Annotated in this window: 90 protein-coding genes, 5 tRNA genes and 5 pseudogenes (2 of these 100 running past the window's edge); 58 read left to right on the top strand and 42 right to left on the bottom strand. The window is 67.7% G+C overall.

Annotated features, from left to right (window positions below; translation table 11 throughout):
• A pseudogene (locus tag FZ025_RS17930) lies at window positions 1–350 on the bottom strand (tyrosine-type recombinase/integrase) (its annotated part extends 982 nt beyond the left edge of the window); the annotation flags it as partial.
• Window positions 351–530: 180 nt separating this feature from the next.
• On the bottom strand, window positions 531–881 hold the full coding sequence (locus tag FZ025_RS17920) for a HesB/IscA family protein (protein WP_046979034.1): 351 nt from the start codon (window positions 879–881) through the stop codon (window positions 531–533).
• A 141-nt stretch (window positions 882–1022) separates the two neighbouring features.
• Between FZ025_RS17920 and asnS the strand changes: the two genes are divergently transcribed.
• From asnS to FZ025_RS17860, 12 genes are all read left to right on the top strand, one after another.
• The gene (gene asnS / locus FZ025_RS17915; protein WP_046979027.1) at window positions 1023–2423 is read left to right on the top strand and encodes an asparagine--tRNA ligase; all 1401 of its coding nucleotides are present in this window, start codon (window positions 1023–1025) and stop codon (window positions 2421–2423) included.
• 19 nt (window positions 2424–2442) lie between these two features.
• Window positions 2443–2748, top strand: coding sequence for a hypothetical protein (locus FZ025_RS17910; RefSeq protein WP_003473760.1), 306 nt, complete (start codon window positions 2443–2445; stop codon window positions 2746–2748).
• Entirely contained in the window at window positions 2745–3059 is a 315-nt protein-coding gene (locus tag FZ025_RS17905) for a hypothetical protein (protein WP_046979026.1), read from the top strand. The genes FZ025_RS17910 and FZ025_RS17905 overlap by 4 nt, the downstream gene beginning before the upstream one ends.
• A gap of 7 nt (window positions 3060–3066) precedes the next feature.
• Window positions 3067–3693 (top strand): FMN-binding negative transcriptional regulator, encoded by a 627-nt coding sequence (locus tag FZ025_RS17900; RefSeq protein ID WP_046979025.1) that lies wholly within the window; start codon window positions 3067–3069, stop codon window positions 3691–3693.
• Window positions 3694–3841: 148 nt separating this feature from the next.
• Window positions 3842–4504 (top strand): carbonate dehydratase, encoded by a 663-nt coding sequence (gene can, locus FZ025_RS17895; protein WP_046979024.1) that lies wholly within the window; start codon window positions 3842–3844, stop codon window positions 4502–4504.
• Window positions 4505–4549: 45 nt separating this feature from the next.
• Window positions 4550–5074, top strand: a complete 525-nt coding sequence (locus FZ025_RS17890; RefSeq protein ID WP_046979023.1) for a 3-hydroxyanthranilate 3,4-dioxygenase — start codon at window positions 4550–4552, stop codon at window positions 5072–5074.
• A 31-nt stretch (window positions 5075–5105) separates the two neighbouring features.
• Window positions 5106–7229, top strand: coding sequence for an FUSC family protein (locus FZ025_RS17885; protein WP_046979022.1), 2124 nt, complete (start codon window positions 5106–5108; stop codon window positions 7227–7229).
• A 30-nt stretch (window positions 7230–7259) separates the two neighbouring features.
• Entirely contained in the window at window positions 7260–8531 is a 1272-nt protein-coding gene (gene kynU, locus FZ025_RS17880) for a kynureninase (RefSeq protein ID WP_046979021.1), read from the top strand.
• A 34-nt stretch (window positions 8532–8565) separates the two neighbouring features.
• Window positions 8566–9945 (top strand): FAD-dependent oxidoreductase, encoded by a 1380-nt coding sequence (locus FZ025_RS17875; protein ID WP_046979020.1) that lies wholly within the window; start codon window positions 8566–8568, stop codon window positions 9943–9945.
• A gap of 120 nt (window positions 9946–10065) precedes the next feature.
• The gene (gene sbcB / locus FZ025_RS17870) at window positions 10066–11520 is read left to right on the top strand and encodes an exodeoxyribonuclease I (RefSeq protein ID WP_046979019.1); all 1455 of its coding nucleotides are present in this window, start codon (window positions 10066–10068) and stop codon (window positions 11518–11520) included.
• Window positions 11517–12203 carry a DUF2461 domain-containing protein gene (locus FZ025_RS17865; RefSeq protein WP_046979018.1) on the top strand — a complete coding sequence of 229 codons (687 nt, stop codon included), beginning with the start codon at window positions 11517–11519 and terminating at the stop codon, window positions 12201–12203. Before sbcB ends, FZ025_RS17865 begins: the two co-directional genes overlap by 4 nt.
• Window positions 12204–12249: 46 nt before the next feature.
• On the top strand, window positions 12250–12786 hold the full coding sequence (locus FZ025_RS17860; protein WP_046979017.1) for a DUF2939 domain-containing protein: 537 nt from the start codon (window positions 12250–12252) through the stop codon (window positions 12784–12786).
• A 126-nt stretch (window positions 12787–12912) separates the two neighbouring features.
• Here the strand turns inward: FZ025_RS17860 and FZ025_RS17855 are convergent, their stop codons facing one another.
• Together FZ025_RS17855 and FZ025_RS22050 are read right to left on the bottom strand one after the other, a co-directional pair.
• A complete protein-coding gene (locus FZ025_RS17855) occupies window positions 12913–13467 on the bottom strand; it encodes an arsinothricin resistance N-acetyltransferase ArsN1 family A (RefSeq protein ID WP_046979016.1) in 555 nt (184 codons plus the stop codon).
• Between the two features lie 78 nt (window positions 13468–13545).
• Complete coding sequence (locus FZ025_RS22050; RefSeq protein ID WP_146093507.1) at window positions 13546–14289, bottom strand: MarR family winged helix-turn-helix transcriptional regulator; 744 nt, start codon at window positions 14287–14289, stop codon at window positions 13546–13548.
• On the opposite strand from FZ025_RS22050, the gene FZ025_RS17845 reads away from it, so the two are divergent.
• Window positions 14255–14656 (top strand): arsenate reductase/protein-tyrosine-phosphatase family protein, encoded by a 402-nt coding sequence (locus FZ025_RS17845; RefSeq protein WP_425478388.1) that lies wholly within the window; start codon window positions 14255–14257, stop codon window positions 14654–14656. The two genes, FZ025_RS22050 and FZ025_RS17845, sit on opposite strands and share 35 nt — an antisense overlap.
• A 10-nt stretch (window positions 14657–14666) precedes the next feature.
• Window positions 14667–15738, top strand: a pseudogene (arsB, locus tag FZ025_RS17840) (ACR3 family arsenite efflux transporter).
• Between the two features lie 135 nt (window positions 15739–15873).
• On the opposite strand, the gene FZ025_RS17835 reads toward arsB, so the two are convergent.
• The 4 genes from FZ025_RS17835 to FZ025_RS17820 all read right to left on the bottom strand — a co-directional run bounded on the left by FZ025_RS17835 (window position 15874) and on the right by FZ025_RS17820 (window position 23720).
• A complete protein-coding gene (locus tag FZ025_RS17835) occupies window positions 15874–16695 on the bottom strand; it encodes a spermine/spermidine synthase domain-containing protein (protein WP_053057216.1) in 822 nt (273 codons plus the stop codon).
• Window positions 16692–17657, bottom strand: a complete 966-nt coding sequence (locus FZ025_RS17830) for a 5'-nucleotidase (RefSeq protein WP_046979015.1) — start codon at window positions 17655–17657, stop codon at window positions 16692–16694. The genes FZ025_RS17835 and FZ025_RS17830 overlap by 4 nt, the downstream gene beginning before the upstream one ends.
• A gap of 136 nt (window positions 17658–17793) precedes the next feature.
• On the bottom strand, window positions 17794–18564 hold the full coding sequence (locus FZ025_RS17825) for an NAD kinase (RefSeq protein WP_104558116.1): 771 nt from the start codon (window positions 18562–18564) through the stop codon (window positions 17794–17796).
• Between the two features lie 239 nt (window positions 18565–18803).
• Window positions 18804–23720: an NAD-glutamate dehydrogenase gene (locus FZ025_RS17820; RefSeq protein WP_386269880.1), complete on the bottom strand. Its 4917-nt coding sequence runs from the start codon at window positions 23718–23720 to the stop codon at window positions 18804–18806.
• 446 nt (window positions 23721–24166) lie between these two features.
• On the opposite strand from FZ025_RS17820, the gene FZ025_RS17815 reads away from it, so the two are divergent.
• Genes FZ025_RS17815 through FZ025_RS17805 form a run of 3 tightly spaced genes read left to right on the top strand, consistent with a single transcriptional unit; the run spans window position 24167 to window position 29238 of the window.
• Window positions 24167–24820: a TetR/AcrR family transcriptional regulator gene (locus tag FZ025_RS17815; RefSeq protein ID WP_104558052.1), complete on the top strand. Its 654-nt coding sequence runs from the start codon at window positions 24167–24169 to the stop codon at window positions 24818–24820.
• On the top strand, window positions 24817–26052 hold the full coding sequence (locus tag FZ025_RS17810) for an efflux RND transporter periplasmic adaptor subunit (protein ID WP_046977516.1): 1236 nt from the start codon (window positions 24817–24819) through the stop codon (window positions 26050–26052). Before FZ025_RS17815 ends, FZ025_RS17810 begins: the two co-directional genes overlap by 4 nt.
• Before the next feature lie 12 nt (window positions 26053–26064).
• The gene (locus FZ025_RS17805) at window positions 26065–29238 is read left to right on the top strand and encodes a multidrug efflux RND transporter permease subunit (protein WP_046977517.1); all 3174 of its coding nucleotides are present in this window, start codon (window positions 26065–26067) and stop codon (window positions 29236–29238) included.
• Window positions 29239–29416: 178 nt separating this feature from the next.
• Here FZ025_RS17805 and FZ025_RS17800 read toward each other — a convergent pair whose 3' ends face one another.
• Entirely contained in the window at window positions 29417–30565 is a 1149-nt protein-coding gene (locus FZ025_RS17800) for an acyl-CoA dehydrogenase family protein (RefSeq protein WP_046977518.1), read from the bottom strand.
• A gap of 126 nt (window positions 30566–30691) precedes the next feature.
• Here FZ025_RS17800 and FZ025_RS17795 point away from each other — a divergent pair, with 126 nt between their 5' ends.
• The 3 genes from FZ025_RS17795 (at window position 30692) to metH (ending at window position 35688) form a co-directional block, all read left to right on the top strand.
• Window positions 30692–31681, top strand: coding sequence for an ArsR/SmtB family transcription factor (locus FZ025_RS17795; RefSeq protein WP_046977519.1), 990 nt, complete (start codon window positions 30692–30694; stop codon window positions 31679–31681).
• The gene (locus FZ025_RS17790) at window positions 31678–32820 is read left to right on the top strand and encodes a homocysteine S-methyltransferase family protein (RefSeq protein ID WP_046977520.1); all 1143 of its coding nucleotides are present in this window, start codon (window positions 31678–31680) and stop codon (window positions 32818–32820) included. The genes FZ025_RS17795 and FZ025_RS17790 overlap by 4 nt, the downstream gene beginning before the upstream one ends.
• 120 nt (window positions 32821–32940) lie before the next feature.
• A complete protein-coding gene (metH, locus tag FZ025_RS17785) occupies window positions 32941–35688 on the top strand; it encodes a methionine synthase (protein WP_046977521.1) in 2748 nt (915 codons plus the stop codon).
• A 297-nt stretch (window positions 35689–35985) separates the two neighbouring features.
• On the opposite strand, the gene FZ025_RS22510 is transcribed toward metH, so the two are convergent.
• The 7 genes from FZ025_RS22510 to FZ025_RS17750 all read right to left on the bottom strand — a co-directional run bounded on the left by FZ025_RS22510 (window position 35986) and on the right by FZ025_RS17750 (window position 42380).
• Window positions 35986–36207 (bottom strand): hypothetical protein, encoded by a 222-nt coding sequence (locus FZ025_RS22510; RefSeq protein WP_244292398.1) that lies wholly within the window; start codon window positions 36205–36207, stop codon window positions 35986–35988.
• A gap of 9 nt (window positions 36208–36216) precedes the next feature.
• On the bottom strand, window positions 36217–38361 hold the full coding sequence (locus tag FZ025_RS17775) for an acyltransferase family protein (RefSeq protein WP_046977522.1): 2145 nt from the start codon (window positions 38359–38361) through the stop codon (window positions 36217–36219).
• 2 nt (window positions 38362–38363) lie between these two features.
• A complete protein-coding gene (locus FZ025_RS17770; RefSeq protein ID WP_104558048.1) occupies window positions 38364–39158 on the bottom strand; it encodes a DUF2058 domain-containing protein in 795 nt (264 codons plus the stop codon).
• 26 nt (window positions 39159–39184) lie between these two features.
• Window positions 39185–39448 carry a SlyX family protein gene (locus tag FZ025_RS17765; protein ID WP_104558114.1) on the bottom strand — a complete coding sequence of 88 codons (264 nt, stop codon included), beginning with the start codon at window positions 39446–39448 and terminating at the stop codon, window positions 39185–39187.
• Window positions 39411–40754: a UDP-glucose dehydrogenase family protein gene (locus FZ025_RS17760; protein WP_104558046.1), complete on the bottom strand. Its 1344-nt coding sequence runs from the start codon at window positions 40752–40754 to the stop codon at window positions 39411–39413. The genes FZ025_RS17765 and FZ025_RS17760 overlap by 38 nt, the downstream gene beginning before the upstream one ends.
• A 15-nt stretch (window positions 40755–40769) precedes the next feature.
• Complete coding sequence (locus FZ025_RS17755) at window positions 40770–41726, bottom strand: FKBP-type peptidyl-prolyl cis-trans isomerase N-terminal domain-containing protein (protein WP_104558044.1); 957 nt, start codon at window positions 41724–41726, stop codon at window positions 40770–40772.
• An 87-nt stretch (window positions 41727–41813) separates the two neighbouring features.
• A complete protein-coding gene (locus FZ025_RS17750) occupies window positions 41814–42380 on the bottom strand; it encodes a glutathione peroxidase (protein ID WP_104558042.1) in 567 nt (188 codons plus the stop codon).
• Between the two features lie 129 nt (window positions 42381–42509).
• On the opposite strand from FZ025_RS17750, the gene FZ025_RS17745 reads away from it, so the two are divergent.
• The 7 genes from FZ025_RS17745 to FZ025_RS17715 are packed head-to-tail and all read left to right on the top strand — an operon-like array spanning window position 42510 to window position 46953.
• On the top strand, window positions 42510–42746 hold the full coding sequence (locus FZ025_RS17745) for a hypothetical protein (RefSeq protein WP_046980356.1): 237 nt from the start codon (window positions 42510–42512) through the stop codon (window positions 42744–42746).
• A 2-nt stretch (window positions 42747–42748) separates the two neighbouring features.
• Window positions 42749–43111, top strand: coding sequence for a GntR family transcriptional regulator (locus FZ025_RS17740; protein ID WP_046980357.1), 363 nt, complete (start codon window positions 42749–42751; stop codon window positions 43109–43111).
• Complete coding sequence (locus FZ025_RS17735) at window positions 43108–43989, top strand: ABC transporter ATP-binding protein (RefSeq protein WP_046980358.1); 882 nt, start codon at window positions 43108–43110, stop codon at window positions 43987–43989. The genes FZ025_RS17740 and FZ025_RS17735 overlap by 4 nt, the downstream gene beginning before the upstream one ends.
• Complete coding sequence (locus tag FZ025_RS17730) at window positions 43986–44969, top strand: ABC transporter permease (RefSeq protein WP_104558040.1); 984 nt, start codon at window positions 43986–43988, stop codon at window positions 44967–44969. The genes FZ025_RS17735 and FZ025_RS17730 overlap by 4 nt, the downstream gene beginning before the upstream one ends.
• Before the next feature lie 59 nt (window positions 44970–45028).
• A complete protein-coding gene (locus tag FZ025_RS17725; RefSeq protein WP_053057309.1) occupies window positions 45029–45856 on the top strand; it encodes a DUF4097 family beta strand repeat-containing protein in 828 nt (275 codons plus the stop codon).
• 39 nt (window positions 45857–45895) lie between these two features.
• Window positions 45896–46459, top strand: coding sequence for a DUF2884 family protein (locus tag FZ025_RS17720; protein ID WP_046980360.1), 564 nt, complete (start codon window positions 45896–45898; stop codon window positions 46457–46459).
• 53 nt (window positions 46460–46512) lie between these two features.
• Entirely contained in the window at window positions 46513–46953 is a 441-nt protein-coding gene (locus FZ025_RS17715) for a hypothetical protein (RefSeq protein WP_046980361.1), read from the top strand.
• Between the two features lie 443 nt (window positions 46954–47396).
• Here FZ025_RS17715 and FZ025_RS17710 read toward each other — a convergent pair whose 3' ends face one another.
• Together FZ025_RS17710 and FZ025_RS17705 are read right to left on the bottom strand one after the other, a co-directional pair.
• A complete protein-coding gene (locus FZ025_RS17710; RefSeq protein WP_104558038.1) occupies window positions 47397–48806 on the bottom strand; it encodes a class II fumarate hydratase in 1410 nt (469 codons plus the stop codon).
• A 187-nt stretch (window positions 48807–48993) separates the two neighbouring features.
• On the bottom strand, window positions 48994–49926 hold the full coding sequence (locus tag FZ025_RS17705; protein ID WP_104558036.1) for a CAP domain-containing protein: 933 nt from the start codon (window positions 49924–49926) through the stop codon (window positions 48994–48996).
• Window positions 49927–50093: 167 nt separating this feature from the next.
• Here FZ025_RS17705 and purB point away from each other — a divergent pair, with 167 nt between their 5' ends.
• The 6 genes from purB to FZ025_RS17675 all read left to right on the top strand — a co-directional run bounded on the left by purB (window position 50094) and on the right by FZ025_RS17675 (window position 59622).
• Window positions 50094–51461, top strand: coding sequence for an adenylosuccinate lyase (gene purB / locus FZ025_RS17700; protein WP_104558034.1), 1368 nt, complete (start codon window positions 50094–50096; stop codon window positions 51459–51461).
• A gap of 289 nt (window positions 51462–51750) precedes the next feature.
• Window positions 51751–53001: a ribosomal protein uL16 3-hydroxylase gene (locus FZ025_RS17695; RefSeq protein WP_104558112.1), complete on the top strand. Its 1251-nt coding sequence runs from the start codon at window positions 51751–51753 to the stop codon at window positions 52999–53001.
• A gap of 186 nt (window positions 53002–53187) precedes the next feature.
• Complete coding sequence (locus FZ025_RS17690; protein ID WP_046981592.1) at window positions 53188–56013, top strand: 2-oxoglutarate dehydrogenase E1 component; 2826 nt, start codon at window positions 53188–53190, stop codon at window positions 56011–56013.
• A gap of 44 nt (window positions 56014–56057) precedes the next feature.
• On the top strand, window positions 56058–57275 hold the full coding sequence (sucB, locus tag FZ025_RS17685) for a dihydrolipoyllysine-residue succinyltransferase (RefSeq protein WP_104558032.1): 1218 nt from the start codon (window positions 56058–56060) through the stop codon (window positions 57273–57275).
• Between the two features lie 149 nt (window positions 57276–57424).
• Entirely contained in the window at window positions 57425–58876 is a 1452-nt protein-coding gene (lpdA, locus tag FZ025_RS17680; RefSeq protein ID WP_104558030.1) for a dihydrolipoyl dehydrogenase, read from the top strand.
• 152 nt (window positions 58877–59028) lie between these two features.
• Window positions 59029–59622, top strand: a complete 594-nt coding sequence (locus FZ025_RS17675) for an LOG family protein (RefSeq protein WP_046980864.1) — start codon at window positions 59029–59031, stop codon at window positions 59620–59622.
• Window positions 59623–59978: 356 nt separating this feature from the next.
• On the opposite strand, the gene FZ025_RS17670 is transcribed toward FZ025_RS17675, so the two are convergent.
• Window positions 59979–62855 (bottom strand): bifunctional diguanylate cyclase/phosphodiesterase, encoded by a 2877-nt coding sequence (locus FZ025_RS17670; protein ID WP_104558110.1) that lies wholly within the window; start codon window positions 62853–62855, stop codon window positions 59979–59981.
• Between the two features lie 208 nt (window positions 62856–63063).
• Between FZ025_RS17670 and FZ025_RS17665 the strand changes: the two genes are divergently transcribed.
• The 5 genes from FZ025_RS17665 (at window position 63064) to FZ025_RS17645 (ending at window position 67697) form a co-directional block, all read left to right on the top strand.
• Window positions 63064–63618 carry an RNA polymerase sigma factor gene (locus tag FZ025_RS17665; protein ID WP_104558028.1) on the top strand — a complete coding sequence of 185 codons (555 nt, stop codon included), beginning with the start codon at window positions 63064–63066 and terminating at the stop codon, window positions 63616–63618.
• Window positions 63615–64724: a hypothetical protein gene (locus FZ025_RS17660; RefSeq protein WP_104558026.1), complete on the top strand. Its 1110-nt coding sequence runs from the start codon at window positions 63615–63617 to the stop codon at window positions 64722–64724. Before FZ025_RS17665 ends, FZ025_RS17660 begins: the two co-directional genes overlap by 4 nt.
• A 274-nt stretch (window positions 64725–64998) precedes the next feature.
• Entirely contained in the window at window positions 64999–65592 is a 594-nt protein-coding gene (locus tag FZ025_RS17655; protein WP_046981407.1) for an IMPACT family protein, read from the top strand.
• Entirely contained in the window at window positions 65589–67355 is a 1767-nt protein-coding gene (locus FZ025_RS17650) for an ABC transporter transmembrane domain-containing protein (protein ID WP_046981408.1), read from the top strand. The genes FZ025_RS17655 and FZ025_RS17650 overlap by 4 nt, the downstream gene beginning before the upstream one ends.
• A 129-nt stretch (window positions 67356–67484) precedes the next feature.
• Window positions 67485–67697 (top strand): hypothetical protein, encoded by a 213-nt coding sequence (locus FZ025_RS17645; protein WP_046981409.1) that lies wholly within the window; start codon window positions 67485–67487, stop codon window positions 67695–67697.
• A gap of 298 nt (window positions 67698–67995) precedes the next feature.
• Here the strand turns inward: FZ025_RS17645 and FZ025_RS17640 are convergent, their stop codons facing one another.
• Both FZ025_RS17640 and FZ025_RS17635 read right to left on the bottom strand, forming a co-directional pair.
• On the bottom strand, window positions 67996–69189 hold the full coding sequence (locus FZ025_RS17640) for a sensor histidine kinase (protein ID WP_046981411.1): 1194 nt from the start codon (window positions 69187–69189) through the stop codon (window positions 67996–67998).
• Window positions 69186–69875 (bottom strand): response regulator, encoded by a 690-nt coding sequence (locus FZ025_RS17635; RefSeq protein WP_046981412.1) that lies wholly within the window; start codon window positions 69873–69875, stop codon window positions 69186–69188. The genes FZ025_RS17640 and FZ025_RS17635 overlap by 4 nt, the downstream gene beginning before the upstream one ends.
• A 114-nt stretch (window positions 69876–69989) precedes the next feature.
• On the opposite strand from FZ025_RS17635, the gene FZ025_RS17630 reads away from it, so the two are divergent.
• From FZ025_RS17630 to FZ025_RS17610, 5 genes are read left to right on the top strand one after another with little or no spacing between them, the layout of a single operon-like run.
• Window positions 69990–71447, top strand: coding sequence for an efflux transporter outer membrane subunit (locus FZ025_RS17630; RefSeq protein WP_046981413.1), 1458 nt, complete (start codon window positions 69990–69992; stop codon window positions 71445–71447).
• A gap of 26 nt (window positions 71448–71473) precedes the next feature.
• Window positions 71474–72277, top strand: a complete 804-nt coding sequence (locus FZ025_RS17625; protein ID WP_046981414.1) for a MipA/OmpV family protein — start codon at window positions 71474–71476, stop codon at window positions 72275–72277.
• 18 nt (window positions 72278–72295) lie between these two features.
• Window positions 72296–73414 carry an efflux RND transporter periplasmic adaptor subunit gene (locus FZ025_RS17620; RefSeq protein ID WP_104558022.1) on the top strand — a complete coding sequence of 373 codons (1119 nt, stop codon included), beginning with the start codon at window positions 72296–72298 and terminating at the stop codon, window positions 73412–73414.
• Window positions 73411–76497, top strand: a complete 3087-nt coding sequence (locus tag FZ025_RS17615) for an efflux RND transporter permease subunit (protein ID WP_104558020.1) — start codon at window positions 73411–73413, stop codon at window positions 76495–76497. Before FZ025_RS17620 ends, FZ025_RS17615 begins: the two co-directional genes overlap by 4 nt.
• Complete coding sequence (locus FZ025_RS17610) at window positions 76494–78374, top strand: esterase/lipase family protein (RefSeq protein ID WP_244292397.1); 1881 nt, start codon at window positions 76494–76496, stop codon at window positions 78372–78374. The genes FZ025_RS17615 and FZ025_RS17610 overlap by 4 nt, the downstream gene beginning before the upstream one ends.
• 111 nt (window positions 78375–78485) lie before the next feature.
• Here the strand turns inward: FZ025_RS17610 and FZ025_RS17605 are convergent.
• The 6 genes and pseudogenes from FZ025_RS17605 to FZ025_RS17580 form a co-directional block, all read right to left on the bottom strand.
• Window positions 78486–78561 (bottom strand) — tRNA-Glu (locus FZ025_RS17605).
• 58 nt (window positions 78562–78619) lie between these two features.
• Window positions 78620–78695, bottom strand: a tRNA-Ala gene (locus FZ025_RS17600).
• A gap of 104 nt (window positions 78696–78799) precedes the next feature.
• Window positions 78800–78875, bottom strand: a tRNA-Glu gene (locus tag FZ025_RS17595).
• Between the two features lie 46 nt (window positions 78876–78921).
• Window positions 78922–78997 (bottom strand) — tRNA-Ala (locus FZ025_RS17590).
• A 564-nt stretch (window positions 78998–79561) separates the two neighbouring features.
• The gene (locus FZ025_RS17585) at window positions 79562–79921 is read right to left on the bottom strand and encodes a response regulator (protein ID WP_046977986.1); all 360 of its coding nucleotides are present in this window, start codon (window positions 79919–79921) and stop codon (window positions 79562–79564) included.
• A 4-nt stretch (window positions 79922–79925) separates the two neighbouring features.
• A pseudogene (locus FZ025_RS17580) lies at window positions 79926–81040 on the bottom strand (two-component system sensor histidine kinase NtrB).
• A 196-nt stretch (window positions 81041–81236) separates the two neighbouring features.
• Here FZ025_RS17580 and FZ025_RS22045 point away from each other — a divergent pair.
• Window positions 81237–81443: a hypothetical protein gene (locus FZ025_RS22045; RefSeq protein ID WP_046977987.1), complete on the top strand. Its 207-nt coding sequence runs from the start codon at window positions 81237–81239 to the stop codon at window positions 81441–81443.
• A 72-nt stretch (window positions 81444–81515) separates the two neighbouring features.
• On the opposite strand, the gene FZ025_RS17570 is transcribed toward FZ025_RS22045, so the two are convergent.
• The 5 genes from FZ025_RS17570 to FZ025_RS17550 form a co-directional block, all read right to left on the bottom strand.
• Window positions 81516–82580: a SphA family protein gene (locus FZ025_RS17570; RefSeq protein ID WP_158185592.1), complete on the bottom strand. Its 1065-nt coding sequence runs from the start codon at window positions 82578–82580 to the stop codon at window positions 81516–81518.
• Window positions 82581–82789: 209 nt separating this feature from the next.
• Window positions 82790–84022, bottom strand: coding sequence for an NAD(P)/FAD-dependent oxidoreductase (locus FZ025_RS17565; RefSeq protein ID WP_046977988.1), 1233 nt, complete (start codon window positions 84020–84022; stop codon window positions 82790–82792).
• Between the two features lie 24 nt (window positions 84023–84046).
• Window positions 84047–84364: a 2Fe-2S iron-sulfur cluster-binding protein gene (locus FZ025_RS17560; protein WP_046977989.1), complete on the bottom strand. Its 318-nt coding sequence runs from the start codon at window positions 84362–84364 to the stop codon at window positions 84047–84049.
• Window positions 84365–84548: 184 nt separating this feature from the next.
• The gene (locus FZ025_RS17555) at window positions 84549–85763 is read right to left on the bottom strand and encodes a cytochrome P450 (protein ID WP_146093506.1); all 1215 of its coding nucleotides are present in this window, start codon (window positions 85761–85763) and stop codon (window positions 84549–84551) included.
• A gap of 79 nt (window positions 85764–85842) precedes the next feature.
• Complete coding sequence (locus FZ025_RS17550; protein WP_146093505.1) at window positions 85843–86484, bottom strand: VOC family protein; 642 nt, start codon at window positions 86482–86484, stop codon at window positions 85843–85845.
• 734 nt (window positions 86485–87218) lie between these two features.
• Between FZ025_RS17550 and FZ025_RS17545 the strand changes: the two genes are divergently transcribed.
• The 11 genes from FZ025_RS17545 to FZ025_RS17495 all read left to right on the top strand — a co-directional run bounded on the left by FZ025_RS17545 (window position 87219) and on the right by FZ025_RS17495 (window position 100328).
• Window positions 87219–88382 (top strand): iron-containing alcohol dehydrogenase, encoded by a 1164-nt coding sequence (locus FZ025_RS17545; protein WP_046977991.1) that lies wholly within the window; start codon window positions 87219–87221, stop codon window positions 88380–88382.
• 9 nt (window positions 88383–88391) lie between these two features.
• A complete protein-coding gene (locus FZ025_RS17540) occupies window positions 88392–89888 on the top strand; it encodes a CoA-acylating methylmalonate-semialdehyde dehydrogenase (RefSeq protein WP_146093504.1) in 1497 nt (498 codons plus the stop codon).
• 10 nt (window positions 89889–89898) lie between these two features.
• The gene (locus FZ025_RS17535) at window positions 89899–90954 is read left to right on the top strand and encodes an enoyl-CoA hydratase/isomerase family protein (protein WP_046977992.1); all 1056 of its coding nucleotides are present in this window, start codon (window positions 89899–89901) and stop codon (window positions 90952–90954) included.
• Window positions 90955–91378: 424 nt separating this feature from the next.
• Complete coding sequence (locus tag FZ025_RS17530; protein ID WP_046977993.1) at window positions 91379–92545, top strand: alpha/beta hydrolase family protein; 1167 nt, start codon at window positions 91379–91381, stop codon at window positions 92543–92545.
• 152 nt (window positions 92546–92697) lie between these two features.
• Window positions 92698–93819, top strand: coding sequence for an FAD-dependent monooxygenase (locus FZ025_RS17525; protein ID WP_046977994.1), 1122 nt, complete (start codon window positions 92698–92700; stop codon window positions 93817–93819).
• A gap of 16 nt (window positions 93820–93835) precedes the next feature.
• On the top strand, window positions 93836–94900 hold the full coding sequence (locus FZ025_RS17520) for a LysR family transcriptional regulator (protein ID WP_053057151.1): 1065 nt from the start codon (window positions 93836–93838) through the stop codon (window positions 94898–94900).
• Window positions 94897–95826 (top strand): 3,5-dioxohexanoate:acetyl-CoA acetone transferase, encoded by a 930-nt coding sequence (gene kce, locus FZ025_RS17515; RefSeq protein WP_046977995.1) that lies wholly within the window; start codon window positions 94897–94899, stop codon window positions 95824–95826. The genes FZ025_RS17520 and kce overlap by 4 nt, the downstream gene beginning before the upstream one ends.
• Window positions 95823–96866, top strand: a complete 1044-nt coding sequence (locus FZ025_RS17510; protein ID WP_046977996.1) for an SMP-30/gluconolactonase/LRE family protein — start codon at window positions 95823–95825, stop codon at window positions 96864–96866. The genes kce and FZ025_RS17510 overlap by 4 nt, the downstream gene beginning before the upstream one ends.
• A 143-nt stretch (window positions 96867–97009) precedes the next feature.
• Window positions 97010–97579 (top strand): NADPH-dependent FMN reductase, encoded by a 570-nt coding sequence (locus tag FZ025_RS17505; protein ID WP_046977997.1) that lies wholly within the window; start codon window positions 97010–97012, stop codon window positions 97577–97579.
• Window positions 97580–97681: 102 nt separating this feature from the next.
• Window positions 97682–98680, top strand: coding sequence for a substrate-binding domain-containing protein (locus FZ025_RS17500; RefSeq protein WP_104558010.1), 999 nt, complete (start codon window positions 97682–97684; stop codon window positions 98678–98680).
• Between the two features lie 652 nt (window positions 98681–99332).
• The gene (locus tag FZ025_RS17495) at window positions 99333–100328 is read left to right on the top strand and encodes a quinone oxidoreductase family protein (RefSeq protein ID WP_046977998.1); all 996 of its coding nucleotides are present in this window, start codon (window positions 99333–99335) and stop codon (window positions 100326–100328) included.
• Here FZ025_RS17495 and FZ025_RS22950 read toward each other — a convergent pair.
• A pseudogene (locus tag FZ025_RS22950) lies at window positions 100318–100506 on the bottom strand (IS30 family transposase); the annotation flags it as partial. The gene FZ025_RS17495 and the pseudogene FZ025_RS22950 sit on opposite strands and share 11 nt — an antisense overlap.
• 385 nt (window positions 100507–100891) lie before the next feature.
• Window positions 100892–100976: transfer RNA gene (locus FZ025_RS17490), tRNA-Leu, on the bottom strand.
• A 334-nt stretch (window positions 100977–101310) separates the two neighbouring features.
• On the opposite strand from FZ025_RS17490, the gene FZ025_RS17485 reads away from it, so the two are divergent.
• Together FZ025_RS17485 and FZ025_RS17480 are read left to right on the top strand one after the other, a co-directional pair.
• Window positions 101311–101691: a response regulator gene (locus FZ025_RS17485; protein WP_046977999.1), complete on the top strand. Its 381-nt coding sequence runs from the start codon at window positions 101311–101313 to the stop codon at window positions 101689–101691.
• Between the two features lie 244 nt (window positions 101692–101935).
• On the top strand, window positions 101936–105652 hold the full coding sequence (locus FZ025_RS17480; protein WP_244292396.1) for a PAS domain-containing protein: 3717 nt from the start codon (window positions 101936–101938) through the stop codon (window positions 105650–105652).
• 60 nt (window positions 105653–105712) lie between these two features.
• Here FZ025_RS17480 and FZ025_RS17475 read toward each other — a convergent pair whose 3' ends face one another.
• From FZ025_RS17475 to FZ025_RS17465, 3 genes are all read right to left on the bottom strand, one after another.
• Entirely contained in the window at window positions 105713–108088 is a 2376-nt protein-coding gene (locus tag FZ025_RS17475) for a Tex family protein (RefSeq protein WP_046978001.1), read from the bottom strand.
• A gap of 127 nt (window positions 108089–108215) precedes the next feature.
• Window positions 108216–109844 (bottom strand): hybrid sensor histidine kinase/response regulator, encoded by a 1629-nt coding sequence (locus tag FZ025_RS17470; protein ID WP_046978002.1) that lies wholly within the window; start codon window positions 109842–109844, stop codon window positions 108216–108218.
• 75 nt (window positions 109845–109919) lie between these two features.
• Window positions 109920–110135, bottom strand: coding sequence for a hypothetical protein (locus FZ025_RS17465; RefSeq protein ID WP_046978003.1), 216 nt, complete (start codon window positions 110133–110135; stop codon window positions 109920–109922).
• Window positions 110136–110316: 181 nt separating this feature from the next.
• Between FZ025_RS17465 and FZ025_RS17460 the strand changes: the two genes are divergently transcribed.
• Complete coding sequence (locus tag FZ025_RS17460; RefSeq protein ID WP_046978004.1) at window positions 110317–111528, top strand: NAD(P)/FAD-dependent oxidoreductase; 1212 nt, start codon at window positions 110317–110319, stop codon at window positions 111526–111528.
• A 3-nt stretch (window positions 111529–111531) separates the two neighbouring features.
• Here the strand turns inward: FZ025_RS17460 and FZ025_RS17455 are convergent, their stop codons facing one another.
• The 5 genes and pseudogenes from FZ025_RS17455 to msbA all read right to left on the bottom strand — a co-directional run.
• On the bottom strand, window positions 111532–111987 hold the full coding sequence (locus FZ025_RS17455) for a hypothetical protein (RefSeq protein WP_046978005.1): 456 nt from the start codon (window positions 111985–111987) through the stop codon (window positions 111532–111534).
• Window positions 111984–112136: pseudogene (locus FZ025_RS17450) on the bottom strand (PspC domain-containing protein); the annotation flags it as partial. The pseudogene FZ025_RS17450 and the gene FZ025_RS17455, both read right to left, overlap by 4 nt.
• Before the next feature lie 261 nt (window positions 112137–112397).
• On the bottom strand, window positions 112398–113168 hold the full coding sequence (gene kdsB, locus FZ025_RS17440) for a 3-deoxy-manno-octulosonate cytidylyltransferase (protein ID WP_167523907.1): 771 nt from the start codon (window positions 113166–113168) through the stop codon (window positions 112398–112400).
• Window positions 113169–113699: 531 nt separating this feature from the next.
• Window positions 113700–114734, bottom strand: a complete 1035-nt coding sequence (gene lpxK / locus FZ025_RS17435) for a tetraacyldisaccharide 4'-kinase (protein ID WP_104558004.1) — start codon at window positions 114732–114734, stop codon at window positions 113700–113702.
• Window positions 114734–115343 carry the final stretch of a lipid A export permease/ATP-binding protein MsbA gene (gene msbA, locus FZ025_RS17430; RefSeq protein ID WP_208803829.1) on the bottom strand. 1127 nt of this gene lie beyond the right edge of the window, so the window shows 610 of its 1737 coding nt (coding positions 1128–1737); the start codon falls outside the window, past its right edge — the gene reads right to left on this strand; it ends in the stop codon at window positions 114734–114736. Before msbA ends, lpxK begins: the two co-directional genes overlap by 1 nt.

Raw genomic sequence — 115343 nt, 5'->3', positions numbered from 1 at the left:
ACTGCGCAATCAGGTTCTTTCGGTGACGCTCGGTCCACCTGACGCCGCGGACGGCAATCCACTCGCGGCAGACGGTCTCGAAGCTATTGGTCAACCGCGTTGCAGTCGCGATGCGATCCTGGCGCTTGGCCTCGTTGGGATCGATGCCTTCACGTACTAGCGCTTTTGCCTTCTCGCGGCGCTTGCGTGCCTCTGCAAGCGAAACGTCCGGATAGACCCCAAACGCCGTCAAGCGCTCGCGTCCGCCATAGCGGTACTTCATCCGCCAGTAGCGCGCTCCGTTCATCTTGACGTCCAGGTAGGTACAGCCCGCCGCCATCGAAGTACTTGCCCGGCGGAGCCGTCCGCACCCGAAGCGCGGTCAACTTGTCCACAGCCATGAGAGAGTCCTCGCATCCGCACTGGGGGTATCTTATCCCCGGGCTTAGCGTTGTACCCCCTCAGATATCCCCAAACCTCGGAGACGTCCGAGGACCTCCTGAGACGTCGCCGGACAAAAAACACTGAATATTCAATGAATTAGAAGGAAACTAGGCCTCTACGGGACGGTGTGAATCGTCCACGGTAAAGCTCTCCCCGCAGCCGCATTCGGCGGTGGCGTTGGGATTGCGGAAGATGAAGGTCTCGCCCAGGCCCTGCCTGGCGAAATCGATCTCGGTGCCGTCGACCAGCGGCAGGCTGGCGGCATCGACGTAGATGCGCACCCCATCCTGCTCGAACACCGCATCTTCCGGGTGCGCTTCGCGCGCCAGCTCGGTGACGTGGCCCCAGCCGGAACAGCCGGTGCGGGTCACGCCGAAGCGCAGGCCCAGCGCGCCGGGGGTCTGGGCGACGAAGCGCTGCACGCGTTCGAAGGCGACGGGAGTGAGGTGGATGGCCATGGCGAACGACTCCGGGAACAGCGAACGGTCATTATAGGGAGGAACCGATGCGGCGGATGCGCGCCACGCCTCGCAAGCGCCGCGGTTCAGCCAGTACACTTGCCCGTTCCATATCGAGTCGCTGCGGCGAGGATTCAAGTCATGACGGTGGCAAGCGTTGAGCATGCGCTGGCCGGGAAGATCCCGGCGGGCGGCGAAGTGACGGTACGCGGCTGGGTCCGCACCCGGCGCGATTCCAAGGCGGGGCTGTCCTTCGTCAACGTCAGCGACGGCTCCTGCTTCGCGCCGATCCAGGTGGTGGCGCCGGCCGAACTGCCCAACTACGAGTCGGAAGTGAAGCGGCTGACCGCCGGCTGCGCGGTGATCGCGCGCGGGCGCCTGGTCGCCTCGCAGGGCCAGGGCCAGAGCTTCGAGATCCAGGCCGAGGCGATCGAGGTGGTGGGCTGGGTCGAGGACCCGGAGACCTACCCGATCCAGCCGAAGGCGCATTCGCTGGAGTTCCTGCGCGAGGTCGCGCACCTGCGCCCGCGCACCAACCTGTTCGGCGCGGTCACCCGCATCCGCAACTGCCTGGCGCAGGCGGTGCACCGCTATTTCCACCACAACGGCTACAACTGGATCAGCACCCCGATCATCACCACCTCCGACGCCGAAGGCGCCGGGCAGATGTTCCGCGTGTCGACCCTGGACCTGGCCAACCTGCCGCGCGACGCCAAGGGCCAGGTCGATTTCGGCCGCGACTTCTTCGGCAAGGAGACCTTCCTGACCGTGTCCGGCCAGCTCAACGTCGAGGCCTACTGCCTGGCGCTGAGCAAGGTCTACACCTTCGGCCCGACCTTCCGCGCCGAGAACAGCCACACCACCCGGCACCTGGCCGAGTTCTGGATGATCGAGCCGGAGATCGCCTTCGCCGACCTGGCCGAGGACGCGCGGGTGGCCGAGGACTTCCTCAAGTACCTGTTCCGTGCGGTGCTGGATGAGCGCGGCGACGACCTGGCGTTCATCGCCGAGCGCGTGGACAAGACCGCGATCAGCAAGCTGGAGGCGTTCATCAACTCGCCGTTCGAGCGCATCGAGTACGGCGATGCGATCGCCTTGCTGCAGAAGTCCGGGCACACGTTCGAGTTCCCGGTGGAATGGGGCCTGGACCTGCAGACCGAGCACGAGCGCTGGCTGACCGAGCAGCACGTCGGCCGCCCGGTGGTGGTGACCAACTACCCCGAGCACATCAAGGCCTTCTACATGCGCCTGAACGACGACGGCAAGACCGTGGCGGCGATGGACGTGCTGGCGCCGGGCATCGGCGAGATCATCGGCGGCAGCCAGCGCGAGGAGCGCCTGGACGTGCTGGACACGCGCATGGTGCAGTTCGGCCTGGATCCGCAGCACTACGGCTGGTACCGCGACTTCCGCCGCTACGGCACGGTGCCGCACGCCGGCTTCGGCCTGGGCTTCGAGCGCCTGGTGGTCTACATCTGCGGGTTGAGCAACATCCGCGATGCGATCCCCTATCCGCGCGCGCCGGGCAGCGCCGAGTTCTGATGCATCCCGAGGCCGCAGCATGATCCTGTTCTTCGCGCTGTGCTTCGTCGGCGTGGCCATTGCCGGGTTCAGCGCGTTCCTGATCTTCTGGCCGCTGACCCTGGTGCATATCCGCGACCGGCATCCGCCGCTGGTGGCGGCGTTCGGCCCCGGCGCGTTTCTCAAGCCGGTGGCGCTGGGCTGGCTGCTGGCGCGGCGCTACCGCCCGCTAGGCGACCGCTCGTTGTCCGGGCTGGCGACGCCGGCCTGGCTGTCGCTGCTGACCATCTTCTTCGGCCTGGGCATGGCCGCCCTGCTCTGGCTGCTTTCCCTGGTGATTCCATGACTTCAGACGCATCCGCCGCCGATCGGTGGTACCTGGCCAGCCTCGGCCGCATCCTGGTGTGGGCGCGCCTGCGGGTGCGCGAGGCCGGCACCGCCGATGTGCTGGACAGCGACGGCAACACGCTCAGCTACGACAGCGAGGACACCGCGCAAGCGGCGCTGTTCGACGCCGAGTTCGTCGCCTACGACGGCCTGGACGAGGACGACGCGCTGGCGCGCGGGTTCTCGCTGCACGCAGTGGCGCCGCCGCAGGCCGACGACGATGCCGGGCTGCGCGGGCGCATGACCCAGACCCTGGGCGCGCGCGCCTGAGCCGCCGATGCACGTCCCACCGGCGTTCGCCGAAACCGACCTGGGCGCGCTCGACGCGCTGATCGCACGCGATCCGTTCGCGACCCTGGTCAGCGTCGGCGACGACGGCCTGCCCTGCGCCACGCCGCTGCCGGTGCTGTACCGGCGCGACGGCGCGCGCATCGTGATCGAGGGCCACTGGGCGCGCACCAATCCGCAATCGCAGCACCGCGGCCCGGCGCTGCTGATCGTGCACGGCCCGCATGCCTATGTGTCGCCGGGCTGGTATCCGGACAAGGAAGCGATGGCACGGGTGCCGACCTGGAACTACGCCACCGCGCAGCTGCATGGCCAGCTGCAGGTCAGCGACGACGAAGCGCTGCTGGCCGATCTGGTGGCGCGGCTCAGCGAACGCCACGAGCGCGCGCTCGGCAGCGACTGGCGCTACGAACCGCACAACGACGCGCAGCGGCGCCAGCTGCGCGGCATCGTCGGCTTCCGCTTCGAACCGGAGCGGGTGGAACTGAAATTCAAGCTCAGCCAGAACCATCCTGCCGCGAACGTGACGGCGGTCAGCGACGCCTTGCAGGCGCAGGCCGATCCTGGCGCGCAGGCGGTGGCCGCATTGATGCGCGCGCGCCTGCAGCGGCGCTGACCGCGCCTGCAGCCGCACACGAGCGCAGACGCGCCGCTCATCGCGGTCCAACATACGCCTGCGTGTGTACGCGCCGATGAACCGCGCCACGCCCGCTGCCGCCGCGGCGCGCCCATGCGCGCGCCGGCTTCTGGAATAATGCGCGGCTATGAGCAAGATCGATCAGCTACTGCACAACAACCGCGCCTGGTCCGAGCGCATCAATCGCGAGGACCCGGAATTCTTCGGCCGCCTATCCAAGCAGCAGACCCCGCAATACCTGTGGATCGGCTGCTCGGATTCGCGGGTGCCGGCCAACCAGATCATCGACATGGCGCCGGGCGAGGTGTTCGTCCACCGCAACATCGCCAACGTGGTCGTGCATACCGATCTCAACTGCCTGTCGGTGATCCAGTTCGCGGTCGAGGTGCTGAAGGTGCGGCACATCCTGGTGGTCGGCCACTACGGCTGCGGCGGCGTGCATGCCGGACTGACCCGCGCGCGCCTGGGCCTGGTCGACAACTGGATCCGCCACGTCACCGACGTGGCCGAAAAGCACGAAGGCTGCCTGCAGCAGGCCGGCGACCTGAGCCTGCAGCATGCGCGGCTGTGCGAGCTCAACGTGCTCGAACAGGTGGTCAACGTCAGCCGCACCTCGATCGTGCGCGACGCCTGGGCCGGCGGCCAGGAACTGACCGTGCACGGCTGGGTCTACAGCCTGCGCGACGGCCGCGTGCACGACCTGGGCATGGAACTGGAGCGCATTGAGGACCTGGCGCCGCGCTACGATGCCGCACTGGCGCGGATCTGCCAGGACCGCGAGGATCGCTGATCCGCTGTCGGCACCCGCGCCGACGCGACCACCCAAGGACACCGCATGCTCCCCGCCCCGCTGAACCTGCACGCCTGGATCGAACAGCACCGGCACCTGTTGAAGCCGCCGGTGGGCAACAAGTGCATCTACGCCGGCGACTTCATCGTGATGGTGGTCGGCGGGCCGAACGCGCGCGCGGACTTCCACTACGACGAAGGCCCCGAGTGGTTCTACCAGCTCGAAGGCGAGATGGTGCTGAAGATCCAGGAGGACGGCGCGGTGCGCGAGATCCCGATCCGCGCCGGCGAGACCTTCCTGCTGCCGCCGAAGGTGCCGCATTCGCCGCAGCGCCTGCCCGATTCGGTGGGCCTGGTGATCGAGCGCCGCCGCCTGCCGCACGAGAACGACGGCCTGCAGTGGTATTGCGAACGCTGCAACCACCTGCTGTACGCAGAATATTTCCCGCTGCGCAACATCGAGACCGATTTTCCGCCGGTGTTCGCGCGCTTCTACGCCTCCGAGGCGCTGCGCACCTGCGGCCGTTGCGGACAGGTGCACCCGCTGCCGGCGCCCGCCGCCGCGCCGTGAGCGCCCTCGCCGACCGCCGCGCCAGGCTGCGATGCTGCACAGCCTGATCGCGCTGAAGCCGCGCGACGTTCCGCTGCGCGTCGCCCTGCGCAATACCTTCGCGGTGGTCGCCCCGCTCGCCGTGGGCGTGGCCAGCGGCCATGCCGCGCTCGGCCTGGCGATGGCCACCGGCGCATTGAACACCATGTTCTCCGACCAGCCCGGGCCGTACCGGGCGCGGATGCAGCGCATGCTGATGGCGGCGCTGGCGGCCGGCGCCGCGGCGCTGCTGGGCATGCTGATCGGCGCGCATACCGCGGCGCTGGCGCTGGCGGCGCTGCTGCTGGGGCTGGGCGGCGGCCTGCTGGTGGCGCTGGGCCCGGTCGCGGCGCGGGTCGGGCTGACCAGCATGATCCTGCTGGTGGTCAGCGCCGACGTGCGCCTGCCGGCCGCGCAGAGCGTCGGCGTGGCCGCGCTGATCTTCGCCGGCGGCATGCTGCAGATGCTGATGGCGCTGGCCGCCTGGCCGCTGCAGCGCTACCGGCCGGAGCGGTTCGCGCTGGCCGAGCTGATGCGGCAGCTGGCCGGCATCGCCCGCCAGCGGCCGAGCGCGACGCTGGCGCCGCCGGCCACCGAGGCGGTGCTCGAAGCGATGGTGATGCTGCACGGCGAACACCGCGCACGCGGGCTGGCGGTGCAGTCGTTCCGGATCATCGCCGAGCTGTGCGAACGCACGCGGCTGGAACTGCTGACCCTGGCCGACCTGCACGGGCGCCTGGACGCGGCGGCGCGCGCGCGGCGGCCGATCGAGCGGGTGCTGGAACGCAGCGCGGTGGTGCTGGACCAGCTCGCCTACGCGCTGGACAACGCCGCCGATCCAGCCGCGGCGGAGGCCTCGATGACCGGCTTCGACGCGCTGGCCGAGGCCCTGGCGCTGGCCCAGGCGCAAGCGCAGGACAGCCGCGAGCGGCGCCTGCTGCGCATCGCCGTGGCCCGCGCGCAGGGCCTGGGCGGACAGCTGCGCGCGCTGGTGCGCAATGGCCACTGGGCCAGCAGCCGCGGCGAGATCCAGGCCGAGCTGGCCGAGGCCCGGCTGCCGGCGGCGCTGCGTCCCTTGGCGCCGCTGCAGACCCTGCGCGCCAACCTGGGTTTTTCCTCGGTCGCGTTCCGGCATGCCTTGCGCTGCGGCGTGTGCCTGAGCCTGGCGGTGCTGTTCGAACGCTGGCAGGCGATCCCGCACGGCTACTGGATCCCGATGACCACCGCGATCGTGCTCAAGCCGGATTTCGGCGGCACCCTCAGCTTCGGCGCGCTGCGCGTGGCCGGCACCTTCGCCGGGCTGCTGCTGGCCACCGTGCTGGCCCACTTCACGATGGACGGCACGGTGGTGCGGCTGTTGCTGCTGACCGTGTTCTGCCTGGGCTTCCGCCTGCTGACCCAGGTCAACTACGGCCTCGGCGTGGCCTCGCTGACCGGCATGCTGGTGTTGCTGCTGTCGTTCGAGGGCATGGCCCCGGGCGAGGCGATCGGCGAGCGCATCCAGGCCACCGTGCTCGGCAGCGCACTGGCGCTGGTCGCCTACGCGCTGTGGCCGACCTGGGAGCGCCGGCACATCCGCGCCACCCTGGCGCAACTGTTGCTGGCCTATCGCGACCATCTCGCCGCGCTGCTCGAAGGCCGCCTGCAGGCGCTGCCGGAAACCCGCGCCGCCTCACGCACCGCGCGCACCAACGTGCAGGCCTCGATCGAGCGGCTGCGCGGCGAGCCGCGGCGCAAGCGCAACCTGCGCGAGCTGACCCTGGCCGAATCGGTATTGGCCAACGGCAACCGTCTGATCCGCGCCTCGCTGGCGCTGGAAGCGGTGCTGCGCGACAGTCCATCGCTGCCGCCGCTGCCGGAACTGGAGCGGTTCCGGCGCCAGGCGCATGCCGCACTGACGCAACTGGCCGACAGCCTGCGCAGCGGCAGCGCGCCTGGCCAGGCGACGCTGCGCGCGGACGAGCGGCGCCTGGCCGAGGCGCTGGCCGCGCAGCTGCCCGATGCCGCCGAGGCCGGTGCGCTGACCGCGCTGGCCGACACCAGCGACCGCGTCGCCGACAGCGTCGGCACCCTCACCCACCTGTTGCGCAGCGCCATGCTGCCGGCCGCCGAGCAAGCGCCGCAGCGCGACCGGTAGACTGTGCCCACGTCCTGCTGCCCGCTGCCGATGAACGAGATCCTGACCCGCAACCACGCCACCGCGCTCGACGCCGCCGACCCGCTGCGCGCGCTGCGCCGCGAATTCCTGTTCCCGCAGCACCAGGGCGCCGACCAGGCCTACTTCGTCGGCAACTCGCTCGGCCTGCAGCCGCGTGGCGCCCGCGCCGCGGTGCAGGAGGTGCTGGACCAATGGTCGGCGCTGGCGGTGGAAGGCCACTTCACCGGCGACACCCAGTGGATGACCTACCACGAACTGCTCGCCGCGCCGCTGGCGCAGCTGGTCGGCGCGCTGCCGCACGAAGTGGTGGCGATGAACACGCTGACGGTGAACCTGCACCTGCTGATGGTCAGCTTCTACCGCCCCACCCGCGAGCGCCCGGCGATCCTGATCGAGGCCGGCGCGTTCCCGTCCGACCAGCATGCGCTGGCCTCGCAGATCCGCTTTCACGGCTTCGATCCGGCCACCGCGCTGATCGAAGTGCAGCCGGACGGCGCCGACGGCATCGTGTCGCTGGCCGCGCTCGAGCGCGCCATCGGCGAACACGGCCCGCGCCTGGCGCTGGTGCTGTGGCCGGGCGTGCAGTACCGCACCGGACAGGCCTTCGACCTGGACGCGGTGGCGCGGCTGGCGCGCGCGGCCGGCGCCGCGGTCGGTTTCGACCTCGCCCACGCGGTCGGCAACATCCCGCTGACCCTGCACGACACCGCGCCCGACTTCGCGGTGTGGTGCCACTACAAGTACCTCAACGCCGGCCCCGGCGCGGTCGCCGGCGCCTTCGTGCACGAACGCCATGGCCACGGCGACACGCCGCGCTTCGCCGGCTGGTGGGGCCACGACAAGCGCACCCGCTTCCAGATGCGCCCGGAGTTCGTCGCCGCGCCCGGCGCCGACGGCTGGCAACTGAGCAATCCGCCGATCCTGAGCATGGCGCCGCTGCGCGCCTCGCTGGAACTGTTCGAACGCGCCGGGCTGCCGGCGCTGCGGCGCAAGTCGCAGCAGCTCACCGGCTACCTGGAGACGCTGATCCGCGCGCGCCTGGCGCACACCTTGCAGATCCTCACCCCGGCCGACCCGGCGCAGCGCGGCTGCCAACTGTCGCTGCGCGTGATCGGCGGGCGCGCGCGCGGCCGTGCGCTGTTCGCGTACCTGCAATCGGTCGGCGTGCTCGGCGACTGGCGCGAGCCGGACGTGATCCGGATCAGCCCGGTGCCGCTGTATACCCGCTATCGCGACATCTACCGCTTCGTCGAGGAAGCGGAAACCTGGGCCGGCGTCTGAGCCACCCCCTCCTGCGCGGCCGCCGCCGCGCGTCATGCCGGACTTCTCCTTGAGCGCCTCCCCCCGCAGCATTACCCTGATCGGCGCCGGCCTGGCCGGCTCCCTGCTCGCCATCCTGCTCTCGCGCCAGGGCTGGCGCGTCGCCGTCTATGAGCGCCGCGGCGATCCGCGCATCCAGGACTACGAGCGCGGCCGCTCGATCAATCTGGCGCTGGCCGAGCGCGGCCTGCACGCGCTGCGCCAGGCCGGCGCCGATGCCGCGGTGATGGCCAAGGCGGTGATGATGCGCGGGCGCATGGTGCATTTCGCCGACGGCCGCCAGCAGTTGCAGCGCTACGGCCGCGACGACAGCGAGGTGATCTGGTCGGTGCACCGCAACAACCTCAACATCACCTTGCTGCAGCTGGCCGAGCAAGCCGGCGCGCGCATCCATTTCTACCGGCGCCTGCACACGGTGGACTTCGACGCCGGCTACGCGCGCTTCATCGACGACCGCGACGACCAGCCGCACGACATCCGCTTCCACAGCATGATCGGCGCCGACGGCGCCGGCTCGGCGCTGCGCGCGGCGATGCAGCGCAAGGCGCCGATGGCCGAGCACACCGAGTTCCTGGACCATTCGTACAAGGAACTGGAGATCCCGCCCAACGCCGACGGCAGCTTCCGCATCGAGGCCAACGCGCTGCACATCTGGCCGCGCGGGCACTATATGTGCATCGCCCTGCCCAACGACGAGGGCACCTTCACCGTCACCCTGTTCCTGCCCAACAAGGGCGACCCCAGCTTCGCCACCACCCGCACCGGTGCCGAAGCGCTGGCGCTGTTCGCACGCGACTTCGCCGATGCGCTGCCGCTGATGCCGCAACTGGCCGAACACTGGGAGCAGCACCCGCCGGGCCTGCTCGGCACGCTGCGGCTGCAGCGCTGGCACCTGGACGGGCGCGCGGTGCTGCTCGGCGACGCCGCGCATGCGATGGTGCCGTTCCACGGCCAGGGCATGAACTGCGCGTTCGAGGATTGCGTGGCGCTGGCCGCGCACCTGCAGCGCGAACCGGACCTGGGCCGCGCCTATGCCGCGTTCGAGGCCGAGCGCAAGCCCAACGCCAGCGCGATCCAGCAGATGGCGCTGGAGAACTACATCGAGATGCGCGACCGCGTCGGCGATGCCGGCTTCCTGCTGCAGCGCGAACTGGAGCAGGCGCTGCAGGCGCGCCATCCGACCCGCTTCGTGCCGCACTACACCATGGTCACCTTCCTGCGCACGCCGTACGCGCTGGCGCTGCGGCGCAGCGAGATCCAGCGCGAGATCCTGCTGCAGGCCACGCAGGGCCACAGCGACCTGTCGCGGATCGACTGGGCGTGGCTGCAGCGAACCGTGCACGAACGCCTGGCACCGCTGGAGGGCGCGCATTGAGCCGATCTGCCTTACCCTCTACGTCGCCCCGCCACGGATGGGAAAGGCGCGACGCGGCACTGGCCGCAGCCGGCGGCGCATTCGCGGCCGAAGCCTTCCCCACATAGCCGCCGACCCCACATGCCCGACAGCTTTCTCTTCTACGACCTGGAAACCTTCGGCGCCGATCCGCGGCGCACGCGCATCGCCCAGTTCGCGGCGGTGCGTACCGATGCGGCGCTGAACGTGGTCGAGGAGCCGGTCAGTTTCTTCGTGCAGCCGGCCGACGACCTGCTGCCCTCGCCGATCGCCACGCTGATCACCGGCATCACGCCGCAGCAGGCGCTGCGCGACGGGGTCAACGAGGCCGATGCGTTCGCGCGCATCGCCGAGCAGATGGCGCGGCCGCAGACCTGCACGCTGGGCTACAACTCGCTGCGCTTCGACGACGAATTCGTGCGCCACGGCCTGTTCCGCAATTTCCACGATCCGTACGAGCGCGAGTGGCGCGGCGGCAATTCGCGCTGGGACCTGCTGGACATGCTGCGGCTGATGCACGCGCTGCGCCCGGACGGCATCGTCTGGCCGCAGCGCGACGACGGCGCCACCTCGTTCAAGCTGGAGCAGCTGGCGCTGGCCAACGGCGTGCGCGACGGCGACGCGCACGAGGCGCTGTCCGACGTCTACGCCACCATCGGCATGGCGCGGCTGTTCCGCGAGCGGCAACCGCGGCTGTGGGACTACGCGCTGAAACTGCGCGACAAGCGCTTCTGCGGCGGCCTGCTCGACGTGCTGGCGATGCAGCCGGTGCTGCACGTGTCGATGCGCTATCCGGCCGCACGCCTGTGCGCGGCGCCGGTGCTGCCGCTGGCGCGGCATCCGCGCATCGACAGCCGGGTGCTGGTGTTCGACCTGGAAGGCGACATCGAACCGCTGCTGCGCTACACGCCGGAGCAGATCGCCGACCGCCTGTACACCCCGCAGGCCGACCTGCCCGAGGGCGAGCAGCGCATCCCGCTGAAGGAAGTGCACCTGAACAAGGCGCCGGCGCTGGTCGCCTGGGCGCACCTGCGCGAGCCCGACTTCGCCCGCCTGCAGATCGACCCGGCGCAGATCCTGGCCAAGGCCGCGCGCCTGCGCGAAGCCGGGCCGGAGCTGGCCGAGAAGGTGCGCCGCGTGTTCGGCAGCGAACGCGCGTCGGCCCCCGCCGATGTCGATGCCTCGCTGTACGACGGTTTCCTGGCCGACACCGACAAGCGCGCGATGGCGCAGGTGCGCGCGACTCCGCCGGCGCAGCTGGCGCCGCTGGCGCATGGCTTCCGCGATCCGGGCTTCCGCGACCCGCGCCTGCCCGAGCTGCTGTTCCGCTACCGCGCGCGCAACTGGCCGCAAACGCTGTCGATCGCCGAGCAGGGCCGCTGGGATGACTACCGGCGCCGGCGCCTGCATGGCGACAGCGGCCTGGCGGAACTGGGCTTCGACGGCTACTACGCGCAGCTCACCGATTTACGTCTGGCTCACCCCGACGATGCTACCAAGCAGGCCCTGCTCGACCAATTGGCCGCCTGGGGCCAGGACCTGCAACGCACCCTATGACCAGCTATTTCAGCGACGCCAGCTTCAAGTTCCTGCGTGCCCTGGCGCGGCACAACGACAAGGCCTGGTTCAACGACAACCGGCACAAGTACGAAGAACACGTGCGCCAGCCGTTCCTGCGCCTGATCACCGACCTGCAGCCGGACCTGGCCCAGGTCAGCGAGCATTTCCGCGCCGACCCGCGCGGGGTCGGCGGCTCGCTGTTCCGCATCCATCGCGACGCGCGCTTCTCCCACGACAAATCGCCGTACAAGACCTGGCAGGGCGCGCGCCTGTTCCACGAGCGGCGCAAGCAGGTGCCGGCGCCTTCGTTCTACCTCCACCTGCAGCCGGGCGAGAGCTTCGTCGGCGCCGGCCTGTGGCATCCGGAAGCGGACACGCAGCGCAAGGTGCGCCAGTTCATCTTCGACAACCCCGGCAGCTGGAAAGCCGCCGCGCACGCGCCCAAGCTGCGCCGCCGCTTCGATTTCGAGGCCAGCGAAGTGCTGGTGCGGCCGCCGCGCGGCTTCCCGGCCGAATTCGAATTCATCGACGACCTCAAGCACAAGAACTGGGTGTTCTGGCGCCAGCTCGACGACGCCACCATGACCGGGCCGAAGCTGCGCTCGCTGATCGCCGCCGACCTGCAGACGCTGGCCCCGTTCGTGGATTATTTGTGCGCGGCGTTGGATCTGGAATTCTAGAGATGCAACGCTGTCCATTGGCCGAACCACGAGGCAGAGGCACACGATGAAAAAATGGCTGGCATTGCTGTTCCTCGCCCTGCTCGCGCTGGGCGGCTATGTCGCCGCCGGACCCTACCTGGCGATCCGCGGGATCAGCCAGGCGCTGGAACAGCGCGACGCGGCGGCGCTGGAGCGCTACGTCGACTTCCCCACCCTGCGGGTCAACCTGAAGGCGCAGGTCGACGATGCGCTGCTGCGCCGCGCCGGGCCGGAGCTGCAGGCCGGCCTGTTCGGCGGCGCGCTGCTGTCGCTGGCCGGTAGCGTCAGCGGCATCGGCGTGGATGCAATGGTCACCCCGGCCGGGATCGGCGCGCTGCTGCAGGGCGATGCGCTGTGGAAGCGCGCCAGCGGCGACACCGTGGGCGGCGACAGCTATGCCGCGCCGCGCCCGCCGCAACCGCTGCGGCAGGCCGAACACCGCTTCGAATCGACCTCGCGTTTCGTCGCCACCCTCCACACCGCCGACGGCACCGCGGTGCCCTGCGTGTTCACCCGCGACGGGCTGCGCTGGAAGCTCAGCAACATCCTGCTGCCGTTGTAGGAATCTCCGGGTAACGCTCGAGCCATGGACTGCGACATCCGCGCCCCAGGAAATCCCACTGTGGGATTCAGCCGAGATCGACGCCCCGCCCGATTCGCGATATGCCGATCCAGTCGAGTGCTTCGACTAGCACGCGCCAGTGCGATAGGAAGCCTTCTCGGTGATTTCGAGCACGCGCTCGGGTGTCAGGTTTTCCGCGATCAGTCGCTCGACAATCACCACGTCCAGCCACTCACCTTCCAGCTGCGCGTGCTTTTCGTAGATCCCCACCTCACGAAAGCCGCATCGCGCGCATAACGCACGGCTTGCCGCGTTGATCGGGAAGATGCGCGACAAGAGCTTCCAGTAGCCCAGGCGACGGGCTTGCGCAATCAGCGCTTCAAGTAAATCCAGGCCGATGCCACGGCCTCGCGATGCGCGTTCGAGGTAAATCGAGAACTCTCCGATCCCGGCGTAACAGGCGCGCGGGCGATAGCTGCTGATGTTGGCCCAGCCCAGAACAGCACCGTCGGCATCGGTCGCGACCAGATAAGGCATGAGGCCCTGCACTCCCAGCTTCTCGCGGATCTCCTCGGTACGGCGCGGCTGGGTCTCGAACGTCGAACGGCGCTCGGCGATACCTTGGTTGTAGATCGCGGCGATGGCTGCGGCGTCGTCCTGGGTGGCGGTTCGAATCGGCATGCAGTGGCCCTCCTATTTCGTTGTTGGTGGCAACCATGTACTCAAACAACTATCGCCACGTGCGGGAACACGCCGGCTTTACTCAGAAGCGGCAGCTGGGGGTGTCGCCGAATGAAACCGCTGCGCGGCGGCGTTGGCGAAGCGGCGGATCACCGTGGTGGCGCTGGTCCGGGTCTGCGCGTCGAAGTCGGCCACGATGGCCTTGTGCTGCCTGAGCAGATCCGCCTTGATTCGGGCATGCAAGGCATGGCCGGACTCGGTGACTTCGAGCAGCCACGCGCGTTGGTCCGTCGCGTCGGCCTGGCGCCTGACATGGCCTTTGCGCTCCAGCGCGTCAACGACGCGACTCATCGTGCTCTTGTTCAAGAAAAGCCGCCTGGCAATGTCCCCCGCCCGCAACGGCCCCTGCTCTACCAAGGTCTCCAGGGCATGGCACTGGGTCACCGATATCCCGAAACAGGACAGCTGATCGCGGTCCCGAAACTGATAAAGCCTCACCAGATCGGCCAGCGCTTCACTTAGCGCGCGGGCATCGTCGTCGAGCTTGGCATCGCGGCTGGCAGGCATCAGACCATGCACTGAATTGGTTGGTACCCGCAACCATATGCCGGACGCGACTTCCTTGCAATCGGCAAGCATATCGAGCAGCAGGGCCGCAACCTGATCTATCGCGCCGAGTACGGCCATATGAACGGCCTGATCGGCTACCTGACCGAGCACTGCTGCCAAGGCGGCATCTGCGAGGTCAGCGAGGCTGCTCCTTCCACTCGCCGCGACTGCTGACGTCATGACCACCGACACCACCTGCAACGCGCTGTTCATCTGCACGGGCAATTCGGCCCGTTCCATCCATGCCGAAGGCTTGCTCAACGGGCTGGGCAAGAGCCGTTTTCATGCCTATTCGGCCGGCAGCCACCCAAAGGGGAAGTTCATCCGCTGGCGTTGGCGACGCTGCAACGGCTGCGCCTGCCGACGACGGGTTACCGCAGCAAGCGCTGGGACGAATTTGTCGCGCCCGCTGCGCCGAGGTCCGGCCGCGGTCGTGGACTCCGAAGAACAGCAGCGCAAGGTCTTCCTCGACGCGGCAATCACGCTGCGCAGGCGCATCGAACTGTTCCTGTCGCTGCCTCTGCAGCGCCTGGACAGCATGTCCTTGCAGCGCGAACTGCGCGATATCGGCCGGCAGTGAGGCAGGCGCCATGACCACCGCAACCGACGTCTCCCAAGCGCCATCCGCCATCAGCGGCTTCGAGCGTTACCTGAGCGTGTGGGTGGCGCTGTGCATCGTCGTCGGCATCGCGCTGGGCCAGTTCGCGCGGCGCGTGTTTCAGGCCATCGGCCGGATGGAAATCGCCCAGGTCAACCTGCCGGTCGGCGTGCTGATCTGGATCATGATCGTGCCGATGCTGCTGAAAGTGGACTTCGCCGCACTCGGCCAGGTCGGGCAGCACTGGCGCGGCATCGGCGTGACATTGTTCGTGAACTGGGCGGTCAAGCCGTTCTCGATGGCGCTGCTGGCGTGGATCTTCATCCGCCATGCGTTCTCGCAATGGTTGCCGGCCGAACAGCTGGACAGCTATATCGCCGGCCTGATCTTGCTGGCCGCCGCACCGTGCACGGCGATGGTCTTCGTATGGAGCCGGCTGACCGGCGGCGACCCGGTATTCACGCTGTCGCAAGTCGCCCTCAACGACACGATTCATGGTGTTCGCCTTCGCTCCCATCGTCGGCCCGCTGCTGGGCCTGTCGTCGATTACGGTGCCATGGGCCACGCTGCTGGTGTCGGTGGCGCTGTACATCGTCATTCCGGTGATCCTCGCGCAACTCTGGCGCAGGGCGCTGCTGCGCCGGAGCCAGGCCGCCTTCGAGCGGACGCTGCAGCGCATCGGTCCGCTGTCGATCGCGGCGTTGCTGCTGACGCTGGTGCTCCTGTTCGCCTTTCAGGGGGAAGCCATCGTCACGCAGCCGCTGGTCATCGCCATGTTGGCCGTGCCGATTCTGATCCAGGTGTTCTTCAATTCCGGCCTGGCGTACTGGCTCAATCGCCAGGCCGGCGAGAAACACAGCATCGCAGGCCCGTCGGCACTGATCGGCGCCAGCAACTTCTTCGAACTGGCGGTCGCCGCTGCCATCAGCCTGTTCGGCTTCCACTCCGGCGCGGCACTGGCCACCGTGGTCGGGGTGCTGATCGAAGTGCCGGTAATGCTATTGGTGGTGCGTGTGGTCAACCGCTCGCGCGGCTGGTACGAGCGGCACACGCTCACACCGTGACCCCACAGCTCGCGCCATCGGCGACGGCACAATTCATCACCATCCCGACCGCCGCACCATATGCGGCATGCCAGGCTTGATTCGCAACGGCCGATGCCGATGCCGATGCCGACGCCGTTCGTGGCCGTACGCGCCCTACAGGGGCGAACGCGCCATAGCGGCAAACGCCTTTTGCAGGCGCCGGAACGTCGGCCGCAACTGCCAGCGCGCCGACCACGGCAGGCGCGCCAGCGCGGCGCGCGCATCCAGCGCCTGCACATCGCCGGTCCAGGCGAACACCACATGGTTGTCCCCCTCCGGCTCGTCCAGGCGCAGCACGCAGCCGCCGAAGATCTTGCGCAGGTGCGCCACGTGCTGGCGGGTGTCGGTGGCGTACAGGTTCACCGCCAGCACGCCGCCGGCGGCCAGCGCCGCATGGCAGGCCTCGTAGAAACCGCGCGTGCGCATCGCCGCAGGGATGCCCTCGGCATCGTAGGCATCGAGCAGCAACAGGTCGTAGCGGCCGCGGCGTTGCGGCAACAGGAGCGCGCCGTCGCCGTGCAGCGCCTGAAAGCGCGCATCGTCGGCCGGGATATGGAAGGCCTCGCGCAGCGCCAGCACGTCGGCGTCGGCCTCGATCGCCTCGATCCGCGCCTGCGGCAGGTGCCGGTAGCAGAACTTGGCCTGCGAGCCGCCGCCCAGGCCGACGATGCCGATGCAGCGCGGATCAGGCCGCAGCAACAGCGCGCCGAGCATGCTGCGGGTATAGCCCACCTCCAGCAGGTGCGGCCACCAGGTCAGCATCCGGCTCTGGGTCACTTCGCCCTTGAATTGCAGGCTGGTATAGCGCCAGCCGCGCTCCAGGTAGGGCCGCCCCGGGCGTATGCCGCTGGTCGCGGAACTGTCAGGCCGCAGCAGCTGGCGCAGCGTGGCCCAGCGGTTGGCTCCGCCGCCGTTGCCGCCGGAGGCCGCGCTCACGGCTTGGCGATGACGTTGGCCACGCCGTGCGGCACGTGCCCGGCGGCCACGCGCTCGCGCGCGGCGCTGTCGATGTTGTGCTGCGAGTCGTCGAAGAAGATGTCGGCGCCGAACGCCTGCAGGAACGGCCCCTTGTGGCGGCCGCCGAGGAACAGCGCCTCGTCCAGGCGCACGCCCCACTCGCGCAGCGTGCGGATCACCCGCTCGTGCGCCGGCGCCGAGCGCGCGGTGACCAGCGCGGTGCGGATCGGCGAGGCCTCGCCGGCCGGGAACGCGGCCTGCAGCGCATGCAGCGCGGACAGGAAATTGCGGAACGGCCCGCCGGTCAGCGGCTCGCGCGCGTTCTCGCGCTCGTGGCGGCCGAACGCCTCCACCCCCTGCTCGCGCGAGAAACGCTCGCCCTCGTCGCTGAAGATCACCGCATCGCCGTCGAAGGCGATGCGCAGCTGCGTGGACAGGCGCTCCGAATCGATCGCCCCCGCCGCCGCGGCCGCCTCCTGCGCATGTTCGCCCGGCGCCTTGGGCAGGATCGTCGCCGCGGCGATGCCATGGCTCAGCGCGCGCCGCACCGATTCGGGATTGGCCGACAGGAACAGGTCGGTGCCGAACGGCTTGACGTAGGGCCAGGTGGCCTCGCCGGAGGTGAAGGTGGCGCGGACGATGCCCAGCCCGTAGTGCTGGATCGAATTGAAGATGCGCAGCCCGGTATCGGCGGAATTGCGCGACAGCAGGATCACCTCCACCGGCGGCGTCTCCGGCGGCGTGCCCTGGTTCAGTGCCAGCAGCTTGCGTACCACCGGGAACGCCACGCCCGGCGCCAGCACGTCGTCCTCGCGCTCGCGCTGGTAGGCGCTGTACGCCTCCACCCCCTGCTGTTCGAACAGCGCATGGCCCTCTTCCAGATCGAACAGGGCGCGCGAGGTGATGGCGACGGTGAGCAGGCGGGGGAAGTTGTCGGACATTTGGGGGCTGGGAATGGGGAATCGGGAGTGGGGAATAGGTAAAAGCGGTCTACGGGCATGGAATTTATGCAGGGAAAGGAAGCTGTCAGGAAACCGCTCTTGCGATTCCCCATTCCCGATTCCCCACTCCCAGCCCTCAAACCATGAACTGCTCGCTCAAGATCCGCTCCTCCAGGTTGTGCTCCGGATCGAACAGCAAGGTGACCATGCGGTCGCGCGACTCGCGGATGGTGACTTCGACCACGTCGCGGGTCTCGTGCGAGTCGGCGGTGACGCTGACCGGGCGCTTGTACGGGTCGAGCACGCGCAGGCGCACCTCGATGTCGGCCTTGAGGATCGCGCCGCGCCAGCGCCGCGGGCGGTACGGGGCGATCGGGGTCAGCGCCAGCGTGTGCGAACCCAGCGGCAGGATCGGGCCGTGCGCCGAGGAGTTGTAGGCGGTGCTGCCGGCCGGCGTGGCCACCATCACCCCGTCGCAGATCAGTTCGTCGACCCGGGTCTGGCCGTTGAGGTCGATGCTGACGTGCGCGGCCTGGCGGGTCTGCCGCAGCAGCGACACTTCGTTGTAGGCCAGCGAGCCGGTGGTGGTGCCGGACTCGGTCTGCGCCAGCATCTCCAGCGGCCGCAGCTTGGCCGGCTCGGCCTGCGCCAGGCGCTCGGCGAGGTCGTCGTCGCGGTACTGGTTCATCAGGAAACCGACCGCCCCCAGCTTCATGCCGAACACCGGTTTGCCCAGGCCGCCGTGGCGGTGCAGGGTCTGCAGCATGAAACCGTCGCCGCCGAGCGCGCACAGCACGTCGGCATCGGCCGGCGCGCAGTCGCCATAGCGCGCGACCAGCTGATCGCGCGCCTGCAGCGCCGGCGGCGCAGTGCTGGCAAGAAAACAGATACGGGGGGCGGAAGGCAGCACGGAAGCATTCATGGCCTCGATCATACCCGGCGCACCGTTACCCGCGCGCTTCGAGTCCATCGGTAACGCATGCCGTCCAGCAAGCTGGACGACACGCAATGCCTCTGGAGCAAAGCCCCCCTTCTGTTAAGGGGGGCGCGGCGACAGCCGCGGGGGATAGGCGAAGTGGCCGTGCGGCGCCAAAGTTTGCGCCGCAAACTTTGGGTCAGGCCCGCAGAGCGGGCCTGACCACGGTGTTACACACCGTGCGCCGCAAGCTGCCCAAGCCGCTGCACCGCCACCGACACCGTCGGGTAGTCCAGCGCCTTCTGCGCCGACAGTTCCTGCAGCATGTTCAAGGTGAAGCGCAGGCTGCTGTCGTCGCGCTGCAGCCACTGCTGCACCTTGGCCTCGGCGTTGCCGCCCGGCAACGCCAGGGCCTGCCCGGCCAGCGCGCTGTGGTGCTTGGCCAGTTCGTCGCGCAGCACGCCGCGGGCCACCGCATGCCAGCGGCCGTTGACCTCCAGCGCATCGATCTGCTCGAAGATCCACGGCAACTGCAAGGCCTCGCCGAGGCGGAAATGCACCTTCGACACCTCCACCGGCCTGAGCTTGCGGGTACGCGCCATCTCGATGATGTCGAACGCCGGCTCCAGGAAGCGCAGTTCCGCCAGCTGCTGCGCCAGCGCCGCCGGCAGGCCCTTGTCCTGCCACTCCTGCACCAGCGCCTCGTACAGCGGGCGCTGTGCGTCCGAGAGCACGCCGGAGGCGACGCGGATGTCGTTGAACGGTTCGTGGTAGCGCTCCACCGCCGCGGTGATGCCGGGCATCGGGCCGGGACGGAACAGCAGCCAGCGCACGAACGCGCGCTGCAGCTTCCAGATCACTTCCAGCGCATCGATCTGCACCGACTCGGGCACCTGCCCGTCCAGCGCGTCGATCTGCGTCCACAGCGCGCGCGCGTCCAGCGTCTCGCGGCTGATCGTGTACGCCTTGGCGACCTCGCCGATGCTGCGCCCGGTGTCTTCCTGCATGCGCATCAGGAAGGTCGCGCCCATGCGGTTGATGGTGGTGTTGGTGACCGCGGTGGCGATGATCTCGCGCTTCAGCCGGTGCCGCTCCATCGCATCGGCGTACTTCTTCTGCAGCGGCTGCGGGAAGTAGCGCTGCAGCTCCTTGGACAGGTACGGGTCTTCAGGGATGTCCGATTCCAGCAGCTGCTGGAACGCGACCAGCTTGGAGTAGGACAGCAGCACCGCCAGCTCCGGCCGGGTCAGGCCCTGGCCGCGGGCCTTGCGCGCGGAGATCTCCGCATCCGAGGGCAGGTATTCGATCTGCCGGTCGAGCAGGCCCTGCGCTTCCAGGGTGCGGATGAAGTGCTGCTTGGAGCCCAGGCGCTTGACGCTCATCCGCTCCATCAGGCTCAGCGCCTGGTTCTGGCGGATGTTGTCCCACAGCACCAGCGCGGCGACCTCGTCGGTCATCGACGCCAGCAGCGTGTTGCGCGCCGCCACGCTCAGCTTCCTGGCCTGCACCACGTCGTTGAGCAGGATCTTGATGTTGACCTCGTGGTCGGAGGTGTCCACGCCGGCCGAGTTGTCGATGAAGTCGGTGTTGAGCAGCACCCCGACCTGCGCGGCCTCGATGCGGCCGAGCTGGGTCAGGCCCAGGTTGCCGCCTTCGCCGACGATCCTGCAGCGCAGCTCGCCGCCGTTGACGCGCAGGCCGTTGTTGGCGCGGTCGCCGACGTCGCCATGGCTCTCGCTCGCCGCCTTGACGTAGGTGCCGATGCCGCCGTTCCAGAACAGGTCCACCGGCGCCTTGAGGATTGCATTCATCAGCGCGTTGGGCGAGAGCTGCTTGACCCCCGCCTCCAGGCCCAGCGCCTCGCGCACCGGCGCGCTGATCTCGATCGACTTCAGCGTGCGCGGATAGATGCCGCCGCCGGCGCTGATCAGCTTGGCGTCGTAGTCGGCCCAGCTGGAGCGCGGCAGCTTGAACAGGCGTTCGCGCTCGGCGAACGCGGCCGCGGCATTCGGCGTGGGATCCAGGAAGATGTGGCGGTGGTCGAACGCGGCCAGCAGGCGGATGTGCCTGGACAGCAGCATGCCGTTGCCGAACACGTCGCCGGACATGTCGCCGATGCCGACCACGCTGAAGTCCTCGCTCTGGCAGTCGCGGCCCAGCGCGCGGAAGTGGCGCTTGACCGACTCCCAGGCGCCGCGCGCGGTGATGCCCATGCCCTTGTGGTCGTAGCCGACCGAGCCGCCGGAGGCGAACGCGTCGCCGAGCCAGAAGCCGTGGTCGAGCGCCAGCCCGTTGGCGATGTCGGAGAACGTGGCGGTGCCCTTGTCGGCGGCGACCACCAGGTACGGATCGTCCTGGTCGTGGCGCACCACCTGCGGCGGCGCCACGATCCTGCCGCCGACGATGTTGTCGGTGATGTCGAGCAGGCCCTGGATGAACAGCTTGTAGCAGGCGATGCCCTCGGCCAGCACCGCGTCGCGGTCGCCGCCGACCGGCGCGCGCTTGCAGAAGAAGCCGCCCTTGGCGCCGACCGGCACGATCACCGTGTTCTTGACCATCTGCGCCTTGACCAGGCCCAGCACCTCGGTACGGAAATCCTCGCGCCGGTCCGACCAGCGCAGGCCGCCGCGCGCCACCGCGCCGAAGCGCAGGTGCACGCCTTCCACGCGCGGGCCGTACACGAAGATCTCGCGGTACGGGCGCGGCTTGGGCAGTTCCGGCACCTTGGCCGAATCGAGCTTGAAGCCGATGCAATGGCCCGGCTGGCCATCCTTGCCGGTCTGGTAGTAGCTGGTGCGCAGGGTCGCTTCGATCACGCCCTTGAAGCTGCGCAGGATGCGGTCCTCGTCGAGGCTGGCGACCTGGTCGAACAGCTTCAGCAGCGCGGCATTGGCCGCTTCCAGCTGCGCATCGCGGTCGCCGCGGCGCGCGTCGATCACCGGTTGCAGCGCCTTCAGCGCGGCGTCGTCGCCGGCCGCCAGCAAGGTCAGCTGCGCCGACAGCGCGGCCTGGCCGTCGGCGATCTGCGCCTTGCTCTCGTTGCCGGTGGCCGGATCGAAGCGCGCCTCGAACAGTTCCACCAGCAGCCGCGCCAGCAGCGGATAGCGGCTGCAGGTTTCTTCGACGTAGGCCTGCGAGAACGGCACGCCGGTCTGCAGCAGGTACTTGCAGTAGCCGCGCAGGATCGCCACCTGGCGCCAGCCCAGGCCGGCGCCGACGATCAGGCGGTTGAAGCCGTCGTTCTCGGCATCGCCGCGCCAGATGCGCACGAACGCCTCGCACAGCGGCGCATCGGCGCGCGCGACGTCGATGCTGCCGGCCAGCGGCTCCACTTCGAAGTCCTGGATGTACAGCAGGGTGCCGTCCACGGTGAGCCGGTACGGACGCTCGGAGATCACCCGCAGGCCCAGGTTCTCCATCATCGGCAGCACGTCCGACAGCGGCAGGTCGTCGCGCTGGCGGTACAGCTTCAGGCGCAGGCTGTCGGCGCCGTCGCGGCGCAGCGCCTGCAGGCTCAGGTGCAGGTCGTCCGGACCGCGCAGCGCGGCCAGGCGCTCGACGTCGCGCGCGGCGATCTGCGCGGTCGATTCCTCGATGTAGCCGGCCGGCAGCGCGCGGCCGTAGTTGGCCGCCAGGCGCAGGCCGTCGCGCTCGCCGCGGCTGGCGACCAGCGCCTCGCGCAGATCGTCCTGCCAATTGCGCAGCAGGCGCGCCAGGCGCGATTCCAGCTCGGTGGTATCGAATTCCAGCGCCTCGCCGGGCTTGGGCCGCACGATCAGGTGCAGCTGCGCCAGCGGCGATTCGCCCAGCACCACGCTGGAGTCGATGTACTCGCCGTGCAGCGCGTCCTTCAGCAAGGCCTCGATGCGCAGGCGCACGTCGGTGTTGAAGCGCTCGCGCGGGAGGTAGACCAGCGCGGAAATGAAGCGGCCGTACTTGTCGCGGCGCAGGAACAGGCGGCTGCGCACCCGCTCCTGCAAGCCGAGAATGCCCATCGCGGTGCGGTACAGCTCTTCCTCGTTGGACTGGAACAGCTCCTCGCGCGGCAGCGTCTCCAGGATGTGGCGCAGCGCCTTGCCGCTGTGGCTGCTCGGGGTCAGCCCGGACTTGCGCATCACGTAGTCGTGGCGCTCGCGCACCAGCGGGATCTCCCACGGTCGGCGGTTGTAGGCGCTGGAGGTGAACAGGCCGAGGAAGCGCTGCTCGGCGACGATGCGGCCCTTGGCGTCGAATTCCAGCACGCCGATGTAGTCCATGTAGCCGCTGCGGTGCACCCGCGAGCGCGCATTGGTCTTGGTCAGGATCAGCGCTTCCTTGATCCCGGATTCGCTGAGGCCGTGCGCGGCCAGCGTGCGCACCGGCCGCGCCGGCGACTTGTCGTGGCCGCGCAGCAGGCCCAGGCCGCTGTCCTCCAGCGGCGCCAGCACGTCTTCGCCGCCCTGCTTCTCGACCCGGTACTCGCGGTAGCCGAAGAAGGTGAAGTGGTCGGCCGCGGCCCAGCGCAGGAACTCCTGCGCCTCGCGCCGGCCCTTGTCGTCCACCGGCAGGCGCCGCGTGGTCAGGTCGTCGGCCAGCGCCAGCATCTTCTCGCGCATGCCGCTCCAGTCGCGCACGATGTTGCGCACCTCGCCGAGGATGCGCTGGATCGCCGCGTCCACCCGCGGCATGTCCTCCGGCGGCTGCCGGTCGATCTCCAGCAGCATCAGCGATTCCGGCCTGCCCTCGCCGACCGTCTCCAGCTTGCCGCCCTTGTCGCGGCTCATGCGCAGCACCGGATGGCCGAGCACGTGCACGCCGATGCCCAGCTCCGACAGCGCCATGCTCACCGAATCGACCAGGAACGGCATGTCGTCGTTGACGATCTGCAGCACCGTGCGCGAGGACTCCCAGCCATCCTCCTTCAGGCTCGGATTGAACACCCGCACGTTGACCGTGCCCGGCTTGCGCTTGCGCGCGAAGTCCAGCATCGACGCCGCCAGCGCCGCCCACTCCTGCGCGCTGTGGTGGGGGAACTCGTCCTCCTCCATGCGCTTGTAGAACTGCTCGGCGAACACCTGCGCCTCGGCCTGGCGGCCGCCCGGATAGCGCTGGCGCAGCGCCGCGTACACCGGCTCCAGGCTGAAGCCGCCAGCGGCCGCGGCCGGCACCGCATCGATCACCCGCGCATTGGCGGCCGCGCGCGCCGCGCCGCGCTTGCTCGCGACCGGCGCGGCCCTGGCCTTCTTGGCGGACGCCGCCGCGGCGGATCTGGACGAGGTGGGAGCGGGCTTGGACGCGGACTTGCCGGAGGATCCGGCCGAGGACGTGCTGGAACGGGAGGCGTCTGATTTGGGTTTCATGACGGGGAGCAACAACGATGCTCGTTGGGAAAGTCAGAATTGTACCGGCGGTGCGTGCAACTACCTTGCTGCATGGCGCAAACCGGGATCAGGGAGTGAAATGACACGCCATATCGGGCAACGTCGCGCGAGCGCCGCCGTCACGCCGTCATCACTTGTTCAGGCAGCGCGTCGCCGATGGCGCGGCTTGTGGCGATCGGCGCACGGCTGTCAAGGCTGTTCCAATTCTAAACTGGACGGTATAGTCCACTTCAATGACCGCCTCCCCCACCCCGCCCCGCCTGCCCCAGGCGCGCGACCAGCGCGTGTACGCCGCTGTGCGCGAACTGTTGGCCGAAGCGGGCATGCGCCTGAGCATGGATGCGGTGGCCGCACGCGCCGGCTGCTCCAAGCAGACCCTGTACAGCCGCTACCGCAGCAAGCAGGGCCTGCTGCAGCGGGTGATGCAGGAGCATATGGAACTGAGCACCACCCACCTGGGTCCGGCCCAGGGCGAACTGCGCGGCAGCCTGCTGGGTTTCGCCCGCGAGCACCTGGAGCAGTTGTCCGAGCCGCGCGTGCTGCAGAGCTGCCAGCTGATCGCGGCCGAATCGCGGCATTTCCCCGAGCAGGTGCGCGCCCTGTTCCGCGACAGCGCCGAGACGTTGATGCAGCGCCTGAGCGAGCGCCTGCAACTGGCGGCGGCCGCCGGCCAGCTGCGCCATGACGATCCGCACTTCATGGCCGAACTGCTGCTGGGCATGATCGTCGGCATGGATTTCGAGCGCCAGCGCTTCCATACCGCCCATCGCAGCGACGCCGCCGCGCAGCGCGCCTGGGCCGAATTCGCCGTCGACGGTTTCCTGCGCGCGTTCGCCGCGTCCCCTTCCCTTCCGTTTTCAACACCAGACCGGAGTACCACCCGATGACCTCCCCGTTGCGTTCCCTCGCCCTGGCCTGCGCCGTCGTGGTGGTGTTGGCGTCCTGCAAGAAACAGGAACAGCAGGCCATGCCGCCGCCGGACGTGGGCGTGCTGGAAGCCAAGCCGCAGTCGCTGCCGCTGCAGCGCGAACTGGTCGGGCGCCTGTCCGCGTACCGCAGCGCCGACGTGCGCGCCCGCGTGGCCGGGGTGCTGGAAAAGCGCCTGTACACCGAAGGCACCGACGTGAAGGAAGGCCAGCCGCTGTTCCAGATCGATCCGGCGCCGCTGCGCGCCTCGCTGGCCTCGGCACAGGGTCAGCTGGCCTCGGCCGAGGCCACCTACGCCAACGCCAAGGTCGCCGCCGCCCGCGCGCGCAGCCTGGCCCCGCAGGCCTATGTGTCCAGGTCCGACCTGGACAGCGCCGAGGCCACCGAGCGCACCTCGGCCGCGTCGGTGCAGCAGGCGCGCGCCGCGGTGGAAACCGCGCGCATCAATCTCGGCTACGCCACCGTCACCGCACCGATCGCCGGCCGCGCCGGCAAGCAGCAGGTCACCGAAGGCGCGCTGGTCGGCCAGAGCGACACCACCCTGCTGACCACCATCGACCAGCTCGACCCGCTGTACGTGAACTTCTCGATGAGTTCGGACGAACTGGCGCAGCTGCGCCAGGCGCAGGCGCAGGGCAACGTGGCGCTGAACGCCAACGACAAGTCGACGGTCCAGGTCAAGCTGGGCGACGGCAGCACCTATACCCAGCCCGGCATGCTGGACTTCTCCGACACCTCGGTCGACCCCAGCACCGGCTCGGTGACCCTGCGCGCGCTGCTGCCGAACCCGGACCGGGTGCTGCTGCCCGGCGCGTTCGTGAGCTTCGCGGCCAATCTCGGCCAGCGCAACAACGTCTACCTGATCCCGCAGGAAGCGATCCAGCGCGACGCCCAGGGCGCCTACGCGCTGGTGGTCGGCAAGGACGGCAAGGTGGTGCGCAAGAACGTGGCCACGGTCGGCCAGCAGGAGAACAAGTGGATCATCAGCTCCGGGCTGCAGGCCGGCGACCAGATCATCGTCAGCGGCCTGCAGAAGGCCAAGGAAGGCATGCCGGCCAAGGCCATCCCATGGACGCCGGGCGCGCCGGGCCAGGGCGCCGCGCCGCAGGGCCAGGCCGCCGGCCAACCGCAGGGCGCAGCGAACGGCGAAAAGCCCGCCGCCGCGGCCGACTCCAAGCCCGAACAGCCGTAACGGACCCCCGCCATGCCTAAGTTCTTCATCGAACACCCGGTCTTCGCCTGGGTGGTGGCGATCCTGATCTCGCTCACCGGCGTGATCGCCATCCTCAACCTCGGCATCGAATCCTATCCCTCGATCGCGCCGCCGCAGGTCACCGTTACCGCGACCTACCCCGGCGCCAGCGCCAGCACCACCGAACGCTCGGTCACCCAGGTGATCGAGCAGCAGCTGACCGGCATCGACCACCTGCTGTACTTCAGTTCCACGTCCGCGTCCAACGGCAACTCGACCATCACCCTGACCTTCGAGACCGGCACCAATGCCGATATCGCACAGGTGCAGGTGCAGAACAAAGTGTCGCTGGCGTCGCCGCGCCTGCCTTCGGAAGTAACCGCGCAGGGCGTGGTGGTGGCCAAGGCCAGCTCCGGCTTCCTCAGCGTGGTCGCGGTGCAATCGGACAATCCCTCGATCGACCGCGACGCGCTCAACGACATCGTCGGCGCGCGCGTGCTGGAGCAGATCTCGCGCGTGCCCGGCGTCGGCAGCACCCAGCAGTTCGGTGCAGAGTACGCGATGGACGTCTGGCTGAACCCCGAGAAGCTGCAGGGCTACCACCTGTCGGCCAGCGACGTGTACAACGCCATCGGCGCGCAGAACGTGCAGTTCGCCGCCGGCGCGATCGGCTCGGACCCTGCCGCGACCGGGCAATCGTTCACCGCCACGGTCTCGGCCGAAGGCCGCTTCAGCTCGCCCGAACAGTTCGAGAACATCATCCTGCGTGCGGACAGCAACGGCACCGTGGTGCGGCTGAAGGACGTGGCGCGGGTCGCGTTCGGCCCGAATAACTTCGGCTTCGATACCCAGTACAACGGCAAGCCGACCGGCGCGTTCGCGATCCAGCTGCTGCCCGGGGCCAATGCACTGAACGTGTCGGCGGCGGTCAAGGCCAAGATGGATTCGCTGCAGGCCAGCTTCCCGCAGGGCGTGAGCTGGTTCACGCCGTACGAGAGCACCACCTTCGTCACGATTTCGATCGAGGAAGTGGTCAAGACCCTGATCGAAGCGATCGTGCTGGTGTTCCTGGTGATGCTGGTGTTCCTGCAGAACTTCCGCGCCACCATCATCCCCACCCTGGTGATCCCGGTGGCGCTGCTGGGCACGTTCCTGGGCATGTGGCTGATCGGCTTCACCATCAACCAGCTGACCTTGTTCGCGATGGTGCTGGCGATCGGCATCGTGGTCGACGACGCGATCGTGGTGATCGAGAACGTCGAACGCATCATGTCCGAGGAGCACCTGGCGCCGAAGGCGGCCACGCAGAAGGCGATGACCCAGATCACCGGCGCGGTGGTGGCGATCACCGTGGTGCTGGCGGCGGTGTTCGTGCCCTCGGCGTTGCAGCCCGGCGCCGCCGGCGCGATCTACAAGCAGTTCGCGCTCACCATCGCCATGGCGATGGGCTTCTCGGCGTTCCTGGCACTGAGCTTCACCCCGGCGCTGTGCGCGGCGTTCCTGAAGCCCACCCACAACGACAATCCAAACTGGATGTTCCGCACCTTCAACAAGTACTACGACAAGCTGGCGCACCGCTACGTCGCTGCGGTCGGCGGCACCATCCGCCGCGCGCCGCGCTGGATGGCGGTGTTCGCGCTGCTGGTGGTGCTGTGCGGGTTCCTGTTCGCGCGCATGCCGAGCAGCTTCCTGCCCGAGGAAGACCAGGGCTTCGCGATCGCGATCGTGCAGTTGCCGCCGGGCGCGACCAAGGCGCGCACCAACGAGGTGTTCGCGCAGATGCGCGGCGTGCTCGCACAGCAGAAGGCCGTGGCAGGCATGCTGCAGATCACCGGCTTCAGCTTCATCGGGCGCGGCGAGAACGTCGGCATGGGCTTCGTGCGGCTCAAGCCATGGGATGAACGCGACATCACCGCAGATCAGCTGATCCAGCAGCTCAATGGGATGTTCTACGGCATCAAGGGCGCGCAGATCTTCGTGGTCAACCTGCCCACGGTACAGGGCCTGGGCCAGTTCGGCGGTTTCGACATGTGGCTGCAGGACCGCACCGGCGCCGGCGAGGAAGCGCTACTGCAGGCGCGCAATATCCTGCTGGGCAAGGCCGCTGCACGCCAGGATGCGCTGACCGGGGTGCGCCCCAACGGCCTGGAGAACGCGCCGCAGCTGCAGCTGAACGTGGACCGCGTGCAGGCGCAGTCGATGGGCCTGTCGGTCAACGACGTCTACCAATCGATCCAGCTGATGCTGGCGCCGGTCTACGTCAACGATTTCTTCTACGAAGGCCGCGTCAAGCGGGTCAACGTGCAGGCCGACGCGCCGTACCGCACCGGCCCGGAGTCGCTGCGCAACTTCTACGTGCCCAGCAGCAGCAGCACCGACAGCGACGGCCTGCCGCAGATGATCCCGCTGAGCACGGTGGTCAAGGCCGAGTGGATCTACGGCTCGCCATCGCTGAGCCGCTACAACGGCTACTCGGCGGTCAACGTGGTCGGCAACCCGGCCCCGGGCAGCAGTTCCGGCCAGGCGATGAGCGCGATGGAGGAGATCATCCGCAACGACCTGCCGCCGAGCTTCGGCTTCGACTGGAGCGGCATGTCCTACCAGGAAATCATCGCCGGCAACAGCGCCACGCTGCTGCTGGTGCTGTCGATCGTGGTGGTCTTCCTGTGCCTGGCGGCGCTGTACGAGAGCTGGTCGATCCCGGTGTCGGTGCTGCTGGTGGTGCCGATCGGCGTGCTCGGCGCGGTCACCTTCTCGCTGCTGCGCGGCCTGCCCTACGACACTTACTTCAAGATCGGCCTGATCACGGTAATCGGCCTGGCGGCGAAGAACGCGATCCTGATCGTGGAGTTCGCGGTGGAGCAGCGTGCGGCGGGCAAGACCCTGCGCGAAGCGGCTACCGAAGCGGCGCACCTGCGCTTCCGCCCGATCCTGATGACCTCGTTCGCGTTCATCCTCGGCGTGCTGCCGATGGCGATCTCCACCGGTGCCGGCGCCAACGCGCGCCACTCGATCGGCACCGGCGTGATCGGCGGCATGGTATTCGCCACCGTGCTCGGCGTGCTGTTCATCCCGCTGTTCTTCGTGGTGATGCGGCGCATGCTCGGCGACAAGCTGGACGAGCCGTCGAAGGAGTACGTGGCGATCCAGCAGGAAGGGCAGACGCGGAATCAGCCGGATCGGTGAGAGGCCGGGATTTGTGATTGGGGATTCGGGATTCGCGGCTGGATCCCGAATCCCCGAAGACCGCAAGCTCCAGATGCAAACAAAAAAGCGGCCTTAACGGCCGCTTTTTTGCGTTTTTCGGTTCCAGCAATGCCTGTCGCAGTACCGGTCCTATTCCCGATTCCCTATTCCCAGCTCTTCAGCGCAACCCCGTCTCGTTGCGCGCGATCACCAGGCGCTGGATCTCCGAGGTGCCTTCGTAGATCTCGGTGATCTTTGCATCGCGGAAGTAGCGCTCCAGCGGCATTTCCTTGGAATAGCCCATGCCGCCGTGGATCTGCACCGCCTGGTGGGTGATCCACATCGCCGCCTCGGAGGCGGTCAGCTTGGCCACCGAGGCCTCGGTGGTGAAGCGCTTGCCCTGCCCCTTCAGCCACGCCGCGCGCAGCGTCAGCAGCAGCGAGGCGTCGAGCTTGCACTTCATGTCGGCGATCTTGGACTGGGTCATCTGGAACGCGCCGATCGGCGAGCCGAACGCCTTGCGCTCCTTCACGTAGTCCAGGGTGGCCTGGTAGGCGGCGCGGGCGATGCCGATCGCCTGCGAGGCGATGCCGATGCGGCCGGCGTCGAGCACGCTCATCGCGATCTTGAAACCCTCGCCCGGCGCGCCCAGGATCTCGTCCGGGGTCGCCACGTAGTCCTGGAACTCGATCTCGCAGGTGGCCGAGGCACGGATGCCGAGCTTGGGCTCGGTCTTGCCGCGGTGGAAGCCGGGCTTGTCGGTGTCGACCATGAACGCGGTGATGCCGCGTGCGCCCTGCTCCGGCTCGCTCAGCGCGTACAGCACGATGTACTTGGCGACCGGGCCGGAGGTGATCCAGCTCTTCTTGCCGTTGATCACGAAGCTGCCGTCGTCCTGGCGCACCGCCCGGCAACGCATCGCGGTGGCGTCGGAACCGGATTGCGGCTCGGTCAGCGCGAACGCGCCGATGTGGCTGCCGTCGGCGATCGCGCGCACGTACTTCTGCTTCTGCGCCTCGTTGCCGTTCTTCAGGATGCCGGCGCAGAACAGCGAGTTGTTGACCGAGACGATGGTGGAGTGGGCGGCGTCGCCGGCGGCGATCTCGACCATCGCCAGCACGTAGGCGATCGGGTCCATGCCGGCGCCGCCGTATTCTTCCGGCACCTCGATGCCCATCAATCCGTTCTCGCCGAGCAGGCGGATGTTCTCCAGCGGAAACTCGCCGGTGCGGTCGTGGTGCTCGGCGCTCGGGGCGATCCGTTCCTTGGCGATGCGTCGCGCCACGTCCTGGATCATCAATTGCTCTTCAGTAAAGCTGAAATCCACGTAGAACCCCTCCCGGGCTGTCTGGTGCGCCATTGTAGCCACCCAAACCATACGCAGGCGTGTGCGCGACTTGACCCGGTCCGCCCGCGGCACCAGAATATCTCTATATCGCGATAGGAAGATATTATGGATCTGGAGGACTGGTCGACCCGGCTGAAGGTGTTCGCCGATGCGACCCGCGTGCGCCTGCTGGCGCTGCTGGAGCAGGAGGAGCTGACCGTGGCCGAGCTGTCGGCGATCACCCGGCTGGCGCAGCCGCGCGTGTCCACCCACCTGGCCAAGCTCAAGGAGGCCGGGCTGGTGCGCGACCGCCGCGCCGGCGTGTCGGCCTACTACCGCTTCGACGAGGCGCCACTGGACCCGGCGCAGCGTGCGCTGTGGCTGGCGCTGAGCACCGGCAGCGACGATCCGCTGCTGCGCCAGGACGCCGAGCGCGTGGCCGCGGTGCTGGCCAACCGCGCCGCCGACCAGAACTGGGCCGATTCGGTGGCCGGCGACATGGAACGCCACTATTCGCCCGGGCGTACCTGGGAAGCGCTGGCACGCACCGCGCTGCCGCTGCTGGAGACCGGCGACGTGCTCGACATCGCCTCCGGCGACGGCGTGCTGGCCGAACTGGTCGCCCCGCATGCGCGCCGCTACGTGTGCATCGACACCAGCGCGCGGGTGGTGGCCGCGGCCAGCGAGCGCCTGCGCCGGCTGGGCAACGTGGAAGTGCGCGAAGGCGACATGCACACGCTGCCGTTCGCCGACGCCAGTTTCGACCTGGTGGTGATGATGCATGCGCTGACCTATGCGGCCAAGCCGGCGCAGGCGGTGGCCGAATCGGCGCGGGTGCTGCGCCCCGGCGGACGCCTGCTGCTGTGCAGCCTGGCCCGCCACGAGCACAAGGCCGCGGTGCAGGCCTACGGCCACGTCAACCTGGGCTTCTCTTCCAAGGAACTGCGCAAGTTCGTGCACAAGGCCGGGCTGGACGTGTCCAGCCTGGAAACCGTGACCCGCGAGAAGCGCCCGCCGCATTTCGAGGTGGTGTCGTTGATTGCGGTGAAGCCGGGAATCGGGAATGGGGATTCGGGAATCGCAAAGGCAAATGCAAAAGCAGGAGCAACCGCATGAGCACCTCCTCCGTGTCTCCTCAGTCCCAGCTTCCCTGGCTGCATCCGCAGCGCGCGCAAAAACTGCTGCAGGCGCTGTCCGAACGCATCCTGATCATCGACGGCGCGATGGGCACCATGATCCAGCGCCACGATCTGCAGGAGGCCGACTACCGCGGCGAGCGCTTCGCCGCCGGCTACGACAGCGCGCATGCCGGGCACGTGCACGGCCCCGGCTGCGACCACGCCCCGCAGGGCCACGACCTGAAGGGCAACAACGACCTGCTGCTGCTGTCGCGGCCGGAAGTGATCGCCGGCATCCACCGCGCCTACCTCGACGCCGGCGCCGACCTGCTCGAAACCAACACCTTCAACGCCACCTCGATCAGCCAGGCCGACTACCATCTGCAACACCTGGTCTACGAACTCAACAAGGCCGGCGCGCGGGTCGCGCGCGACTGCTGCGACGCGGTCGAAGCGCAGCAATTACGTGAAGGCGGGCCAGACCAGCCGCGCTTCGTGATCGGCGTGCTCGGCCCGACCAGCCGCACCGCCTCGATCAGCCCCGACGTCAACGATCCCGGCTTCCGCAACACCAGCTTCGACGAGCTGCGCGGCACCTACCGCGAAGCGGTCGAAGGCCTGATCGACGGCGGCGCCGACACGCTGATGGTGGAAACCATCTTCGACACGCTCAACGCCAAGGCGGCGCTGTACGCGATCGAGGAAGTGTTCGACGCGCGCGGCGGGCGCCTGCCGGTGATGATCTCCGGCACCATCACCGACGCCTCCGGGCGCACCCTGTCCGGGCAGACCGCCGAGGCGTTCTACGCCTCGGTCGCGCACGGCCGGCCGCTGTCGGTGGGGCTGAACTGCGCGCTCGGCGCCAGCGACCTGCGCCCGCATGTGGAGACCCTGGCGCGCATCGCCGACGGCTACGTCAGCGCGCATCCCAACGCCGGCCTGCCCAACGCCTTCGGCGAATACGACGAGACCCCGGAGGAAATGGCGGCGACGCTGAAGGAGTTCGCCGAATCCGGCCTGCTGAACCTGGTCGGCGGCTGCTGTGGCACCACTCCGGCGCACATCCAGGCGATCGCCGAGGCGGTGCGCGGCTTGCGTCCGCGCACGCCGCTGGCGGCGCAGGCGCAGGCGGCCTGAGATGCGCGTACATCCGCGGCCGCTTTACGCTCTGGCACTGCAGGCGCGTCGCGCGGCGTGCGCTGCGCCCGCCGGCCGCGCCTGCGCAGCCACGGCAACGCTTCTGGAAGGCTGAACCCCATGTCCGTCCGCATTACCCGCCTGTCCGGCCTGGAGCCGCTGCTGCTGACCCCGGACCTGCTGTTCGTCAACGTCGGCGAACGCACCAACGTCACCGGCAGCGCGCAGTTCCGCAAGCTGGTCAAGGAAGAACGCTACGAGGAAGCGGTGGAGGTGGCGCGCCAGCAGGTCGCCAGCGGCGCGCAGATCCTCGACGTCAACATGGACGAGGGCCTGATCGATTCGGAGAAGGCGATGACCCGCTTTCTCAACCTGATCATGTCCGAGCCGGACATCGCGCGCATCCCGATCATGGTCGATTCCTCCAAGTGGAGCGTGATCGAGGCCGGGCTGAAGTGCCTGCAGGGCAAGAGCGTGGTCAACTCGATCTCGCTGAAGGAAGGCGAAGCGGTGTTCGTCGAGCACGCGCGCAAGGTGCTGCGTTACGGCGCCGCCGCGGTGGTGATGGCGTTCGACGAGCAGGGCCAGGCCGACACCTGCGCGCGCAAGGTCGAGATCTGCAGCCGCGCCTACAAGGTCCTGACCGAGCAGGTCGGTTTCCCGCCGGAAGACATCATCTTCGACCCGAACATCTTCGCCGTGGCCACCGGCATCGAGGAGCACGACAACTACGCGGTGGACTTCATCGAGGCCACCCGCATCATCCGCAAGACCCTGCCGCATTGCCATGTGTCCGGCGGCGTGTCCAACGTGTCGTTCTCGTTCCGCGGCAACGAGACCGTGCGCCAGGCGATCCACTCGGTGTTCCTGTACCACGCGATCGCCGCGGGCATGGACATGGGCATCGTCAACGCCGGCGGCATGCCGATCTACGACGACCTGGACCCGGACCTGCGCGAGCGCGTGGAGGACGTGATCCTCAACCGCCGCCGCGACGGCACCGAGCGCCTGCTGGAGATCGCCGAGCGCTACAAGGGCAAGAAGGGCCAGAGCAGCGTCGAAGACCTGGCCTGGCGCGAAAAGCCGGTGCGCGCGCGGCTGGCGCACGCGCTGGTGCACGGCGTGGACGCCTATGTGGAACTGGACACCGAAGAAGCGCGGCAGCTGTCCACGCGTCCGCTGGACGTGATCGAAGGCCCGCTGATGGACGGCATGAACGTGGTCGGCGACCTGTTCGGCGCCGGCAAGATGTTCCTGCCGCAGGTGGTGAAGTCGGCGCGGGTGATGAAGAAGGCGGTGGCCTACCTGCTGCCGTACATCGAGGCGGAAAAGCTGCGCAGCGGCGACACCGGCAAGTCCAACGGCAAGATCATCATGGCCACGGTCAAGGGCGACGTGCACGACATCGGCAAGAACATCGTCGGCGTGGTCCTGGCCTGCAACAACTTCGACGTGATCGATCTGGGGGTGATGGTGCCGACCCAGACCATCCTCGACCGCGCGCGCGCCGAGAACGCCGACATCATCGGCCTGTCCGGGCTGATCACCCCATCGCTGGAGGAGATGAGCCACGTCGCCCGCGAAATGCAGCGGCAGGGTTTCTCGATGCCGCTGCTGATCGGCGGCGCCACCACCTCGCGCGCGCATACCGCGCTGAAGATCGACCCGCATTACGCGGCGCCGACGGTGTGGGTCAAGGACGCCTCGCGCGCGGTCGGCGTGGCCCAGTCGCTGATCTCCAAGGACCTGCGCGCCGCCTTCGTCGCCGCCAACGACGCCGACTACGCCGAGATCCGCCAGCGCCACAGGAACCGCGGCGACGCCAAGCGCCTGGTGTCGCTGGAAAAGGCGCGCGCGCAGCGCTTCGACGGCGGTTGGGACGCCTACACCCCGCCGGCGCCGAAGCAGCCGGGCCTGCACGTGTTCGACGACTACCCGCTGCCCGAACTGATCGAACTGATCGACTGGACCCCGTTCTTCCAGGCCTGGGAACTGGCTGGCAAGTTCCCGGCGATCCTCAGCGACGCGGTGGTCGGCAGCCAGGCCAGCGAGCTGTACCGCGACGCGCGCGCGATGCTCAAGCGCATCGTCGCCGAGAAGTGGCTGATCGCCAAGGCGGTGTTCGGGCTATGGCCGGCGAATAGCGTGGGCGACGATGTTGAGGTCCTGACGGACCGGGAATCGGGAACCGGGAATGGGGAATCGGAAAGCCATGCTTCGGCTCCTGACCATTCCCGATTCTCCATTCCCCATTCCCTGCATTTCCTGCGCCAACAAGTCGACAAACCCGTCGAGCGGCCCGATTTCTGCCTGGCCGATTTCATCGCGCCCAAGGACAGCGGCAAGCAGGACTGGATCGGGGCGTTCGCGGTCACCGCCGGCATCGGCATCGAGCCGCACGTGGCGCGCTTCGAGGCCGCGCACGACGACTACAACGCGATCCTGCTCAAGGCGCTGGCCGATCGCCTGGCCGAGGCCCTGGCCGAGCGCCTGCACCAGCGCGTGCGCCGCGAATTCTGGGGCTATGCCGACGCCGAGGCGCTGGACAACGAGGCGCTGATCGCCGAGAAGTACCGCGGCATCCGCCCTGCCCCCGGTTATCCGGCCTGCCCCGAGCACAGCGAGAAGAAGACCCTGTTCGCGCTACTCGACGCCGAACGCAACGCCGGCATGGCGCTGACCGAAAGCTTCGCGATGCTGCCGACCGCGGCGGTGTCCGGCTATTACTTCAGTCACCCGCAGAGCCAGTATTTCGTGGTCGGGCGCCTGGGCAGGGAACAGGTCGCCGACTATGCGCGGCGCAAGGGCGTGCCGCTGCTGCAGGCCGAGCGTTGGCTGGCCTCGAACCTGGACTACGACCCGGAGTGAGGGGCGTAGCAACTTCCCTCCCTCATTGGGACGCACGCCACGGCTGTTCCTTCTCCCACCGGGAGAAGGTGGCCCGCAGGGCCGGATGAGGGTATGGGCGAAGCCTCGCGCACCCAAACCCAGCGAGACGCTTCGCGCCGGACCCTCACCCCAACCCCTCTCCCGAGGGGAGAGGGGCTTGCAGCGCTCAGCGCAACAGCACCGATACGCCGGTCCCGCCCTGCCAATCCGACGTCGATGCGGACAACCCACGCAGCACCGACAGATCCAGTTGCACGCGCTGCGCGATCAGCCAGGTCAAGCCGGTCCCGAGCGCGCGCATCTCGTCCTCGCCGCCGCCGGCTTCGGCATAGAGGCGCTGAAGTCGCCCTGCGCATAGAAGGTATCGCTCGGCGACACGGTCCAGCCGTGGCCGTCGTCGCTGTCGCAGAGGTTGGCGTACAGCGCGAGATTGCGCCCGCCCTCCAGATCCGGGCCGGCGCCGACACCGAGATGGACTACCTGCGCGAGGCTGGGCAACGCCGCCGTTCACGGCGTCGCACCCGATTCTGCCTGCACCGCCTTGAAGTGCGCAGTGAAGCTCGGCAACAGCAGCCGATTGCCGTAGCCGCTGAGGTGGTCGGCATCGAAGAACAGCGGGCGCCCGTCGCGCATGCCGGCGCAACGCTGCGGCTCGCACAGCACCGGCAATGGATCCCAGACCGAGGCATGCGGCAGCCGCGCGGCGATGCGCTGCAGGCTCTGCAGCACCGGCGCACGGTAGCCTTCCATCGTATCGCGCGGGATCTGCGTGCCGCGCGCGCAGATCGCATTGCCGCGGTTGAACCAGTCCGAACAGCGGTACGGCGGCGCGCGCAGCAGCGGCTTCGGCGCTTCGAACACGATGCGCACGCCGCGCTGCGCCAGCGGCTGCAGCAGCGCGACCGCCGCGTCCTCGCCGGCGGCGCGTACCGCCTGCGCCTGTGCACCGCCCTGCTCGGCCATCACCGCCGCCTCGTCGAACAGCTGCGTCTGCTCGGCCAGGCGCAGCAAGCGCAGCGCGGGCAGGAACAGCACATCGCCGTCGCGCGCATGCGCTTGCACGTCGGCCAGAGTGCTGCGCTCGTAGGCCTGGCAACCGGCGTGCGTCGCCTGCCAGGCCTGCAGGCCGACGATGGGACAGCCGCCGACGGCGTACAGGCGCACCGCGACGCCGCTGCGCAACGCGAAGCGGCGCAGCAGTTCGTTGTAGGCCAATGCATGCGAATCGCCAGCGACGAACAGTTGCCCGCCATCGCGGTTATGCAGGTCGCAATCGCCGCGCTCGAACAGCTTGGCGCTGCCGACCTGCAGCGGCGCCCGTCCGGTCTTCAGCGCGCAGTGCGGGAACTCCTTGCGCATGCCCTTGGCATAGGCATACCAGTCCAGCGGATGCCGGCTCACCGTGCTCAGCGAGTAGTAGCGCTGCGTGTCCAGCAGCAGCGCATGCACGCCGGCGGCGAGCACGATCACGCCCACGCCGGCGGCGATGGTCCGCGCCGGGGTGCGCATCCTGCCGATGCGGCCGCTGCGCCACGGCAGTTCCACCCAGCGGTACGACGCGATCGCCAATGCCGCCACCAGCAGCAGCGCCAGCGCTTTGGCCAGCGCCGACTGCAGGCCCACGGTCCAGCGGAACAACACGAACACCGGCCAATGCCACAGGTACAGCGAATAGGAGACATGGCCGATCGCCACCACCGCGCGCTGCGACAACGCCCGCCTGATCCAGCCGGCGGGCGCGCCGTGCAGCAAGGCCAGCAGGCCCAGCGTGCCCAGCACCGGCCACAGGCCGTCGGGCCACGGCGAATGGCCCGGCCGCGCGCGCCACAGCCCGTAGCCGACCGCGGCCAACGCCAACGCCAGCAGCGGCGAGCGCCAGTTCCAGCCCGCACGCGGTGCCGCCACGGCAACGGCGTCGAAGCGCCCGCTCAGCGCCAGGCCCTGGTATAGCAGCACGCCACTGCCCAGTTGCCAGAAGCGCGCGGTGGTCAGGTAGAACGCATCGCCGGCCTCGCCGCCGCCGCGACTGCGCACGAATGCGTAGGCCAGCGATGCCACCGACGCCAGCGCCACCAGCAGCATCGACCACACGCGGCCGCGGCCGCCGCGGTTCCAGGCCAGCAACAGCAATGGGAACAGCAGGTAGAACTGCTCTTCCACGCCCAGCGACCAGGTATGCGTGTACGGATTGAACTCGGCCTTCGGCGAGAAATAATCGTTGCCGGTGGCGGCCAGCACCCAGTTGCTGAGGCCGACGAAAGCCATGCGCCCGGTCTTGGCGCTGGTCTCGCTCAACCAGGAGTCGGGAATGAACAGGCCGCTGGCCAGCGCGGTCGCCAGCAGGCAGGCCAGCAGCGCCGGCGCGATGCGGCGCATGCGCCGCGCGTAGAACTGCGCGAACACGCCCCAACTGCCAGCCGCCGGCAAACGCTGCAGCGAGGCGCTGACCACGAAGCCGGAGATCACGAAGAACACGTCGACGCCGGTAAAGCCGCCCGGCAACCAGGCCGGATCCAGGTGATAGGCGATGACCGCCAGCACCGCGAGCGCGCGCAGTCCGTCGATATACGGCAGATAGCCGCCCGCCGCGTGCGCGGGCGATGGCGTGTGCAGGCGCTCGGTCCCTGCTGTCCCCATCCCTGGGAAAGCCATGCTTACCAGACCAGGTCGTCGGGGATCTGGTACTTCGGATCGGCGTAGGGATCTTCTTCGGCCGTGGCGTTCGGGTCCACCCGCAGCGCCACCGACGCCGGGAAGATCGCCTCGGCCTGATCCAGCAAAGCCGCCGTGACCAGCAGGTAGCGGCCGTTCTGCTGCAGCACGCCCAGCTCGCCGGCGTTGAGCGCCTTGAGCTGCTCGGCGGTGACGTAGATGCGCTTGATCTTGCCGCCATAGGGGAAATGGCGGGCGATGTCGGCCTCGGCGTGATTCAGCGTCTGGTCCTTGAGCAGTTCGTCGAGCTTGGCCCGCGCCTCGCGGCGCAGCCGCGCCTGCTCCTGCTTCAGTCGCTCGGCCTCGATGCGCTCGTCCTTCTCGCGCTGCGCACGGATCGCATAGGCCTTGGCCAGATCGATGTCCTCGCGCGTGCGCGGCGGCCGCGCCGACTGCGGCCGTGCCGGCTGCTGGCCAGGCGCGCCCTGCGGCCTGCCCGCGCCCTGCGGACGACCACGGCGATCGCCTGTCGCGTGCGGACGGCCGGCGCCGTCGCCTATGCCACGCGGACGGCCGGCGCCGTCATGCGCGCGGCCGCCAGCGGGCTTGGCGGCGGCTGCGCCAGCGGCGGGCCGGCGTTCGCCACCTGCGCCCGCCGGCTTGTGGCCATGCGCCGGAGGCTGGCCGGGCCGCCCCCGCGCTGGCTGCGCGGGCGTGGCGTTGCGCTCTGGGTGTTCGGGTTTCGGCACAGGCTTGAAGCCCAGGCCCAGCAGCTGGTCGCGGAGGGTATCGCTCATCGTGGCAGGATCGGATCAGTTCTATATCAATAATGCGGAGGGGGCGGTTCGTCGGCCGGATCGGCATACAGCGTGCTGCGCACCTTGCCCAGGTCTTCGAGCAGGTGGCGCAGCAGCACGGCATTGCGCTGGCTTTCGGCGCGCGCCTCGGCCAACGCATCGCTCACCTCGGACAGCGCCTGTTCCTGGAAGGACAGGCGCGTCTCCAGCTCGATCAACCGGTTCTCCAGCAATCGATCCTGGGTGGAGAAGTCATGCTTCACTGATCGAACGCCCGCGGCCGATGCCATAGTAAGCCAGGCCGAAGGTCTCGATTTCCTGGGGATCGTAGAGATTGCGGCCGTCGAACACCACCGCGTCGCCGAGCAGTTCCTTGATCCGGGTGAAATCCGGGCTGCGGAACTGCTTCCATTCGGTGACCACGACCAGCGCATCGGCGCCTTCCAGCGCCGCGAAGGCATCCTCGCAGAAGCTCAGGTCGTCGCGTTCGCCGAAGATGCGCCTGGCTTCCTCGGTGGCTTCCGGATCGTAGGCACGCACCGTCGCCCCGGCCTCCCACAGCTGCGCCAGCAAACGGCGGCTGGACGCGGCGCGCATGTCGTCGGTATTGGGCTTGAACGCCAGGCCCCACACCGCGAAGGTCTTGCCGGCCACGCTGGCGCCGCCGTAGTGGCGCTGGATCAGCGCGTACAGGTGGCCCTTCTGCGCCTCGTTGACCGCTTCCACCGCATCCAGCAGCTTGGCCTCGTGGCCGTACTGCTGCGCGGTGCGCGCCAGCGCCTGCACGTCCTTGGGGAAGCACGAGCCGCCGTAACCGGCGCCCGGATAGATGAAGTGCCAGCCGATGCGCGGATCCGAGCCGATGCCCTGGCGCACCTTCTCCACGTCGGCGCCGACCCGCTCGGCGATGTTGGCGATCTCGTTCATGAAACTGATCTTGGTCGCCAGCATCGCGTTGGCCGCGTACTTGGTCAGTTCGGCCGAACGCACGTCCATCTCCACGATGCGGTCGTGGTTGCGGTTGAACGGCGCGTACAGCCGGCGCAGGCGCGCGGCGGTGCCCGGCTTGCTGCTGCCGATCACGATGCGGTCCGGACGCATGCAGTCGGCGACCGCGTCGCCTTCCTTCAGGAATTCCGGATTGGACACCACGTCGAACTCGATGGTCTCGCCGCGCTTGTCCAGCTCGGCGGCGATCGCCGCACGCACCTTGTCGGCGGTCCCGACCGGCACCGTCGACTTGTTGACCACCACGGTCGGGCCGTGGATGTGCTGGCCGATGGTGCGGGCCACCGCCAGCACGTACTGCAGATCGGCGCTGCCGTCCTCGTCCGGCGGCGTGCCGACGGCGATGAACACGATATCTCCATGCGCGATGGCGCTGGCCGCATCGGTGGTGAAGAACAGCCTGCGTGCGGCGTGATTGGCCTTGACCATCGGCGAGAGGCCAGGCTCGTAGATCGGGACCACGCCCTTGTTGAGCCCATCCACTTTGGCTTGGTCGATGTCCACGCATACCACGTGATGGCCTACCTCGGCCAGACAGGTTCCGGTGACAAGCCCGACGTAGCCGGTGCCGAATATCGCGACGCGCATGTAATCTCCTTTCGGTTATTGAAGGATGCCCAGCAGTTCCACGTCGAAGGTCAACATGGCATCCGGGCCGATCGGGCCGCCCGGCGTGCCCCGCGGTCCGTAGCCCAGGTTCGACGGAATCCAGAAACGGTATTTGGCACCGACCGGCATCAGCGCCACGCCCTCGCTCCAGCCCGGGACTACCTGGCTGAGCAAGAACTCGGCCGGCTGGCCGGTCTTGTACGAGCTGTCGAACACCTCGCCGTTGAGCAGCTTGCCCTCGTAGTTCACCCGCACCTTGCTGGTCGGCATCGGCCGCTCGCCGCTGCCCTGGCGCAGCACCATGTACTGCAGGCCCGACGGCGTGCCGACCACGCCCTTCCGGGTCTTGTTCTGGGCCAGGAAGGCGTTGCCCTTCTCGCGGTTCTCGGTGGCCGCGGCGGCCTGCTTGGACGCGCTGAACGCCTGCAGCGTGGCGCTCGCCTGCTCCTGGGTCATCGCGGTGTCGCCCTTGGCGAACACGGTGCGCACCGCAGCCATCAAGGTGGCCAGATCGATCTCGTTCTGGATCCGCGCCAGCGACGGGCCGACCGCGCGGTCGCCGAGCATCAGGCCCACGTTCTGCCTGGATACCGGCGGCGGCTGACTGCCCGGCGCCATGCCCGGCAGCGTCTGCCCGCTGCGCGCGGCCATCTGCGTGCGCAATGCGCTGTCGGTGGCCTGCGCCTGCTCGTCGGACAGCAAAGGCTTGCCGCCCTTGAACGCATTCTCGATCGCGCGCTGCATGGCGTCCAGATCGATGTCCTGGGCAATCGGCTCGAACGAGCGCGCCACATCCATGCCGATCGCATAGCTGACCTTCTGCTTCTCGCTGCCCAGTGCCGCCGGCTTGGCCGCCGCCGGCGCCGCCGGTGCCTGTGCGAACGCGCCAGCGGCCACCACCGCCATCCCCATCAACAGCGACGCCGCAACGCCGCGCATTCCCATCTTCATTCGCTACTTTCCTGGAAGTGAACTAGAGGCGCCGCGATGGCGCAGAAGCCGCATTGTCGCATGCGCGGCAACGATATCGACCCGGATTCAATGTGATCCCGGCTGCGCTTTCAGTTCGCGTTCGATGGCCGCACGCAGGGCCGGATCGTCCGGCGCGATCTTGCTGGGGAACTGCGCGACCACGCGTCCGTCGCGCGCGATCAGATACTTGTGGAAGTTCCAGCCCGGCGCCACGCCGGTGGCCTGGGTCAACTGCTTGTACAGCGGCGTCGCCTCGGCGCCGAGCACATGCACCTTCTCGAACATCGGGAACTTGACCCCGTAGGTCAGCGTGCAGAATTCCTGGATCTGCTTCTCCGATCCGGGCTCCTGGCCCTTGAAGTCGTTGGACGGGAAGCCGAGCACGCTGAAGCCCTGCGCGGCGTAGTGCTGCTGCAGCTGTTCCAGGCCGTCGTACTGCGGGGTGAAGCCGCACTTGCTGGCGGTATTGACCACCAGCAAGACCTTGCCGCCGTAGGTCTTGTTCAGGTTCACCTTGTCCTTGCCGGCCAGCGGACGGTAGTCCTGGTCCAGCAGCGAGGCCGCCCAGGCACTGCCGACGGTGCCGGCAGCGGCCAGGATCGCGAGGAAAAACAAACGCTTGGATAGTTTCATCGGGGCACCGTAAGAAGAAAGGGAAACGCGGAGGCGCCAGGCCATCCGTTGGGTCGATCATCGTGTTGACATGACGTGTGACGGTGTTATAGTTAAATACAACACCAATCATCCAGAGCAGGGCAAACGATGAACCTCCAACGCATGCAGCGCAGCCTTCCGGCCCTGGTCATCGTCGGCGCCCTGCTCTCGGGGAGTTGGGTCGGCGCCCAAGGCAGCCAGGGACGGTCGCCCGATTATGGCGCCAGCGCGCCGCAGGAAGACAGCCACGCCCCTCCCGCCGCGCCCGCGCCGGTGCGGCGGATGCGTGCATCGCTGTCGATGCCCTATTTCTCCTTCGCGCATCCGCTGCGCCCACGGAGCTGACCATGAGCGATATTCAATGGAGCGATGGCGCTCCGATCTACCGCCAGCTGAAGGATCGCGTGATCGCGATGATGCTGGACGGCATCATCAAGCCCGGCGACGCGCTGCCCTCGGTGCGCCAGGTCGCCGCCGAATACCAGCTCAACCCGATCACCGTCTCGCGCGCCTACCAGGAACTGGCCGACGAGGCCCTGGTCGAGAAGCGCCGCGGGCTGGGCATGTTCATGACCGAGGAAGCGGCCAAGAAGCTGCGCGGCAGCGAGCGCGACCGCTTTCTCAACGAAGAGTGGCCTTTGGTGCTGGAACGGATCCAGCGCCTGGGCCTGACATTGGAAGACTTGTTGCCACCGGGGAAAACACCATGACTGCCGCTGTCGCCGCATCCGAATCCGTCGTCTCCGCGCGCGCGCTGCGCAAGACCTACAACCACACGCCGGCGCTGGCCGATGCCTCCTTCGCGATCGCACCGGGCCGCATCGTCGGCCTGATCGGCCCCAACGGCGCCGGCAAGACCACCGCGCTGAAGGCGGTGCTCGGCCTGACCGCGGTCGAAGGCGAACTGCGCGTGCTGGGCATGGACCCGCGCAAGCAGCGCAACGCACTGATGAACGAGGTGTGCTTCATCGCCGACGTGGCGGTGCTGCCGCGCTGGATGCGGGTGCGCGAGGCGATCGACTTCGTCGCCGGGGTGCATCCGCGCTTCGACCGCGCCAAGTGCGAGCGCTTCCTGGCCAATACCAAGCTCACCCCCAAGCTGCGCGTGCGCGAGATGTCCAAGGGCATGATCGTGCAGCTGCACCTGGCCCTGGTGATGGCCATCGACGCGCGCCTGCTGGTGCTCGACGAACCGACCCTGGGCCTGGACATCCTGTACCGCAAGGAGTTCTACCAGCGCCTGCTGGAGGACTACTTCGACGAACAGAAGACCATCATCATCACCACCCACCAGGTCGAGGAGATCGAACACATCCTCACCGACGTGCTGTTCATCCGCGACGGCCGCATCGTGCTCAGCGCCGACATGGAGCACATGGCCACGCGCTACAGCGAACTGCTGGTGCCGGCCGAGCGCATCGACGCGGCGCGCGCGCTGCAGCCGATCGACGAACGCAGCCTGCCGTTCGGCAAGACCGTGTTCCTGTACGACGGCGTGCCGCAGGCGCAACTGGTCGCGCTCGGCGAAACCCGCACTCCCGGCCTGGCCGATCTGTTCGTTGCCATCATGAAGGGGACCTACGCATGAACGCACCCGCCAAGTCCATCTCTTCGCTGTCCACCTTCAAATGGCTGCTCAAGCGCGAGTTCTGGGAACACCGCGGCGGCTTCCTGTGGGCGCCGGTCATCGCCGGCGGCGTGATCACCATGCTGTACGCGCTGCTCGCGCTGATCGGCACCGTGGCCGGTCGCGGCAACGGCCGCGGCGACAGCTTCAACATCGACGGCGGCCCGGAGAAACTGCACGAGATGATCGGTGCGGTCGGCGACGGCACCATGCTCGCCGGCGTGGTCCTGGCCTGCGTCGTATTGGGCTTCGTGGTGTTCTTCTACGCGCTGGGTGCGCTGTACGACGACCGCCGCGACCGCAGCGTGCTGTTCTGGAAGTCGCTGCCGCTGTCGGACCTGAGCACGGTGTTGTCCAAGGCCGCCTGGGCGCTGCTGCTGGCGCCGGTGCTGGCGATCGGCATCGGCCTGCTGATCGGCATCGGCCTGTGGCTGGTCACCGCGCTGACCCTGTCGGTCAATGGCGTCACCCAGAGCAGCGCGGTGTTCACCCATTCGCATCCGCTGCGCATCATCGGCGGGGTGCTGTCGAACCTGCCGATCTACGTGATGTGGTCGCTGCCGACCATCGGCTGGCTGATGTTCTGCTCGGCCTGGGCGCGGACCAAGCCGTTCCTGTGGGCGGTGCTGATCCCGATCCTGGGCTGCGTGATGGCGAGCATGATGGGCATCCTGCCGATGCTGCATGTGAACCACAATCTGATCTGGTACACGGTGGTCTACCGCGGCCTGCTGAGCGTGCTGCCCGGCACCTGGCTGCCGGTGCTCAACGAGAGCGCGCCGCCGGTGCAGATCGACGGCGCGCAGGACCTGGCCAACGCGATCCAGCTCAGCGACGCCTGGCGCATCTTCCAGAGCGCCGACATCTGGATCGGCGCGGCGATCGGCGTGGCCTTCATCGTCGCGGCGATCTACCTGCGCCGCTGGCGCGACGAAGCCTGATCCGCACCGCCGCATCGCCGTCCCTTTTCCGATTCCCTCTTTCCCATAAGGAGTTCCCGATGATGCGCAAGACCCTCGCGCTGTGCGCGCTGCTGCTGGTACCGGCCCTGGCCCTGGCCGACGAATGCAGGCATTCCGAGCCGCGCAACCTGAAACTGGACCTGGCCGGGGTCAGGAAAGTGGTGTTCGACGCGCAGCAGAACAATCTCAAGCTGGCCGGCGCCAGCGCCGCGGCGTTCGAACTGCGCGGCCGCGCCTGCGCCTCCGATGCGGACATGCTGAAGGAGCTGACCGTGCGCCAGCGCCGCGACGGCGACACGCTGATCGTGACCCTGCAGCACGATGGCACGATCCACGGCTTCAGCCTGGGCACCCGCTATGCCTACCTGGACCTCGCCGGCAGCGTGCCGAGCGCGCTGCCGCTGCAGCTGCGGCTGGGCTCGGGCGATGCCGACATCGGCGGCGTGGCCTCGCTCGAGGCCACGGTCGGCTCCGGCGACCTGCATGCGCACGGCGTACGCGGCGCGGTCAGCGCCACGGTCGGGTCGGGCGACATCGAACTGCGCGATATCGGCAGCCTCAGCCTGCCGACACTGGGTTCTGGCGACGTCAAGGCGAGCCAGGTCGGCGGCGAGGTCAAGATCGGCACCGTCGGCTCCGGCGACCTGACCGTGCGCGGCGTGCGCGGCGGGGTGCAGATCGGCAGCATCGGCTCCGGCGATGCGCAGCTGCACGACGTCACCGGCAGCGTGGCGCTGCAATCGATCGGCTCCGGCGACCTGGAAGTCAGCGGCGTCGGCGGCAACCTCAATGTGGAGCGGGTCGGCAGCGGCGACATCCGCCACAGCGGCGTGCGCGGCAGCGTCAACGTGCCCAAGCCGCGCTGACGCGCGGCGCTCCCCTTCGCTTCGATCGAGGACACCCCCATGCAGCAGCGTACCCTGCCGTTGGCCGGCATCGCCCTGATCGCCCTGTTGGCCCTGGCCGCCTGCCACCCTTCCACGCCGCAGGCGGACAAGACCACCAGCGCGGACAGCGGCGGCAAGCGCAGCCTGAGCTTCGACAACGGCGACATCACCTTGAAGGTGTCCGGCCAGCCGCCGGCGACCATCACCCGTGCCGGCGACCTGCTGATCGATGGCAAGCAGGTCGCGCTCGGCGCCGAGCAACACGCGCTGCTGCTGGCCTACCGCGCGCAACTCGGCGCGATCGGCATGCAGGGCCTGGAGGTCGGCAGGCAAGGCGCCGCGCTGGGCGTGAAAGCGGCCGGCGACGCGCTGGCCGGGGTCATCAGCGGCAACACCGACCACGTCGGCGAGCACATCGAGGCGCAGGCCGGGAAGCTCAAGCAGGAAGCGCTGAAGATCTGCGCGCAGGTGGCGACGTTGCGCCAGGCGCAGGACACGCTGGCGCAGCGGCTGCCGGCGTTCCGTCCCTATGCCAGCCTCGACGCCAGCGACATCAGCGACTGCGACAAATCGGTCAAGTAATTGCACCGGACCCGGCCTAAAATGGCCGGGACTTTCCTGCTCCGAATCGACCGATGAAGAAGACGCTAGCCGCCTGGTTTTCCCTGATAGCGCTGTGCCTGCTGCTGGCGGCGTGCGGCGCGCGCGACGGTGCAGCGTCGTCCTCGCGCGCGGAGCGCGGCAAGCCGCGCGTGGCGGTGGACAGCATGGCCGTGATGCTGCGCCGCGCACCGGCCGCCAACGCCTCGATCGGCCCCGACGGCAGCCTGCGCATCGACGACATCGAACTGCCGCTGCCGCAGGCGCAGCGTACCCAGTTGCAACAATTGTTCATGCAGCTGCAGATGCAGCGCCAGCGCACCCTGGAAACCGCCGCGCCGGACCCGAACATGCGCTCGGTCGGCTTCACGACCACGCCGGAGATCAGCGCCCTGCAGAACGCGGTGCTGCACGACATCCCGTCGCTGCAGCCCTACCAGGAAAGCTTCGGCAACCTGCAGGCGGAGCGGCGCTGAGGCAGCTGGCGCCTGCCGCAGAAGCGGCATCGGTCGCGACCGCTGCAGTGACGATGGACCTGCAACGCCGGATCCTGTCGGGGCTGAATCCCCTCCCACAGTGCATCCAGCCGGCATTCCCGTCGCTCCTGTGCGGGAGCGACTTCAGCCGCGACCAGCGAAGCCATGAAGTTGCAGGCGTCGCAACCTGTCGGGGCTGATGGCCGACCTGCCGGGAAATTCGTCCAGCGGCTCCGCGGAGGCCCTGGGCCATCAACCCCGATTGGCGCAGCCATCAACCTTTCGGCGTCAGAGCGGGTTCGAGACCACCCTAAACCTCTGCTGCATCATCCCTCACGGATGACGTCGCAAGCCCGCGGCTGCATCGCAGCTCACTCGCTTCGCTCGCAAACACGACACAGCAACCGCATGGCACGGCACCCGCCGCCGCATGCGGCCATACCTCAGCCGCCGCCCGCGCCGGCGTGGATGCCGCCCTTGGTCAGCGCCGCCGGGTCGAGCAGCTTGCGCAGCTCGGCCTCGCCCAGGCCGCTGTCCTCCAGCGCGATCTCCAGCACCGGGCGGTTCTCCTTGTAGGCGCGCTTGGCGATCGCCGCCGCCTTTTCGTAGCCGATGATCGGATTCAGCGCGGTGACCAGGATTGGATTGCGGTCCAGCGCCTCGCGCACCCGCTCCTCGCGCACCTTCAGCCCGGCGATCGCCGAATCGGCCAGCAGCCGCGACACGTTGGCCAGCAGGTTGATCGAGTCCAGCAGATTGGCCGCGATCAGCGGCAGCGCCACGTTCAACTGGAAGTTGCCGGTCTGTCCGGCCACGGTGATCGCGGTGTGGTGGCCGATGACCTGCGCGCAGACCATCACCGTGGCCTCGGGAATCACCGGATTGACCTTGCCCGGCATGATCGAGCTGCCCGGCTGCAATGCCGGCAGCTCGATCTCGCCGAGGCCGGCCAGCGGCCCGGCGTTCATCCAGCGCAGGTCGTTGGCGATCTTGATCAGCGCCACCGCCAGCGCATTGAGCTGGCCGGACAGTTCCACCGCATCGTCCTGCGCGGCCAGGCCTTCGAACTTGTTGTCGGCGCTGTCGAACTTGCTGCCGGTCAGCGCGGACAAGGCCTTGGCGACCTTGCCGCCGAAACGCGGATCGGCGTTGATCCCGGTGCCGATCGCGGTGCCGCCCAGCGGCAGCCGGCGCAGGCGCTTGAGGCTGTCCTGCAGCCGTTCCTGCGCCGAGGACAATTGCGCCGACCACGCCCCGAATTCCTGGCCGAAGGTCAGCGGCATCGCATCCATCAGGTGCGTGCGGCCGGTCTTGACCACCGTGTCCAGGCTCTTGGCGCGCTTGTCGATGACCTTGCGCAGATGCTTCAGCGCCGGCAGCAGCCGTTCCTGGGTGGCCAGCTGGGCGGAGACGCGGATCGCGGTCGGCACCACGTCGTTGGAACTCTGGCCGAGGTTGACGTGGTCGTTCGGGTGCACCGCCGGCACGCCCGGCTTGGCCGCGCGCGAGGCCAAGGTGGCGATGACCTCGTTGGCATTCATGTTGGACGAGGTGCCCGAGCCGGTCTGGTAGATGTCGATCGGGAAGTGCGCATCGTGCTTGCCGTCGGCCACCTCCAGCGCGGCCGCCTGCACCGCCTTGGCCACGGCCTTGGGCAGCAGTTCCAATTCGGCATTGACCCCGGCCGCGGCGGCCTTGATCAGGCCCAGCGCGCGGATGAAGCCACGCGGCATCGACTGTCCGGACACCGGGAAGTTCTGCACCGCACGCTGGGTCTGGGCACCCCACAGCGCCTCGGCCGGCACCTGCAACTCGCCCATGCTGTCGTGCTCGACCCTGAATTTGTCGCTCATTGCGCAATCTCCGCATCTGCATAAAAGTGAGGAATCCACCCGGCGCTGTCGCGCGGGACGTCCGGAAAGGCAGGCTGGCGGAGCTGCGGCTGGCGCAGGCATTATCCGCGGCGCAGCGCCCGGCGTCAGCAGTGTGCGCCAGCGGATGTTAGCAATGCCTGGAGGCGCCGGCCATCGCGCCGCGCGGTTAGTCGGCGATGCGGAACCAATAGCGGTAGTCGCGGCGCTCCCCGCGCACGCGCACGTCCTGGATGGAGACCTCGTAGACGATGCCCGGCTGCAGCGCCGGCACCCGGAACTGCAGGCTATTGGGCACGCCGAAGCCCTCGTGGTCGTCGCTCAGGCCGCGCACCTGCAACCGGCGCCCGCCGCGTTCGCCGACCTGCACCTGCGCGTCGGCGTAGTCGACGTCGCGGTTGGCGAACTTGCGAGTGCGCTCGGGCAGCGCGCTGAACGACAGCAGCGCGCCGTCGGCGTAGTAGCGGCGCGGGTAGTCGCCGATCGGCCAGGCCACGAAGTCGTCCGCGCTGCGCGCAGCGGTGCCGCTGGCGCCAGGGACGAACCGCAGCGCGGCGCCGCTGCTGAAGCCAGCGCCGTCGCGTCCGGCGACCATGCCGAAGGCGACGCGCTGCAGGAACGGGTCCAGCAGCCAGCGGCGGTGGCCCAGTCCGCCGGCGCTGACGTTGCTGGTGTCGGTCAGCCAGTCGACCACGATCTGCTCGATGCCGGCGAACGCCAGGTACGGCGAGCTGACTCCGCCGTAGATCAGGCTGCTGCGCGCGCCCTTGGCGCCGGCCGCGGAGTAGCAGCGCGATGCCGGCGTCGGCGCATGGCTGAGCCGGCCGTTGGCGGCGATGATCAGCGCCGCCTGGGTGGCTTCGACCTCGGCCGCCGCGTCGTAGTCCACCGCGCCGAGGCCGTGCAGGCGGCGGATGTCGTTGATCAGCGCCAGCACCCGGCGCCGCTGCGCAGGCTGCAGTTCGCCGGCACGGCACTCGGCGATCGCCGGCGGCACCCGGTACAGCGCCGCCGCCTGCGCGCCGAAACCGGGATCCTGTGCCGCCGCCGGCACTGCGGCGGTCGTGGCGGCAACGGCGAGACAGGCGAGGATCGAGCGCATCGGAAAGCCACGGCGGCGGGGATGCGACACCATAAAAGCGTACGCGGCGGTTCGCTTATCGCCCGCCACACGCATGGCGCGCGCCGTTCAGCCTGGTGCCGCCGCGCGGCATGCCCGGCGCGGCCGGCTAGAATACCCGCCCCACCGTTGCCGCCCTGCCCCTGCCCATGTCGGATTCCGCCCTGCTCGCCCTGTCCCCGCTCGACGGCCGCTACGCCGGCAAGGTCGATGCCTTGCGGCCGATCTTCTCCGAATACGGCCTGATCAAGGCGCGGGTGAAGGTGGAGATCGAATGGCTGCTGGCGCTGGGCGCCGAACCCGGCATCACCGAACTGGCGCCGTTCCCGGCCGCGGCCACGCAGCGGCTGCGCGCGCTGGCCGACGGCTTCGGCGTCGAGCATGCGGCGCGGGTCAAGCAGATCGAGCGCACCACCAACCACGATGTCAAGGCGGTGGAGTACTTCCTCAAGGAGCAGCTCAAGGACGACGCCGAGCTCGGCCCGGCGCTGGAATTCGTGCATTTCGCCTGCACCAGCGAGGACATCAACAACCTCAGCTACGGGCTGATGCTGGAACAGGCGCGGCGCGAGGTGCTGCTGCCGACGCTGGACGGCGTGGTCGCCTCGCTGCGCGCACTGGCGCATGCGCAGGCCGCGCAGCCGATGCTGTCGCGCACCCACGGCCAGACCGCCTCGCCGACCACCCTGGGCAAGGAGCTCGCCAACGTCGTCGCACGCCTGCAGCGCCAGCGCCGGCAGATCGCCGCGGTCGAGCTGACCGGCAAGATCAACGGCGCGGTCGGCAACTACAACGCGCACGTGGCCAGCTATCCGGACGTGGACTGGCCCGCCTTCGCGCAACGTTTCGTCGAGGGCCTGGGCCTGGTGTTCAACCCGTACACCACGCAGATCGAGCCGCACGACAACGTCGCCGAACTCGGCGATGCCAGCCGTCGCGCCAACACCATCCTGATCGACCTGGCCCGCGACATCTGGGGCTACATCTCGCTGGGCTACTTCAAGCAAAGGCTGAAGGAAGGCGAAGTCGGCTCCTCGACCATGCCGCACAAGGTCAACCCGATCGACTTCGAGAACGCCGAAGGCAACTTCGGCATCGCCAACGCCCTGTTCGAGCATTTCAGCGCCAAGCTGCCGATCAGCCGCTGGCAGCGCGACCTGACCGATTCCACCGTGCTGCGCGCGCTCGGCACCGCGTTCGGCCACACCCAGGTGGCGCTGGATTCGCTGGGCAAGGGCCTGGGCAAGCTGACCGTCAATCCCGAGCGCCTGGATGCCGACCTCGACGCGGCCTGGGAAGTGCTGGCCGAAGCGGTGCAGACGGTGATGCGCCGCCACGGCCTGCCCAACCCCTACGAGCAGCTGAAGGCGCTGACCCGCGGCCAGGGCATCACCGCCGCCTCGATGCAGGCCTTCATCGAGACCCTGGAACTGCCCGAGGACGCCAAGCAACGCCTGCGCGCGCTGACCCCGGGCGGCTACATCGGCCTGGCCGAGCGCCTGGCGCGCGCGATCTGACGCGCGACCTGAAGGCCGCCGCCGCGGGGACGCGGCGCCGCCCCTCATCCCCACCGTTCCGACTCCCGCCGCACCCCCGTTCGCCGCCGTTGAAGGCAGACAGACGCTGGAGACGGAGGGACGCGCCGACGCGCACCCCCGGCGCAGGCTCGCGGCATCGGTCCTGCACCGGCGCATCGTCGCGCCGGCAGCCATGCGCGCAGGGACAACGCATCGCGCGGCGGGCTGGGCGACAATGGCGGCCGTTGCCGGCGCCGTTGTCGGCCTCTGCCTGCCGGACCGCCCGCCCATGAAGAAACCCGCCTCGTTCCCGATCGCCATCGACGCCACCGGGCAGCTGCCGCTGGGCATGCCCGCCGCGCGCTTCCTGCGCGACTACTGGCACAAGCGGCCGCTGCTGATCAGCAACGCCTTCCCCGGCTTCGTCTCGCCGATCGAGCCGGGCGACCTGGCCGGGCTGGCCTGCGAAGAGGCCGCGCTGTCGCGGCTGATCGTGCACGACCGCGCCAGCGACCGCTGGAGCGTGCGCAACGGTCCGTTCCAGGAAAGCGAATTCCCCGGCATGCCCGACCACGACTGGACCCTGCTGGTGCAGGACGTGGACAAGTGGGATCCGGACATCCGCGCCCTGCTCGAGCAGTTCCGCTTCCTGCCGCGCTGGCGGGTCGACGACGTGATGGTCAGCTTCGCCGCCCCCGGCGGTTCGGTTGGCGCACACGTGGACCATTACGACGTATTCCTGCTGCAGGCGCACGGCCACCGCCGCTGGCAGATCGACGCCAGCGCGGCGCTGGGCCACAAGGCGCCGCCGACCGACTTCCGCGAGGATGTCGAGCTGAAGCTGCTGCGCAGCTTCAGCCCCACCCACGACTGGGTGCTCGGCCCCGGCGACATGCTGTACCTGCCGCCGCTGGTGCCGCACCACGGCGTCGCCGAAGACGCCTGCCTGACCTTCTCGGTGGGCACGCGCGCGCCATCCTCGGCCGAACTGATCGGCGACTACCTGGACACCCTGATCGACGGCGCCGACGAGGCGCTGCGCTACCACGACGCGGACCTGCAGGTGCCGGCCGATCCGTACGAGATCGATGCCGCGGCGATGGGCCGCGTGGTCGAGGCGCTGAACGCGCTGCGCATGAACGACCCCGACCGCCTCGGCGCCTGGTTCGGCCGCTTCATCACCACCTACCGCGCCGCCGGCGAGATCCTGCCGCCGGGCAACCCGCCGGCGCCGCAGGAAGTGGCCGCGGCGCTGGAACAGGGCCTGGTCCTGCAGCGCCACCCCTGGGCGCGGCCGGCCTGGCGCCGGGCCACGCGCGGCGCCACCCTGTTCTGCAGCGGCCTGGAATTCGCCCTGCCGCTGAAGGACGCGCGGCGTCTGGCCGCGGCCGAGCGCATCGACGCCGGCGCCTACGCGGCGCTGTCCGCCGCCGGCCGCGAAACCCTGCTGCACCTGGTCGAAGCCGGCGTCTACCAGCCGCTGGACCAGGCCGACGACGACACCGACCACGGCGACGAGGATGCCGACGCACAGCACTGAGCCGCCCGCCATGCCCGCAGCCGGCGTGCGCATCGATGAAACCCTGCGTCGCCCCTGTGTCTCCGAAATACACACCGCGGCTGGCTCATGGGAGTATAATTTTTTCGCTTGATTACGCCCGCGCAGGCCACGCGTCCGCCGGTTCCAACCGCAAGCCAACCCACAAAGCGACCCGACCCCACCATCGTGGACAATCTCCTAAAGCAGTTTGCGCAGTCATCGCAACTCGCCGGCGGCAATGCCGCCTATATCGAAGACCTGTACGAGCAGTATCTGGTCTCTCCCGACAGCATCGACCCCAAGTGGAAGACCTACTTCGACGGCTTCCAGGGCCGCGATGCCGGCGACGTTCCCCACTCCGCGGTCATCGCGCACATCGCCAGCGCCGCGCGCCAGGCCGCCAACAGCGGCAGCAGCCCCGGCGGCGACGAGCGCGAGCGCCATGTCGGGCGCCTGATCACCGCCTACCGCTCGCGCGGCCACCTCGGCGCGCGCCTGGACCCGCTGGGCCTGACCCCCCCGGTGAACCCGCCGGACCTGGGCCTGCCGTTCCACAGCCTGTCGGAAAGCGACCTGGGCAGCGAGTTCAGCACCGGCGGCCTCGGCGGCCAGCCGCGGATGAAGCTGCGCGACCTGCTGGCACGGCTGAAGGCGACCTACACCGGGTCGATCGGCAGCGAATTCATGCACATCTCCGAATTCGAGCAGCGCCAGTGGATCTACCAGCGGCTGGAGAACGCCGGCGGCAACATCGCCGGCGACGCCGACAGCCGCCGCCGCACGCTGGAGCGGATCACCGCCGCCGAAGGCCTGGAGCGCTACCTGCACACCAAGTACGTCGGCCAGAAGCGCTTCTCGCTGGAAGGCGGCGATGCGCTGATCCCGATGATGGACGTGGTGGTGCGCCGCGCCGGCGCCGATGCGGTCAAGGACATCGTGGTCGGCATGGCCCACCGCGGCCGCCTCAACGTGCTGGTCAACACCCTGGGCAAGAACCCGCGCAAGCTGTTCGACGAGTTCGAAGGCAAGTTCGAGCATGCCCACGACGACCGCGCCCACACCGGCGACGTCAAGTACCACATGGGCTTCTCCGCCGACGTGGCGGTGGCCGACGGCAACTCGGTGCACCTGGCGCTGGCGTTCAACCCCTCGCACCTGGAAATCGTCGATCCGGTCGTGGTCGGCAGCGTGCGCTCGCGCCAGGAGCGCTACGGCGACGCCGCGCGCGAGACGGTGCTGCCGGTGGTGATCCACGGCGACGCCGCGTTCGCCGGCCAGGGCGTGGTGATGGAACTGTTGCAGATGTCGCAGGCGCGCGGCTTCGCGGTCGGCGGCACCGTGCACATCGTCATCAACAACCAGATCGGCTTCACCACCAGCGCCCGCGACGACGCCCGCTCCACGCTGTACTGCACCGACGTGGCGAAGATGATCGGCGCGCCGGTGTTCCATGTGAACGGCGACGATCCGGACGCGGTGGCGTTCGTGGCCAACCTGGCCTACGACTTCCGCCAGCAGTTCAAGAAGGACGTGGTCATCGACCTGGTCTGCTACCGCCGCTGGGGCCACAACGAGGCCGACGAGCCGGCGGCGACGCAGCCGGTGATGTACCAGACCATCCGCAAGCACAAGACCACCCGCGAGCTGTACGCGGCGCAGCTGGAAAGCGAGGGTGTGATCCAGGCCGGGCAGGCGCAGGCGCTGGTCGACAGCTACCGCACCAAGCTCGACTCGGGCGAATACACCACCGAACTGGCGACCCGCAAGCCGGACGAATTCGCCATCGACTGGTCCAAGTACCTGTCCGGCAAGGTCACCGACACGGTCGATACCCGGGTCAAGCGCAAGACCCTGGACCAGCTGGCCAGACTCATCACCACGATTCCGGCCGGCGTGGAGCTGCACCCACGCGTGGCCAAGATCTACGATGACCGGGTGAAGATGGCCGCCGGCGACCTGCCGGGCGACTGGGGCTTCGCCGAGAACCTGGCCTACGCCACCCTGCTCGGCGAGGGCCACAAGCTGCGCCTGGTCGGCCAGGACGCCGGCCGCGGCACGTTCTTCCACCGTCACGCGATCCTGCACGACCAGAAGACCGACAGCTATTACCTGCCGCTGCGCCAGCTGGTGGAGAATCCGGAAGACGCCACCGTGATCGACTCGCTGCTCAGCGAGGAAGCGGTGATGGGCTTCGAGTACGGCTACTCGACCACCGATCCCAACGCGTTGTGCGTGTGGGAAGCGCAGTTCGGCGATTTCGCCAATGGCGCGCAGGTGGTGATCGACCAGTTCATCGCCGCCGGCGAAGCCAAGTGGGGCCGCATCAGCGGCCTGTCGCTGTTCCTGCCGCACGGCTACGAAGGGCAAGGCCCGGAGCACAGCTCCGCGCGCCTGGAGCGCTTCCTGCAGCTGTGCGCGCTGGAGAACATGCTGGTGTGCGTGCCGACCACCCCGGCACAGTGCTTCCACATGATCCGCCGGCAGATGCGCATGACCACGCGCAAGCCGCTGGTGGTGATGACGCCCAAGTCGCTGCTGCGCCACAAGCTGGCGGTGTCGAGCCTGGAAGAACTGGCCGACGGCGAGTTCCAGCACCTGATCCCGGATGCGAAGGCCGATCCGCAGCGGGTCAAGCGCGTGGTGGCCTGCTCGGGCAAGGTCTACTACGACCTGCTCGAGGACCAGACCAAGCGCGGCCAGGACGACGTCGCCATCCTGCGCCTGGAGCAGCTGTATCCGTTCCCGCGCGAGCTGCTGGCCGCCGAACTGAAGCGCTACGGCAATGCCACCGACCTGGTCTGGTGCCAGGAAGAACCGCAGAACCAGGGCGCCTGGTACCAGATCAAGCACCACCTGCAGGCCTGCCTGGGCGAGGCGCAGAGCCTGCACTACGCCGGCCGCCCGCGCTCGCCGTCTCCCGCCGCCGGCCATTTCGCCGAGCACCTGGAGGAGCAACAGAAGCTGGTTGCCGACGCGCTCTTGAATCCGTTCAACGACCAAGTCGCTGAATAAACCTTCTTCACCTTCCAAAAGACCCCACTAGGACGCCCCCTGCAATGGCCACCGAAGTCAAAGTTCCGGTACTGCCCGAATCCGTATCCGATGCCACCATCGCCAGCTGGCACAAGAAAGCCGGCGACGCGGTCAAGCGCGACGAGAACCTGGTGGACCTGGAGACCGACAAGGTCGTGCTGGAAGTGCCCTCCCCGGTCGACGGCGTGCTGAAGGAGATCAAGTTCGAGGCCGGCGCCACCGTGACCAGTTCGCAGTTGCTGGCGATCATCGAGGAAGGCGCGACCGCCGCGGCGGCCCCGGCTGCGGCCAAGGCCGCCGACGCGCCGACGCCGGAGGCGCCGAAAGCCGCTGCCGCCGAGGCGCCGAAGGCCGCCGCCAAGGTCGAGTCGGCCAAGGCCGCCGGCGACGTCTCCAGCCTGCCCCCGGGCGCGCGTTTCTCGGCGATCACCGAAGGCGTGGATCCGGCCCAGGTCGACGGCACCGGCCGCCGCGGCGCGGTGACCAAGGAAGACATCCTCAACTACGCCAAGAACGGCGGTGCCGGCAAGGCCGCCGGCGCGCGCGCGGAAGAGCGCGTGCCGATGACCCGCGTGCGCAAGCGCATCGCCGAGCGCCTGATGCAGTCGAAGAACACGACCGCGATGCTGACCACCTTCAACGAGGTCAACCTGGCCAAGGTCTCGGCCGCGCGCAAGGAATTGCAGGACGAGTTCCAGAAGGCCCACGGCATCAAGCTCGGCTTCATGAGCTTCTTCGTCAAGGCCGCAGCCAACGCGCTGCAGCGCTTCCCGCTGGTCAACGCCTCGATCGACGGCGAGGACGTGATCTACCACGGCTACAGCGATATCTCCATCGCAGTGTCCACCGAGAAGGGCCTGGTCACGCCGGTGCTGCGCAACGTCGAGCGGCAGTCGTTCGCCGACATCGAGCAGGGCATCGCCGACTACGCCAAGAAGGCGCGCGACGGCAAGCTGAGCCTGGAGGAACTGCAGGGCGGCACCTTCACCGTGACCAACGGCGGCACCTTCGGCTCGCTGCTGTCGACCCCGATCATCAATCCGCCGCAGAGCGCGATCCTGGGCATGCACGCGATCAAGGAGCGCCCGATCGCCGAGAACGGCCAGGTCGTGATCGCGCCGATGATGTACCTGGCGCTGTCCTACGACCACCGCATCATCGACGGCAAGGACTCGGTGCAGTTCCTGGTGGACATCAAGAACCAGCTGGAAAACCCGGGCCGCATGCTGTTCGGCCTGTAAGAGCCGGGAATCGGGAATGGAGAGTGGGGAATGGGACAAGCGCCCACGTCCCCGCCCTGTTCCCGCCTGGACCTGGATGGGAAGCGGCAGACGCATGCGCTTTTGCGATTCCCCATTCCCTATTCCCCATTCCCGTGTGAGCAAATGAAATGAGCGAACAATTCGACGTCGTCGTCATCGGTGCCGGCCCGGCCGGTTATCACGCGGCCATCCGCGCCGCCCAGCTGGGCCTGAAGACCGCCTGCATCGACGCGGCGCTGGGCAAGGACGGCAAGCCGGCGCTGGGCGGCACCTGCCTGCGCGTGGGCTGCATCCCGTCCAAGGCACTGCTGGATTCCTCGCGCCAGTTCTGGAACATGGGCCACCTGTTCGGCGAGCACGGCATCAGCTTCAAGGACGCCAAGATCGACGTCGAGGCGATGGTCGGGCGCAAGGACAAGATCGTCAAGCAGTTCACCGGCGGCATCGCGATGCTGTTCAAGGCGAACAAGATCACCCCGTACTATGGCTTCGGCACGCTCCAACCGAATGCGGGGCAGCCGGGCAACGTGGTCAAGGTCAAGCAACACGACGGCAGCATCGTCGAGCTCAAGGGCACCAACGTGATCCTCGCCGCCGGCTCGGATTCGATCGAACTGCCGTTCGCCAAGTTCGACGGCGCCACCATCGTCGACAACGTCGGCGCGCTGGACTTCACCGAAGTGCCCAAGCGCCTGGCGGTGATCGGCGCCGGCGTGATCGGCCTGGAACTGGGCAGCGTGTGGAAGCGGCTGGGCGCCGAGGTCACCATCCTCGAGGCGCTGCCGGACTTCCTGGCCCTGGCCGATGCCGAGGTGGCCAAGACCGCGCTGAAGGAATTCAAGAAGCAGGGCCTGGACATCCAGCTCGGCGCCAAGGTCGGCAAGACCGAGGTCACCGACAAGGACAAGAAGCAGGAAGTCGTCGTCACCTATACCGATGGCGAAGGCGAGAAGAGCCTGACCGTGGACAAGCTGCTGGTGGCCGTGGGCCGCCGCGCCGCCACCAAGGGCCTGCTGGCCGAGGGCACCGGAGTCAAGGTCAACACGCGCGGCCAGATCGAGGTCGACGAACACTGCCACACCGGCGTCGACGGCGTATGGGCGGTCGGCGACTGCGTGCGCGGGCCGATGCTGGCGCACAAGGGCTTCGAGGAAGGCATCGCGGTCGCCGAACTGATCGCCGGCCTGCCCGGCCACGTCAACTTCGACACGATTCCGTGGGTCATCTACACCGAGCCGGAAATCGCCTGGGTCGGCAAGACCGAACAGCAGCTCAAGGCCGAGGGCGTGGCCTACAAGACCGGCAGCTTCCCGTTCGCGGCGATCGGCCGCGCGGTGGCGATGGGCGAGCCGGCCGGCTTCGTCAAGGTCATCGCGCATGCCGAGACCGACCGCGTGCTCGGCCTGCACCTGGTCGGCGTCGGCGTCTCCGAACTGGTCCACGAAGGCGTGCTGGCGATGGAGTTCAACGGCTCTGCCGACGACCTGGCGCGCATCTGCCACGCCCACCCGACCCTGTCCGAGGCGATCCACGACGCCGCGATGGCGGTGAGCAAGCGGGCGATCCATAAGGCGAACTGAAGCCGGGAATCGGGAATGGAGAATCGGGAATCGCAACGGCGTTCCTGGCGCTCCGCTCCCAGTGCATGACGCCGGGCTCAGGTCCGGCGTCATGCGTTTCGGCTTTTGCTTTTGCTTTTTCCCATTCCCCATTCCCGACTCCCCATTCCCCAATGAAAAGCATCTGCGTCTACTGTGGTTCCAACGCCGGCAACAGACCCGCCTACGCCGAGCGCGCCACCGCGCTGGGCACGCGCATCGCCGAGCAGGGCCTGCGCCTGGTCTACGGCGGCGGCAACGTCGGGCTGATGGGCACCGTGGCCAATGCGGTGCTCGCCGCCGGCGGCCAGGTCACCGGGGTGATCCCCAAGCAGCTGGCCGACTGGGAAGTGGCGCACCGTGGCCTGACCGAACTGGAAATCGTCGGCTCGATGCACGCGCGCAAGTCGCGCATGTTCGACCTGTCCGATGGTTTCATCGCCCTGCCCGGCGGCTTCGGCACGATGGAAGAGATCTTCGAGATGCTGACCTGGCGCCAGCTCGGCATCGGCAACAAGCCCTGCGCGTTCCTGGACGTGGAAGAGTTCTACGCTCCGCTGATCGGCATGATCGACCGCATGGTCGCCGAACGCTTCCTGCACCCGGAGCAGCGCGCCGACCTGTGGTACGGCAAGGACATCGACACGATGCTGGCGTGGATGCACGACTACACGCCGGCGCAGGCGTCGAAGTGGATCGACGAGAAGCGCCGCAACGCCTTGCGCTGAGACTCGCCACACTCTGCCTAGCCAGTGACCTCGCCGAAAAGCTTTGCTCCTGCTGCTGCCTCGGGTTTACAAACAAGCAAGTAATACCAGGAGCTTTCGCGCTTTGGCGCGAGTCACTTTTCTTTGCTCGTGCAAAGAAAAGTAACCAAAAGAAAACACGCCCTACCTTGCGCCCTCCGCGCTACGCGCTCCGGGTCCGCGTCCATGACGGGGATTCGCGGAAGGGGCATCCTGCCCCTGCCGCGAACGGCGCACATCCCTGTGCGCCGCCCCTGCGGGGTTTTTCCCCGCCATGGCCGCCGCTTCGGAAGGGAACCCGGCAAATCAAAAGCAATAGCCAGAGCCACTGCCGCCCATCAATCGTGCTGCGCAGGCCGCCCCAACAGATACCCCTGCCCATAGTCGCAGCCCAGTTCGCGCAGCGTATCCAGCTGCTGCTCCGTCTCGATCCCTTCGCCGATCGTCTCGATACCAAGCGTACTGGCCAGCGCAAGAATACTGCGCACCAGCGCATAACTGCCCGCACCGCTTTCGCCGTGCAGACCGGCCACGAAACTCTGATCGATCTTCAACGCCGAGATCGGAAACCGGTGCAGATACGACAACGCCGAGAAACCCGTGCCGAAATCGTCCAATTGCGCCAAGACCCCGCGATCGCGTAGCGCCTGCAGGATCGTCAACGTGCGCGGCGCATCGTCGAGCAGCGCCACCTCGGTGATCTCCACCCGCAACCGCTGCGGATCGGCGCCGGCGCTGTCGATCAGGCCGAACAGCCGTTCGGTGAAGTCCGGCGAGCGGAAATGCCGCGGCGAGACGTTGACCGACACGTAGCCGCTGCCATCCCGGGCCAGGCGCTGGATCACCTGCTCGTACAGCAACCAGTCCACCTGCTCGATCAGCCCGCTGTCCTCGCCCAGCTCGATGAACTGGCTCGGCACCAGCAGGCCGCGGCTCTCGTGGCGCCAGCGCAGCAACGCCTCGTGGCCGACCACCTGGCCATCGCCCAGGCGCACGATCGGCTGATAGAACGGCTCGAAGTCGCCGCTGTTGATCGCCCGCCGCAGATCCGCCTCCAGGTCCAGGCTGCGCAGCGCTGCCTCGCGCATCGCCTCGTCGAACACCGCGCAACGGTCCTGGGTCTGCGCCTTGGCCCGGTACATCGCCGCGTCCGCATCGCGCAGCAGTTCCTCGCCGCTGCTGTAGCGCGGATGCCAGGTGGCGATGCCCAGACTGCCGGACGGGAACAACTCGCGTCCGGCCACCCACATCGGCTGGCCAAGCACGCCGAGCAGCCGCTGCGCCAACTCGCGCACGCCATCCAGGCCGTCCTCGCAGCGCACCAGGATCGCGAATTCGTCGCCGCCCAGGCGCGCGACCACGTCGTCGCTGCGGATCGTGGAGACGATGCGCTTGGCCACCTCCACCAGCATTTCGTCGCCGGCGGCATGGCCGATGCTGTCGTTGACCAGCTTGAACCGGTCCAGGTCCAGGAACAGCACCGCGAAGGCCATGCCATCGCCGTTGCGCGCGCGGTGGATCGCCTCGCCGAGCCGGTCCAGCAGATGCGAGCGGTTCGGCAGCCCGGTCAGCGCGTCGTGCAGCGCCTGGTGGGTCAGGCGCTGCTCGGCGCGCCAACGCTCGGCGATCTGCGCCAGCAACTGCTGGTTGACCTCGGCCAGTTCGCGGGTGCGCTCGGCCACCCGCTGCTCCAGCTCGGCATGCGCCAGCCGCAGCCGCTCCTGCGCGCGCTGCCGGGCCAGGCCGCCGCCGACGTTGTGCGCGACGAAGGTCAGCAGCCGCTGGTCGTATTCGGTGAAGCGCACCTGCGTGGTGTAGCTCTGCACCACGATCGCACCGACCACCTCGCCCTCGTCGAACAGCGGCACACCCAGCCAGCTGTGCGCGCGGGTGCCGTATTCCCGCACCTCGCCCTGCGCCACCAGCGCCTCGATGTCCACCAGTTCCAGCAGCATCGGCTGGCGTTTGCGCATCACATACTCGGTCAGCCCCTTGCCGCGCCGCCGCAGCGGCCGCTGCGGACTGTACTCGTCCACCGAGTAGGCGAATTCCAGCATCTTGCCGTCGTCGGACAACAAGGCGATGTACAGATTGCGCGCATCGATCAGCCCGCCGACGATGGCATGCACCTCGGCGTAGAACTGCTGCAGGCTCTCCGAGCGGATCGCCAGCTCGGCGATGCGGAACAAGGCCAGTTGCAGGGTCTCGGCGCGCCTGCGCTCCAGGATCTCGTCCTGCAGGTCGTGGTTGGCGCGCTGCAGTTCCTGGGTGCGCAGCTGCACGCGCCGCTCCAGCTGCACCTGCGCATGGCGCCGGTCCATCGCGGTCAGCACGTGCTGGGCGACGTAGGCCAGCAGCGCGCGGTCGGCATCGGTGTAGTGCATCGCGCGGTCGTAGTTCTGCACCACGATCGCGCCGCAGACGCGGCTCTCGCGCAGCATCGGCACGCCCAGCCAATCCTTGCTGTCCGGGCCTTGCACGGCGTCGTAGCGCACCTGCAAGCGGTCGCGCACCTGTTTCGACGGCCCGCGCACCGCCTGGCCGTGGCGCAGCAGCGCAAAGGTGAGGCTTTCGGGCATGTCGCGCTGGAAATACAGCGTTTCCGGATCGGAGACGAAGTCGTCGTGGCGGTCGGAGAAATACAGGAAGCGCATGCTTTGCTGCTCTTCGTCGTACTCGACGATGTAGCAATTCTCCGCATACATCAGCGAATCCAGCACCGAGTGCACATGCTGCAGCATCTGCCCCATTTCCAGATCCGCACCGGCCAGGTCGGCGATCTCGTACAGCGCCTGCTGCAGCAGCTTGGACTTCTCCAGGCTCTCGATGCGCGCGCGCATCCGCTCCGCTTCCAGCAGCGCCAGGCCGAACGCGGCCGCCATCTCGCACCAGGCGGCGCGCTGCGGTTCGGACAGCGGTTGTTGCAGCCGTGCGGCCACCGCCACGCAGGCGCCGTCCGCCGTCTTCAGCACGTGCAGCAGCGCCTGCGCAGGCGCCGGCACGGTTTCCGCCAGGCAACGCCGGACCAGCGCCGGCAGCCATGCCGGCGCATGCGGCGTGGCGCCGAACAGGCGCCCGCCGACCGCGTCGTCGCCGCAAGCGATGGCCACATCGCTGCCCGGCGGCAGCAAGCCGCACAGGGCGGCAGCGGTTTGCATGGAAGCGCGCCCGTCGGGTTGATCCTGGCGGACGATCGCGGACGGCTCGAACAACATCGACAACAACTCCTGGATGACATAGGACGTGCCCCACGCCTCCCCCTTGAACGCCAGCATACCTTTTACGTGAACAGGCGCACGCGCGATGACCCCATGCGTGCCGCTGCCGCGTTCACCGTCCAAGATGCCTGCAACCATCCCGTTCCCGCCCGCCGCCGCCACGCCGCGCTATGCGCCGGGTCGGCGAACGCTTAGGCTTGGCGCCGTGGAAGCCCTGGTCGAAACGAGCGATGAAGCCCTGATGCAGGCCTATGCGGCCGGCGACGCCGGCGCGTTCGAGACCCTGTATGCGCGTCACCGCGGCCGCCTTTACCACTACCTGCTGCGCCAGCTGCGCGACGTGGCGCTGGCCGAGGAGATGTTCCAGGAGGTGTGGCAGCGGGTCATCGCCGCGCGCCAGGGCTGGCAACCGCAGGCCGCATTCAGCACCTGGCTGCTGCGCATCGCCCACAATCGGCTCGGCGACCACTGGCGCGCGGCCAAGCACCGCCCGGCGGCGCCGGCCGACGCCGACCTGCGCACCGCCAGCGTGCCGGATCCGGACACCCCGGAGCGGCAGCTGTCCGCGTTCGAACAGCGGCGCCAACTGCAGTTGGCGCTGGACGACTTGCCGGAGGAGCAACGCGACGTGCTGCTGCTGCGCCTGGAACAGGAACTGAGCCTGGAGGAGATCGCCCAGATCACCGGGGTCGGCCGCGAGACGGTCAAGTCGCGGCTGCGCTATGCGATGGACAAACTGCGTGCGAGGCTGGGCGGATGAAGGCCGACGAACCGCTGACGCCGGAAGAACGCGCCCTCGCCGAACGCCTGCGGCTGGGCCGGCAGGCGCTGCCGTCGGCGGCGCTGGACGCATCGATCCTGGCCGCGGCGCGCGCCGCGGTGGCGTCTGCGCCGGCGGCGACGCCGCAGCTGGATACCGATACCGCGGCCGATGCCAGGCATCCGGCGCCGATCGCCGCCGCGCCGCAGCCGGCGCGCGCTGCACCCTCCACCGTTCCCAGGCGCCGCACGCGTTGGCCGGCCTGGACTGGACTGGCTGCCTCGCTGAGCCTGGCGGTCGGCATCGCCTGGCAGTTGCGCACCCCGACCCCATCCATGCCGGCGCCGGCCACAACGCCGGCACCGGCGGCAGCCGAATCCGCGGCGCCAGCGTCGGCGCCTTCTTCCAACCCCACCACGCCCGCCGCCGCCGCGGCGCAGACGGATGCAGCGCAGATCGCCGCCGCGCCAGCAGCCTCGCCCTTGCCACCGCCTCCACCTGCAAACGACACCGCACCGCAAGGCGTCGCTCCAACACTGCCGGCGGAGGTCGTGGCCGAACCGGCGCCGATCGTCGCAGCGACGCCGGCACCGCGCATGATGGCGCCTTCGGCACCGCCTGCGCCGACCGCACAGATGCCTGCGCCCGCGGAGGAGGCGCAGGATGACGTTGCGAAAACCGCGGCGGCACGTACGCAGCAGGATTCCACAGCACAGCGGGAAGAGCGCCTGACGGCGCAGGATCGTCGCCAGACGCTGCGCGCGCGCGGCGACGCGGCGGCCCCCGTCCAGGCGGACGCGGAAGCATCCGTCGTACGCGTCGAAGGCGACCTCATGGCTGCACCGGCACCTGCGGCACCCGCCACCGCGATGGCCGAAGACATGGCCCCACTGGCGGCAGCCGCGCCCGCCGCCGACGCGGATCCGGCGCTTGTCGCCGCCGCGGATGCGGATGCACGCCTGTCGCCGCGACGCTGGCTCGCACGCGTCCGCGAACGCCGCGACGCCGGCGAGCACGCGGCCGCACGCGCCAGCCTGCAGCGGTTCCAACGCGAGCATCCGCACGCGCGCGTCCCCGATGACCTGCGCGACCTGCTCGGCGACTGAATCGCATCCAACCCTAACGGCACTGCCGGCGGCGCGGCGTGGACGGGACCGATGCCGGTGATTACGGAACAGCATCCGGCTCGCGCGTTCCCCGCACGCACGCCTCGCAACGCGAACATGCCCGCAGCCGTGTCCAGCTGCGCGCACATCGGCGCACGAGCGCCGTTGCGCGCGATGCCGGAACAGCCCGCCTCACCGGCATCGGAAGCAACGATTCCATTGGCCCACACCCGCATCCGCAGTCCGCCGCGGCGCCTCGTCTAGAATGGCGCCGATGCCCGATACGCTCCCCCACCCGGTCAGTCACAGCGTGGACATCAAGCACAGCCGCTTCCTGGCGCATGCGGCGCCGATCGCCGACGCCGGCGCGGCGCTGGCGTTCGTGCAGCAGGTCGCGGTGGCCGACGCCACCCACAACTGCTGGGCCTACCGGGTCGGCGGCGACTACCGCTCCAGCGACGATGGCGAACCGGCCGGCACCGCCGGCCGGCCGATCCTGGCGGCGATCGACGGCCAGGGCTTCGACCGCGTGGCGCTCGTGGTCACGCGCTGGTACGGCGGCATCAAGCTCGGCGCCGGCGGCCTGGTCCGCGCCTACGGCGGTAGCGCCGCCGAGTGCCTGCGGCTGGCGCCGCGGCAGCCGCTGCTGGCCTTGAGCCTGATCAGTCTGCACTGCGGCTTCGACGATCTCGGCGCGGTGCATGCGGCGCTGAGCGCCTGCGCCGCCGAGAAACTCGATGAACGCTTCGACGCCGACGGCGCGCAACTGCACCTGCGCCTGCCCAGCGATCGCGTGGACGCCTTGAAAACGCGGCTGCGCGACGCCACACGGAACAGGGTCCGCTGTTCGGAAATCTCCCCCGCATGAACGATCCGTCGGCCGACCAGGCCAAGTCGCTGCGCAAACTCGGCAGCCTGCGCACCTTGTGGCCGTTCGTGCAGCGCCAGCGCGGTCTGTTCGGCGCCTGGCTGCTGGCGCTGGCGGTGTCCTCCAGCGCGACGCTGAGCCTGCCGATGGCGGTGCGGCAGATGATCGACCACGGCTTCAGCGACGGCGGCAGGATCAACCAGTCCTTCGCGCTACTGTTCGCGGTGGCGGTGGTGCTGGCGATCGCCACCGCGATGCGCTTCTATTTCGTGTCGCTGCTGGGCGAAAAAGTCGTCGCCGACCTGCGCGCGCGCCTGTACGCGCATCTGCTCGGCTTGCACGCCGGCTTCCACGACCGCAACCGCAGCGGCGAGCTGGTGTCGCGGCTGTCGGCCGACAGCGAACTGCTGCGCGGGGTGATCGGCAGCACCATGTCGGTGGCGTTGCGCAGCACGGTGACGGTGATCGGCAGCATCGTGATGCTGTTCGTGACCAGCCCGCACCTGGCCGCCTACGCGCTGCTCGGCATCCCGCTGGCGGTGTTGCCGATCGTGCTCGGCGCGCGCCGCCTGCAGAAGATCTCGCGCGCCAGCCAGGACCGCGTCGCCGACGCCAACACGCTGGCCGCCGAAACCCTCGGCGCGGTGCGCACGGTGCAGGCGCATGCGCGCGAAGCCTACGAGTGCGGCCGCTTCGGCCAGGCGCTGGCGCTGGCGGTGGACGTGGCGCGGCGCCGGGTGCGTGCGCAGGCGTCGATCACCGCGGTGGCGATCGTGCTGGTGTTCGGCGCGATCGTACTGGTGCTGTGGTCCGGCGCACACGAAGTGGCGGCCGGCGAGCTGAGCGCCGGCGCGCTCGGCCAGTTCGTGCTGTACGCGATGTTTGGCGGCGGCTCGGTGGCCTCGCTGGCCGAGGTCTGGAACGATCTGCAGCGCGCGGCCGGCGGCATGGGCCGCATCGCCGAGCTGTTCGCAGAACGCCCCGAGGTGCTGGCGCCGGCACAGCCGCGCGCACTGCCGCAGCCGCTGCGCGGCGAGGTGCGCTTCGACGACGTGGTGTTCCGCTACCCGCAGCGCCCCGAGCATCCGGCGCTGGACGGCTTCGACCTGCACGTGCGCCCCGGCGAGAGCGTGGCCCTGGTCGGCCCCTCCGGCGCCGGCAAGAGCACCGTGCTGTCGCTGCTGCTGCGCTTCCACGATCCGCAAGCGGGCGCGGTGCGGGTGGACGGCGCCGACCTGCGCGAACTGGACCCGGCGCAGCTGCGCGAGGGCATCGGCCTGGTGCCGCAGCATCCGACCCTGTTCGCGGCCAGCGCCGCCGACAACATCCGCTACGGCCGGCTCGAAGCCAGCGATGCCGAGATCGCGGCCGCGGCCCGGGCGGCCGAGGCCGACAGCTTCATCCGGCAACTGCCGGGTGGCTACGCCAGCGAACTGGGCGAGCGCGGCGCGCGCCTGTCCGGCGGCCAGCAGCAGCGCATCGCCATCGCCCGCGCCCTGCTCAAGGATGCGCCGATCCTGCTGCTGGACGAAGCCACCAGCGCGCTCGACGCGCAGAGCGAATACGCCGTGCAGCAGGCGCTGGAACGCTTGATGGCCGGGCGCACCACGCTGGTGATCGCGCACCGCCTGGCAACGGTGCTCAAGGCCGACCGCATCGTGGTGATGGAGCGCGGCCGCATCGTCGCCCAGGGCACCCATGCCGAGCTGCTGGCGCAAGGCGGCCTGTACGCGGAACTGGCGCGGCTGCAATTCATCGACTGAGCACGCCGCGCTAACGCCGGCGGGGCTACGGTCCCGCTGCGCCCCACGCAGCAGCTGTGGCGCACCGGCGCCGGCATCGCTTGCGGCGCAAACCCCGTTCGATGAATCGCCTTCGACAGGAGACACGCCATGTCCTTCCGCCAACTGCCCGCCCTCGGCCCCGACGGCGAGGCCTATCTGATCACCGAGTTCCAGGACGAAGCGCAGCACCAGCAGCAGGCCCAGCACAATGCGCCGTCGGCACCTGCGCTGCGCTACGAACTGGCCGACGGGCGCAAGCTGATCCGCCGCGGCCAGCAGTTCACCACCACCGGCGGCGAGCTGACCCTGACCGCGGTGTGAGCGGCGCGCACGCGCGCTGCCGCGTTGCTGGGGCGTCGTGTCATCGATGCCCGAGTAGGCCGCGTTGGGTCTGTCAGGTCGCCAGCCGCTGCGGCGTGGCGCAGCGCCTGACCGGCGGTCGGATCACGCCGCGCGGCGCCGGCTGGCGGCCTGACGGGCCCAACCCGCAGGGTCGCACCTGCGCGCCCCCGGCGCTACGTCTTCGCCAGCGCGTGGGCATCCTCTCCACGTTCTCGCGCTTCCTTGCCGCGTGCACGCGCAAGCGCGGCGCGATCTGCCAGGGGATGGATGACACGCCCTAAGGCGCCCGCGGCAACCGTACCCGGGCGCACAGTCCGCCGCCTTCGCGGTTGCTGAATTCCAGCGCGCCACCATGGGCGTGGCAGATCGCCGCGGCGATGGACAGGCCCAGGCCGCTGCCGCCCGAGTGCCGGGCGCGCGAATCTTCGGCCCGCCAGAAGCGGTCGACCATTCGCGGCAGCAGTTCGGGCGCCACGCCCGGTCCGCGATCGCAGACGCAGATCAGCACATCGTTGGACTCGGTGCCCACCTCGATCGACAAGCGCTTGCCGGCTGCTCCATAGCGCAGCGCATTGTCGATCAGCACCGACAGCACCTGGCCGATGCGGTCGCGGTCGGCGCTGATCGACACGCCGCCCGGCACGCGCACCTCCACCGCCACCTCCATCTGCGCAGCCTGCAGCGGCTGCGCCAGCCAGGCCAGGCGCTCGCGGATCAGCGCGTCGATCGGAAAGGTGTGCGGCTCCAGCATCAGCTGGTTGGCGCGGGCCATCGACAGCAGGTGCAGGTCGCCGACCAGGCGATTGATCTGTTCCAGCTGGCGATGGACCATCTGCAGCTGTTCGTCGCTGCACGGGAAGACCTGATCCAGCATGCCCTGCACCCGGCCCATCGCCGCGTTCAATGGCGTGCGCAGTTCGTGCGCCAGCATCGCGCTGGAATCGCGCACCTCGCGCTCGTATTGCTGCAGCTGCGCAGTCATGCCGTTGAAGTCCATCGCGAAGCTGGCCAGTTCGTCCGGCGCACGGGGAATCACCTTCGCGCGTGCGGAAAAGTCGCCATCGCTGATGCGCCGGGCGGCCGCGGCCACATTGGAGAACTGGCGCGACAACGGCCGCGATGCGAGCAGCCCGCACACCACGATGACCGGGATCGAGGCGATCAGCAATACCGCCAGCAACAGCCAGTCGCGGTTGGCCAATCCCGGCAGAAAATCGGCGACGTCGTAGTAGCGCTCGAACAGTTGCCACAGGCGCTGCGCGTTGCTGTGCGGGTCCTGGCGCAGCGCCATCATCTCCTGCCGCGCCGCTGGCGGCAGCTTGTGCAGGGTCGCGATGTCCCAGATCGCGAAACGCAGCCACATGCCGAACGCGATCACCAGCACCGTGACCACCGCCAGCGCGCTCATGCGCAGGCCGACCCATTGCCACAGCGGCGCGTGCGCGGTGCGGCGAGCGAACGGCCATTTCATCGGAAGCGGTAGCCGATCGCGCGCACCGTCACCAGCACCCCGGTGATGCACTCGCCTTCCAGTTTCTTGCGCAGGTTGTGCACGTGGGCGTCCACCACCCGCTCCAGCGCGTCGCTTTCCGGCAGGCAGATTTCCAGCAGCTCGCTGCGCGTATAGGCCTTGAACGGCGTCTTCAGCAAGGTGGCCAGGATGTTGAATTCGGTCGGGGTCAGGTCCAGCGGCACGTCGTTGCCGTCGGCGTCCTGCACCGTGGCCAGCACCGCATTGGTGTCGACGGTGAGCCGCTCGTACTTCAGCGGCTCCTCGCTCGCCCTGGCCGGCCCGGCGCGGCGCAGCACCGCGTACACGCGCGCGACCACTTCCTTCGGGCTGTAGGGCTTGACCACGTAGTCGTCGGCCCCGTAGCGCAGCGCGCCGAGCTTTTCCGGCTCGTCGCCCATCGCGGTCACCATGATCACCGGGGTGTCGCTGCTGCGGCGGATCGTCGACAGCACTTCGGTTCCGCTCAGCCTGGGCAGCATCACGTCCAGCAGCACCAGGTCCGGTTTCCACTGCGCGTGCAGCTGGATCGCGCGCGCGCCATCGCTGGCGATGGCGACGTCGAATCCGTCGCGGCGCAGATAGGCCTCGAGGATGCTGGCGCTGTCGGCGTCGTCCTCGACGACAAGAATCTTCTTGGAACTCATGCCCTGTGCCGCCCTTGTCGCGCGTCTTGACGAAATCTTGAAGATTCCTAGAGGCCAGCTTGAACTTGCCGGCCGACTCTATCACTCGAGATTGGCCACCCCCGACTGACCCCCATGATTGTATCGTCCGCAGGCAAGCGTCCGTATCGCCCTCGCCTCCTCGCCGTCGCGCTGGCCGTGCTGCTCGGCGGCTGCTCGCTGGCGCCGGTCTACGAGCGCCCGCAGGCCAGCGTGCCGAGCACGCTGGGCGGCGCATCGGCAACGCCGGCGCCACAGGCGGCCACGGCCCCCGCGGTGGCGCTGTCGGAGCAGGAACAGCGGTTCCTGCGCGAATTCTCGCCCAACCACGACCTGGCGCCGCTGATGCTGCAGGCGCTGGCGCACAATCCGGATTTCCGCAACACCGTCCTGCAAGTGCAGCAGGCGCGTGCGCAATACCGCATCGAGCAGTCGCAGCAGCTGCCGCAGATCGGCATCGATGCGCAGCAGGCCCGGCAAAGCTACGACGATCCGCAACGGCAGGAGCGCTACGGGCAGAAGCTGGTCACCGCGGCGGTCGGCATCGACGCTTTCGAACTGGATCTGTTCGGCAAGCTGGCCTCGCTGTCGGCTGCCGCGCAGCAACGCTATCTGGCATCCAGCGCCGGCCAGCTGGCCGCGCGCGGCGCGCTGGTCGCCGAGGTGCTGCGCACCTATACGCTGGAACGCGCCGCCGCGCAGGCGCAGGCGCGCTTCCAGGCCATCGCCGAGGACAGCGCGGCGTTGCTGGCGTTCGCCAACGACCAGCACGCTGTCGGGCTGATCTCCAACGACGCGCTCGACCGCCAGCGCCACCAGACCGATCAGGCCCAGGTCCGCGCCCTGCAGGCGGCCAGCGACCACGCCGCCGCGCGCCGCGCCCTGCAACTGATCGCCGGCTACGACGCGCCGGCCGGCGCCGGCGACATCGAGGAGCTGCTGCCTGCCGATGCCGGCAGCATGGCCCTGCGCGACCTGGACTCGGCGCTGCTGCTGCAGCGCCCGGACATCCAGCAGGCCGAAGCCGAGCTGCGCGCGCGCAATGCCGACATCGGCGCCGCGCGTGCCGCGTTCTTCCCGTCGATCAAGCTGAGCACCTCGCTGGGGACCGCCAGCGACGTGCTCAGCGGCCTGTTCACGGCCGGTAGCCGGACCTGGAGCTTCATGCCGCAGCTGACCATGCCGATCTTCGATTACGGCCGCAATCGCGCCAACCTGGATATCGCGCAGCTGCGCAAGCAGGCCGGCGTCGCCGACTACGAAAAGGCGATCGAGTCCGCGTTCCGCGAGGTCGCCGATGCGCTCGATGCCGCGCCGGGCCTGCAGCAACGCGAACGGCGCGAGCGCGGCAACCGCGAGCGCGAACTGCAACGCATCCAACGCATGGACCGGCGCGTCGCGCAGGGCCTGCAGGATCGCCCCGAGCTGCTCGGCGAACGCATCGCCGCCGAGCAGGCCGCGCTGGAGCACCTGCAGGCGCGCCAGGCGCTGCTCCTCAACCGCATCGCGCTGTTCCGCGCGTTCTATGGCGTGCAGTTGCCGCACGCATCCTGACCTCCCCCACGTCCAAGAGTCCGCTCATGAAAACAATCGCATTGCTCCCGATCCTGGCCTGCGCCGTGTCGCCGCTGGCGGCCAACGCCGCCGACGCCGATGCCTCCGGCTTCCGCCTGTTCGGCCATCAGACCGAACTCAGCGTCGGCGTCGCCGCGGTGGCGGCACCGCGCTACTTCGGCTCCAGGGACGACCGCGTGCTGCCCGCGCCGGTTCTGGCGGCGCAGAGCGGCATCCTGTTCTTCGACAGCGTGCGCGGCCTCGGCGTGCAGTTCCAGGGCGATGGCGGCTTCTACGTCAGCCAGTCGTTCGGCTACGACCTGGGCCGGCTCGACCGCAACAGCAGCTGGCGCCCGGGCTCCAGAACGCTGGCCGGCATGGGCGACGTGCCCGGCTCGGTGACCAGCCGCACCATGATCGCGCAGCAGTTCACCCCGTACCTGATGCTGGACGCCGAAGCCGAATTCGCCTTGAAGGATGGCGCGCGCCGCAACGCCTATCGTGCCGGCGCCAAGTTCACCCTGCTGCAGAACGACAGGGACACGCTGACCATGGACCTGGACGCGCACTGGGGCGACCGCCGCTACAACCAGGCCTACTTCGGGGTGACCGATGCGCAGAGCGCGCGCAGCCGCTTCGCCGCCTACAGCGCCGGCTCCGGCCTCTACGCCTACTCGGTCGGCGCCAACTGGGACCACGCGCTGTCCAAGCACTGGAGCACCTCGCTGACGGTCAGCGGCACGCGCTATGTCGACACTGCCGATGGCAGCCCGATCGTGCAGCGCCGCGCCTTCGCCAGCGCCATCGGCGCCGTGACCTACACCTTCTGACCGCCACATAGAACGCCCATGAAACCGAGTCTTGCGATCTTCCTCTCCCTCTGCGTGCCCCTGGCTGCAGCCTCGTTGAGCGCCTGCAGCCGTGACCCGGCGCCGGCGCCGGAAGCGCCGCGGGCGGTCAAGCTGGAGGCCGTCGGCAGCGGCGACGGCACCGATGGCAGCCGCTTCGTGGCGCAAGTGCGTCAGGAGCAGCGTGCCGAACTCGGCTTCGAGGGCGGCGGCCGTATCGCCTCCATCGAAGTGGATGTCGGCGACCGCGTGCGCCAGGGCCAGATCCTGGCGCGCCTGGATCCGGAGCCAACCCGCTTGCGCGTCGAGCAGGCCGACGCCAACGTCACCATCGCCGCCGCCGACCTGCGTCAGCAGCAGACCCAGCTGGCCCAGCAGCAGGCCATGTTCGAGGACGGCGCCGCCTCCGCGACCAGCTTGACCGCCGCCAAGACCGCCTTCGCCAGCGCGCAGGCGCGCCTGCGCAGCACGCAATCGGATCTGGCCCTGGCACGCCGCGGCCTGCGCCAGGCCGATCTGCGCGCGCCGTTCGACGGCAGCGTCGTGGCCCGGCTGCAACAGCCCGACGCCAACGTTGCAGCGGGCCAGCCGGTGCTGCAGGTGGAAGGCCGGGGCCGCGCCCAGGTGACGGTCGCGCTGCCGGCGTCGCTGGCCTCGGCACTGCGTCCCGGCCAGGCGGCGACCGCGTATCGGGCCAATGCGCCCGAGCGAGCGCTGCCGTTGCAACTGCGCAGCGTCTCCGATCGCCTGGAAGGCGGCGCGACCGTGCAGGCGTTGTTCGACAGCCTTGCCGGCGACGCTGCGCGCTTGCGCAGCGGCGAGAACCTGTTGCTCGCCCTGCCCCGCAACGAAGCGCGGCCATTGAGCGTGCCGCTCAGCGCGCTGCTGCCGAGCGTGGGCAACGGCAAGCCGATGGTGTTCGTCTACCAGGGCAGCAACGCCAGCGTGCGCCGCCGCCAGATCGTGACCGGCACTGCCGCGGACGGCCGCGTGCAGGTCCGCCAGGGACTCAGCGCCGGCGAGCGCATCGTCGCCGCTGGCGCGGCCTTCCTCAGCGACGGACAGACCGTCGTCCCCTTCCGTCCCGATACCCGCCTGAGCGGCACCGCCTCGCCATGAACCTGACCCGTGCCACCCTCGCTTCGAGCCGCTTCGCGCTGTTCAGCGCCGCGCTGATCCTGATCGGCGGCATCGTCGCCTTCCTCGGCTTTCCCTCGCAGGAGGAACCCAGCGTCACCGTGCGCGATGCGGTGGTGCAGGTCGCGTTTCCGGGCATGCCCAGCGAGCGCGTCGAGAACATGATCGCGCGCCCGCTCGAGGAACACCTGCGCGAACTCACCGGGATCAAGAAGATCGTCACCACGGTCCGGCCGGGCAGCGCGATCGTGCAGCTGACCGCCCGCGACGACGTCGACGACCTGCTAGCGCTGTGGCAGCGGGTCCGCAACAAGGCGGCCGAAGCCGGCGCCGAGCTGCCGCCGGGCACCCAGGGGCCGTTCGTCGACGACGATTTCGGCCGCGTCGCGATCGCCTCGATCGCGGTCACCGCACCGGGCTTCGGCACCAGCGAGATGCGCGGGCCGCTGCGGGAAATGCGCGCCCAGCTGTACACCGTGCCCGGGGTGGAACGCGTCAGCTTCCACGGGCTGCGCGAGGACCGCATCTACGTCGCCTTCGAGCGCACCCGGCTGAGCGAGGCCGGCCTGACCCCGAGCGCGGTGGCGCAACAGCTGCGCGCCGAGAACGTGGTCGCCAGCGGCGGCCAGATCGCCGCCTCCGGCCTGGCGATGACCGTGACCGCCTCCGGCGAAATCCGCACCCTGGACGAATTGCGCAATACGCTGATCTCCGTTTCCGGCGCCGATGACGCGCGCCAGATCCCGCTGTCGCAGCTGGCGCGCATCGAGCTGATGCCGGCCGATCCGCCGGACAGCGCCGCCATCTACCAGGGCCAACCGGCGGTGGTGGTGGCGGTGTCGATGGCGCCCGGCTACAACATCGCGCAAGTCGGCCAGGCGCTGCGGCAGAAGCTCGACGAGACCGCACGGATGCTGCCGGCCGGTTTTTCCCAGCACGTGGTCACGTTCCAGGCCGACGTGGTGGAACGCGAGATGGGCAAGATGCACCACGTCATGGGCGAGACCGTGCTCATCGTGATGGCGGTGGTGATGCTGTTCCTGGGCTGGCGCACCGGCCTGATCGTCGGCGCGATCGTGCCGCTGACCATCCTCGGCACGCTGATCGTGATGCGTGCGCTGGACGTGCAACTGCAGACCGTCTCCATCGCCGCGATCATCCTGGCGCTGGGGCTGCTGGTGGACAACGGCATCGTCATCGCCGAGGACATCGAGCGCCGCCTGACCACCGGCGAAGAGCGCCGGCAGGCCTGCGAAGCCGCAGGGCGCACCCTGGCGCTGCCGCTGCTGACCTCCTCGCTGGTCATCGTGCTGGCGTTCTCGCCGTTCTTCTTCGGCCAGACCAGCACCAACGAATACATGCGCTCGCTGGCGATCGTGCTGGCGGTGACCCTGCTCGGCTCGTGGCTGCTCAGCGTCACCGTGACCCCGCTGCTGTGCATGTACTTCGCGCGCGCGCACAGCGCCGCGCATGCCGACGGCGCCGACCACTACGATTCCAGGCTGTACCGCGGCTACCGGCGCATCATCGAACAGTTGCTCGCGCACAAGGCGCTGTTCCTGGGCAGCATGCTGCTGCTGTTGGCGGCGGCGGCCACGATCCTGGGCTCGATTCCCTACAGCTTCCTGCCCAAGTCCGACCGCCTGCAATTCCAGATGCCGGTGACCCTGCAGCCGGGCAGCGATTCGCGGCAGACCCTGCACACCGTGCAATCGATCAGCAACTGGCTGGCCGATCGCAAACGCAACCCCGAGATCGTCGACAGCATCGGCTACGTGGCCGACGGCGGGCCGCGCATCGTGCTGGGCCTGAACCCGCCGCAGGCCGCGGCCAACATCGCCTACTTCACGGTCAGCGTCCGTCCCGGCACCGACATCGACGCGGTCATCGCCCGCGTTCGCCAGCACATCCGCGCCGGCTATCCGGCCGTGCGCGCCGAGCCCAAGCGCTTCTCGATGGGCTCGACCGAGTCCGGCGTGGCGATCTACCGGGTGATCGGCCCGGATGAAGCGCAGTTGCGCCGCGCCGCCGCCGGCATCGCCCAGGCCCTGCGGCAGCTGCCGGGCACCGTCGACGTCAGCGACGACTGGGAGATCCGCATTCCCCGCTACGAGGTCCGGGTCGACCAGGCCAAGGCGCGCCGCGCCGGGGTCAGCAGCGACGACATCGCCCAGGCCCTGCAACTGCGCTACAGCGGCATCGATGCCTCGGTGGTCCGCGACGACAGCGTCAACGTGCCGATCGTGCTGCGCGGCGGCGCCGACGAACGCGACGCGGCCAGCGATCCGGGCAGCACCCTGCTCTATCCGCAGGCCGGCGGCGCCGCCGTGCCGTTGTCGGCGATCGCCGAGATCGCCTTGTCTTTCGAACCGTCGGCGATCCAGCGCCGCAACCTGAGCCGCGCCATCACCATCACCGGGCACAATCCGCAGATGACCACCGACGAGGTCGTCGCCGCCCTGGCCGACAAGGTCGCCGCGCTGCGCCTGCCGCCGGGCTACCGCATCGAGATGGGCGGCGAGCTGGAGGATTCGGCCGAGGCCAACCAGGCCTTGCTGCAGTACATGCCGCATGCGCTGGGCGCGATCCTGCTGCTGTTCATCTGGCAATTCAATTCGTTCCGCAAGCTGTTCATCGTCGTCGCCAGCATTCCGTTCGTGCTGATCGGCGCGGCCCTGGCGCTGCTCGTCACCGGCTACCCGTTCGGCTTCATGGCCACCTTCGGCCTGCTCGCGCTGGCCGGCATCATCGTCAACAACGCGGTGCTGCTGCTGGAACGCATCGACGCCGAACTGGCCGACGGCCTGGACCGGCACGAGGCGGTGGTCGCCGCGGCGGTCAAGCGCCTGCGCCCGATCGTGATGACCAAGCTGACCTGCATCGTCGGCCTGGTCCCGCTGATGCTGTTCGCCGGGCCGCTGTGGACCGGCATGGCGATCACCATGATCGGCGGCCTGGCGCTGGGCACGCTGGTCACGCTGGGCGTGATCCCGGTGCTGTACGACCTGCTGTTCGCGCTGCGTGTCGGCCGCAACGGCGCGCGAACGGCAGAGACGGCGGCGTGAGCGGCCGGCGCGCACGCCGCCTGGCCTGGCGCGCGCTCGCCTTGCTGTGCCTGGCGCTGGGCGCGAGCGGCTGCGCGATGGTCACGCTGAAGCCGGTGAGCGCGGCCGAATACATCCAGGCCAAGCGCGGCGACCCGCTCAGCAGCGGCCACCTCAGTACCGCGGCGATCGAAACGCTGACCGTACTCGGCCTGAGCGAAAGCGTCTGCAGCGCCGAGCCGCGGCGCTGTGCCGGGCAGTTGCTCGACAACGACGGGCTACTGCAGGAACGCAAGCTGGCGACCATCGCCGAACTGTGGCTGCAGGCGTCGCTGCGCCTGGGCAAGCGCCAGCCGCGCAGCGACGCCGAACTGGACGCATGGCTGCAGACCGCGCGCTACGCCTATGCCTATCTGTTTTTCAGCGGCCGCGCGCCGAGCGAGCGCACGTTCGAGGACCGCCAGACCCAGGTGCGCGACTACTACAACTACGCGGTGCAGCAAGCGGTGTCGGCGCTGTTCGTGCGCTACCGGCAACAGCAGCGGCAGGCCGGCGATGCCGTGCAACTGGCGGCCCTGCCCGGCTGGAACATCGCACTGGACGTGACCCGGCTCGGCGCATTGAAGGACATGCCGCTACCGGACGCGATGCTGCCGGCCAGCAGCCTGCGCTTCACCGGGCTGCGCAGCGTCTACCGGCGCGACGGCTTCGGTTCGGAGATGGTCGCGGTGCTGCCGAATGCGGCGCCGGCGCAGGACGCTGCGGACGCGCCGGACCAGGCCAACGCCGCATACAGCGAAATGCCGGCACCGAGCCTGACCGTGGTGCTGCGCTTCGAGGGCGGCGACCTGGCGCAGGTGCTGCACGCACGCGCGGTGCGGGTGGAAGCCTACGATCCGTACCTGAGCGCCGACGCCAGCCTGGGCGGCGACAGCGTGCCGCTGGCCGGCAACTTCAGCGCCGGCTACGGCGTGTGGATGGCGCGCTCCGGATTCGCCGAGCAATCGCTGCGCACGCTGCTCGGCATGGCCCACGGCATCGATCGACCGCACATCTTCCTGTCCCAGCCCTACGATCCCAACCGCCGGGTGCTGGTGCTGCTGCACGGCCTGGCCAGCAGTCCCGAGGCCTGGGTGAACCTGGCCAACGAGCTGCTCGGCGACGAACGACTGCGCGCCCGCTACCAGATCTGGCTGGTCTACTACCCGACCAATCTGCCGATCGCCTACAACCACATCGAGATCCGCAAGGGCCTGCAGCAGGCGCTGGACCATTTCGATCCGCAACGGCGCAGCGCCTCGGCGCACGACATGGTGCTGGTCGGGCACAGCATGGGCGGCGTGCTGGCGCGGCTGATGGTGTCCTCCAGCGACGGCGACCGGCTCTGGCAGCGCCTGTTCGGCGACAGCCGCCTCGACCCGCAGACGCTGCAGAAGTTACAGCGCAAGCTGGCACCGATGCTGCATTTCGCACCAATGCCGGAGGTGTCCACAGCGATCTTCCTGGCCACGCCGCAGCGCGGCACGCCGCATGCCACCGGCGTGCTCGGCAGCCTGCTGCGCGGCCTGATCGGCCTGCCGGCGCGCGTGCTCGACCAGTTCAAGGACATCGCCGGCAACGGCGCGCTCGGCAAGCTGCCGACCGGCATCGACAACCTCAGCGACCGCGACGATTTCGTCGAGGCCGCCGCGCACCTGAAGATCTCGCCGCAGGTCGCCTACCACTCGATCATCGCCCGCCGCGACGCGCGCGTGCCATTGCCGCAATCCGACGACGGCTTGGTACCGTACTGGAGCGCGCATCTGGACGGCGCGGCGTCGGAAACCGTCATTACCTCCGGGCACAGCGTGCAGGAAACCGCGCAGGCCATCCTGGAGATCCGCAAGCTGCTGCGCTGAGCCGCGCAGCGGCATGCGGCAACGCCGCCCGCCAACGCTCGCCTGGCGGCGGCGCGCAAACAAAACGCAGACAAAAAAACACCCGGCAGTGCCGGGCGTCTTCGTGTGAAATGGCGTCCCCACGGGGATTCGAACCCCGGTCGCCACCGTGAAAGGGTGATGTCCTAGGCCTCTAGACGATGGGGACGCTGATGCTGTTGCCGCTTTGCGGACAGGCCTATGTCCGAAAACTTGCTGCGAAAACTTGGTGGAGCCAGCCGGGATCGAACCGGCGACCTCTTGCATGCCATGCAAGCGCTCTCCCAGCTGAGCTATGGCCCCACGTGTACTGGCAGAGGCGGAATCTTACCCGATTCCGTGGGCAGGTACAAATCCCGCACGAAAAAGTCCGGCGTTGCCGGACTCCAGGTTGCTTGCGAATAAAATGGCGTCCCCACGGGGATTCGAACCCCGGTCGCCACCGTGAAAGGGTGATGTCCTAGGCCTCTAGACGATGGGGACGCTGCTAACGATGGCGCTTTGCGGACAGGCCTAGCATCCGAAAAGTTGGTGGAGCCAGCCGGGATCGAACCGGCGACCTCTTGCATGCCATGCAAGCGCTCTCCCAGCTGAGCTATGGCCCCACGTGTGCTGCGAGGAGCGGAATACTAGCGATGGCGTCCGGCGCGCGCAAGCGTTTTTTGAATTTTCTAACACGAGGGACCGCGGAATTTCCGCGACCGGTGATCGCGCGCGCCACCCGCCGGCGCCGGTGTTCTGCGCCGTAGTCGATGGCCAGCGGTTCCAGCAACACCACGCGTCGCCATTCACGTGATCGGGCTGCCGATGGGCCGTCATGCTCGTCCTTTGGGTTGCCGTGATTGCGTTGGGATCGAAAACGGGTCATGCGCGCCGCGCGCCTTCTGCCGACCCGGCGCAACGACCGACCCATCCACCCTCCGCGCACCGCTCGCTCCACTGCCGCGATGGAGGCCCCGAAGGCCGATCTGCACGCGCCGAAGACGACACGCCGCCGCCTGCTCACGCAGCATCGACGCGCAGCACACTGCGTTCGGCAAAGCGATTTACTTGTGTAGGCGCATGCGCCCGCATGGCGCTGCGGTCAGGTCCCCTCCGCCGCAGCGCGTCGCGGCAGCAGTGGAGCCGACGCCCTGTTTTGCAACGCACGCCACGACGCGCCGCCCGGTTCATGCGCTGCCTTCCGAGTCGAGCGTTCCCAACAGTTCGTGCATCCGATAGGGCTTGGGCAGGAAACGCGCCGTCGGCGGCAACGGCGGCAGCTGCGAGCGCGCATAGCCCGAGAGCAGGACCGTCACGCAATGGGGGTTAAGCGCATGCGCGGTCCGCGCGACCTCGATGCCACTGACGCCTCCCGGCATGCTGATGTCGCTGATCACGCAATCGAAATGTCCCACGGCGAGCCGCGCCTGCGCCTCGATGCCGTCGGCCGCTTCCAGCACTTCGAAACCTGCATCCTTCAGCGCGAGGACCGTCACCATCCGCAGTAGCGCATCCTCCTCGACATAGAGGACCTTTCTCGGCGTCATGGCGTCACGACGCAGCAGGAATGTACATGGCGATCGTGGCGCCCTGCCCTGCCGCGCTATCGATGGAGGCGAATCCGCCGGACTGGCCGGCGAAACCGTAGACCTGGCTCAATCCCAGCCCGCTGCCACTGCCGACGTCCTTCGTGGTGAAGAATGGCTCCATGGCGCGCAGGCGTACCTCCTCGGTCATTCCCGGACCATTGTCCTGCACCGCCACGCACACATAGTCACGGTCGGACTTGGCTTCCAAGTACAGCATCGGGTCCGGCCGGCACACCCGCGTGGAGATCACGATCCGGCCATTGGGCATCGCATCGCGCGCATTCGCGATCAGGTTCATGAGCGCGGCCTCGAATTGGCTGGCGTCGACGATCACGCTGGGCAAGGCATCGGCGAGATCGAACTGGCAGCACATGCGCTCCCCGGCCACGCGTTGATACAGTTCGGCCGCCTTGGCGATGAGCTGGTTCACGTCGTTCGATTCGGGCGCCAGGTCCTGGCCACGGGCGAACGCCAGCATCTGCCGCGACAACCGGCTTCCCCGCTCCGCCGCGTCGTTCGCCGCGCCAATCAGCAGCTTGCTGCGATCGTCGCGCTCGGTCTTCGCCAACAGATCCAGGCTGCCGACGATGATCGCCAGCAGATTGTTGAAATCGTGGGCGATGCCCAGCGTCAAGCGGCCAATCGCCTGGACTTTCTGCGCCTGCGCCAACGCACGCTCCGCCTTGCGAAGATTTTCCGTGGCGTTGAATTTTTCGGTGATGTCGCGGGTGACCTTGGCGAAACCGACGAGCACGGCGTCCTTCCAGATCGGATCGATGATGACGCTGGCGCGGAAGTGCGAGCCATCCTTCCTCACCCGCCAGCCTTCCGCTTCGTAGCGGCCCTCGCGCCTGGCGGTCTCAAGCCCATCCAAGGCAGTCCTGCGGCGACATCGTTCGGCGTATAGAACCTGGAAAAATGCTGGCCAATGATCTCGGCCTCCTCGTATCCCTTGATATGCCGCCCTCCCGCGTTCCAGCTGAGGATGAATCCTTCCGGATCGAGCATGTAGATCGCGTAATCCGTAACACTCTGGAGAAGCAGTCGGTCTGCCTCGGCGGCAAGGGGAACGTGCATTCTGTCTAGGATTACCTGTGAAGGCCAATACAAATTGGCCGGAATTTTGTTATTTTTCTGTGATTCAGACATCTTCCAGCGGCCATCGCGGCGGCTCAGGCGAGCAGGCAACGGGTGGCTGCGCCAGCTTGGGTCCCAAGCCGCTTCGCACGGGATCGGCAAGGTCGCGAAAACAGCGCCGACCGGACTCGGTGCCATGGCCCGGTGCACGGCAGCCCGCCTGCGGTACGCCATTTGCCGCCTGCTCGTCGCCTCGTCCAGAGCGAACCGCGCCGATGCCGTGCTGGATATGCGCTTCCCGCGCATTGCCATTGGCCCCGCCGGTGCCGGCCGGGCCAAGAGCAACCTCACCGCGCTGGAACCGATGCGTCATTTTGACGTCAACATCGGCCGCGGCGGATGAAGCCGCCTATCGTTTCAGTCGTGGCTGTGGCTTGCGCCAGCAGCGGATGCTGGCGCAGCTTGCAGAGCCGCCTCAATAGAGTTTTCCTGAAATCGAAAAAGAGAGGAAATTCGTATTGGTGAAATTCTTCTCGCCGAAGTTATTGCCGTACTTCGCCTTGATCGAAATGCCATTTTTCGGGAATGTATATTGCAGGACAGGACCGATTCCGGCGTAGGAGAATCGTCCTCCGTCGGGCACTGCAACACCGCCGGCGGCGTTGTCATCCGAAATTTGCTTTTGATAATATCCGGCGACGCCGACTTGAAAATTTCCGAAGCGCTGACTTGCCGACCAATCCACAGCAACGATATTTCCAGAATTGTACCCGGTCGCTGAATTCTTGTATGGAAACCCCATGAACACACGCGCACTGAGTTCTGTGCTGTCGCCTAGCGACATGTCAGGGCCTGTCACATAAGTCACGGCGAAATTCGGAATTGCGAGCCAGATATTGCTTCCGATGTTCAGCGGGTTGGCTTTGTCATATTTTCCGGTCGGAAACTTCAGGGCGAACCCACCGGCTACGGTCAGACCGTAGGACAAAGGTAGGTCTCCCGGAGTTGCGCCGAAGCGCCCTACGTTCTTCGACCAGAAAAAAATATCGGAATAAGTATCGGCAAGGTTGCGCTGATGGCCTCGGACTGCACCGCCGGCAATGGAGTAATCCAGATCCCAAAAAGAAACGACGAGCGTAGATCCAAGTTGGCCTCCCCAGAGTTCAAAAGGATAGACGTATGCGAGGGCCACGCCAGTCAACGGGATTCGAAGTCTCACATTCTGTTGCGCTGGCACTTTATTTCCGTCATAGTCGTAGGAGTTTCTGTTCTCGTTGTATGGGATGGAAAACAGCGCGCCATACAGACCGGACGGAGGAAGAATGGCCTGGCTGAGGTCCGTGCCGGCAGGTGGCGTGATCGGGATTGCGGTTTCCGCGGCAGTCGCTGGAATAATCGCGCTCGTCGAAAATAGCGCGCCAAACAATGCGACCCTCGCCGCACTCGAACCCGATCGAGTCCGAGCGGGCGATCGAAGTCCACGCATGAATGTGGAGCAAGCCTTGTCCAACCAGGATTGTCCGTCCAGTACCGCACTCATTCGAATGCTGTTCGAAGCGCATTCTGTTATCAGCGTTCGCTTTCGTGAATTCGGATCGCGTGTCTCGAAAGAGCATTGACGATAAGAAAGCGAATGAACGTTCGCACTTGGATGCGAGGTTTGAAATGGCATTGTGTCCCTCTCCCGTTTTTTTGTTTAACCTGGTCCCATACCGCGGTCGCAGAACCAATTTTCTGCGACCGTTCTCCTCAGCAGATCGCGAGCGACCGCAAGCGCAAGCCAGTGTCGGCCAATTGCACAGGCAAAGGGGCCGCGCCCGCGGCGATCAGCGTCCGCCCTTCAACGTAGTCTTTAGTGGAATTGATGCAGTCGAGAGCAATCAACTTGCCCGTCTTCAAATAGCAGATCGAAAAACTGCGGGATGCTGGATCGCCGCGGACAACTTCCTGATCATGGCCGGCCGATAATCCAACCGTCTGCAGCCGCACATCGTACTGGTTGGACCAGAACCACGGCACGGCGTGATAGACCTCTGGCTCACCGGTCAGGATCTTCGCGACCGCGCTCCCCATGTCATTCGCGTTCGCAACCGATTCCAGGCGAATAGGCAGGCCGTCTGCGAATGCGCTGGGGTGCAAGGCGCAGTCGCCAATCGCGAAGACATCGGGCAGTGACGTGCGGCAATACGCATCGATCGCGACGCCGTTGTCGCCGTTTGCTCCGGCTGCGATCAGCGGCTCGACCACCGGCGAAATGCCGATGCCGACGATAACCATGTCGGCAGGCACGATGACTCCGTTCCCGAGCCTCACACCCACGACGCGTCCGTTCGCGCCTTCGATCTGCTCGACCTTCACGCCAAGCCGCAGATCGACGCCATGCGACCGATGCTCAGCCTCGAAGAAGCGCGATAGTTCCCGCCCGGCTACCCGCGCCAGCACGCGGTCTTGCGCTTCCAGAACCGTCACGCGCTTGCCGAGCTTCCTGAGCACTGCCGCAGCCTCGAGTCCGATATAGCCGCCCCCAACCACGGCTATTCGCTGCGCGCTTGCGAGCTCGCCGATCATCCGATCGATATCGTCACGGCTGCGTATGGAGTGGACGCCGGCCAAATCGTGACCTGGGCAGCTCAATTGGCGCGGGCGGCCGCCCGTCGCCCAAACCAGATGACGATATCCGATCGCGTCACCTCCGGCAGTGGTGACGCTGCGCGTTTGCGGATCGATCGCCACCACGCGCTGATCGACAAAGATGTCGATCTTGCGGTCCGCCCATACCGCCGGTGGACGAATCAGCAGCCGCTCGAAAGGCTTGTCGCCCGCCAGATACTCTTTCGAAAGCGGCGGCCGCTCATAGGGAAGATGCGGCTCCTCGCCTACCATTGCGATCGTGCCGGCGAATTTGCGCTGTCTCAGCGCAATCGCCGCCTGCGCGCCGCCGTGACCGGCACCGACGATCAGCACGTCGTAGAACTTGCTCATTTGCGCATCCCCTCCCCCGCGTCTTCAGTTTTCCGGAGCGATCGTGACCGCCAAACCATCGAGCTCCGCCGTGAACGCAACCTGGCAGGCAAGCCGGGACCGGCTGGTGCGATGGTCGGAACTGCCCAGCAACTCGCTTTCTTCGTCCGCCATCGGCGGGAGACGATCGACAAAGTCCGCATCGACATAAACATGGCAGGTTGCGCAAGAACAGCAACCACCGCACATTGCGAGCAGTTCATCGAACCCCGCGTCGCGCAGCGCCTCCATCAAGCTCAATCCCTCCGCGGCATCGATGGTCCTCCGTTCATTCTGGCGCGTCGTCACAATCAGTGTAGGCATTACAGCTCCGTTGCTCAGCTGGGCGCCATCCCTACCGGAGAGATCGCCAACTGGAGCCGATTGAGAACAATCATCAGGACTCGATCACGGCCTCGTACGCAGAGCGAGCAACGTTGGGCCGCGTCCAACGCGACGCGCTCCGATGGGACGCGCTGCGATGGCGAACCACTTGATTTGCTTGCGTTCAGGCGGGAATCAGCTCGACCGGCAAGCTCTCGAAGCTTCGGACGACATTGTTCAGGTGGCGCCGCGGAGTTCCGACCTCGAACCGGCGTACCTTTCGCGCAAGCGCTGTCATGATCGCGTGCGCTTCCAAGCGCGCAAGGCCTTGACCCGCGCAGTTATGGATTCCGAAGCCAAAAGCGAGATGTTCGCTTGGCCGGCGTGCGACATCGAACTCATCCGGTCGATCCCAATAACGGCCGTCGCGGTTTGCCGACGCATAGAGAATAAGGACCTTATCACCTTGACGAAGCTGACAGCCATCGATGGTGATCTCGCGCGCGACGGTTCGCCTGAATGCCAGCACCGGCGACTCGAAGCGAAGGACTTCATTGAATGCATGCGGGATGCTGGCAGGGTTGGCACGGACGCTGTCCCAGGTTTCCGGGTGCCGGCCGAACAACCAGACGAAATTGCCGATGGACGCAATCGTGGTATCGAGGCCGGCTGCCAGGAACGCACTCATCAGACGACCGGCCTGTTCAGGTCTGATCTCGCCACGCTCGGCGGCCTCATAGATCTCCCGTCCCATGCTGCCGGGCCTGAGGATCTCGGGGTTCTTGTCGAGCCTGCCAATGTATTCCCAAAGTGCTCCGAATTTGTCCCAGGCGCACAAGGTCCGCTCGTTTTCCGGCCCGAATGTATTGAACACGGCGTCGGCCCAGTTCAACAGATCGTCGCGCTCATTCTCGGGCAAGCCGATGAGGTCTGCGACGATCATCAGCGGGAATCCGGCCGCGAGTTCTGTGATCGCATCGATGTGCCGCCGCGCCACGAGCTTGTCGATCAGCACGTCCGCGGCCTCTTGCACCTGCGCTTCCATCGCCCTCAGGCCACGAAGCGACATGCGCGCGGAAATGACCCGGCGCAGAGGCGTATGGTCTGGAGGATCGGACGCGATGACCGTGCCTTGGAGCGCTTCCACCGCAGGCGGATAGAGTCCAACGCCTTCACCCGAGATAAAGGTCCCGTGGTCTTCGAGTGCGCGCTTTACCTCGGCAAAGCGTGGCAGCATCCAGGCACGATGACGCAGCGACCATACCGCCCCTCCCAAATCGCGCAACTGCCCATATGTCTCGTAGGGATCGAGCAGCACCGCATCGTCGAAGATGTCCAGATCGGTCGCTGGTCCAGAAAGCATGACCTCTTCGTCGCGTACCTTTTTCTTGTTATCCACGTAGGCCCTCCCACTTTTATAGGTGTTGTGCCCGGACGGACAGATCCGCTTCACGCCGAATCACCGTTGCCAAGCACATTCACAAGTACCTTTTGGACGTCAATGGCGGCAAATTGTCGCGCACCCAGGTATAGCTCAGCAGGTGTTCCAGCGGTTCGCCTGCCGCTTCCTTCTCCAGCATGCCACGCAAGTCGAACGGCATCAGCGTATCGAAGTCCGGATTTTCCGCCAGCGTCTCATGATAGAACGTGATGATGTCTGCCTGCGTAGGCGCACAATCGACGATAAGCTCGCAACGGTTCTTGTCCGGATCCTGATAGCTAATCGAAATGATCGGTCCTTGATGAACCGCATTGGGAAAAATGCCGAGTTCCTTCTCCACGTGGCGGACCGTCTCCAAAGCCTCGCCCAATGAACGATAGCGCCAAGAACTGTGCTCGATGCGCACGGTATCGGGGGGGCGCGTCTGCAGTTGCGGACGTTCGATCAATCCAACCCGATGATTTTCCTCGTCGAAACTCAAGGCCGTGAACCGCACCCGGCCCTGGATCTCGTAGACTATGCGCATATTAAGTACGGTTTGGTAGAACTTCAACGACTCGGCGTAGTTCTTACCACAAACGATAGAAACATGAATTATTCCCTCAGGAGTTGGATAAGAGCTGTCTCGTGCGTATCGCTCCTCGCTCGCCAACCCCGGCTGCCCGACCCGCGTATTCATCAGTTACCTCCCTTGCTCAGGTTTTCAGTGTCTTGGTCCGTACCATTCCGGATAAAATGTTCCGCGTCGATCCGATCGGCACTTCGACGGTATCGCCACGCGCCGGAAAGCGGAAATCGAAAGCTGTTATGAAGCACATAAGCCAACCTGATTCCCAATACATGGGAAATCGCTCGGGCATGGGAAATTTTGCTCGCTGGCGCAGAAGCGGCTGCGGACGAGGCGTGTGATGTAGCATAACTGCCGCGCTCGCAGCAAGTCAGCGTTTGCCGGATGGTGTGGCATCTCATTTTGTCAACACCGCCCATTCTGATCAGGCCGAGGCATCAGGTCGACGGATGTCTATCATCGGCCCAAACGATTTCTCCGAAGCGACCGACAAACGGTAAAAATGCCGCGTCAGCAAGTTATCGATTCCAGATTTAGTGCAATGCAGCATATTTATTGCGATGCAACATATTTAGTGCAGTGCAACATAGGAGCCGCGCCTGCAATCGCTATCGCGCCGATTTGTCGAGGTCGGAAGATTTGTCTGTTCCTCAACTCGCGCATGTGTGAATCTCCTCGCCACATCCACGCGACACGCGCTGGTTTCTCAACCGACATTTCTGGGCGTGAAGAAATCGCGTGCGGTCGAGGCCGGTCTGTCTCAGCGGCTGGGATGAGTCGCCGGCCTGCCGGATCCGGACTCGGCCGCCAAAAACACCTGAGTCACGATTGAAAGAGAGGTAATAATGATCTACCAAGCGGCGCTTCCGAGGATTTTGCGCATCGGTGCCGGCGCGTCGGCCGAGTTGGCGTCACTGCTGACGATGCTCGGTCTCTCGCGTCCCTTTATCGTCACCGACCGCTACCTCACCGATACCGGTCGTCTCGACGCGGTGCTTGATGGCCTGAACCAGGCCGGGCTCAGCGCCCGGGCCTTTTCCGACACGGTTCCCGAGCCAACGGCGGCGTCGATCGAAGCCGCGCTCGCCGCACTGACGCAAGCCGATCACGACTGCGTCGTGGGATTCGGCGGCGGGAGCCCGATCGACAGCGCAAAGGCCATCGCGATCCTTGCGGTACATGGAGGCCAGTGCCGCGACTACAAGGCGCCGCACCTGCAAGATGCACCGGGCCTGCCAATCATCGCCATCCCGACGACGGCCGGCACCGGCTCGGAAGCCACCCGCTTCACCATTGTCACCGACGAGACCAACGACGAGAAAATGTTGTGCGCGGGCCTCGCCTATCTGCCGGTGGCGGCGCTGGTCGACTACGAGCTGACCCTCACCATGCCACCGCGCCTCACCGCCGATACCGGCATCGATGCATTGACCCATGCGATCGAGGCCTATGTGTCGCGGCGGGCGAATCCGTTCTCGGACGGATTCGCGCTGTCGGCGATGCGCGCCATCGCACCGAATTTGCGCCGGGTCTGGTCCGACCCGCAGGATCGCGAGGCGCGTGCGGCGATGATGCTCGGCTCGACACTGGCCGGCATCGCCTTCTCCAATTCCAGCGTGGCCCTGGTCCATGGCATGAGTCGACCGATCGGCGCGCATTTCCATGTTGCGCACGGCCTCTCCAACGCGATGCTGCTTCCGGCCGTCACCGCCTGGTCGGCGCCGGCCGCGCTGATCCGCTATGCGCAGTGCGCACGCGCGATGGGCGTGGCGAGCGTCGATGAGCAGGACCAGAGTGCAGTCGCCAGGCTGCTCGACGAACTGTCCAGGCTCAATCTCGAGCTTGAGGTCCCATCGCCAGCAGCCTACGGTATCGACCATGAGCGTTGGACCGCGCTGCTGCCGATCATGGCGGAGCAGGCGCTTGCTTCCGGCTCTCCCGGCAACAACCCGATCATCCCCTCCGCTGACGAGATCCAGGCGATCTACCGTCAGGTCTGGACAGCCTAAGGAGTTATCGTGCACGACATAGATCACGTAATTGCTGGTCGCTTCACGCCGGGAAGCGGCACGACGCGGCTCACCGTCTACAATCCGGCAACCGGCGAGCCGACCGGCGCCGTCGCGAGCGCTGACGCCGACACCGTGCGGCAGGCCATCGCCGCCGCCGCCGCGGCGTTCCCCGGCTGGGCGGCGACGCCCCCGCATGTCCGGGCGCGGGTGCTGTTCCGCTTCCGCGATCTTGTCGAGCGCGAGGGCGATCGCCTATCCGCCCTGATCACTTCCGAACATGGCAAAATCCTGTCGGACGCGAAGGGCGAACTGACCCGCGGCCTGGAAGTCGTGGAGTTCGCCTGCGGCATTCCGCAACTGCTGAAGGGCGACTACAGCGAACAGGTCGGACGCAATGTCGGCGCCGTCTCCTTCCGCCAGCCGCTGGGCGTCGTCGCCGGCATCACACCGTTCAACTTCCCCGCAATGGTGCCGATGTGGATGTTCCCGGTGGCCCTCGCCTGCGGCAACAGCTTCATCCTCAAGCCTTCGGAACGCGATCCGAGCCTGGCTGGCGAACTGGCGTTGCTGCTGCAGCAGGCAGGTCTGCCCGACGGCGTGTTCAACGTCGTCCATGGCGACAAGACCGCAGTGGACGTCCTGCTCGATGACCCACGAGTCGAGGCTATCAGCTTCGTCGGCTCGACGCCGATCGCGGAATATGTCTACGAGCGCGGCACCAAGTCGGGCAAGCGCGTGCAGGCGCTGGGCGGCGCGAAGAACCATATGATCGTCATGCCGGACGCCGATCTTGATCAGGTCGCCGACGCCCTGATGGGCGCGGCCTACGGATCCGCCGGGGAGCGTTGCATGGCGATCTCCGTCGCCGTGCCGGTGGGCGAGGCGACGGCAGAAGGTTTGATCGAGCGCCTCGCGCCCAGAGTTCGCGCTCTGCAAATCGGTCCGGGTACCGACCCCTCGGTGGAAATGGGACCGTTGGTCACGGCGGCGCATCGCGACAAGGTAGCGGCCTATATCGAAGCCGGTGTCGCAGAAGGCGCTGCGCTGATCGTGGACGGCCGCGACCTCTCGCTCCACGGCCACGAGAAGGGCTTCTTCATCGGCGGCACGCTGTTCGACCATGTCCGCCCGAACATGCGCATCCACCGCGAGGAGATCTTCGGCCCCGTGCTGTCGGTGATTCGCGCCGAGGGATTTGAAGAGGCGCTCGCGCTCGTCAACGACCACGAGTTCGGCAACGGAACGGCGATCTTCACGCGCGACGGGGATGCCGCGCAGACCTTCCTCAGCCGCGTGCGTGCCGGCATGGTCGGGGTGAACGTCCCCATCCCCGTGCCGATGGCCTTCCACTCGTTTGGCGGCTGGAAGCGGTCCCTCTTCGGCGATCACCATATCCATGGTCCCGAAGGGGTGCGGTTCTACACGCGCCTCAAGACCGCTACGCTGCGCTGGCCCACCGGGATCCGCGCCGGCGCCGACTTCGTCATGCCGACGCTCGCATGAGGGGGTTGGCATGACCGCACCGGTGTTGATCACCGTCGAGGGGCACGTCGGTCGACTCCGTCTCAACCGGCCGAAGGCGCTGCATGCGCTCGATCTTCCGATGTGCGCCGCGATGCTGGAGGCCCTGCTGGCCTGGGCCACCGATACCGCCATTGATCTGGTGGTGATCGATCACGCCGAAGGACGCGGCTTCTGCGCCGGGGGCGACGTCCGCAAGCTCGCCCAGAGCGGTGCGGCAGACGGCAAGGCGGCGGCCGCATTCTTCCACACCGAATATCGCCTCAACCACCTGCTGTTCACCTATCCGAAGCCGACCGTCGCATTCATGGACGGCGTCACGATGGGCGGAGGCGTCGGGATCTCACAGCCCTGCCGCTATCGCGTCGCGACCGAGGCGACCCGTTTTGCCATGCCTGAGAGCGGCATCGGCCTATTTCCAGATGTCGGCGGCGGCTGGTATCTGTCACGCCTGCCCGGCCGTCTCGGCGCGTGGCTGGCGCTGACCGGTGCCCGGCTCGATGGCGGCGATTGCCGCGCCCTCGGCTTGGCCGACCACTATCTGGATTCCGCCACGCTCGAGGACGTGAAACGCGAGCTGATCGCCCGGCCGCTCGAGCTGGAAGCCATACTCGCGACCCACGAAGCGCAGGCGCCGCCCTCGCGGACAACCGCCCTGCGGCCACTGATCGATCGTCTGTTCGTCTCCGAAAAGCTCGAAGCGATTTACGCGATGCTCGAGCAGGACAGCAGCGATTGGGCACGCGAGCAGCGTACCATCCTCGCAGCCAAGTCGAACGTCACCTGCAAGGTCTCGCTACGCCTGATCTCCGAAGGCGCGGCGATGACGAGTTTCGCCGACGAGATGCGCAGCGAATACCGCATCGCTTCGCGGATCTGCCGGCAGCACGACTTCATCGAAGGCGTGCGCGCATTGTTGGTCGACAAGGACAATGCGCCCCACTGGGACCCGGCGACGCCGGAGGGCGTACCGGACGCGACGGTCGATGCGCTGTTCGCACCCCTGCCCTCTTCCGAGGAATGGACGCCCGTGGAACTCGGCCGATGATCCAGCAGCCACCACGGCTCGACCGGGAGGGGAAGCGGCGGGACCCAAGTGCCGCGCCTCCGACGGTCGGCCCGTCATAAAACGCCGGCAAAACGGTCACAAGCGCCGCCCCCATTTAGAGCAGCAGGCGGGCCGCGATCCTGACCTTGCCGCATTTACCGTACATGCGTACGGTTAAACTGCGGCGCCAGGCGTAAGCCTGCGCCTTCGTTGCCACCATGCATACACGCCGGAAGAGCGGGTTGGGAGAGACGCATGAGACATGGAGCTGTTGCACACGATAAGCGCGTCCGCGCGTCCGCGCTGCCGACGCAGTCGCTGCCGATGGGCCTCTCCATCCGACCCATTCGCAATCGGCATCGCTCGCCCGCGGACGTCCTTCCGTTGGTCCTTGTCTCACCAGTCCGTCCACAGGAGTTGACGCATGTATGAACCTTTCCCTGGAAATTATGTCTGGAATCTCTCGGTCAACCTCGCCCTGTCCATGGGCGCGCAGATCGGCGAGGTCGACGAGGCCAACAAGCCGGTGCGCGAAGCCGCGCTCCAAGGCGCCGATGCCGGGACGGCGGCATTCCTGGAATCCTGGGGCGGCCTTGCCGATCGGCTGGTCAGCCAGGCCAAAGCGGACGAAACGCTTGGTCGGCATCTGAGCGCCAGCGACAAATACGCACGCGCCTGCGCCTATTACATGACGGCCGAGCGCATGCAGCGCCACGGCGCACCGGGCCGCGACGAAGCCTACGCCAAGATGCTGGACGCCATGACGCGATCGGCGCATCTCGGCCGGCGCAATGTCGAGCGGGTCGAAATCGCCTATGAAGGGACGAGCTACCCTGGCTTGTTCGTACGCGCTGCGGGCCTTGATGGCCGCGCCGCGCCCTGCATGATCCACACCAACGGCCTCGATAGCGTCAAAGAGATGCTTTACTTGACGGGTATCGCCCGGCAGTTCGAACACCGTGGCATCTCGACCCTGATGATCGATCATCCCGGCGTGGGAGAAGCGCTGCGCCTTCGCGGACTGCACGGCATCCACGACAGCGAACGCTGGGCGAGCGCCGCCGTCGACTATCTCCAAGGCAGGGACGACGTCGATCCAGATGCCATCGGCATCATCGGCTGGTCGCTCGGCGGCTACTACGCGCCACGCGCGGCGGCCTTCGAAAAACGCCTGAAGCTCTGCGTGTCCTGGGGCGCCAATCATTTCTGGGGCGAGCTACAGAAGCGGCGGCTTCAGAACGAGGGCGAGAACCCGGTTCCCCACTATTGGGAGCACGTCACATGGGTCTTTGGGAAACCCGACATCGACAGCTTCATGGCCTGGGCGCCGAGCATGACCCTCGACGGCGTGGTCGAGCACATCACCGTCCCCTACCTCGTCACCCACGGCGTCAACGATCGCCAGATCCCGCTCGAGGCGGCCCACCTCAGCTACGCGCAGGCGATCAACAGCCCGAAGCGCGAGTTGCGGATCTTCACCGCCGAGGACGGCGGCATCGAACATGTGAGCGCCGACAACCAGGCGCCGGCGCAGGAATTCATCACCGATTGGGTGGCCGAAACCTTCGCTGAGCTTCGCGCGCATGCGTGATGGACCGCCGACGATGCGACCCTGCAACGATCTGCGCCAGGCTGCCAGCCATAAGTGGCATCGCTGGCCGGCGTCGCTACTCGCTTATTTGATCGCAGGAGGGTGCGTCAATAGGCTGAAAGAAAAAAAGTCAAAACAACTGGGAGAAAACGATGTCTAGAGTTCGAGTTTTGGTTGTTGGCGGCGGCATTGCAGGAATGTCGGCCGCTATAAGTGCATGCCAGTCCGGATGTGAAGTCGATCTTGTCGAGAAATATTCCACGGACGCGACCCTGGGCATCGGCATCGCCCTGCCGGGCAACGCCTTGCGCGCGCTGGACCAGCTCGGCGTGCTGGATGCCTGCATCGCTGCAGGCGCGGCCTTCGATGGCTGGCTGTTCACCGATGCTCAAGGCGACAATCGACGTCATATTCCTGGCGTCAAGACGGCCGGGCCGGATCGCCCGGCGATGATCGGCATCACCCGCCCGGATTATATCGGCATCCTGTCGAAAGCTGCGAGCAACTGCGGCGCCCGTCTGCGCTACGGCACCACGGTCGCAAGCCTGTCTCAGAACGCGGCCGGCGTGGAGGTGGCTTTCTCCGATGGGACGGACCGCCGCTACGACGTCGTCATCGCCGCCGACGGCATTCGTTCGCAGGTGCGCGAGCTGCTGTTCGGCAAGCAAGGCCGTTCGGTCCAAAGCGGACAGGCCGTCTGGCGGGTCTACATGCCGCGGCTTCCCGAGGTGAACGACCTCTGGCTTTGCGACGGCGGCGAAGGCGGCAAGGCCGGGTTTTGTCCGCTTCGTCAGGACCTGATGTATCTTTACCTGACCGACACATCGACGACGAAGCCGCCTGAAGACGATCTGCCGCAAATCCTGTTCGAAAAGCTCAACGTGTTCGGTGGCCTGATTGGCCATTGCCGGGATCGCTATGTGCGCGATGGCCGGCCGGTGATCTGGAACAGCTTCGAACTCGTCGATCTTCCCGCGCCCTGGTACCAGGATCGTGTCATCATCATTGGCGACGGCGCGCATGCGACCACGGCGCATCTTGGTCAAGGCGGCGCCATGGCACTCGAAGATGGCGTCGTGATCGGGCAGGAACTCGGCCGCGCCGCCACCATCGGCGCGGCGTTCGATGGATTCATGGCGCGGCGCTACGGCCGCATCAACAATATCCAGACGTGGTCGCACCAGATCTGCCGCTGGGAGATGGAGCGCACCCCCGGCGCGGATTATGTCGGCTTGACCGCCAAGGCGTTCGAGCTGGTTCAAGAACCGATCTGACGGCGGAAGGCGAACCATGCATCTCCAAGGTCTCGACCTCAATCTTCTGGTCTCGCTCGATGCGCTGCTGAGCGAGCGCAATGTCACGCGCGCCTCGGAGCGCCTGCATGTGTCACAGCCCGCCATGAGCGCGGCTCTGCACAAGTTGCGCTATCATTTTACCGATCCCCTGCTGGAAAAGGTGGGCCGTCAGCTCGAGCTGACCGCGCGTGGACGCTCTCTCGCCGGTCCGGTCAAGGAACTGCTCCTGCAGATCAGGGGTCTGCTCGACACCGACGCGACCTTCGACCCGCAAACTGCCGATCGATCGTTCAGGATCATCATGTCCGGTTTCTGCGCCGAAGTGTTCGGCGTGCCCTTCATGCAGGAATTTGCCCGCATCGCTCCGCATTGCAGCTGCCAGCTGGATGAGCTGACATCGGACCTGCTGTCGCGCCTGCACGAGGGCCAGGCGGATCTCTGCGTAACCGTGCCGCAGAGGGCCGTTTTCGATCAGGCCTATGCGACCGGCGAGATCTGCGAGCAAATCCTGTTTCGGGATCGATTCGTTCTGGTGGGCGCGATCGACAATCCGGTGCTGGCCCGGCCGGTGGACTACGCGACGTTCTGCAAGCAACCCTATGTCGATGTCCGCTTCGGCGGAAAGGTCATCAGCACCGTCGAGCAGGAGCTGCGCCGGCAGGCCGAGCGACCCCACAGTCCGGCGCTCGCGCCATCCTTCTTACACGCCATGTCAATGGTAAGCGGCACCGAACTCGTGACGATCGTTCCATTCCGCCTGCATGCGACGCACGGCGAGCGCCTGATGCTCAAGGCAGTCCCTGTACCGTTGCAGGTCCCCGAGCTTGATGAAATCGCACTGTGGCATCCCCGGTCCGAGCTCGACCCGGGGCACCGCTGGCTTCGTGAATTGATGTTCCGCGTGGCCGCGCAAATGCCACCCCTCGCGACGCCGAGCACCGCCGCCCGGCCCAGGCCCACCCCGTCGCGCAAGCCATCGGGGGGGGCTCGACCTGATCTGCGCCGCGAGTTGGTGAACGACATCGCCGCGGCCACGGCGCAAAAAGGAACGCCCCTATGAGCAAAGTCATTATCAGCTGCGCCGTGACCGGCGCGATCCACACGCCGTCGATGTCGCAGCATCTACCGGTCACTCCCGAGGAGATCGCCGAGGCGGCGATCGGCGCGGCGCAAGCCGGCGCGGCGATCGTGCATCTTCACGCACGCGACCCGGGCAACGGTCGGCCGAGCCAGGACCCGGACCTCTTCCGTCGTTTCCTGCCCACGATCGCCGCCCGCAGCGACGTCGTCATCAACATCACCACCGGGGGTTCCCCGGTGCAGACGCTCGAAGAAAGGCTGCAACCGGCCAAAACCTTCGCGCCCGAACTGGCCTCGCTCAACATGGGCTCGATGAACTTCGGCCTTTACGAGATGCTCAATCGGTTCAAGTCCTTCGAGCATGACTGGGAGGAGCCATATCTGCGCAACTCGGACGACCTCGTCTTTCGCAACAGCTTTCGCGACATCGAATACGTCCTGCGCTCCTGCGCCGACGCCGGCACCCGCTTCGAACTCGAATGCTACGACACCAGCCATCTCTACAGCGTGGCGCATTTCCTCGAGCGCGGCCTGCTGCGACCGCCGCTCTTCGTCCAGTCGGTATTCGGCCTGCGCGGGGGCGCCGGACCGCACTATGAAGATGTCGTAATGATGCGCCGCACGGCCGATCGGCTTTTCGGCAGCGACTATCACTGGTCCGTGCTGGGCGCCGGCCGCAACCAGATGCCGATCGCCACTATGTCGGCAGCGATGGGCGGCAATGTCCGGGTCGGCATGGAAGATTCACTCTGGGACGGACCCGGACGGCTCGCGCGCTCGAATGCCGATCAGGTGCGCCGCATCCGCACCGTCATCGAGGCGCTGTCGCTGGAAATCGCGACGCCGCAGGAAGCCCGTGAACTGCTGGGGCTGAAGGGCTCGGCCAATACGAGGATTTACGCATGACTCTGATCCGCACTGCCCCCCGGCCCAATCCCCTCAAGGGCTGGCAAGTCGATCCCGCTGCAATCGCCTATACCGGCGAGGGCTTGCAGCGCCCGGAGTGCATTCTCGCCATGCCGGATGGCACGCTGTTCTCGGCAGATGCGCGCGGCGGGGTGATGCGGATCGCGCAAGATGGGTCGCAGTCCCTGATCGCGCAGCAGGCCGACGCTCATTTCGACCTGTCGAGCGATGCCGCGGCGAGCCTGCTCACCGGAACGCTGCCCAATGGACTGGCGCTCGCGGCGAACGGCAGCTTCCTCATCGCCAATTTCGGAACCGACCGGCTCGAGAAAATGTCCCCCGACGGCGCCACAGAAGTGCTGCTCGCCGAACTCGATGGCACGCCACTCGGCAAGGTCAACTTCGTCCTGCGTGACAGCCGCAACCGACTCTGGATCACCATCTCGACGCGGCTCAACCCGTGGAGCGAGGCGATCCGAACCGGCCTGACGGACGGATACATCGTGCTGGTCGATGAGCGGGGTGCGCGTGTCGTCGCCGACGGCTTCGCCTTCACCAACGAAGTGCGGCTCGACGCCCGGGAGGAATGGCTTTACGTCGCCGAAACCACCGGCAAGCGGATCTCGCGGCTGCGCGTGCTTCCCGATGGATCGCTGATCGACCGGGAAATATTCGGGCCCTCCGATCTCGGCCGCGGTCTGATCGATGGCATCACCTTCGACAGCTATGGCAATCTCTGGGGCACCATGTTCTTGGCCGATCGGCTGATCGCGTTGACGCCCGAGGGCGACCTGCTGGAGCTGATGGATGATGGCAACGCGCAGGCCACGGATCGCTTCGAGGCGGAGTTCGCCACCGGGCGCAGCGTCTCCTTCGACATCCTGGCACAGTGTGGAGGCAAGATCGCGCCGTGGCTCGCGAGCGTCACCTTCGGCGGTCCCGATCTGAAAACAGCCTATCTCGGCAGCCTGAAGGGAAGCCGGATTGCGCTTTTCCAGTCGCCAGTCGCGGGGTTGCCCATGATCCATTGGCAACCGTAGCCGGATTATGTAGCCGGATCATAACGTCCGCGCCTTGACCGAGGCGCGGCACCACCTTGCGCCGATGGGACGGATCATCGGCGCCGGACAACGAAACTCACCCGGACTGTCGCCAGGCGTCGCGGAGATCATCGGAGATAACCATGGGGCTGAAGCTCAACATCATCCTAGGCTCGACTCGCCCGGGTCGCGCGGGTCCGGTCGTGGCGAAGTGGCTCGAACGGGCGGCTATCGAGCATGGGCGCTTCGATGTCGACCTGGTCGACCTGGCTGAGTTCGCCCTCCCGCTTCTCGATGAGGCCGCGCATCCGTCGTTGCGCCAGTATGTGAACGAGCCCACGAAAAAGTGGAGCGCCAGCGTCAACACCGCCGACGCTTTTGTGTTCGTCACGCCGGAATATGACAACTTCCCACCGGCGTCGCTCGTGAACGCCGTTCAGGTGCTGCTCCGCGAATGGAGCTACAAGCCTGCCGGTGTCATGAGCTATGGCGGCGTCTCCGGAGGCCTGCGCGCAGCACAGGTGCTCCGGCAGCTCCTGGGCAATGTAAACGTTCATGCCTTGCCCCAGGTCGTGCCGGCGCCGTTCTTTTCGAAGTTCATCGGAGATGACCAGGTCTTCACTCCGAATGATGAGATGCGCAGCGGCGCCACCTTGATGCTTGACGAACTCCACAAATGGGCCGCGGCACTCAAGTCGTTACGGTCCGACTGAACGATGCGCTTTCGGGTTCACAGCCGGCGGCGGCGAGAACGTCAAAGTTATGAATCGAGAACGTGTCAATTGAAATTCCAAGCTGAACCGTGGGGACCGTAGATGCGCAACGAAATTGGAGTATGTTTCCTAGCAGCGTTGTTGGCCTTTGGTTCGGAGCAGTCGCGGGCCAATGAATTCGAACTGCCGATGGTCACCAAGTCGACGGCAAATCCCTATTACAACGCGATTGTATCGGGCGCCGAAATTGCAGCCAGGGAAACCGGCGGAACGGTGCGGGATTACGGCCCGCCTCAAGCGGACGCGCAGGCGCAGATTGCGATCTTCAATCGCCTCGTGGATCGCGGCACGGCTGTTATCGCCGTGGCGCCGCGCGATCCTGCTGCTGCCGCATCCGCCATTCGCCGCGCGACCCTGGCTGGGACTAAAGTTATTACGTTCGACACGGATTCCGCCCCGGATGCCCGGCTCTTCCTCGTCAACGTCGCGACCGCCGATGCGCTTGGCAGATTCGGTGCCAAGCGCCTGGCGGAGGAACTCGGCAACAGGGGAAAGATCGCGATCGTCTCATCAACCCCAACCTCGGCAACCCAGACCGCGTGGGTTGCCGCGTTTCGCGACGAGCTGAAGAAGTCTGACCACAGCGGCATCGAAATCGTTGACGAGGTCTATGGCGAGGACGTCGATCAGAAGGCATTCGATGCAGCGGTGGCGCTGACCAACAAATATCCGGACCTCGACGGCATCTATGCGCCGACCTGCCCTGGCCTGCCGGCAGTCGCGCGCGGCCTTGAATCGGTCGGCAAAGGCAAGGGAGCCATCAAGCTCGTGGGAACCTGCGTTCCGGGCATCACCGCCCCATACATGCTCAGTGGCACTGTCCAGGCCGTGTATCTCTGGGATCCGATCAAGCTCGGCTATGTCACTTACTATGCCGCCAAATATCTTTCTGAAGGAAAAATCAAGGGCGAAACCGGCGACAGCTTCGAGATTACCCAGGGCAAATGGCCAGGCCGGTACGAAATTGGTGGCAACAGCGAGATCGTCAGCGGCAGTCCGCTTGAATTCACCAAGGAGAATTATAGGGAACACAACTATTAGGGCCTGTGAACGCTATCGGGCTATAGGCCACGCCGTGCTTCGGCGCGTACGCGGCAAGGAAGCGCGAGGGAGCTTATGTCGATAAGCGACCGCGCGATGACGCCGTCGCGTGTACGCCCAAGCGCGCCCGTCGAGTTGCCGGCGCCCAGGCGACCGCGCGCGGTTGGACAGTCGCCCAGCCTGCCACGGCGCTACGCACGACCACCTGAGCGCCGGACACGGCAACGTGGCCTAGCCCAATAGCGTTCACAGGCCCTAGGCATTCCGAATCCTCGGGGCATGGGCGAAGCGCGCGCGCCCCGAACTAAGCCCGCACTGGCATCACCGCCCGAACCCGCGCACCGCTCTTATTCCGCAACCACAACCCACGGCACGGGCCGTCAATTATGCCGATCATCCCAAAATCCATCAGCCACAATGATGGCTGATATAATTATTTGTGATTTTATTGATCGTCAAGGCAGCGGTACCCTGCCGGTGATGCGTATGCGTCAAGTAACCAAAAATTCGAGAAATCCCCCGGCTCGCTCGCGTCGCGGCTACTCGGTACCGTATAGCGGCATTCTAACGAATACGTGTGCTCATGCTTTGGCCATGCGCGGATGTTCGAGAGAAGCGTCGCCTTTATCACCATCAAATTTGGAAGCATGGCATGAGAGCGGTCGAGATGGCGCACACAGGCAAGCCCGACGTGCTGCGCGTGGTAGAGCGTGACATCCCGACGATCAAACCGGGCCACCTCCTCGTCAAAGTCGGCGCTTGCGGCGTGAACTATGCCGACGTGGTGCGCCGCAGCGGCAAGCCCTATCCCGTACCGACACCTTGCCCATTTATCCTTGGAGCGGAAATCGCTGGCGTGGTCATGGCGGTGGGCGACGGCGTCGACCGTTGGGCAGAGGGCGATACCTTGGTCGCTCTCATGGACCATGGCGGTTATGCCGAATATGCTCTGGTGTCGGCCGATGCGGCCATGCCCGTGCCGTCAGACCTGCTTCCGGAAATCGCCGCCGCACTCCTCCTTCAGGGCATGACCGCGCTCGTCATGCTCGATCACGTGGGACGACTTTCTAGTGGACAGTCAGTGTTCATTGACGGTGCGGCTGGAGGATTGGGCGGCATCGCCAGCCAGATCGCCCGTATCTTCGGCGCTGCTGATATTGTCGGCGGCGTCAGCACCCCCGGCAAATTCGCCGAGGCGCGAGAACGGGGTTTTACCGATGTGGTCGACTATACCGCGCCTCAATGGGTCGATGCCGCGCGCGACACCGTGGGCGGTCGGGGTTTCGATCTCGTGCTTCACATGCGAGGCGGGTCCGCGTTTGTAGATTCGATGAAGCTGCTGGCGCCAGGTGGGCGGCTCATCCTCTACGGTCAGGCTTCCGGCGAACCGATGCCGATCGATGCTACGATCGTGCTGGGCCTTGTCCCAGGCGTCGCACCCAATACCGGAATCCTTGGATGCTATCTTCCCGGCTACATGCAGGACGCCGCCTTCTGCGAAGCGCAGATCAAGAGGTTGATCGAGTGGGTGACGTCCGGGGCCGTCTCGATCAAGATTAGCCAGACCCTTCCATTGGAGCAGGCTGCGGAAGCCCACCGACTGATCGAGTCCCGTACCTCGACCGGGAAGATCATCCTCAAGCCCTGATATATCGCCTCGCGTAAGGACTCACTTGACGCGGATGGGTCTTCATCAGTATGCCGATGTGATTGAGGTATTCCTGGCTGACGGTTGACAGGCCTGCACCCTTGGGAAGGAATTGGCGAAGCAGGCCGCGGGTATTTTCGTTGCTGCCGCGCTGCCATGGCGCGTGCGGATCGGCGAATCACAGGTCACTATTCAGCCGCTCCATCAGCTCTGCACAAGCGCGTCATTTCGGTCCCACGGCCGTATGTCACACTGGTCCGCATCGAAGCGGGGAGCTTCTTCATTTGACGGGGCGGATTCAGACTTCGCGCCGCGCGCGGAAGAGGTGGCGGATCGACCAGGCGATCTCCGAAGTCGCGAGCACAGTCGTCGCGACCCGATAAAACAGCGGCTAGAAGAGATGGTGGTTACGGCGATTGATGAGCATTCTCGGGACGCCGGCACGGTGTCGAAGACCGCGAGCGCGCAGGCGGCGGGCTCAATGCCCGATGGTTACAGGCGAAGAGCGCGCCAGCTCCCGGCGCACTGCGCTTGCGGTCGCTGAAAAGCCATTATGAAGAAGGTGGTGCGGGTGGCCGGGGTCGAACCGGCACTCCTCTCGGAACTGGATTTTGAATCCAGCGCGTCTACCAATTCCACCACACCCGCACATTTGCCGCCGATTCCAGCCGTCGCTTTCTGCAGCTACACCGCACCTAGCGCGATTTACGAACTCTGGCGGCTTAAACTCCTAATCTCTGCAGCCTACTGAACTTGCTTCTCTTTCGGCGCGTCGCAAAAAACTTGTGGCATGGTAGACAAGCATCTTTCTTGATGTCCGCTGCGTCTACCGATTCCGCCACTTCGGCGCGGCCGCGAAGTATAGCCGACTGCAAGGCCATGCGATAGGGGTAAACCCTTCATCTTCGCCGGGATCGCGATCCAACCAGGGCTGTCGTGGCTGCCGCTATACTTTCCGTTCCCAAACCTTAACGAGCAAGCGATGTCGGCATTGCGGGGGCTGCGTATCCTGGTGGTCGAAAACGACGAAATGAACGCCACGCTGCTGGAGCTGCAGCTTGCCCAAGCCGGCGCCGAGGTGATCGGCCCTGCCGAATCGGTGCGGCAGGCGCTTGCACTGATCGAGCAGGAACGGCCGGACCGGGCGGTGCTCGATTTCCGCCTTGCCGCCGGCGAGACCAGCGAGCCGGTCGCGCGCACCCTCACCGAGCATGCGATCCCGTATGTACTGGCCACCGGTGTCGCCGCCGAGTCGCTCCCCCCCGGCTTCGCTGCCGGCGTGGTGTTGACCAAGCCCTATCTGTCGGAACAGCTGATCAAGGCGCTGGGCGATGCTCACGCCAAGATGACCGTTCGACCTTGACAATCCCGAGTCGGGAGCCTGTCCCGCAGGGATCGATTCGAGGGACATCGCCATCAACGCTCACGACTGCTCGCCCCCTCCTGTCTGGCTGCCCGCCAACAGCGCCACGGGAGAGCTGCTGCGCGCCACCGACTGGTCCGGCCACGCGCTGGGGCCGATCCAGGAATGGCCGCAGAGTCTGCGCTCGGCGCTGTCGCTGTGCCTGAGTTCGCGCTTCCCGATGGTGATCCGCTGGGGCCCGCGGATGATCAATTTCTACAACGACGCCTACATCCCGATATTGGGGATGCGCCACCCCTTCGCGTTCGGGCGTGCGGTGGCCGAGGTGTGGCCCGAGGTGTGGCCGGCGGTCGGCGCGCAGGCCGAGCAGGTGCTGGCGACCGGCGAGTCGACCTGGAACGAGCACGTGCCGTTCGTGATGATGCGCAACGGCTACAGCGAAGAGGTGTATTTCACGTTTTCCTACAGCCCGATCTTCGACGACCACGGTGGCATCGGCGGCGTGCTGTGCGTGTGCACCGAAGACACGGCGCAGATCAAGCTTGAACGCGAGCGCGACGTGCTGCTGCGGGCGCTGGACGCGCAGCGCACGCAGATGGCCGACGCCTTCGAGCAGTCGCCGGCGGCGCTGGCGATCCTGCGCGGACCGGACTATGTGGTCGAAAGCGTCAATCGGCGCTACCAGCAACTGGTCGGGCCGCGCGAGGTGGTCGGCAAGCCGTTGGCCGAGGCGATCCCGGAGATCCAGCAGCAGGGCTTCATCCGCCTGCTCGACAACGTGCGCACCAGCGGCCTGCCCTTCACCGGCGACTCGATGACCTTCAACCTGCGCCGCAGGCCGCACGAGGCGGTCTCCGAGACCACGCTGGAATGCGTGTACCAGCCGATGCGCGATACCGAAGGCAAGGTCACCGGCGTGCTGGTGCACGGCATCGACCGCACCGAACAGACCCGCGCGCAGGCCCACGACAGCTTTCTGCTGATGCTCGAGGACGCGCTGCAGAATCTGGACAGCGCCGAGGCCATCTGCGAGACCGGCGCCGCCCTGCTCGGCCGGCACCTGCATGCGAACCGCTGCGCGTATGCGATCGTCGATGCCGACGAGGACGCGTTCGAGATACGCGCCGATTACGTCGACCGCACCGTGCACGTGACCGGCCGCTTCCGCTTCAGCGATTTCGGCAGCGACCTGCTGCAGTGCATGCGCGAAAACCGGCCGTGGGTGGTGCAGGACACCGAGGCGCACGCGCCGCCGATGCGCTTCGACGACCCCGGCTACCGGCGCATGGGCGCGCGCGCGGTGCTGAGCGCGCCGCTGCACAAGGCCGGCCGCCTGGTCGCCGCGGTCGGCGTGCACCAGTTGCAGCCGCGGGTGTGGACCTCGGCGGAAATCGAACTGGTGCGGCTGGTGGCGGCGCGCTGCTGGGAATCGATGGAGCGCGCCAGCGCGCAATCGGACCTGGCGCGCAGCGAGGCGCGCCTGCGCGAGCTGGCCGATGCGATGCCGCAGATCGTGTTCACCGCCACCCCCGACGGCGAGGTCGATTACTTCAACCGGCGCTGGTACGAGTACACCGGCCTGCCGGTCGGCGAATCCTGCTACGACAACTGGCGCAAGGTGCATACCGAAGACGGCCTGGCGCGGGCCATGCAGGCCTGGCCGCACGCCGTGCGCAGCGGCCAGCCCTACGAGATCGAGTATCCGTTGCGGCGCCACGATGGCAGCTATCGCTGGCATCTGGGCCGCGCGCGTCCGATCCGCGATGGCGACGGCCGCATCGTGCGCTGGATCGGCACCAACACCGACATCCACGATCGCCGTGTGGTCGAACAGCGGCTGCAGGAAAGCGAACTGCGCTTCCGCAACCTGTGCGACAACGCGCCGGTGCTGATCTGGATGGCCAACGCCGACGGCGATTGCGAATACGTCAGCCGCCAGTGGTACCTGTTCACCGGACAGACCGAACTGGAGGCGATGGGGTCGGGCTGGATGAAGAACATCCACCCCGACGACGCCGCCGCGGTCGACCGCACGCTGGCCCGCGCCGCCGTCGATCGGCGCGCGTTCACCATCGAATACCGGCTGCGCCGCCACGACGGCGAGCACCGCTGGTGCGTGGACACCGCCTCGCCGCGCTTCAGCGCGTCGGGCCAGTTCCTCGGCTTCATCGGCTCGCTGCTGGATATCGCCGAGCGCAAGCGCATCGAGAACGCCACCGCCGCCGAACGCGCGGCGCTGGAGATGATCACCACCGGCAAGCCGTTGAGCGCGGTGCTCGAATCGATCGCGCGCGGCATCGAGGCGCAGAGCGACGTGGGCCTGCGCTGCACCATCATGCTGGTCGACGAACACCGCCAGTGCCTGCTGGAAGGCGCCGCGCCGAGCATGCCCGCCATGTTCCGCAAGATCGCGCAGCGCCTGCCGATCGGCGAACGCAGCTGCTGCTGCGGCCGCGCCGCGTTCCTGCGCCGGCAGGTGCTGTGCAGCGACGTGCGGGTGGACCCCAACTGGCAGGAGTACCTGGTTGCAGCCACCGAAGCGGACATCGTGGCCTGCTGCTCCACGCCGATCCTGGCCAGCGACGGCCAGGTGCTGGGCGTGGTCGCGCTGTACTACCCGTTCGTGCACTACCCGACCGTGCACGAGCAGGAGCTGGCGCGCTCGGCCTCGCACCTGGCCGGCATCATCATCGAACGCCGCGAAACCGACCAGCGCCTGCAGCAGTTGCTCGCCGCCGAGCAGAGCGCGCGCGGCGAGGCCGAGCGCGCCAGCCGCATGAAGGACGAATTCCTGGCCACGCTGAGCCACGAACTGCGCACACCGCTCAACGCGATCCTGGGCTGGTCGCGGCTGATGCAGGGCGATGCGGTGCGCGAGAAGGACCTGGTCAAGGGCCTGGAGGTGATCGAGCGCAGCGCCCATGCGCAGGCGCAGATCATCGACGACCTGCTGGACATGAGCGCGATCCTGTCCGGCAAGGTGCGCCTGAACGTCGCCAAGCTGGATCTGTGCGCGCTGGCCGGCGAGGCGATCGATGCGGCGCGGCCCGGCGCCGAGAGCAGAGGCATCGACATCGTGCTGGTCCCTTGCGGCGACAGCCCCGCCCTGCCCTATCTCGGCGATGCGGTGCGCCTGCAGCAGGTGCTGACCAACCTGATCGGCAATGCGATCAAGTTCACTCCCAGCGCAGGCAAGGTCACGGTGACCCTCGACAGCAGCAGCACCCATCTGCGGATCAGCGTCAGCGACAGCGGCGTCGGCATCGATCCGGCGTTCCTGCCGCACGTGTTCGACCGGTTCCGCCAGGCCGACGCCAGCAGCACGCGCAGCGCCGGCGGACTCGGTCTGGGCCTGGCGATCGCCAAGCAACTGGCGGAAATGCATCACGGCCAGCTGTCGGTCAGCAGCGACGGCATCGGCCTGGGCGCCACCTTCATCCTGCTGCTGCCGCGCAACGATCTGCAGGGCATCGATCCGGCGCGGCGCAGCGATGGCGCGGCGATCGCCGCCGCCGCGCTGCAGCGCGGCGGGATCCGCCTGAACGGCGTGCGCGTGCTGGTCGTCGACGACGACATGGACTCGCGCGGGGTCACCCAGCGTTTCCTGCAGGAAGCCGGCGCGGTGGCCGAGGCGGCGGTCTCCGCCGACGATGCCGAATCCCTGCTGCGCGAGCGTCCCTACGACCTGCTGGTCAGCGACGTGGGCATGCCGCGCCGCGACGGGCACAGCCTGATCCGCAGCGTGCGCGCGCGCGGCACCGGCGCGGTCAGCCGCATCCCGGCGATCGCGCTGACCGCGTACGTGCGCGGCGAGGATCGCTCGCTGGCGCTGGAGGCCGGCTTCAACGCGCACCTGGGCAAGCCGGTGGACCCGACCAAGCTGATCGCATTGGCCGCCTCGCTGACCCAGCCGCAGATCGCCGCCGAACCGGACCCGAACGCCGCCGCCGAACCGGCCTGAGCCGGCGCGGCGCCGCGGGGCGAGATGCGTGCCGCGGCCAGGCCGGCGGCACGCCCTGACTCAGCTGCGCTTGGCGCGGGCGAACGCGTCGGCCAGGGCGCTGTTCAGCGGCGGCGCCGTCGGCGTACGGGGCTTGCCATTGCCACCGCCGTTGCCATTGTCGCCACGCGCATCGCGTTCGCGGCGCGGCGCACCTTGCGCCGGACGCGCACCGCCATCGCGCTCGCCGGCACGCGCCGACGCCGCAGCCGGCGCGTCGTCCAGGCGCCGGGTCAGCGCGATGCGCTTGCGCGCCACGTCCACTTCCAGCACCTTGACCTTGACGATGTCGCCGGCCTTGACCACGTCGCGCGGATCCTTGACGTAGCTGTCGGACAACGCCGAGATGTGCACCAGCCCGTCCTGGTGCACGCCGATGTCGACGAAGGCGCCGAACGCGGCGACGTTGCTGACCACCCCTTCCAGCACCATGCCCGGCTTGAGGTCCTTGATGTCTTCCACGCCGTCGGCGAAGCGCGCGGCCTTGAACTGCGGGCGCGGATCGCGGCCCGGCTTCTCCAGTTCCTTGAGGATGTCGCGCACGGTCGGCACGCCGAACGTCTGGTCGGTGAACTGCTCCGGCTTGAGCGCGCGCAGGAACCCGCCGTCGCCGATCAGCGCCTTGATCGGCTTGCCGGTGGCGCCGACGATGCGCTCCACCACCGGATACGCTTCCGGGTGCACCGACGAGGCATCCAGCGGCTCATCGCCGTCGGCGATGCGCAGGAAGCCGGCGCATTGCTCGAAGGTCTTGTCGCCCAGCCGCGGCACCTTCAGCAGGTCCTTGCGGCGCTTGAACGGACCGTTGTCGTCGCGATGGCGGACGATGTTCTCGGCCACGCTGGCCGACAGCCCGGACACGCGCGACAGCAGCGCCGCCGAGGCGGTGTTGACGTGGACGCCGACCGCGTTGACGCAGTCCTCCACCCGTGCATCCAGCGCCCGCGCCAGGCGGTACTGGTCCACGTCGTGCTGGTACTGGCCCACGCCGATCGCCTTCGGCTCGATCTTGACCAGCTCCGCCAGCGGATCCTGCAGGCGCCGCGCGATCGACACTGCGCCGCGCAGCGACACGTCCAGCTGCGGGAACTCCTTGGCCGCGAATTCGGACGCCGAATACACCGACGCGCCGGCCTCGCTGACCACGATCTTGTCCAGCTTCAGCTGCGGATTGTGCTTGATCAGGTCGGCGGCGAGCTTGTCGGTCTCGCGGCTGGCGGTGCCGTTGCCGATCGCGATCAGTTCCACGCCATGCTGCGTGCACAGCTGCCGCAGCGTGTGCAGCGACTGGTCCCACTGCCTGCGCGGCTCGTGCGGATAGATGGTGTCGGTGGCCAGCAGCTTGCCGGTGGCATCGACCACGGCGATCTTGCAGCCGGTACGGATGCCCGGGTCCAGGCCCAGGGTCACCCGCGCGCCGGCCGGCGCGGCCAGCATCAAGTCCTGCAGGTTGTCGCCGAACACCGCGATCGCCTCGGCTTCGGCCTTCTCGCGCGCCTGGTTGAACAAGTCCAGCAGCAGGTGCATGTGCAGCTTGGCGCGCCAGGTCAGGCGGCACGCGTCGAGCAACCAGCGGTCGCCGGGGCGGCCCTGGTTGGCGATGCCGGCGCGCAGCGCGACGCGGCCTTCGGCGTACTGATGGCCGGCCTCCGGGTCGCTGCCCGGGTCCAGCTCCAGATAGACGATTTCCTCGCGGCGCGCGCGGAACAGCGCCAGCAGCCGGTGCGAGGGAATCTTGGCCAGCGCTTCGGCGTGGTCGAAGTAATCGCGGTACTTGGCGCCTTCCTGCTCCTTGCCCTCGGCCACGCGCGCGCGGATCACACCGACGTCGCCGAGCCAGCCGCGCAATTCGCCGACCAGCGCCGCGTCTTCGCCCCAGCGCTCCATCAGGATCGCACGCGCGCCTTCCAGCGCCGCCTTGACGTCGGCCACGCCCTTGTCGGCATCGACGAAGCCGGCGGCGAAACTGTCCGGCGTCAGCGACGGATCGGCCAGCAGCGCGTCGGCCAGCGGCTCCAGGCCGGCCTCGCGCGCGATCTGCGCACGCGTGCGGCGCTTGGGCTTGTACGGCAGGTACAGATCTTCCAGCCGCGACTTGGTATCGGCGGCGACGATCTCCGCGCGCAATTCGGCGCTGAGCTTGCCCTGCTCGTCGATGCTGGCCAGCACCGCGGCGCGGCGGTCTTCCAGCTCGCGCAGATAGGTCAGGCGGGTTTCCAGGTTGCGCAGCTGGGTATCGTCGAGGCCGCCAGTGACTTCCTTGCGGTAGCGCGCGATGAACGGCACGCTGGCGCCTCCGTCGAGCAGGGCGATGGCGGCGCGGGCCTGCGCCGGCTGCGCGCCGATCTCGGCGGCGATGGTGTTGGCGATCTGCTGGGCGAGCTGAGTGTCGTGCATTGCGTCCGGCCGGAGCCGCCTTGCGGAAAACCGCCATTTTCGCAGTGCCGGGGCCATCGGGGAACCCGTTGACAGGCGCGCGCCGACCTGTCGGCGTCGGCTCACGCCACCGGTCGCCCCGGCGGCATCAGCTCACCCCGGTGGGGCCATCCAGCACGGTCCGCACCTTGCGGATCAGCTCCTGGCGGTTATAGGGCTTGGACAGCACGTCGAACTCGGCACCGCCGGCGTCGGTACGCTCGAGCGAGGTCTCGGCATAGCCGGTGGTCAACAGCACCTTGATCCTGGGCCGGCGCCGCCGCGCCTCACGCGCCAGCATCACCCCGTTGAGTCCGCCGGGCATGATCAGGTCCGAATACAGCAGGTCCACCTGCAGTCCGTTGTCGAGCAGTTGCAGCGCTTCGCGTGCGTTGTGCACGACGTGGGTGGCGTAGCCCTGGTCCTCCAGGAACAGCCGCGCCAGTTCGGCGATGTCCGGCCGATCCTCCACGATCAGGATCGTCTCGTCGCCCTGCCGGTCGGACGCGCGGCGCGCGCGCGAGTCGCGCGGCGCCACGTTCTCGACGTTGTCGTCGATCGGGAAGTACAGCCGCACCGTGGTGCCACGGCCCTGTTCCGAATACAGCCGCACCGCGCCGCCGGATTGCTTGGCGAAGCCGTACACCATCGACAGGCCCAGGCCGGTGCCCTTGCCCTCCTCCTTGGTGGTGAAGAACGGATCCAGCACCCGCGCCAGCACCTCCGGCGGCATGCCGCTGCCGTTGTCGGTGACCGACACGCAGACGTAGTGGCCGGTCAGCAGATTGTCGTAGGTGGTGGGCTCGTCGGCGCGGATGGAGACGTTGCGGGTCTGGATCACCAGGCGCCGCGCAGGCTGCTCGGCCATCGCATCGCGCGCGTTGATCAGGATGTTCAGCAGCGCCACCTCGGCCTGGGTCGGATCGATCCGGCAGTTGCGCAGGTCGGCGGCCAGGTCCAGCGAGAACGCGATGCCGTCGCCCAGCGTGCGCTCGGCCACGTCGCTCATGCCGGCGACCAGCGCGTTGAGGTTGAGCACGCGCCCTTCCAGCTTCTGCTTGCGCGCAAAGGCCAGCAACTGCTGGGTCAGCCGCGCGGCCTGGCCGGCGGCATCGCGCGCGCGCTCCACGCTCTTGCGCAGCCGCGCCGGGTCCAGCGGTTCGCGCTCCAGGCCATGCTCGATCAGTTCCAGATAGCCGGACATGACCTGCAGCAGGTTGTTGAAGTCGTGCGCGATACCGCCGGTCAGCTGGCCCAGCGCCTCCATCTTCTGCGCCTGGCGCAATGCGTCCTCGGTGTCGCGGCGGCGGCTGACGTCCAGCTGCGAGCCGAAGAAATACACCACCTCGCCGTGCTCGTTGTAGACCGGCGAGATGAACAGCGCGTTCCAGAAACTGGAACCGTCCTTGCGGTAGTTGAGAATTTCCACGGCCACTTCGCTGCGCGCGACGATCGCCTCGCGCACGCTGTCCACGGTGTCGCGATCGGTATCCGTCCCCTGCAGGAAACGACAGTTGTTGCCGAGCAGCTCTTCGCTGCTGTAGCCGGTCATCTCCAGGAACGCGCGGTTGACGAACACGATCGGATTGTCCGCCTGCCGCGGATCGGTGACGATCATCGGCATGCGCGTGGTTTCCACCGCGGCGAAGAAGATATCGCTGCGGTGCTCGGACAGATCGGCGGTGGTGCTTTCGTGGACGGTGACGCGCGGTGAATTACCGGAGTTGGGTGCGGGCATGGTCGAAGGCAGATCGATGCGAACCGTTGCTGGCCCGGCTAGGCGGGCGGCCACACCGGGGTCCGCATACCGGCGTCAACGCGAATAGTACTGGTGCAGCCGCTCCACCACGATCTCCTCCTGCAGCGATTCCAGCGCCATGATCCGGACCCGGCGGTCGCTCAGCGCCAGCACGCGTTCGACGTAGATTTCCGGCCCTGCGGCGGTTTCCTTCATCGACTTGCTGAAGCCATAGGGCATCACGCCCTTCTCGCCATCCTTGCTGCCACCGATATACAGAACGACCGACATGATGGATGCTTCCTCTGCTGGGAATTCGTGGAACTGGCGCGCAGCCTACACAGCGCGTCGTGAGGGATGTCTGCACGCAGGTTAATCGCGGCTGTTTGCCAGCAAATGACTTATCTCGGCCTCACGCCGGCTTAACTGAAACTAGGCATTAGTCGCGCACTCCTCATCGCAGCGAACAGGCATGGATCTCAAGAGCGGCTACCCCTTCTGGTCGGTGCGCAACGGCCTGATGCAGAGCTTTCCGCAATTGCGCGGCGACCTGCGCTGCGACGTGGCGATCGTCGGCGGCGGCATCACCGCGGCCTTGATCGCCGACGAACTGGTCGCGCATGGCCACGACGTGGCGGTGCTGGAGCAACGCGACATCGGCTGGGGCAGCACCGCGGCCAGTACCGCGCTGCTGCAATACGAGATCGACACGCACATGCTCGACCTGGCCAAGCGCTATGGCGAAGACGCCGCCGCCCTCGCCTACGGCGCCTGCGCGCAGGCGCTGGAGCAGTTGCGTGCGCTGGTGCGGCCGCTGCGCGACGTCGATTTCGGCTGGAACGACAGCCTGTACTACGCCAGCCGCCGTCGCCACGTGCGCGTGCTGCAGCAGGAACTGCAGTTGCGCGCGCGCCATGGGCTGGATGTGGAATGGCTGGATGCGCAGGCGCTGCGCACCGCGTACGGGGTCGAGGCGCATGGCGCGATCCTCAGCCACCAGGCCGCGCGGGTGGATCCGTATCGCCTGACCTACCGCCTGCTCGGGCGCGCGCACAAGCGCGGCGCCGGCGTCTACGACCGCACCCGCATCACCGACATCCAGGTGAACGGCCGCGGCGCCAGCCTGCGCACCGAGCAAGGCGTGCAGGTGCGCGCCGGCCATGTGGTGATGGCGGCCGGCTATGCCAGCCAGGGCTGGCTGGACCAGCGCGTGGCCAGGAACCGCAGCAGCTACGCCTTCGTCAGCGATCCGCTGGACGATGCCCAGCTCGGCGCGCTGCAGGACACCATGGTGTGGGAAAGCGCGCGTCCCTATCTATACCTGCGCAGCACCGGCAACGGCCGCATCGTCGCCGGCGGCGAGGACGACAGCGTGGACATTCCCGCCCGCCGCGATGCGCGCGTGGACGGCAAGGCGCGCACGCTGTGCCGCAAGATCGCCAAGGCGCTGCCGGGCCTGGAATTGCAACCGACCTTCGCCTGGGGCGGCACCTTCGCCGAGACCGCCGACGGCCTGCCGTTCTTCGGCCCGCACCCGCAGCACGGGCCGCGCATGCAGTTCGCGATGGCCTACGGCGGCAACGGCATCACCTACAGCATGCTCGGCGCCGGCCTGCTGCGCGCGCAGATCGAGCGCCGCGCGCATCCGCTCAAGCGATTGTTCGGTTTCGCGCGGCTGGACTGAGCGTCAGCGCCGCCACGGCCACCAGCCGTGGCCGTGCAAGGCATAGCGGTCGGCGGCGCGCTCCAACGGGTTGCGCACGCCGACCCCGCCGCAGGCGAAGTACAGCGGCAGGAACAAGGGGCCGAGCAACAGATATTGCAGCACGTGGGCACGCTCGTGGTCGCCCAGGCGCACGTTCGGGTGCCGGCAGCGGCCGGCGGCGTGCTCGTAGGTGGCACAGGCCACGTCCAGGTCCTCGGCACTGACCAGGATCACGTTGCCGAGCGTCAACGCACCACGCGGCCCCCACGGGAAGCGTTCGAACACCAGCGCCAGCTCGCGCCGGCTGATCCGCACGCGCGCGCCGAAGGGCATGCCGGCGAGTCCGGCGATCAGCCCGAGCAGCGTATTGGGCGAGGTCCATAGCGCGCCCAGCGCGAAACCGGCCAGGCGCAGCCTCGCCACTGGCGGCCGCGTCAATCGGCTTCGCTGGGGATCAGCGGCCACAGGAACAGGTAGACCAGGATGCCGGGGAAGGCGGCCGAGGCGATCGAGCCGACCACGTGGACCACGCGCAACAGGGTCGCGCTCCAGCCGAAGCGGTGCGCGATGCCGATGAACCGCCCGGCTTTCTTGGTGGTGTTGCGACCACGCGTTCATCGAACGGGTGTGGCGCTCGATCGAGTCCGCGCAGGTCTACCTGCACGCCGACACGAGCGTGAGCGCCGCCCGTGAGGGCAGCGGCCGCCACATCAACTTCTACAACACGCGCCGGCCGCACTCGCGCCATCAACGGGGCCAGCTCTGTCGTCGTGGCGCTCCCGTAAAGAACCTGGCCCATGGTGCTTCCTTTCATTCAGGGGCAAAGATTGCACCATCAAAACCTGGGATCAAACATCTAGGCCCTGCAGGTGCGCCTTGGCCCGGGCCAGGTCCTCGGGCGTGTCCACCCCGGGCGGGAATGGCGCCGGCGACAGCGCCACCGCGATACGGAAACCGGCTTCCAGCACCCGCAGCTGCTCCAGCGCCTCCACTTGTTCCAGCCGCCCCGGCGGCATCGCCGCGAAACGGCGCAGGAACCCGGCGCGGTAGGCGTAGATGCCGATGTGGCGCAGCCACGGACCCGGCGGCAGCCGTTCGCGCGAGGCGGCGAACGCGTCGCGGTGCCACGGGATCGGCGCGCGGCTGAAATACAGCGCATCGCCCTGCGCGCTGCGCACCAGCTTGACCACGTTCGGGTCGAACAGGCTCTCGGCCGATTCCACCGGCGTGCCCAGCGTCGCCATCTCCGCGCCGCTGTCGGCCAGCGCCTGCGCCACCGCGACGATCCCGGCGGCCGGCGCGAATGGCTCGTCGCCCTGCAGATTGACCACCAGGGTGGCGTCGTCCCAGCCGGCGATGTCGGCGCATTCGGCCAGGCGATCGGTGCCGGAGGCGTGCGCCGCCGAGGTCAGCGCCACGTGCACGCCGTCCAGGTCGGCCACCGCCGCGGCGATGCGCGGATCGTCCGCGGCCACCCAGACCTGCTGCGCCCCGGCGCCGAGCGCGCGGCGCGCCACGTGCCGGACCAATGGCTCGCCGCCGAGCGTGCGCAGCGGCTTGCCGGGCAGGCGCGAGGCGGCGTAGCGCGCCGGGATGGCGACCACGAAGGGCGGCGGCATGGCGGTACGTTCGCCGCTCATGCGCGGCTCGCGCCGGCAGCGGCAGCGGAAGACTGGAACTCACGCAATCCAAACATGAATGATGTTGCTCCGTTATCGATTGAGGAAGCGCGTACTCGCCGTGGACTCGGCCGCCTGCTGGCGCTGCTGCCTTCCAATGCAGCGCATCGTGACGGCCGCTCTGCCAGCGCGTGCGCGGCGCCTTCCCCGCCATTCTACAGACCCGGCCGATGAACCTTCGCACGCGCGCGCCCGTGGGCGAACCACCTCTACACCGTCAGCGACGACTCCATCAGGTCGCTAATGATGGGAGCAGCGCCGCGCACAACGCCGGGCTGTCGCCAGGCGAGGGTCTTTTCGACCCAGGCACTCCAGCCAGCGCGGGGTCTCGCTCCCACATGATTCGTAGCTTTCGTAGCGGCAGACAAATGCCGATTCGCCGCAAGGCCACAGATGCAGCCCGTTGCGAAGGCCCCACCCGCCCGATGCCCGGCCCGTACCGCCACACGAGCGCGGCGCAGCCAGCCGCCGCTATCCGGCAGCGTCGCCGCTGCGCCCGCGCAGCTTGTCCAGCCGGTCGAGCAGGCCGATCCAGAATGCGGCCGGCAACTCGGCCAGCAGCGGCACGCTGAAGCACCAGTCGTCGACCAGCGTCGCGCACTTGACCGCATCCTTCTCGGTCATCAGCACCGGCAGTTCGCTGCCGAACGACAGGTCGGCGGCGCGGTAGCGATGATGGTCGGGAAACGCGTGCGGGACCACGCCGATGCCGTGCGCGCGCAGCATGTCGAAGAAGCGCTGCGGATGGGCGATGCCGGCGACGGCGTGCACGCGCTGCCCGGCGAAGCTGCGCAGGGCGCGCGTACGCCCGCCCTGCAAGGGCTGCGCGCTGTCGATGCGCGGGCGCATCGCCCACTCGCCGAACCCGGCCTGGACCTCGCCGGCATCGCTGGCCTGGCCCAGATTGACGACCCGGAAATCGCATTCGCGGCCGCGCGCCACCGGCTCGCGCAGCGGCCCGGCCGGCAGCAGGCGGCCGTTGCCGTAGCGGTGATGGCCATCGACCACTTCGATCTCGATGTCGCGCTGCAGCCGGTAGTGCTGCAGGCCGTCGTCGCAGACCACGATGTCGCAGCCGGCCTGCAGCAGCGCGCGCGCGGCGGCGACGCGGTCGCGGTCCACCCGCACCGGCGCGCCGGTCTTGTGCGCGATCAGCACCGGCTCGTCGCCGCCCAGCTCCGGCGTGGTGCCGGGCTCGATCCAGCGCGCGACCTGGTCCTGGCTACGGCCGTAGCCGCGGGTGGCCACGCCCGGCGTCCAGCCGGCGTCCTGCAACTGGCGCACCAGGGCGATGGTCAGCGGGGTCTTGCCGGTGCCGCCGGCGGTGAGGTTGCCGACCACCACCACCGGCACCGCAATGCTGTAGCGCTTGCGCCAGCCGCGCCGGTACAGCGCGCGGCGCAGGCCGATCGCCGCCGCATACAGTGGGGTCAGCAGCTGCGCGTACAGCGGCGGCGTGCCCTGGCCATACCAGTAGCCAGGCGTGTGTGGCCCGCGAGCGCTCATCAGGGCTGCCTTTCGCGGAACTGCATGCTGTGCAGGTGGGCGTACAGACCGCCCTGGGCGAGCAGCGCGTGGTGGGTGCCGCGCTCGACGATGCGGCCGTGGTCCATGACCAGCACCTGGTCGGCATGTTCGATGGTGGACAGGCGGTGCGCGATGACCAGGGTGGTGCGCTCGGGCATCAGCCGCTGCAGCGCGTCCTGCACCAGGCGCTCGGATTCGTTGTCCAGCGCGGCGGTGGCTTCGTCCAGGATCAGGATCGGCGCATCGCGCAGGATCGCGCGGGCAATGGCCAGGCGCTGGCGCTGGCCGCCGGACAGCAGCGCGCCGTTCTCGCCGACCGGCGTGCGCAGTTGCAGCGGCAGGCGCTCGATGAACTCCCAGGCGTTGGCCGCCTCGGCCGCGGCGCGGATCTGCGCATCGCTGGCCTGCGTGCCGTAGGCGATGTTGGCGGCGATGGTGTCGTCGAACAGCATCACCCGCTGCCCGACCAGGGCGATCTGCCGGCGCAGGTCGTGCAGGCGGTAGTCGTGCAGCGGCACCCCGTCCAGGGTGATGCGGCCGCCGCTGGGTTCGTAGAAGCGCGGCACCAGCCGCACCAGGCTGGTCTTG

The organism is Xanthomonas hyacinthi (assembly GCF_009769165.1).
In the GTDB taxonomy this organism is placed as follows: Bacteria; Pseudomonadota; Gammaproteobacteria; order Xanthomonadales; family Xanthomonadaceae; genus Xanthomonas_A; species Xanthomonas_A hyacinthi.
The sequence above is the reverse complement of the archived record's forward strand: the minus strand, read 5'-3'. Positions and strand labels throughout refer to the sequence as shown.

Bases quoted from the DNA above. Each gene is read 5' to 3' on its own strand.
- FZ025_RS17640 (WP_046981411.1), bottom strand. From the start codon at position 69,189: ATGAAATGGCCGTTCGCTCGCCGCACCGCGCACGCGCCGCTGTGGCAA.
- FZ025_RS17650 (WP_046981408.1), top strand. From the start codon at position 65,589: ATGAACGATCCGTCGGCCGACCAGGCCAAGTCGCTGCGCAAACTCGGC.
- lpdA (WP_104558030.1), top strand. From the start codon at position 57,425: ATGAGCGAACAATTCGACGTCGTCGTCATCGGTGCCGGCCCGGCCGGT.
- FZ025_RS17730 (WP_104558040.1), top strand. From the start codon at position 43,986: ATGAACGCACCCGCCAAGTCCATCTCTTCGCTGTCCACCTTCAAATGG.
- FZ025_RS17790 (WP_046977520.1), top strand. From the start codon at position 31,678: ATGAGCACCTCCTCCGTGTCTCCTCAGTCCCAGCTTCCCTGGCTGCAT.
- FZ025_RS17645 (WP_046981409.1), top strand. From the start codon at position 67,485: ATGTCCTTCCGCCAACTGCCCGCCCTCGGCCCCGACGGCGAGGCCTAT.
- FZ025_RS17560 (WP_046977989.1), bottom strand. From the start codon at position 84,364: ATGCCTACACTGATTGTGACGACGCGCCAGAATGAACGGAGGACCATC.
- FZ025_RS17705 (WP_104558036.1), bottom strand. From the start codon at position 49,926: ATGCGCTCGATCCTCGCCTGTCTCGCCGTTGCCGCCACGACCGCCGCA.
- FZ025_RS17570 (WP_158185592.1), bottom strand. From the start codon at position 82,580: ATGAGTGCGGTACTGGACGGACAATCCTGGTTGGACAAGGCTTGCTCC.
- FZ025_RS17865 (WP_046979018.1), top strand. From the start codon at position 11,517: ATGACCAGCTATTTCAGCGACGCCAGCTTCAAGTTCCTGCGTGCCCTG.
- FZ025_RS17660 (WP_104558026.1), top strand. From the start codon at position 63,615: ATGAAGGCCGACGAACCGCTGACGCCGGAAGAACGCGCCCTCGCCGAA.
- kynU (WP_046979021.1), top strand. From the start codon at position 7,260: ATGAACGAGATCCTGACCCGCAACCACGCCACCGCGCTCGACGCCGCC.
- kce (WP_046977995.1), top strand. From the start codon at position 94,897: ATGAGCAAAGTCATTATCAGCTGCGCCGTGACCGGCGCGATCCACACG.
- FZ025_RS17465 (WP_046978003.1), bottom strand. From the start codon at position 110,135: ATGTCGGTCGTTCTGTATATCGGTGGCAGCAAGGATGGCGAGAAGGGC.
- FZ025_RS17905 (WP_046979026.1), top strand. From the start codon at position 2,745: ATGACTTCAGACGCATCCGCCGCCGATCGGTGGTACCTGGCCAGCCTC.
- FZ025_RS17860 (WP_046979017.1), top strand. From the start codon at position 12,250: ATGAAAAAATGGCTGGCATTGCTGTTCCTCGCCCTGCTCGCGCTGGGC.
- FZ025_RS17480 (WP_244292396.1), top strand. From the start codon at position 101,936: ATGATCAATTTCTACAACGACGCCTACATCCCGATATTGGGGATGCGC.
- FZ025_RS17615 (WP_104558020.1), top strand. From the start codon at position 73,411: ATGAACCTGACCCGTGCCACCCTCGCTTCGAGCCGCTTCGCGCTGTTC.
- FZ025_RS17520 (WP_053057151.1), top strand. From the start codon at position 93,836: ATGCATCTCCAAGGTCTCGACCTCAATCTTCTGGTCTCGCTCGATGCG.
- FZ025_RS17525 (WP_046977994.1), top strand. From the start codon at position 92,698: ATGTCTAGAGTTCGAGTTTTGGTTGTTGGCGGCGGCATTGCAGGAATG.
- FZ025_RS17620 (WP_104558022.1), top strand. From the start codon at position 72,296: ATGAAACCGAGTCTTGCGATCTTCCTCTCCCTCTGCGTGCCCCTGGCT.
- FZ025_RS17775 (WP_046977522.1), bottom strand. From the start codon at position 38,361: ATGGCTTTCCCAGGGATGGGGACAGCAGGGACCGAGCGCCTGCACACG.
- FZ025_RS17805 (WP_046977517.1), top strand. From the start codon at position 26,065: ATGCCTAAGTTCTTCATCGAACACCCGGTCTTCGCCTGGGTGGTGGCG.
- purB (WP_104558034.1), top strand. From the start codon at position 50,094: ATGTCGGATTCCGCCCTGCTCGCCCTGTCCCCGCTCGACGGCCGCTAC.
- FZ025_RS17635 (WP_046981412.1), bottom strand. From the start codon at position 69,875: ATGAGTTCCAAGAAGATTCTTGTCGTCGAGGACGACGCCGACAGCGCC.
- FZ025_RS17885 (WP_046979022.1), top strand. From the start codon at position 5,106: ATGCTGCACAGCCTGATCGCGCTGAAGCCGCGCGACGTTCCGCTGCGC.
- FZ025_RS17710 (WP_104558038.1), bottom strand. From the start codon at position 48,806: ATGAGCGACAAATTCAGGGTCGAGCACGACAGCATGGGCGAGTTGCAG.
- FZ025_RS17770 (WP_104558048.1), bottom strand. From the start codon at position 39,158: ATGAGCGATACCCTCCGCGACCAGCTGCTGGGCCTGGGCTTCAAGCCT.
- FZ025_RS17735 (WP_046980358.1), top strand. From the start codon at position 43,108: ATGACTGCCGCTGTCGCCGCATCCGAATCCGTCGTCTCCGCGCGCGCG.
- FZ025_RS17495 (WP_046977998.1), top strand. From the start codon at position 99,333: ATGAGAGCGGTCGAGATGGCGCACACAGGCAAGCCCGACGTGCTGCGC.
- FZ025_RS17505 (WP_046977997.1), top strand. From the start codon at position 97,010: ATGGGGCTGAAGCTCAACATCATCCTAGGCTCGACTCGCCCGGGTCGC.
- FZ025_RS17510 (WP_046977996.1), top strand. From the start codon at position 95,823: ATGACTCTGATCCGCACTGCCCCCCGGCCCAATCCCCTCAAGGGCTGG.
- FZ025_RS17460 (WP_046978004.1), top strand. From the start codon at position 110,317: ATGGATCTCAAGAGCGGCTACCCCTTCTGGTCGGTGCGCAACGGCCTG.
- can (WP_046979024.1), top strand. From the start codon at position 3,842: ATGAGCAAGATCGATCAGCTACTGCACAACAACCGCGCCTGGTCCGAG.
- FZ025_RS22050 (WP_146093507.1), bottom strand. From the start codon at position 14,289: ATGAACAGCGCGTTGCAGGTGGTGTCGGTGGTCATGACGTCAGCAGTC.
- FZ025_RS17630 (WP_046981413.1), top strand. From the start codon at position 69,990: ATGATTGTATCGTCCGCAGGCAAGCGTCCGTATCGCCCTCGCCTCCTC.
- FZ025_RS22045 (WP_046977987.1), top strand. From the start codon at position 81,237: ATGGCCCGGTGCACGGCAGCCCGCCTGCGGTACGCCATTTGCCGCCTG.
- FZ025_RS17760 (WP_104558046.1), bottom strand. From the start codon at position 40,754: ATGCGCGTCGCGATATTCGGCACCGGCTACGTCGGGCTTGTCACCGGA.
- sucB (WP_104558032.1), top strand. From the start codon at position 56,058: ATGGCCACCGAAGTCAAAGTTCCGGTACTGCCCGAATCCGTATCCGAT.
- FZ025_RS17695 (WP_104558112.1), top strand. From the start codon at position 51,751: ATGAAGAAACCCGCCTCGTTCCCGATCGCCATCGACGCCACCGGGCAG.
- FZ025_RS17755 (WP_104558044.1), bottom strand. From the start codon at position 41,726: ATGAAGATGGGAATGCGCGGCGTTGCGGCGTCGCTGTTGATGGGGATG.
- FZ025_RS17745 (WP_046980356.1), top strand. From the start codon at position 42,510: ATGAACCTCCAACGCATGCAGCGCAGCCTTCCGGCCCTGGTCATCGTC.
- FZ025_RS17535 (WP_046977992.1), top strand. From the start codon at position 89,899: ATGACCGCACCGGTGTTGATCACCGTCGAGGGGCACGTCGGTCGACTC.
- FZ025_RS17810 (WP_046977516.1), top strand. From the start codon at position 24,817: ATGACCTCCCCGTTGCGTTCCCTCGCCCTGGCCTGCGCCGTCGTGGTG.
- FZ025_RS17530 (WP_046977993.1), top strand. From the start codon at position 91,379: ATGTATGAACCTTTCCCTGGAAATTATGTCTGGAATCTCTCGGTCAAC.
- FZ025_RS17845 (WP_425478388.1), top strand. From the start codon at position 14,255: ATGACCACCGACACCACCTGCAACGCGCTGTTCATCTGCACGGGCAAT.
- FZ025_RS17655 (WP_046981407.1), top strand. From the start codon at position 64,999: ATGCCCGATACGCTCCCCCACCCGGTCAGTCACAGCGTGGACATCAAG.
- FZ025_RS17900 (WP_046979025.1), top strand. From the start codon at position 3,067: ATGCACGTCCCACCGGCGTTCGCCGAAACCGACCTGGGCGCGCTCGAC.
- FZ025_RS17765 (WP_104558114.1), bottom strand. From the start codon at position 39,448: ATGGCATCGGCCGCGGGCGTTCGATCAGTGAAGCATGACTTCTCCACC.
- FZ025_RS17815 (WP_104558052.1), top strand. From the start codon at position 24,167: ATGACCGCCTCCCCCACCCCGCCCCGCCTGCCCCAGGCGCGCGACCAG.
- metH (WP_046977521.1), top strand. From the start codon at position 32,941: ATGTCCGTCCGCATTACCCGCCTGTCCGGCCTGGAGCCGCTGCTGCTG.
- kdsB (WP_167523907.1), bottom strand. From the start codon at position 113,168: ATGCCGCCGCCCTTCGTGGTCGCCATCCCGGCGCGCTACGCCGCCTCG.
- sbcB (WP_046979019.1), top strand. From the start codon at position 10,066: ATGCCCGACAGCTTTCTCTTCTACGACCTGGAAACCTTCGGCGCCGAT.
- asnS (WP_046979027.1), top strand. From the start codon at position 1,023: ATGACGGTGGCAAGCGTTGAGCATGCGCTGGCCGGGAAGATCCCGGCG.
- FZ025_RS17545 (WP_046977991.1), top strand. From the start codon at position 87,219: ATGATCTACCAAGCGGCGCTTCCGAGGATTTTGCGCATCGGTGCCGGC.
- FZ025_RS17740 (WP_046980357.1), top strand. From the start codon at position 42,749: ATGAGCGATATTCAATGGAGCGATGGCGCTCCGATCTACCGCCAGCTG.
- FZ025_RS17720 (WP_046980360.1), top strand. From the start codon at position 45,896: ATGCAGCAGCGTACCCTGCCGTTGGCCGGCATCGCCCTGATCGCCCTG.
- FZ025_RS17890 (WP_046979023.1), top strand. From the start codon at position 4,550: ATGCTCCCCGCCCCGCTGAACCTGCACGCCTGGATCGAACAGCACCGG.
- FZ025_RS17475 (WP_046978001.1), bottom strand. From the start codon at position 108,088: ATGCACGACACTCAGCTCGCCCAGCAGATCGCCAACACCATCGCCGCC.
- FZ025_RS17470 (WP_046978002.1), bottom strand. From the start codon at position 109,844: ATGCCCGCACCCAACTCCGGTAATTCACCGCGCGTCACCGTCCACGAA.
- FZ025_RS17875 (WP_046979020.1), top strand. From the start codon at position 8,566: ATGCCGGACTTCTCCTTGAGCGCCTCCCCCCGCAGCATTACCCTGATC.
- FZ025_RS17675 (WP_046980864.1), top strand. From the start codon at position 59,029: ATGAAAAGCATCTGCGTCTACTGTGGTTCCAACGCCGGCAACAGACCC.
- FZ025_RS17670 (WP_104558110.1), bottom strand. From the start codon at position 62,855: ATGTTGTTCGAGCCGTCCGCGATCGTCCGCCAGGATCAACCCGACGGG.
- FZ025_RS17725 (WP_053057309.1), top strand. From the start codon at position 45,029: ATGATGCGCAAGACCCTCGCGCTGTGCGCGCTGCTGCTGGTACCGGCC.
- FZ025_RS17625 (WP_046981414.1), top strand. From the start codon at position 71,474: ATGAAAACAATCGCATTGCTCCCGATCCTGGCCTGCGCCGTGTCGCCG.
- FZ025_RS17585 (WP_046977986.1), bottom strand. From the start codon at position 79,921: ATGACGCCGAGAAAGGTCCTCTATGTCGAGGAGGATGCGCTACTGCGG.
- FZ025_RS17795 (WP_046977519.1), top strand. From the start codon at position 30,692: ATGGATCTGGAGGACTGGTCGACCCGGCTGAAGGTGTTCGCCGATGCG.
- FZ025_RS17715 (WP_046980361.1), top strand. From the start codon at position 46,513: ATGAAGAAGACGCTAGCCGCCTGGTTTTCCCTGATAGCGCTGTGCCTG.
- FZ025_RS17550 (WP_146093505.1), bottom strand. From the start codon at position 86,484: ATGAATACGCGGGTCGGGCAGCCGGGGTTGGCGAGCGAGGAGCGATAC.
- FZ025_RS17485 (WP_046977999.1), top strand. From the start codon at position 101,311: ATGTCGGCATTGCGGGGGCTGCGTATCCTGGTGGTCGAAAACGACGAA.
- FZ025_RS17565 (WP_046977988.1), bottom strand. From the start codon at position 84,022: ATGAGCAAGTTCTACGACGTGCTGATCGTCGGTGCCGGTCACGGCGGC.
- lpxK (WP_104558004.1), bottom strand. From the start codon at position 114,734: ATGAGCGCTCGCGGGCCACACACGCCTGGCTACTGGTATGGCCAGGGC.
- FZ025_RS17920 (WP_046979034.1), bottom strand. From the start codon at position 881: ATGGCCATCCACCTCACTCCCGTCGCCTTCGAACGCGTGCAGCGCTTC.
- FZ025_RS17910 (WP_003473760.1), top strand. From the start codon at position 2,443: ATGATCCTGTTCTTCGCGCTGTGCTTCGTCGGCGTGGCCATTGCCGGG.
- FZ025_RS17855 (WP_046979016.1), bottom strand. From the start codon at position 13,467: ATGCCGATTCGAACCGCCACCCAGGACGACGCCGCAGCCATCGCCGCG.
- FZ025_RS17830 (WP_046979015.1), bottom strand. From the start codon at position 17,657: ATGTCCGACAACTTCCCCCGCCTGCTCACCGTCGCCATCACCTCGCGC.
- FZ025_RS17500 (WP_104558010.1), top strand. From the start codon at position 97,682: ATGCGCAACGAAATTGGAGTATGTTTCCTAGCAGCGTTGTTGGCCTTT.
- FZ025_RS17750 (WP_104558042.1), bottom strand. From the start codon at position 42,380: ATGAAACTATCCAAGCGTTTGTTTTTCCTCGCGATCCTGGCCGCTGCC.